This window comes from Shewanella mytili, from assembly GCF_046765975.1.
Lineage (GTDB): Bacteria > Pseudomonadota > Gammaproteobacteria > Enterobacterales > Shewanellaceae > Shewanella > Shewanella mytili.
This window is the reverse complement of the sequence record NZ_JBKOUD010000008.1, coordinates 1-113,664: the sequence shown is the minus strand read 5'-3', so window position 1 is coordinate 113,664 and position 113,664 is coordinate 1. Positions and strand designations below refer to the sequence as shown.

Below are 113,664 nucleotides of genomic sequence, written 5' to 3'. Positions count from 1 at the left end.
GTGGTGGAAAACGCCTTGTTGCTGTATTACGCCGCCCAGCGCAAAGATACGCCCGCTTGGGCCAAAACCGCCATTTTCGGGGCGCTGGCCTATTTTATTTCACCTATGGATGCCATTCCGGATCTGACGCCGCTGGTGGGCTTCAGTGATGATTTAGGGGCGTTGGCAGCCGCGCTGGCCATGGTGAGCTTTTATATTGATGATGATGTGCGCCGCAGTTGTGCGCAAACATTGAAACGCTGGTTCGGGGAGGATGGCGAGTAGCGGGGGTTTAGTGTGGTGCCACGAAAATGGCCGTCCTTGGCCATTGGCGTGCAATCGATTAGAAGTGCCAGTTCAGATCGAAGTCGTAACGGACCCCGAAGGCAATGCTCTTGTCGTTTTCACGGTTTTCGTTGTTCTGTTGCAGGTATTCCAGATGTAACCGTACGTTACTGACAGGGTTCCATTCCACAGTGGTGTTAAAGCCCTGATAGTCCAGACTGCTCACATCATCAATCCCGTCATCAAAACGGAAATAACCGAGTTTCAGTTTGTAGTCCTGTGCCAGCGGGATGGCAACGGCAGTATCCAGTGTGTAGCCGTCACGATCGTCAGCATAGTCCTTGTCCTGATACCCCATGGCCAGGTAGATGCCGTTTTTCAGGCTGTATGTGGCCGCCAGGGCAGTGGTTTTATCCTTGCCAACGTTGACGTTGTTTTCGTACTTGTCAGCTTCCAGATAGGTCAGACCCAGATGCAGCCCTTCCCAGTCAAAACCCACACCGGTGTTGATGGCTTCAGCACCGCTGTTGTTGGCTTCGCCGTCAATCATTGCAGAGGCCATCAACGTGAAGTGGTTGACTTGCAATTTGTACAGCAGCAGGTTGTCAGCAAAGAACGGACTTTCCTGGTTGTAGGCAAACGGGCTGTTGGCATTGTTGAAAATGTCGGTGTATTCGCCTACCAGTGTGTACTGTACCGGACGCTGGCGACCAAAGGTCACCTGGCCGTAAGGTGATGCCACACCGGCATAGGCCAAGCGTGGGTCGCCAAATTTGCCACCGTCGTTCAGTTGGATTTTCCATTCGCCCTGGGCGATGGCTTTCCAGCCGGGTGCAAATTCGGTGCTGCCTTTTACGCCGATACGTGACAGGGCGTCGCCCACATCCCAGCTGTCTTTGGCAGAGTCACTGTATACCAGGGTAGGACGCAGTGAACCGTACAGGCTGAAATCGGAGTTTTTCAGGCTGGAGGTGAAATCGGTGTCAGCGGCCTGAGCTGCCAGTGGCAAGGTGCAACCCAGCAGGATAGTTAATGCGGTCTTTTTCATCGTTTTAACCTTATTTCAGGTAAAAGGACCCCCGGAGCCGTGGTTACGGCTCGGGCAGTCACAATATTGAGAACGAAAGTTCAGCTATCGGGCTTACTTGCCAGACAGGGATTTGAACCACAGGTTGTGGTGCTGTTTGGCCCAGTTTTCGTCACACTTACCGGTAAGCATGCATTCCAGACCGCCTTCAGACATGATGGTTGCCATGAAGATGTGTACCACGGTGAACGCGCCCAGTACCGCAGCGCTTACCAGGTGCAGGATCAGCGCCAGGTTGGAGGCATCTTTGGTTTCAACCAGTGATGGGAACATCAGTACCAAGCCTGAACCTACCATCAGTGCACCAAAGATGGTGAAGCACCAGAACCACAGTTTTTCACCGGCGTTGGCGAACCCGGCATCAGGGTGTTTCCCTTTCATGCCACCAAAGTTCACGTAACCGCCCAGCACCTTGAACCAGCCGATATCACAGGCGGCAGGGAACTGTTTGCCGGCCCATTTAATCACCATCACGGCCCAGCCGATGATGAATGGGAAGGCCATCAGGTCGTGCAGTGCTACTGATGAGCTGATGAAGCCAATCCAGCGACCGGCGCCCATGTTGGGTTCCAGCCAGAAGCGACCGGCAATCATGATCAAGCCAGTGGCAATCAGCAGCATGCAGCTGATGGCGCCGACCCAGTGCATAAACACGTCGGTACCTGTCCAGCGATCGACTTTCTTGCCGGAGAAACCGTGGGACAGTTTGGCTTTACCGTTGATGATGACAAACAGTGCCAGCAACACGATCATGCCAAAAAAGCTATAGGTCAGCAGATCAGCCCAGTAAGTGTTAGGGCTTAATGTGTCCAGGTAGCCTTCGTTAACCACTGTGTTGATCACCGGCAAGGCGGGATCCACAGGCATGCCGCGATATTCAGGAATGTCGCCTGGAAGACGAAGTTCCTCAATGGGTTGCCATTGTTGTGGCTGCAGATATTCTTCATCTGCTGCCATGGAGGGCAGAGTGAACATGCCCGCCAGGATCAGAGAGATAAAACCGATTAAACGTCTCATGTCATATCCTTAAGCGTCAGCAGGACGCTTGTCTTGCGGAGCGGAATCCTCCGGGATTGATGGCGCGGTTCTGCTGGTCAGGAACTCCCGCAGTTCAATGGCATACAAACGCCAGAACTCGGTCTGGGCATGGGTTTCTATCCCCTGCGTGAACTCCTGATACCAGAGTCCCAGATGGGCCGCCATGAAGTCGGTGGCCCACTGTTCCAGCTCTGCTGCCACTTCGGCATCTTGCTCTTGATGGCGCAGGGCTTCGAGACAGAACAGAAACTCCAGTTCATTACCGATAAAGTCTGCCGGCTCGTTCAGTCCCCCGTGGGGAACCAAGCCGATCCTTTGGTAAAAATCAGCCACGGCAACGGTCTCATCAGTGTTGATTTGACGACCGCTGGTGCGATAGACAGACTCATACGGTGGTACCAGCAAGCGGTATGGACCTATGCACATACGGTTAAAGTCACATTCCAGCTCCAATTGTTGGTCCGCATACTGACGGGCTGCCGTCAACAGTGAACTGCACGGGTGTTGCTGCTCCAGCCAAAGGATTAATGACTGCAATGACTCCGGCTTGGAAGGGGCAAACATCATCCCCTTGAAAGCCTGGTAAGCGCTGGCAACAGGTCCAAAATCCGCATCCATCATGCCCGCTCCTTGATAATCACCATGTTGGGCTTAGTGATACAGTCACCATAACCAACACCTTGTTTGGTAGCTGATTTCTTCTGTTTCATCACTTGGTAGATGTTATCCACATCCAAGCAGTTCACAGGACAACCGTCCACACAGGCAGGCTTTTTGCCTTGTTCAATAAGCTCAATGCACATATTGCACTTGGCCGCTTTGCCATCGGCTTCCACCATCACTACTGCATCGTAAGGACAGGCACTGACACACAAGCCACAACCGGTACATTTTTCACGATCCAGTACCACCAGACCGTCATGACGGGTGGTGTATGCCTGTGCCGGACAGACCATCAGACAAGCAGGGTTTCCGCAATGCATGCAAGAGTGGCTTAACCACACATCCACCATGCCGTCGCCTTTTGGCACTTCATAGCGGTCAACTTTACGGAAACGGACATTTTCAGGCAGTTCGTTATGGATCTGGCAGGCCACACTACAGGCCTGGCAGCCAACGCAGTTTTCCTGTCTGAACACGAACCCGTATTGATATTTGTTTTCCATTAGAGGCTCCTTCACGCTTTGCTCAGGCCGACACGAGTTGAGTGGTAAGCTGAACAGCCGCCCATATCAGTCAATTTGTCGGTGGTCAGGTTATTGGTACAGCTGTCCAATCCCAGCGGGTCCATACGGCGCCAGTTGTTTTTCGGAGCCATGATGGTGCCCGGTACCACCTGAGTGGTCACCATTGCCACAAAGTGTGCTTCACCACGTTGGTTGTGCAGGCGTACTTTGTCGTTGTTCTTGATGCCGTATTTCTTGGCATCATCCGGATGGATTTTGGCAAAGTAAGCCGGAATGGTGCGCATGTATTTCACGTTGTAGAACGCGCTGTTTGCCCGGTGCGGGATTGCAGGAGAAAGCAGGCGGAACGGCAGTTCCCTTTCTTCTTTAATCATTTCGTCTTCAGGCAGGCCGAAGTCGATCACAGGGTCGAAGCCGGCGTTCTTCATGTAGTCGGAGTAGAGTTCAATCTTGCCGCTTTCAGTGAAGTATTTGCCGTCACCAAAGAAAGGTTTCGGTACGTTCATGCGTACGAATTTCTCTTTGGCAATCTTTTCGTAAGTCACGCCCTGATAGGCAAAATCGTCAGTATCAAGGAAGTCACGCAAGATGCCTTCGTGATCCACCTGGAACTCAGGATCGTTAAAGCCCATGTGGTGCGCCAGTTCCTTGAAGAAGGTCCAGTTGTCTTTGGACTCGCCTACAGGCTCAATCACCTTTTCACAAATCTGCTGGTAGTAGCAGTTGTAGTCAGGGCAGTAGTCGTCAGATTCAAACTGGGTGGCGGCAGGCACAATGATGTCGGCCAGTTCAGCGGTATCTGTCATCAGGAAGTCGTGCACCACCAGGAACAGATCTTCACGCATGGCACCGCGGCGACAGGCATTTGAGTCGGGGGCTACCGCCACAAAGTTACCGTTATAGTTAATCAAGGCTTTAATCGGCTTGATTGGTTTGCCATAAGCGGTTGGATTGGTTGGATCCAGTGCCTTGGCAATTTCTGTCATGTTCACATGCTGAGCGGTGTCAGCATTGGTCCGCAGGTGAGATGCTGTACCTTTGGCGTAGTTCATGCCGTCATCAGCCTGAACGTTGTCATAGATAAAGCCGTTACCCACTTGACCGAAGTTACCGCCGATGGCGTGCATCATGGCGATGGCACGGGTCATGCGGGCACCGTTGTAGTTACGTTGCATGCCGTAACCCAGACGCAGCACAGACAGTTTTGATTCGCCGTATACCTGGGCAAATTCAAACATCTTGGCTCTTGGTACGCCGGTAATTTTTTCAATTTCGTCGTAGCTAATGGCGTTCAGGCTCTTAACCAGTTCGTCATAACCCAAGGTGTACTTGGCAATAAAGTCATGATCAACCAGGTCTTTTTCGACCATGTATTTCATGATACCGGCAGCCAGATGGGTGTCGGTACTTGGGCGAGGTTGTAACCAGATGTGCGCATGAGAGGCAATCGGGGTACGGATTGGGTTAACAACCAACAACTTGGCACCGTTATCCATCGCCTGGTGGATAAATTTGATGCTGTGAATGTTAGTGGCGGTTTCGTTCTGGCCCCATGCCACGTAGCAGTTGGTTTTTGGGGTATCTTCTGGGTCTGGCCCGCGCCAGGTACCGGTGACGGATCTCAACCCTTCATACGCGGCAAAGACACACACCAAGCGATCCAGTTGTGTTGCACCCAGTTTGTGGAAGAAGCGGCAAGGTCCACCGTATTTACCGATCATGCCTTCATGGCCGGAATAAGAGTACGGCATTACGGCTTCTGGGCCGTATTCGTCCACAATGTCTTTCAGCTTTCTGGATATCTTGCTGTAGGCCTCATCCCAGGTAATTCTGCGCCATTTACCTTCGCCTTTTTTACCTACCCGCTCCATTGGGTGCAGGATACGGTCGGCAGCATAGGTATATTGCACATAGGTATGGCCTTTCACGCAGGGAGAAGTACCAGTTTTGTACTGTTCTTCTGCACCGCTGACGTAGGTCATACGGCCATCTTGCACCCGGAACTTCAGCAGACATCTGTCGGCACAGTTACGAGCACAGGTGTGGTATTTGATTTCCCCATTGCGCTTAGCCAGCAGCCCTGTGTTAGCGCCCGGTTGCTTGGCGTTAGCCACACCGGGAATCAACCCTGACAGGGATGACAAGACCGCTGTGGCACTAGCCCCCTGTAAAAACGTGCGTCTATCAATTTTCATAGTCATCACTCACCATAATTTGGACTTGTGGTCCGTTATGATTATTGGCCGTTAGGCCTTTATTTTGCCGGCTCCCCGGCGTGCCCCGGAACCAGATGTTCCGGGGCAAAACTCCATTACATTGCAAATGTTTGCAGCTGATTGCGGCCGTTAATCAGGCTCACGGTCAGCAGTTTGCCGTCTTGCAGCAGCAACCCTTGTGGGTTAGTGGTGCCTGGCAGCTGTACCATTGGGCTTACCGCACCTGAGTGCAGGTCAAGCTTCAGTACTTCGCTGGCATCGTTGTTCATCAGCAACGCGTGGTCGCCGCGAACGCTCATGCCGGTGATTTGTGGCAGCGTGCTCAGCCCTTGCAGGTTGGTTTCTGCAGACAGGGTCATGTCGCTGTGATCAAAGCGGGACATTACCAGTGTTTCGCTCAGCTCATTGCGAGCAGTCACGGTCACGAACTGATCCTGTTCAGCGCTGTAACCCAGTGCCAATACGTAGCTGGTTTTGGCGCGAACGGTGCTGAACTGGCCACGGGCGGTTTCGCCGATGCCATCATCGCTTTCATAGAAACGACGGTAGTTCAGTGTCATTTCCCAGTTCTGGGCAGGGTCAACAACCAATTCCGCCCAGGCTTTGTTGAAGCCCATGATCAGCAGGGTATTCTGGGAGGTGAATGCCACGCCGTTCAGGGTTTCAATCTGCAGCATGTACATGCCATCCAGATGTGCCTTGGTCAGGATGTTCAGTTGTTTGTCGAGAATGTAAATGCGGTTTTCAGTCGTGGTCAGCGCATAGATCTGAGATTCTGGCTGATAGTCAATCGCGGTTACCCGGCCAAGAATGCTTTCTGGCAGCGCCTGTTCAGACACCAGTTTGGCTTTAGGTGCGTTAGAGAACACAGGGCTGGTGGACTGCCAGTTTTCGATATCAGGGTTGCTGATGGCATAAGCGCCACGGGCATTAGGTGCACCTTGTGGCCAGTGATCCAGCTCCCAGCTCATGTGCTTGGGATTGAAGGATACGCGGGCTGGGCTGTCCTGACCGACGAATGGGATAGGGCCGGTCTGGGTGAAGGCCTGCACGATGTTACCGCTGATAACCACCAGGAACACGATACAAGCAGCTTTTGGCAAGGTATCCAGTGCTTTTTTGCCATAACCGTTATTGGGGAACTTGTTGCCCAATGTCAGCATCAACAAGGCAACCACCACCAGTACCACCAGGAACACGAACAGCGCCCAAGTGTAGGTGTGTGCACCCATGATTTTCAGTGAGAAGCCCTGGCCGATGTCACTCCCCAGGTTGAAGGAGGTATGCACGGATGACATGAAGGCACCGTAGATCCCCAACCAAATCAGTGCAGCGATGTATTTTGGCTTCAGGCCAAAACGCACGATGTAGAGAGCAGTCAGTGACACCAAAATCATGGCAGTACGTTCCTGCCAGCAGAAGGCGCAAGGGTTATCCTTGAAAATGAAACCGAAAATAAAACAGGCAATACCCACAGGCAATGCCATGATGAAAATAGAGGCTAGTGACGCCAACTTATTGAATAATTGCTCTTTCATAACTACTCTTTAGAAATTTCCAACGGGAAGTAAAGTGCTCCAGGACATCATAATCCAAATAAAGAAACTCATGCCGATACAGCCAAATAACAGCTTGTCGGCTAAAGCTTCTTTTTCTGGTTTTTTAAAAACCAGATACGCAGCGAATGCCGCAATACAAAAAAGTGTGAACTCCATTGGATACCTCGTTTTTCACATGTGACTTATATCTAAGTGGCTGAAGCCAGCCGCCATTCTCGTTCTAATCCATAAACTAATTTTGATTTCACCCAGTTGAATGCCGGGGAATTATTTATATTTCCATAAAGAATATAATTTCCAACCGTACGTTGTTCGCTACGGATTTCTTTTATATTGTTAATCATTTCATCAGTTAATCTGCGATAACTTATCGCAGGGATCATGTCGACAAATCGACGTGTAAACTGATTACAACTCAGCGTGATACTGTCGGACTGCGCAAGAATTTGCATCGCAGTAGCAACACTGTCGGTATAGCCAGCAACATCCATTTGCAGACCACTGTCGCGACATAAGTTCACCAACAATGGACAGGCCAAATCGTTATAGTTATCAATCTCCAGCAGCGGGTAGCTTGACAGGTGTTCCAGTGACATGTCTTCGTGGAAAATCGCATGGTTCCGATTCGCTAGAATGTAGATGTCACCTGTTTCGGAAAAGATTTCAAAATTGAGTCTGGTATCTTCAAAACCTTCATAAACCACCACAAAATCAATGCTGCCGGCGATGAGCTCATTACTGCAATCGTGGCTTAGGGTACGAATGTCAAACCTGAGGTTAGGGGCTTCAGGCAGAATGTAAGTGTCTACGACCTTGTTGACGGCATAGACAAATTCGTCATAAGCACGAATAACAAAATGACCGCCGGATTGTCCTGGGGAAAACACCGAATGCTGGCGTTCCAGCAATTGGTATTGTTCCACGAGCAATTTGGCGTGGGGAATTAGCTCCTCGGTTTTTTGCGTAGGAATTAACCCGTTGGATTTACGAACAAATAAAGAGTCCATGAAAATATCCCGCAGCGCGTTTAATGTACGGCTGACGGTACAACTGGTTATGCCTAACTCGGCCGCTGCCAAGCTGCCTTGACCATGCTTATAAACAGCCAATAAAACTTTTAACTGGTTATAATTAAGGTTGTCGATTTGCATATTAATTGAATCCCCACATTCATTGGGCATTACTATGAATATATTAAATGCCCATTGCCTAGATTAAGATCACATTGAGAAATGGTTAATTATTTGAAACATGAATTGCTTCCTAAATTTTACCAAATGAAAAAAATGTTTTTCCTGTGGTGAAATTTAATAATTTGAAGCTTTATCCCAATATTGGGAATAAATTTAATAAGATGGAAGAATTGATTAAATTAATGAATGGTAATGTAGCAAACCTGCAGTTTTGTCTTTCAATTAATCTTGGCAAAAGAAAAACCATTTTTCTTAGGCCTATGTGACATAACTGCAGGTTTCTTTTCAGCTTGTGAAATAACGCAAACAAGCGTGTTGATATGGTAGGCGTGTCACAGGGAACTGGTGTTGTGTGATGGGGATGTGGGGCTCATTGCCGGTCAAAGGTGGCGGTTGACGGACAAGTCGCACAAAAAAAGCGCTGTAAGCGCTTTTTTTGTTGGTGAGAAGGGCGTCACTTGGCTTCAAAGGTAAACGATTGGCCCGCCAGGGCCGCCTCAAACATCAAGCCGCCTTTGGCTGCGGTGAATACCGCCATGCCATTGATATAAGCGGCAGTGGCAGCTTGATTACCACCATGCTGTCCGGCACCGGCAGAATTGCCGGTGGTGCCGGCTTGGGCATTGGCACCCAGATTGATGGCAACGGCTGAAGCCTGGGCGCCAAATTCAAAACTACCACTGGTAAAGGCGTCATAGGCTTTGGCATCTTTGAAAAAGATGATTTCGCTGTAGGCTTGCCCACCCAGCTGAAAGCCGATGGATACCTGGGTGAGGGAAGAATCCCCCGCATAAACGCCGCCACGGTAAACCCGTCCCTTGCCATAGGCGGCACCAATGCCAATTCCCCCTTTGCCAACGGTGGGGAAAATGGCATAGCCATAGGCATGATTAAAAAACTTGTGGGTTTCGCTGGCCTTTTGGAAGGTGGCCAGCGCGTCATTGTAGCTGTCTTGCGCCTGTGCTTGCGGGCTAAGCCCCAGACAGCTTGCCAGTGCCAGCGCTGCCAGAATGAGCGCGTTAAAGGTTTTCATGGGGGAACCTCCGTCCAGATGATGGGCATGGCAGTCATCCTGCCGATTGGCTATTAGCTTACCGTTCAATACTGAAAATAACAGCGTGGTGCCAGAAAAAAGCGGCTTTTTTGACCGGGTGTCAGCCAATGTTCAGTTAGGTGATCTGGGGTTGGAGAGCATCATTCAGGGGAGTGCTGGCGGCGCTTGGCGCGATTGGAGGCGTTAAGGGGCGGCTTTGTTGGAAAGTCTTTGCGCTCATTTTGCAGGTGGCGGATAGCCAATATGGGGTGGCGCAGCAGCATTCTGGGGCCACTGTAACGCATTACTTCCCGGATCTGGGCTTTGGGCTGGGCTTTATAACAATGGCGTGGACAATGTTTGCAAGCAGCTTTTTGTTCGCCATAGGGGCATCGGTCCAGGCGGGTTTGGGCATATTCCAGCAGTGTCTGGCAGTCCGGGCAGCAATGATCATCCGGTTGATGATGATCCCGGCAATGGATGCGTACCATCGCGGTGATGGTGCGAAATTCTGTCGCCAATGTTCCTTGCAGTAATGACATACCCACTCCAGTAACCGCTAATATGGGCAGTGTAGTAAGCACTTATATAAAGTGATAGTGGCAGGGTGGGATAATTTGAAGATGCGCACAAAATACTGCTTTGATTGCATCTTCAGCAAGGCTGGCCGTAATGGTGTCAGATGTGCATGACCTTGTCGGCATCCAGTGTCCAGCGGGTGAGTTCGCTCAGGGTGCCAATGGCGGCGCCGTCAATCAGCATTTCCTGGGTGACACCTCTGGACTCGGCACAGGTTTTACACAACAACAATGGCACTTGCTGGGCGGTGAGGATTTCCAGCATTTGCTGCAGGTTGTAGCTGAGATCAGGGGTTTTTTGCCCTTTAACGGCACCAAAAACCGCATCTGACATCAGAAACAGTTTTATTTCCGCTTCATCGGCTGCAAATTCTTTCATGGCAATCGCCATGCGCAGGGCATTAAACAGTTTTTCTGAACCATAAGGGCCTTCATGGGCCACAATTAGCACTTTTTGCATTATCAATATCCTTGTTTGCCTTGATTGAGAGGGCAGAGTCATAATCGTATTCGTCACAATACGTTATACAGGTCACAGTATTCAGGACCGACGGGACAAATACGCAAAGTTAAATACTTGATTTTTACGGGGAGAATACATTAAATCTATGGTGGGTAACACAACTGAATTTGCAAACCTTGCGTGGTGTTTTGCAGATCATGCCATCCTTCCAGTGAAACGGTGAACCAACATGTTGAAATTGATAGCCATCATTGCGCTGATTGGTATAGGGGTCTTTTTATACCGCCGGACGCAGACGTTGGCGGCCAAGGAAAATACCCGCTCCCAGCGCGATCCTTTACCAGCCCAACCCCAACAGGATGCAGACTTTGCAGCAACCTCCACAGCCAAGGATACTGACCTGCCAGAGCCAGAGCCAGAGCCAGAGCCAGAGCCAGAGCCAGAGCCAGAGCCAGAGCCAGAGCCAGAGCCAGAGCCAGAGCCAGAGCCAGAGCCAGAGCCAGAGCCAGAGCCAGAGCCAGAGCCAGAGTCAGAGTCAGAGCCAGAACGGGATGTCAGCTGGGGCAATGTCACCCTTAAACGGGCTATGGCCCAGCATTTGGCGGCAACCGGTGCGGTAGCGCGCCACGACAGCGTATTGGCGGTGATTGCCGAATGTTACAAGCAGCGTAAAAATGCGCCTTACCTGCAATTGGGGCAAGGGTTTGCCAGTGCTTATCCGTCACTGTTTGCCGGTGCCAAAGCGGCGGGCGAGACCACAGACCCCCAAGCTGTACTCAAAGGCACCGGCTTTTTGCAGCTCTCCACCTTATGCAGCGACAGCGGCCATTACGAGCAGGCCATTGATTTATGCCGGCAGGCATTGGATTATGGGCTGGATGATGGCACGGTGACCGGCTTTGAAGGTCGCATCAAGCGTATAGAAAAAGCGCGTTTGAAAGCTGGCGGTTAACTGTTAGGCGCTTATGGTGCCTTAGGCTTGGGGCTACCCCTCGTCTGCTAATGATCCGATGTTATTGACTGTACCCGGTGAGCCTGTGGCGACCGGGTACATTGTTATCCAGGGAGAAACATCATGAAAGCGTGGTGGATGGCAGGATTACTACTCACCTTGAGCGCCTGTACCCAAGTACCGGAATGGACGCTGTTTTATTATCCGCAGACACAGCCGCTACCGGCCGCAGAACGCCATGCTGCCATCCGTGGTTATTATGAAACCCTGGCCCAATGCGAAGCAAAAGGGCGGGGCATGCAATTGCTGGATGACCATAACGCACTGTTTCAGTGTGCACACCGCTGCCGTGTGGATGAGGGGAATGTGGTAACCTGTGATCAATGGCACACTTTTACCCCTGAGCCTTAATGGATTTCAAGCAGGATTTTTTTGAACAGTTAAGTGGATTTTACCAAGTTGTCACGCCGGCTGGATTGCCACAGCCCCAGTGGCTGGCATGGAGTGATGAGGCCGCCGCCTTGGTGGGCAACCCTCAACCCAGTGCCCAATTATTGCAGCAATTGGCAGGCAACCGGCCCATGGACGGCGCCCGCTACTACGCACAGGTGTACAGTGGCCACCAGTTTGGTGGCTACAGCCCCCAGTTGGGGGATGGTCGCTCCATTATCTTGGGTGAAGCCAAAGGCGCCCAAGGCTGCTGGGATGTGGCGCTTAAAGGCGCTGGCCCCACACCGTTTTCCCGCCATGGCGATGGCCGGGCGGTTACCCGCTCAGCCATTCGCGAATTTCTGGTATCCGAGGCGTTGCATCATCTGCAGGTGCCCACGACCCGGGCACTGGCGGTGATTGGCTCTGAGTTGCCCGTATGGCGCGAAACCCTGGAAAAAGGCGCCATTACCGTGCGCCTGGCTCGCAGCCATATCCGTTTTGGCCATTTTGAACACTGTTATTACGCTCACGTCGGTAATACCGAGCGGGTTCGGCAATTGGCCGATTTCACCATTTGCCAGCATTTTCCCCATTTGAGTTGTGATGCCAGCGGTTATCGCCAGTGGTTTACCGAAGTGGTGCAAGCCACTGCTCGCTTGATTGCGCACTGGCAGGCCATCGGTTTTGCCCATGGCGTGATGAACACCGATAACATGTCCATCGTGGGGGACAGTTTTGATTTCGGGCCGTTTGCCTTTCTGGACACCTATGAAGAGGATTTCATCTGCAATCATTCTGACCCACAAGGGCGCTACGCCTTTTCTCAGCAGCCGGGCATCGGCTTGTGGAATCTGCAATGCCTGGCGCAGGCATTAACCCCCTTGTTGTCATCCGATGAACTGCTAAGCGCCTTGCAATGCTATCAGCCCACACTGGTGGCCCATTACCTGCACCTGATGGGACAAAAAATGGGCTTGGCGCAAACCGGGCAAGGGGCTAGGGAGGACGATTTGGCGCTCATTGGCGCATTCACGCAAATGTTGCAGCAGCAAAAACTGGATTACAGCCTGACACTGCGGCAATTTGCCACCCTGGACCCTTTTGCCAAACACAGTGCATTGCGGGATTTGTTTGTGGACAGGGCGGCATTTGATGACTGGCTGGCGCGCTACCGTCAGCGGCTGGGGCCGGTAGCGGACCTTGGCCAGTGGCAGGCGGCGCGACAACAGGCCAATCCCCGGTATATTTTACGTAACTATCTGGCGCAGCAGGCAACAGAAGCGGCCCTTGCCGGGGATTTGGCACCCCTGCAGCGATTGTACCGGGCATTGTGCCACCCTTATGATATGTCACCGGAATTTGAAGAATATGCCCGCAGGCCACCCCAATGGGGCGAAGGCTTGATTATGTCCTGCAGCAGTTGAGAGGAGTTGCTGGGTTTGGATGAGAGTAAAGAAGATATTAGGGTGAGGCTTGATCGTCAGGCGCAAACCCTGTTTTTTAGCGTAACGTGCGATTTCGAACAATTCCCCCAGCTGGCAGCCCGCCTCTGTCAGTGTCTGGATTTGCAGGTGGTGGCACAAGAATGGGGCGCCGACCGGCACCAATGGCTGGTAGAATTTGAAGGCACTCGGCTTTGGTTGCATTTTGAAAGTTACAGTACCAGCTGCTGGCTCAGTTGCCAGCAGCCGCAGGATATGGACGTGCTGCAGTATCTGCAAACGTTATGGGAGTCACAACAATGAACACTGGCGATGCAGCATTTCATTTCAATGGCCTAACACCCGAATTGATTATGAATGCCATTGAAAGCCTGGGGATTTACCCAGAAAGCGGCTTATTGCCGCTCAACAGTTACGAAAACCGCGTTTATCAATTCCGTTGCGATCGCCAGCAGCGTTATGTGGTGAAATTTTACCGGCCGGAGCGCTGGAGCGATGCCCAAATTCTGGAAGAACACGCTTTCGCCTTTGAATTGCAAGCGGCAGAAATCCCCTTGGCCGCGCCGCTGAAGATTGACGGCAGCAGCCTGCATTACTACGAAGGCTACCGTTTTACCCTGTTTCCCTCCGTGGGCGGCCGCAGTTTCGAGGTGGATAATCTGACCCAATTGGAGGCGGTGGGGCAGTTTATCGGGCGGATGCACCAGTATGCCAAAGACAGCCGTTTCAAGGCGCGCCTCAGTCTGTCCCCGCAAACCTACGGCACCACGGGCCTTGTGGAAATCGCCGCATGTCCTTTGATCCCTGCCAAGCTGCGCCAGCCGATTCTGGATGAGGCGCAGGCACTGTTGCAGCAAGTGGATGACATCTGGAAGCAACAGACACCGTCCAGAATGCGCCTGCATGGCGATTTGCATCCGGGCAATATCTTGTGGACACCCGATGGCCCGGGGTTTGTGGATCTGGATGATGCCTGCAATGGCCCGGCGGTGCAGGATTTATGGATGATGCTGAGTGGCGATCGCAATCAGCAGCAATTGCAACTGGAAGTATTGCTGGACGCTTACAATGAGTTCAGCGACTTTCATCCCGGAGAATTAAAGCTGATAGAGTGTTTGCGCAGTTTGCGTTTACTGCATTACAACGGCTGGCTCAGCCGCCGCTGGCAGGACCCGGCGTTCCCGCGCCATTTCCCCTGGTTTGCCACTGAAGATTATTGGCAACAACAACTGCAAGTATTGCGTGAACAACAGCAACAACTGCAACAGCCGCCCTTGAGCCTGGTGCCCTATTGATGACAGGTGCACATGAAAATATGGAACTTCGGACTTGAGTTGAACTCGAAAAGAAGATTATGTTAGTCGGCAATTTGGCATTTCGGTCAAGAATAATAACCCAAGGAACCCCAATGAAAAAATTACTGATCCTGGCGGCGGCATTTTTGCTGCTGCCATTGATGACAAACGCCAGCGAATTCAAAGAAGGCGTGAACTATAAAATCGTGACGGACAAGCCCGCTTCAGTAAAGCCTACGCTGACTGAATATTTCTCTTTTTACTGTCCGCACTGCTACCACTTTGCCAAAACCTTCATGCCGCCCCTGAAAGCCAATTTGCCCAAGGGAATGACACTGACCCAAAACCATGTGGAGTTTATCGGGCGTGAAATGGGCGTGGTGATGTCCCGTGCCTGGGCGATTGCCACCTTGTTGAAAGTGGAAGACAAAATTGAATTGCCGCTGTTTTCCGCCATTCATGATAAACGCCAGCCTTTTACCAACATGGAACAGGTGAAGCAGTTTTTCGTGGCTGCCGGGGTGGATGGCAAGGAGTTTGAAGCCGCCGCCAACTCCTTTATGGTAAACAGCCTGATGGCCAATATGAAACGCAGCACTGAAAACGCCAAAATCGATGGCGTACCGGCACTGATGGTCAACGAAAAATACCTGATTGACACCGCGTCGCTGAAGTCCTTCGAGCAATTGGTGGCCTTGGTGAACTACCTCAATAAACTGGACTAGTTAAGCTAGTTTTCAGCAAGTGCTCACACAATGAAAGCCGGGTATCAAACCCGGTTTTTTTATGATTAATGACCAGCAAACAGGACAATTTCACTGGAATTCAGATAAAAAAAACCGTACTTCCTGTAGTAGGAGGTACGGATTTAGAGCCATTGGCTCAGTTTTTACCCTGAGTAACGTCAATAATATATCGAAGCGTCAAAAAATTGGCAATCGTTGATTTTATTTATTTTTCCATCTGAGAGATGGGTAACACTCCCAAAAAGTCAGCGGCAGATGAAACTCCGCTGCTGCGCACTTGTCCAATGCTGGGTGAAAGAAGAAAAAGAAAGGAGGTTCCGTGCGTGTATTTCCTGTTTACGCTCCCAAGCTCATTGCCAAGCATGCGAGGATTTTTCTGAAAGGGGCTATCTGGGTGAAAGATCTGGGTCGGCTTGAATTTGAAAAGGGACGCTTTTTATTGCCGGGAAAGGGCCTGCCCAAAGTGAAGCAGGCGGTCATCGAACTTAATCAGCTATTGGATCGGCAGACGCAGCAGATGTCGTCAGTGTGATCACTCCACTTTATCCGTGAGCAGACCTACCAGCCCGGACACTTTATCATTCCAGGTATGCAGTTCTTGTTGCAGCTGCTGGTTCTGCTCACTCAGTGATTGGTTTTTCTGCTTTTCTTCATCCAGTTCCAGGGTGAGTAATTCAATTTGTTCTAAGGCGTTCTGGATGCTGGCTTCCAGTTTGGACAGTAATTCGAGGCTCATGAGGAAAGTCCTTCCGGTTAATAAAGTGAGTGTCCCCTCATTCTACCAGTGCAGACTGGTTGCCGAATAGTCACTATTGGATAATTGCTGAAAAAGCGTACCAGTGAGCTGGCATTCAGCGGCAATGCGGCGGTTTACTGTCGAAAATTGCAAGATGCGGGGCGATGATTGTCTGCACGGCCCCATAAAAAACAGGTCGTTAGCCGGGTTGTTAATGACTGGTTGTAAAAAAATGGGGATTGTTACCGTCACTGGCCCCACTGCCTATTGACTTTATCAGTGTCGCTTCCTAGTCTGCTTGAACGATAGTTAAGGTAGTTCAACATGGAAATCAAGTATCAGTTAAAACCTGCCGCAGAACGCCGCCAGGAGCAGTTCCGTCCGGAGGGAAATGTCGGGTTTGGCCGGTTGCGTACCGACCATATGTTTTTAATGGATTATTACGATGGTGAATGGCGCGATCCCCGCATTGTGCCCTATGGCCCGTTTTCAGTGGCGCCGGGGGCTGTTGCCCTGCATTACGGTCAGTCCATTTTTGAAGGTGCCAAGGCATTCATGCACGGCGATGGTGAGATTTACACCTTCCGCGTCAACAAAAACGCGGAACGTTTGAATCGCTCAGCCGATATCTTGTGTATTCCCCACCTGCCGGAAGAGATGCAGTTACAGGCCATCAATGCCCTGATTGACGTGGACCGGTTGTGGTTCCCCATGCAGGATGGTGCCTGCCTGTACATTCGGCCGTTTATTTTCGGCACCGAGGACCGGCTGTCCGTCAGTCCCTCCACTTCTTACACCTTCTGTGTGGTGTTAAGCCCCAGCGGTGCCTATTATGGTGCCAGCCTCAGCCCCATCAGCTTGCTTATCAGCAATCACTACCACCGGGCGGCGCCCGGCGGTACGGGTGCCAGCAAGGCGTCCGGCAACTATGCCGCATCGCTGCGCGCTGGACGGGCGGCAAAAGAGATGGGCGCCTCCCAGGTGTTGTACCTGGATAACAACAACGTCTACATCGAAGAAGCCGGAGCCATGAACCACTTCCATATCCTGAAAGATGGCACTGTGGTCATTCCGGAGTTTACCGACACCATTTTACGTTCCATCACCTCCCAGTCCATTATTGAGCTGGCAACCGAGCTGGGTTATCCGGTGCGTCAGGAAATGGTGCGCATAGATGATTTCATCAAGGGTGTGGAATCCGGTGACATCATTGAAGCCGGGGGCTTTGGCACCGCAGCGGTGGTATCGCCCGTGGGCGCTTACATCTTTGAAGATGGCCGGCGTCTGACCGTGGGTGATGGCCAGGTAGGCGAGCATGTGAAGCATATTTATGAGGTGTACACCGCCATTCAAAAGGGCCTGCGCCCAGGGCCTGATGGCTGGTTGCAGCAAGTTCCCCATCTGGGTCACTGACAGGTGATGCCCAAGGGATAAACGAAAACGCGGCATGAGCCGCGTTTTTTTATGGCAGGGTGGTAGCCACCGGTTGCAACAGCTTGCTGCACTGGGCCACCGGCATGGGCTTGGCCAGTAAATATCCCTGGATCTGATCGCATCCCTGAGCCGCCAGAAAGTTGAATTGGGCCTGGGTTTCCACCCCTTCGGCCACCACCTTTAAATCCAGGCTGTGGGCCAGGGCAATGATGGCACTGGTGATGGCGGCATCTTCCGGATCATCTGAAATATCCCGCACAAATTCCTTGTCAATTTTAAGGGTATGAATGGGAAAACGTTTCAGGTAGGCCAGACTGGAATAACCCGTACCGAAATCGTCCACGGCGAGCGTCAGTCCCAGGGCATCGAGCTGGGTCAGGATGGCAATGGATTCCATGGGATGCTGCATCACTGCCGATTCGGTCAGCTCCAGCTCCAGCAGCGCAGCGGGCAGCCGATAGCGTTGCAGGGCTTGTTGCAGTTCATCCACAATATGGTGATTAAGCTGTTTCACCGACAGATTGATGGCCACCGGTAACGGTTGCAGCCCTTGTTGCTGCCAACGGGTGAGCTGCTGGCAAACCTGTTGTAGCACCCAGGTGCCGATGCTGCAGATCATGCCGGTTTCTTCGGCCAGTGGAATGAATTCCGCAGGCGATACCGGCCCCAGGGTTGCACTGTGCCAGCGCAGCAGCGCTTCCATGCCCACCAGCTTATTGCCGGTTATCTGGTATTTTGGCTGGTACACCAGCTGCAATTCATTATTGGCCAGTGCCTGTTTTAAGCCGGTTTCCAGCTGCATGTGGCGCATGGCCGCCTGGTTCAGGTGGGTGGTGTAAAACTGGAAATTGTTCCGCCCCATGGCTTTGGCATGATACATGGCGGTGTCGGCAAATTTCAGCAGCTCTTCGGTATCGGTGGCGTCATCGGGGAACATGCTGATGCCGATGGAGGTGGTGATGTCCAGCACCGCATTGCCGCAGGTAAAGGGTTGCTTGAGCGTGTCGATAATGCGTTGGGCAATCAGGGTGACGGCCTGGGCGTGGGGCACGTCTTCCAGAATGACGGTAAATTCATCACCGCCAATGCGGGCCACGGTATCGTTGTGGCAAATCACCTGGCGCAAACGCTTGGCCACGGCCGCCAGCAGCTGATCGCCTACCTGATGGCCTTTGGTATCGTTGATGTTCTTGAAGCGGTCCAGATCCAAAAACAGCAGTGCCACCTTGCGCTGGTGTTGCGCCCCGTAAGTGAGGGCATGCTGCAGGCGGTACTGGAACAGTGGCCGGTTGGGCAGATGGGTGAGCTGATCATAATTGGCCATCAGCCGCAGGTCTTCCTCTGCCTTTTTGCGCTCGGTAATATCGTTGAACACCATCACCAGATGGCTGGTGTTGCCCTGCCGGTCGCGCACTTGGTTGATTTCCATCCACACCGGTAATTTGGCGCCCTGCCGGGTGCGCACCTGGATTTCATCACACCAGCTGTGTTGCTGCAGCAAGCGTTTTTCGGTCTGGCGGTAAAAATCCCGGGGGTAGAGACTTCGGGTGAGAAACAGCACCGGTCGGCCTTTTATGTCTTGCGGCGTGAATCCGGTAATGTGGGTAAAGGCCGGATTCACATCAATCACGCAGTAATTGAGGTCGGTGATAACCACCGCTTCATTCATGCTGTTGAGCACTTGATAGGACAGGCGTAGCTGGTCTTCCTGGTGTTTGCGCAGGGAGATGTCGGTCAGGGTGCCTGCCATGCGGATGGGGTTGCCGTGTTTGTCCCATTCGACGGCTTTTCCCCGGTCCAGCCCCCAGCACCATTGACCATCATGGTTTTGCAGGCGGTATTCAGCCTCATAAAACGGGGTTTCGTTATTGATGTAACGTTGCATGGCATGGGTGATTTTAGGCAAGTCATGGGGATGCACCTGCTGGTAAAAAACCTGGCGCTCCATCTCTTCGCAGTATTCGTTATCCCCTTCCTGATTGGTGATATACAGGTGATTACTGTGAATTTGCCAGTCCCACATTCTGCCGCCTGAGCCCAAAAGTGCCAGGCGCAGGCGTTTTTCCGAGGTGCTTATCTCCTGCTGCAACCGCCGCTCGTGGCGCCGTCGGCGCAGGTAATAACGGGTGAGCAGCAGCAATAGGGTCAGGGTCAACACACAATAAAGCGCATAGGCCCACCAGGTGCGGTAGTAAGGGGGGCGGATATGGATATCGGCCAGCACTTGTGGCGTGCCAAGCCGGTTACCATCCAGCTGGTGGCGTCCCCAAAGGCGATAATGGCCGGGTGTAAGATTGGTATAACTGACCCTATGTTGCGACTGCAATTGAGTCCAGTCATGGTCTTCGCCTTCCAGGCGGAAACTGAAGTTATTATGCCCTGGATAACTGAAATCACCGGTGGTAGCGGTAAAGTGCAGCACTTTGTCGCTATAGGGAATGGTGATTTTATGATTGCATTTGAGGCAGTAAAAAGGGTGCTGCTGGTTACCGAATTGCCAGGATGCCAAGGCCACTTTTGGCTGGTGACGCAGTTCGGGAATGGCTTCGGGATAGAAGTGGTTCAGCCCGTTAATGCCGCCGAACCAGATGCTGCCATCCTTGTCTTGCCAGCGCACGCCGCCATTGAATTCCAATGCTTGCAGGCCTTCATTTTCATTAAAGCTGTCGATGTGATGGTTGTTGGGGTTGATGCGGCTTATCCCTGCATTGCTGCTGAACCAGATAAATCCCTGCCGGTCTTCCGCCAGTGCGTAAATGGCACTGTTGGGCAATCCGTCTTCAGGCCCCAGGCGAATAAATTCCCCCTGCGCATAGCGAACCAGTCCGCCATGGGTGGCCAACCAGATGCTGCCATCGCTGGCAGGAAGGATGTCCCGCACAAACGAGTGGGGCAGGGCCTTGCCAATAAAGGGCAGCGTCTCTCCGGTATCCGGGTTCCAGCGATAGGCGCCAATCATGGTGCTGACCCACAGCGAGTCGCCCACACTTTGAATATCAAAGATGAACTGCCGGGGTTCGTTGTTCTCCGGCAGAATGTCATTGGCAGCGCTGATGGCCAAAACCTCGCGGCTTTGCGGAACGAACTGGTATAACTGCTTGCCGGCGGCAAACCAGAGGCGCTGTTTGGCATCAATAGTGAGGGTACTGATTGTCCCCAGCCCTCGGGTTTCTTCATAGATGGCCAGTTTGCCGCTTGCATCAAGGCTTGCTAGCCCGTCACTGGTGGCCAACCATAATTGCTGCCGGGCATCTTCAACAATGTCCATCACACTCAGGTGCAGGGCATTGGCGTCCTTCCCCAACACTTTGGAGAACAGGGAGTTAAACGAGTGAAAAACGCCTTGTTGATCCAGCCGGAACAAGCCGGCGTTATCGGTGCCCAGAAACAGCTCGTTGTTACTGCGGCGGAAGATGGCGCGAAAATTATTGTAGTGCTGCTGCCTGAACGGTTCCTGGCGATTGTAAATGTGCTGAAAATACTGCCTGCTGATATTGATGCGGTTAAGCCCCGAATAACGGGTGCCAATCCAGAGGTTGCCCTGCTTGTCCAGCAGTAGGTTGAAAATGTCATCGTCACTCAAGCCATCGGCATCATAGGGGCTGTAGCGGTAGTGATGTTCCTGCCATTGGCCGTCTTGTTTTTGCAGGTGGACAAGACCGCTGCCATCGCCGCCCAGCCAGAGTTCATTGGCGGAAATAAAGGTAAGATCATGAATGGGTTGTTGGTGGGGAAGCTGATAAATGCGTTTGGGGGTGGCAAACAGGGTGGGGTAGTACCAAAGGCTGTCGCCTTGGGTAAGCCATAAGCTGTGGTCCGGCGCGTGGGTTACCTGCCCGATGGTGGCATTGCCCGGAGGCAGGTGCACCGGCAGCCACTGGCCGGCGCGGTAAATGAAGGCGCCGGCAGTGGCGGTGGCCACAAACAAGTTATCCTCATCCACGGCATGCAAGGCGGTGACTTCAAGGTTTGGCTGCTGGGCAACATTAACCGGCAGCATTTGTTGCTGGTCATCACTGAGCTGGTATAACCCCTTGGGTGTGCCTATCCATAAGTGCTTGCCAATGGTTGCCATTTCCACAATTTGCAGGCTGTTAAGTCCCTGAGCCTTGCCGTAGCGGCGAAAATTGTTGCTGGCGGGCTGGAACAGGTTCACGCCGCCGCTGTAGGTGCCTACCCAGAGCCTACCGTCACTGCTTTGTACGATGTCGGTGATGAAACTGTCGCTGAGGCTGTCGTCGCGAAACGGGTCATGCAAAAACAGGTTGAAGCTGGTGCCGTTATAACTGTGCAGACCGTCTTGGGTGCCCACCCATAAAATGCCGCCTTTATCCTCTTCCAGCGAGTAGATGGTGTTTTGGTGCAAGCCGTTAAGGCTGTTGATGTGCTGGAACCTTAGCTGGGACAAGGGGCTGGCCCAAAGCGGGAAGAATAATGTGCCAAGACAGCACAGCTTAACGAGCAAACTCAGGAGCCTGGACAAAAAACAACCTGTAACATGACGATGGATGACGGGAGCCACATCTTATAACAAACACAATGGGGCTGCCTATTGGCAACACGCATAAAAAAGGCCTTGCCGGAAGGGGAGGAAGCAAGGCCTTTTTGCTTAGAACTCAGTTAGCTGGGCTGATAGTCCTGGGGCACGCATACCGCCCCCTCCATCAGCACCCTGGCGCTGCGGCTCATGATCACTTTTTCCACTTGCCAAACGCCTTGGTGGTTCTGGGCTTTCGCTCCCACTTTCAGGGTGCCGGACGGGTGACCAAAACGTACCTGGCTGCGTTCACCGCCACCGGCCGCCTGATTCACCAGTGTGCCGGGAATGCAGGCCGCAGTGGCAATGGCCACGGCAGCGGTGCCCATCATGGCGTGATGCAGCTTGCCCATGGACAGCGCCCGCACCAGCAGGTTGATGTCATCGGCATTGACCGTTTTGCCGCTGGAGGCGGTGTAACTTGCCGCCGGTGCCACAAAGGCAATCTTCGGTGTATGTTGCCGGGTCTTGGCCTGTTCCAGTGAGTCAATCAGTCCCATCTGCATGGCGCCGTAGGCACGTAACAGCTCAAAGCGTTGCAGCGCGGCGGTATCGCCGTTAATGGCCTCTTGCAGCTCGGTGCCGGTGTAGCCGATATCGGCGGCATTGACAAAAATGGTGGGAATGCCGGCATTGATCAACGTGGCCTTGAGCTTGCCGCCTGCAACCACGGTTTCGGGCAATGTCAGTTCGTCCACCAGATTGCCTGTGGGGAACATGGCCCCGCCGTCACCCTCTTCGGCCGGATTGATGAATTCAATCTGCACTTCGGCTGCCGGAAAGGTTACGCCATCCAGTTCAAAGTCTCCGCATTCCACCACTTGCCCGCGGGATACAGGCACATGGGCGATGATGGTTTTATGGATATTGGCCTGCCAGATGCGAACGGTGCAGATGCCTTCGTCAGGAATGCGCTCGGCGCTGACCAGCCCGTTGCTGATGGCAAAGGCCCCTACGGCGGCGGTCAGGTTGCCGCAGTTGCCGCTCCAGTCAATAAAGGGCTTGTCGATGGCCACTTGGCCAAACAGGTAATCCACATCATGGCCGGGTTGCTCGCTGCGGCTCAGAATCACCGTTTTACTGGTGCTGGAGGTGGCGCCGCCCATGCCGTCAGTGTGTTTGCCGTAAGGGTCCGGGCTGCCAATCACCCGCAGCAGCAGGGCATCCCTCGCCGCACCGGGCTGCTGTGCGTCTGCTGGCAAATCCTGCAAGCGGAAGAACACGCCCTTGCTGGTGCCGCCACGCATGTAGGTGGCGGGAATTTTTATCTGCATCTTGGCCATCATGCCTGTCCCTGTTCTTGTAAAAAGTCCTGGGCAAAGCGCTGCAATACGCCGCCGGCATTATAAATCGCCACTTCCTCGGCGGTATCAAGCCGGCACTGTACCGGTACTTCCAATGTGCTGCCGTCTTGCTTGTGTACCAGCAATGTCAGCGTGGCACTTGGTGTGCGCTCACCCAGAACATCGAAGGTTTCGGTGCCATCGATGCCCAGGGTTTCCCGGTTGGTGCCGGGCAGGAACTGCAGCGGCAATACGCCCATGCCCACCAGGTTGGTACGGTGGATGCGCTCAAAGCCTTCGGCCACAATCACTTCCACCCCGGCAAGGCGAACCCCTTTGGCGGCCCAGTCACGGCTGGAGCCCTGACCATAGTCCTTGCCGGCAATGATGCACAAGGGCTGTTGGCGTTGCATGTAGGTTTCAATGGCTTCCCACATGCGCACCTGTTTGCCCTCCGGCTCGATGCGAGCCAGTGATCCCTGGATCACTTGGCCGCCGTCGTCCTTCACCATTTCGTTAAACAGTTTCGGGTTGGCAAAGGTGGCGCGCTGGGCGGTCAGGTGATCGCCGCGGTGGGTGGCATAAGAGTTGAAGTCTTCCTCCGGCAGCCCCATTTTTGCCAGATATTCACCGGCAGCGCTGGTGGGCAAAATGGCGTTTGAAGGCGACAGGTGGTCGGTGGTGATGTTGTCACCCAATACTGCCAGTGGCCGCATGCCCTTGAGGGTGCGCTCCCCGGCCAGTGCGCCTTCCCAGTAAGGGGGGCGGCGAATGTAAGTGCTCTGTGGCCGCCAGTCGTACAGTGGATTGATATGTTCGCCGTATTCCACTTTCAGGTCGAACATGGGTTCGTATACCTGACGGAATTGCTCAGGTTTTACCGACTGGCGAATGATGGCGTCAATTTCCGCATCATCGGGCCAGATGTCTTTCAGGGTAACCGGTTGCCCTTGGGCATCGGTGCCCAGCACGTCCTTTTCAATGTCAAAGCGGATGGTGCCGGCAATGGCATAGGCCACCACCAGCGGCGGCGAGGCCAGGAATGCCTGCTTGGCATAGGGATGGATACGACCATCGAAGTTGCGGTTGCCGGACAGCACGGCAGTGGCATACAGGTCGCGGTCGATGATTTCCTGCTGGATTTTAGGGTCCAGGGCACCGCTCATGCCGTTACAGGTGGTACAGGCAAACGCCACAATGCCAAAGCCCAGCTGTTCCAGATATGGCAGCAAACCGGACTCTTCCAGATACAGCGCTACCGCTTTGGAGCCGGGGGCCAGTGAGGTTTTCACCCAGGGTTTGCGTACCAGCCCTTTCTTGACGGCATTACGTGCAATCAGCCCGGCGGCAATCACGTTACGGGGGTTACTGGTGTTGGTGCAGCTGGTAATGGCGGCAATAATCACAGCGCCGTCTGGCATCAGGTTATCAAGCTGCTCCACTTCACCGCTGATCCCCTTGGCCGCCAAATCGCGGGTGGCCACCCGTTTATGGGGGTTGGACGGGCCGGCAATGTTGCGCACGACGCTGGCCAAATCAAAGTGCAGTACCCGTTCATACTGGGCATCTTGCAGGGTATCGGCCCACAGACCCGCCTGCTTGGCATAGGTTTCCACCAGTTGCACTTGCTGCTCTTCACGGCCGGTCAGGCGCAGGTAATCCAGGGTCTGCTGGTCGATGGCAAACAGGGCGGCGGTGGCGCCATATTCCGGGGTCATGTTGGAGATGGTGGCCCGGTCGCCCAAGGTCAGGTGGGGTACGCCATCGCCAAAGAATTCCAGATAGGCCGACACCACTTTTTCGTTACGCAGGAATTCGGTCAGCGCCAGCACGATATCGGTGGCAGTGATCCCGGGCTGGGGTTTACCGGTCAGCTCCACCCCGACAATGTGGGGCAGACGCATCCAGGAGGCACGTCCCAGCATGACGCTTTCGGCTTCCAGTCCGCCTACGCCCACGGCAATCACCCCCAGTGCATCCACATGGGGAGTATGGCTGTCGGTACCCACCAGTGTGTCGGGAAATGCCACGCCATTTTGGGCGTGTACCACAGGTGACATGCGCTCCAGGTTAATCTGGTGCATGATGCCGTTGCCCGGTGGAATGACATCCACGTTACGGAATGCGGTTTTGCACCAGTTGATGAAATGGAAACGGTCTTCGTTGCGGCGATCTTCAATGGCGCGGTTTTTTTCGAAGGCATCCTGTTCAAAACCGGGATGTTCCACCGCCAGGGAGTGATCCACAATCAGCTGGGTGGGCACTACCGGATTGACTTTGGACGGGTCTCCGCCTTTGCTGGCAATGGCGTCACGCAGCCCTGCCAAATCCACCAGTGCGGTTTGTCCCAGAATGTCATGGCACACGACCCGCGCCGGAAACCAGGGAAAGTCCAGCTCGCGCTTGCGTTCAATCAGCTGCAGCAGGTAACTGTCCAGTTTTTCGGGGGCGGCCCGGCGCACCAGGTTTTCAGCGTGTACGCGAGAGGTATAAGGAAGGGTCGCCCAAGCACCGGGTTTGATGGCATCAACGGCTGCGGCGGCATCGTAATATTCAAGGGAAGTGCCGGCTAGGGGCACACGAAATGCTGTATTCATAATGGTTTTACCCATAAGTCTGTTAGCTTGCGCGGGCAGTGGCTGCCCGCGAGAACCCAAGTCCGGTGTGAGCCGGACTACCGCTGTTCGATAGGTGTAACCATGCGTGGTGCCTCTCCAACATAATCGGCACTAGGACGGATGATACGGTTATTGGCACGCTGTTCCATGACGTGTGCCGCCCAACCGGTCAGTCGCGAACAAACGAAGATCGGTGTAAACAATTTGGTGGGAATGCCCATGTAGTGGTAAGCGCTGGCATGGAAGAAGTCAGCGTTACAGAACAGTTTCTTCTCTTTCCACATCAGCTCTTCACAGGCTACGGACACTTTGTACAGCCGCTCATCGCCGGACTCTTGCGAAAGTTTCTCAGACCAGGACTTGATGATGGCGTTGCGGGGATCCGATTCACGATAGATGGCGTGACCGAAGCCCATGATTTTTTCCTTGCGCTCCAGTTTGCCCAGCAGGGTGTGGCGGGCATCGTCTTCATCGCGCATGTTCTGGATGAGTTCCATGGCCGCTTCGTTGGCGCCGCCGTGTAACGGGCCGCGCAGGGAGCCGATGGCACCGGTGATGCAGGAGAACATGTCTGACAGCGTGGAAGCGCACACACGGGCGGTGAAGGTGGAGGCGTTGAACTCGTGTTCAGCGTACAGGATCAAGGACACATCCATGACCCGGGCATGCAGTGGTGACGGCTTCTTGCCGTGCAGCAGGTGCAGGAAATGGGCACCAATCTGTTCATCGTCGGTGTCGGTGTCAATGCGCACCCCGTCGTGGCTGAAACGATACCAGTAGCAGATGATGGACGGGAATGCGCCCAACAGGCGATCGGCCACATCCTGCTGTTCACTGAAATCATTTTCCGGCTCCAGGTTACCCAGCATGGAGCAACCGGTACGCATCACATCCATGGGATGGGTGTTGGCCGGAATGCGCTCCAGCACTTCTTTCAGTGCCTGGGGCAGGCTGCGCAGCCCCTGCAGTTTTTTACGATAAGCGGCCAGTTGTGCCACATTGGGCAGCTCACCGTAGAGGATCAGATAAGCCACTTCTTCAAAGCTGACCTGTTCTGCCAGATCTTTTACGTCATAGCCGCGGTAGGTGAGCCCTGAACCGGACTTGCCTACGGTACTCAGCGCTGTTTCACCGGCGCTTTGTCCGCGCAGGCCGGCACCACCCAGTTTCTTATCTGTCATAACTGCTTCCTCTATTCCATTAAATGCTTTTATGTATTGGCAACTTGTTGCGTCCAAGTCGGCCTGCTGCGTTTTCCCCACAAAATGGCAGCAGGCCATGACGTTGCCTGTTATTTGCTGAACAGCTGATCCAGCTTGTCTTCATATTGGTGGTAACCCAGATAGTGGTACAGCTCTTCCCGGGTTTGCATGGTGTCCACCACGTTGCGTTGATGGCCGTCGGCCACCAGTGCCTGCATCACTTTCAATGCGGCTTTGTTGGCGGCGCGGAATGGGCTCAGTGGATAAAGCACCATGTCGGCGCCTACTTCGGCCAACTGTTCCTTGTTGAACAGTTCGGTTTTGCCAAATTCGGTCATGTTGGCAAGAATGGGCGCTTTGACCACCTCTTTAAAACGCACATATTGCTCAAGCTCGGTAAGGGCTTCGGCAAAGATCATGTCGGCACCGGCCTCAATATAGGCGGCGGCACGCTCAATGCCCGCTTCCAGTCCTTCACCGGCCACGGCATCGGTACGGGCCATGATGACGAAGTTTTCATCCTGACGGGCATCCACGGCAGCCTTGATGCGATCCACCATCTCTTCGGTACTGACAACTGCCTTGTTGGGACGATGGCCGCAACGTTTCTGGGAGACCTGGTCTTCCATGTGCACGGCGGCCACACCGGCTTTTTCAAACTCCTTGATGGTGCGGGCAATGTTAAAGGCGCCGCCCCAACCGGTATCAATGTCCACCAGCAGTGGCAGTTCGGTGGCGGAGGTGATGCGGCTGGCATCAATCAGTACGTCGTTCATGGAGGTCATGCCCAGATCCGGCAGACCATAGGAGGCGTTTGCCACCCCGGCACCTGAAAGATACAGGGCCTGAATGCCGCATTGCTCTGCCATCAGGGCAAAGTAAGCGTTTGTGGTGCCAACAATTTGCAGTGGCTTGTTGTTAACAACTGCCTGGCGGAATCTCAATCCGGCGCTTGATTTCATCTGTCTCTCCTTTGGCCGCATCAGGAAATGGTCAGCGGCTTGCCTGTCTGGCTTTGTGACTGAAGCTGTTTCAATTTCTGTTCGGTATTCTTGCGTCCCTGCTCGATGTGGCGCTGCATCAGCAGCCCGGCAAGTTCTGCATCACGCTGGGCAATGGCCTCCACGATGCGGCGGTGCTCGGCTATGGCCCTCACCGGCCGGGGACTATGGTTGGTGCATTGATAACGGTACATGCGCAGCAGGTGGTAAAGGCCGCCTATCAGGGTTTCCTGCAGGTGGCGGTTACCGCTGGCGCGGATAATCTGGTAATGAAAGTCCACGTCACCTTCCTGCTGGAAGTAACTGTCGCCCTGTGCCAGGGCGGCTTCTTGCCGTTCCAGCAATTGCCACAGCTCATTGAGCTGTGCATCCGTGATGCGTCGGGCGGCTAACTGGCAGGCCATGACCTCCAGGGTGCTGCGCAATTCGTACAGGTCGTTGAGTTCGTCCACGGTCAGCGCTGCCACCCGGGCACCCACGTGCGGGATGCGCACCACCAGTCGTTGGCGCTCCAGCTGTTGCAGTGCTTCCCGTGTGGGACCGCGACTGATGCCATATTTTTCTGCCAGTGCCTGTTCATTGATTTTGCTGCCGGCAGGCAGCTCACCCTTGATGATGCTGGTCTGGATTTGCACCAGTATCTGCTCCACCAAGGTGAGGCTTTTTTCCTGGGGGATAAAAGCCGGTAAATCTGTGATTGATGGCGGCTGGCCCATGGCATTTCCTGTCGAATAAATGTGCATTGACCTTAAGATTAGTGATGATGATTGTCAACAATATGCCATGTTAGACTTACGTCTAACAAAATTTTCTAATGGAAAATAATTGTTTAATAACAATAAAATATAAAAACATTTGTGAAATTTTTTCTGAAAATTCAGTTGTCGCTAAAGTACATTTTGTCGACAATTTGTGATGATGGGGCAACGCAAAGGTTTGGGGTAAAATCAGCAGGGGTGATTTATGGGAGAAATGACGGGTGGATGAGGGGAAAATACTGGTAAGTGCCTGCTTGATGGGGCGCAAGGTTCGCTACGACGGGAAAGATAACCTGCTGCAGGATGCGCGCATGGCCCATTGGCAGGCCGGTGGTTATCTCATCAGTTTTTGTCCGGAGGTTGCCGGTGGCCTGGCCATTCCCAGAACCCCGGCCGAGCGGATGGGGGCGCGTATCATCACCCGTGATGGCCAGGATGTGACGGGCGCTTTTGAGCGGGGGGCAAGGCTTGCCCGGCAGTTGGCGCAACAGCAGCAGGTGGTGATGGCCATATTGAAAGCCCGTAGCCCTTCTTGCGGCGTAGGGCAGATTTATGATGGCAGTTTCAGTGGTCAGCTGGTGGCTGGCGATGGCCTGACGGCGGTGGCGCTGCGTGAGATGGGCATTGCGGTGTTTAGCGAGTTACAGCTGGATGTCGCCGCTGCCTGGTGGCAACAGCGGCAACGGGGTTTGGCGTGAATCAGGGCAACGTTTGCGGTTGATAACTGCCGGTGGTGGCCTGATGTTGTTGCAGCAACTGGCCAATCTGATGATCTTTTTGCTCCCATAGCTGGTTGAGCCAGCGCTGGAAGGCCACCCGGTATTCCGGGTTGTTAAAGTATTTGTCCCCATCTACCTGTGGCACTGGCAGTGATTCAATGCGAATGACGATTTTATGCACTTGGCCATGCATCACGGCCTTGAGGATGTCCTTGGGCGCATCGGGGTACACCATGGTGACATTCAAGAGGGCGTTGAACTGCTCTCCCATGGCCGACAGGGTAAAGGCAATACCACCGGCTTTGGGCTTGAGTAAATGCTGGTAAGGGGAGTTTTGCCGTTGCCGCTTGTCTTGGGTAAAACGGCTGCCTTCCACATAATTGATGATGGAGGTGGGCAGGGATTTGAATTTTTCACAGGAGCGCCGGGTGGTGGCCAGATCCTTGCCTTTCAGCTTGGGATTCTTTTTCAGCTTCTCCGGGCTGGTACGGTTCATGAACGGCATATCCAGTGCCCAGCATCCCAGCCCCATCAATGGCACGTACAGCAGCTCCTTTTTCAGGAAAAACTTCAACATGGGAATATGGTTACGGAAAATATAAGTTTGAGCGGCAATATCAAAACCACTCAAATGGTTGCTGATTAACAGATACCAGCCGTTTTTCTGCAGATGCTCCAGCCCCTGTACATCCCACTCTACCTTGGCAATCAGGTGCAAAATGCCGCCGTTGCATGTGGCCCAGGCCCACATGAAGGTATTCATCAAGCGGGTGACGGTGACCTGCCATGGGCGCCAGGGCAGCAGCTTGAACAGGCCGCCAAGGCACACCAGTCCGCTCCAGAACAGGGTATTGAGGATGAGCAGTACGGTGCTGATGACAAACAGTACCGGCGCCGGCAGAAAACTCAGCATCAGGCCCCTCCTTTGGCTTTTGCCTGCAGTTGTGTCAGCACCTGATCCTTATGGTGCCAAATTTGGTTAAGCGTTTCTTGGAAATGCTGCTTGAACTCCCGATCATTCATGTAGTCGCCGCGCAAATCCTGGGTGATTTCCCGTAATTCCACATGTACATACACTTCGGGCAGACGACCGCAGATGTAGTCCCAGAAAGTGGGAATGCGATGGGGATAATAAATGGTGACATCCAGCAATTGCTGGATTTGCTCCCCCATGGCTGACAGCGCAAATGCCATGCCGCCGGCACGGGGCCGCAGCAAATGGCGATAGGGCGATTTTTGCCGCTGCTGCTTTGACGGCTGAAAACGTGTGCCCTCAACAAAGTTCATCACGCTTACCGGATTGTATTTGAATTTGGCGCAGGCCTTGCGGGTGATTTCGATATCCTTGCCCCGCAGCTTGGGATTCTTTTTCAGTTGGGCGGTGGTGTAGCGCCGCATAAACGGAAAATCCAGTGCCCACCAGGCCAAACCCAATACCGGCACGTAAATGAGCTGTTGTTTCAAAAAGAATTTCAGGAACGGGATCTTGCGGTTGAGCAAGCGCTGTAGGATCAGGATGTCTACCCAGCTCTGATGGTTGGCTATCACCATGTACCACTCATTTACCGACAGCTCTGGCATGGCATCCACATGCAGCTTGAGGGGATGGAACAGCTTTTCAATCAATCCGTTGGTACTGATCCAGGCAGTGGCGCAGCGATCCAGAAAACGGCTGCAGAGCCGTTTTATCGCACGAAACGGCAATAGCAGTTTAACCAGGCTGCCCAACAATACGGGAATGCACCACCAAAGGGTGTTAACAACATAACAGCAAAAAGCGAGACCGCCACGAATGAAAGACAACGTTTGAACCCCGTTACAGGATGGAATTTTGGCTGCTTATGTTACCTGTTGCCGCCGCAAGGCTCAATCGTGACTGGGCGGATGAGTGGTGACGGGGGGAGCCCATGGCCGGCGTGAAGCGCCAAAGCCCTCGGTAGTTCTCACCATAAAGCGGTTAATGGGGCCTCTTTTATGGCAGGGGGCGAAGGGCTGCAGATGAAAAAAGCCCGGCGCATTGGGCACCGGGCTGCATTTTTTACCTGATTTCGGTACCGGCGTTAGCGGCTTAGAAATGGTATTTAACAATCACGGAATACGTATTCTGATCAATACCGTCTACACCGTATTTGTTTTTCCAGTAATCGTATTCCAAACCTACCATCAGGCGGTTTTTCTGTGCGGCGCCAAAGATGACGGCACCCAGGTCATATTTGACTTGAGGGTTAAAGTGGATGTTTTCTTTATAGAAAGCATCATTGGCGGCAAATACCCAGTCAATGTAACCGTCAAAAACGATGCTGCTGTTACCTACCGGGAAGTCCATGCGCCATACCGGGGTAAACTGCCAGCCGGTACTGTTGTTATTGTTGGCATCGCGGCGGTAAGTGTTCAGCTGCAAGTATGAGAAATAAGGCACTTTGAAATCCAGGCCCACACCATACAGGAAGCTTTCCACATTGCCTTCACCGTGTTCATAGGTAAGGGCGAGAGATACATCGGAAATGGCACCATAACCTACCTGCTGCCCCAGGATTTTACTGGCGCTGAAACGGGGTGAAATTTCACCGTAGTTGGTGTTGGCATCACCATTGGCATCATTGAAATGGATGAAATCGTGGAACAGGAACCAGTCGCCGTATGTCCAGCCACCGGCAGACTCGATGGTCACAGTGGTTTGTTCTTCAGAAGGCGCCAGTTTGTAGTTATCGCCGTAAAGTACGGTGGCACTGGTGTCAGTCCACTGTACCAAGTCTTCACTGAATGCTTGTGGTGACAGCAACAGTGCCAGCAAAAGGCAGGTTTTTTTCATCATGGGTTATCCCTGGTAGTAGAGTAATAAAAATGTGAGTGTCTTGCCCGGTATCGTTATCCATCGGTGACAGAAGCATCTCCCCCTATGGTTGAATTCTGCGATTCTCCCCGGCATTAAAAACCAAGGCAATATAGGGAAAAACCGCGCCAGACTCAAAGAATTTTTATTGTTTAGCCGTTTTTCTTTTATGATGATTTAATCTTTGAAATCCCAAGCTATTTCTTGATTTCTTGCACATATGTGGCGTGGCTTCCCGTGAGGGAATGCCAAATTTGTGATCTGATGGTGTCTTGTGCGGATATTTCCCACCCTCTGTTTTGCCTGTCTCGGGGTAATTTTTCATTGAAGCGGATGACATATTATGTCTTAATGTTCCAATACGGTTGCTATAGTGGTGCGATGAAGACCTGACTTTGAGGAGGAAACCCAATGATGTCTTCAGATCCTGTGGGGTACTGGATAATTGCCGGCGTGATACTGATGGCGGCAGAACTGGTGATCCCCGGCGGTATAGTGGTGTTTTTAGGCAGTGCCTGCCTGGTGGTGGCCGGCGCCCTCTGGACAGGGATAATCCATGGCTGGGTGCAGGGCCTGACCCTATGGTTCATCAGCTCCATTGTGTTACTGCTGAGTTTTCGACAGTTGACGCAGCGGATGATGGGGGGAGATTCACATATCGATAATACTGATGAAGAACTGGACCTCTACAATCAGCTGGCACAGGTAAAAGAGACGATTGGCCCGGGAGAAAAAACCGGACGCATTCATTTTCAAGGGGCTGACTGGCCTGCACTGGGGGATGGTAGCGTCATTCCTCCCGGCGTGCAGGTGCGGATCATCTGTCGTGATAACATCGCTTTGGTCGTTGAGCCATTGCCAGATGGCAAATGACATAACACACAAGGAAAGATTATATGCTGGCTATTACCATTTTAATCCTGCTGGTGGGCTTCATCCTCTACAAACTCATGCTGATTGTGCCGATGCGCGAAGTGCATGTGATTGAGCGTTTGGGTAAATTCCGTACGGTACTGGCACCGGGATTCCATTTTTTGATCCCCTTCTTTGACCGGGTGGCCTATCGTCACGACACCCGGGAACAGGTATTGGATGTGCCACCCCAGAGCTGCATTTCCAAAGACAACATCCAGCTGGAAGTGGATGGCCTGGTATACCTCAAGGTGATGGACGGCAAACTCGCCAGCTATGGCATTGAGGATTATCGGCTGGCGGCGGTGAATCTGGCGCAAACCACCATGCGCTCTGAAATCGGCAAACTGACCCTGAGTGAAACCTTCTCGGAGCGTGAACGGCTCAATGAGGCCATTGTGCGTGAAATAGATAAAGCTTCCGATCCCTGGGGGATCAAGATGCTGCGCTATGAGATTAAAAACATCAGCCCGTCACGGCATGTTATTCACACCCTGGAAAAACAGATGGAAGCGGAGCGGCGCAAGCGGGCGGAAATCACCCTGGCCAACGCAGAAAAAGAAGCCATGATCAACCTCTCCCAAGGGGAGCGCCAGGAAGCGATTAACATCTCTGAGGGGCAAAAGCAAAAGCGCATTAATGAGGCGCAGGGGACAGCCCAGGAGATTGCCATCGTAGCCAATGCTCAGGCCCAGGCCATGGCAATGGTGGCACAGGCACTGGCGGTCAACGGTGGCAATGAAGCCATGAACATGCAGCTTAAAGAGCAATTCATTGAGCAGATAGGTGAAGTGATAGCACAGGCGGATATCGCCGTGGTACCAACGGATTTGGCAAAAATGGAAGGTTTTTTCGAAGGCATCGAACAAGTGACCCACAGCGTTAAAGGAGCAAAAGCATGATACTGGATCCATTTGAAGTCGATATGCTGCTATTGGCCATCTGGGGGTTTATTTTCCTGGTGTTCATCGTCAACCTGTTTCGCTCCATCCGTTTGGTGCCCACCAAATCCGCTTATATTGTCGAGCGGCTTGGTAAGTACCACGCCACGCTGGATGCTGGTTTTCACGCGCTGATCCCCTTTGTGGACAAGGTGGCTTACATTCACGATCTGAAAGAAGAAACCATTGATGTGCCACCACAGGAGTGCTTCTCCAGTGACGAAGTGAACGTAGAGGTTGATGGGGTGATTTACCTGTCGGTGGTGGACCCCGTCAAAGCCAGTTACGGGGTGACCGATTACCGCTATGCCGCCATTCAGCTGGCGCAAACCACCACCCGCTCGGTGATTGGCACCCTGGAGCTGGATCGCACCTTTGAGGAGCGGGATCTTATCAGCGCCAAAGTGGTGGAAGTGCTGGATCAGGCTGGAGCCACTTGGGGCATCCGGGTGCACCGTTATGAGATTAAAAACATTACGCCACCGGAAACCGTCAAGAATGCCATGGAAATGCAGGTGAATGCCGAGCGGGAACGCCGGGCATTGCTGGCAAAAAGTGAAGGTGACAAACAGAGTAAAATCAACCGCTCTGAAGGGGTCAAGCAGGAGATGATCAACCTGTCAGAAGGGGAGATGCAGCGGCGGATTAATGAAGCGGAAGGTAAGGCGCAGGAGATTACTGCGCTGGCCAAGGCTACTGCCGACTCCATTGAAAAACTGGCGGCGGTGATCAGTGCGCCTGGCGGGCACAACGCCTTGCGCATGCAGCTGGGTGAGCAGTATCTGAGCAAATTGCATCAACTGGGTAAACCGGGAAGCCGGGTGGTGCTGCCGGCCAATCTGGTGGATTTCCAGCAGTGGATGGGCACCATTGGCTTGCAAGAAGACACCCCTGATCGCCAGTAAGTGTATCGGGACACCAAACAGCAAAAAGGCCGCAATGATGCGGCCTTTTCAATGGTCAATGCAGCGGTTATTTAGCGCGTTTCATCGCGGTAAAGAACTCTTCATTGGTTTTGGTCATGGCCAGCTTGTCGATAAGGAATTCCATGGCACTGACTTCATCCATCGGATTGAGGATTTTGCGCAGGATCCACATTTTCTGCAGTTCGTCCGCAGTCGTCAGTTTTTCTTCGCGGCGAGTGCCGGAGCGGTTAAAGTCAATGGCCGGGAACACGCGTTTTTCAGCGGCCTTGCGTGACAGATGCAGCTCCTGGTTACCGGTACCTTTAAACTCTTCGTAAATCACTTCATCCATCTTGGAGCCGGTGTCGATAAGCGCGGTGGCAATGATGGTCAGGCTGCCGCCATGCTCAATGTTACGGGCGGCACCAAAGAAGCGCTTGGGACGATGCAGGGCGTTGGCATCCACACCACCGGTCAGTACTTTACCTGAAGAAGGCACCACGGTGTTGTAGGCCCGGGCCAGACGGGTGATGGAGTCAAGCAGGATCACCACATCCTTTTTGTGTTCCACCAAACGCTTGGCTTTTTCAATCACCATTTCGGCCACTTGCACATGGCGGCTGGCAGGTTCATCAAAGGTGGAGGCAATCACTTCACCTTGTACCAAACGCTGCATTTCAGTCACTTCTTCAGGGCGTTCGTCAATCAACAGCACCATCAATACCACTTCCGGATTGTTATAGGTGATGGATTGGGCCATGTTTTGCAGCAACAAGGTTTTACCGGCTTTTGGCGGTGCCACAATCAAGCCGCGTTGCCCTTTGCCGATAGGAGAACACAAATCCAGAATACGGGCGGTAATATCCTCGGTGGAACCGTTACCACGTTCCATGCGCAGGCGCTCTTCTGCATGCAGTGGCGTCAGGTTTTCAAAGAGGATTTTATTGCGGGAGTTTTCAGGTTTGTCGAAGTTAACTTCGCTGACCTTGAGCAGGGCAAAATAGCGCTCGCCTTCTTTTGGCGGACGGATTTTACCAAAAATGGTATCCCCGGTGCGCATGTTGAAACGGCGGATTTGGCTGGGTGATACGTAGATGTCATCCGGGCCTGCAAGATAGGAACCGTCAGCACTACGCAGGAAGCCAAAACCGTCCTGCAGGATTTCCAGTACGCCGCCGCCGAAAATGTCTTCGCCGCTTTTCGCGTGAGCCTTAAGGATGGAGAAAATGATGTCCTGCTTGCGAGTGCGGGCCATATTTTCCAGATTCATCTGTTCGGCCAGAGCGACTAAGTCAGCAATAGACTTGTTTTTTAATTCAGTTAAATTCATTTTGGTGGGTCTTGTGTTTAGCGACAAAGCTTACGCGCGTGCTCAATCACTCAAAATGGATTTGAAGGAAATTGATTGAACTGCGAGAAGTGGATATTAGATAGAATTTGGTTAATAAGTTAGCACTATAAAACGGGAGCGTCCAGCAATTTGCATGCCCGGCAGGCAAATTCTTGTGATTGCGTGCCGGGTATCACGACGGGGCTTAGATCTGCGCGTCGATAAACTCTTTCAACTGTGTTTTAGACAGTGCGCCCACTTTGGTTGCCGCCAGTTCACCGTTTTTGAACAACAGCAGGGTGGGGATGCCACGAATGCCATATTTGGCTGGGGTGGCGTTGTTCTGGTCAACGTTGACTTTGGCAATGGTCAGTTTGCCGTCGTATTCATTGGCAACGTCATCAAGGATAGGCGCGATCATTTTACATGGACCACACCATTCGGCCCAAAAGTCTACCAGTACTGGTTTTTCTGATTTCAGCACTTCGGCTTCGAAGCTGTCATCACTTACATAGATAATTTTATCACTCATGATCTTCTCCATTGATTGCCATTACTGGTCTGTAAATGGCATTACCTGTATATTGGGGCTGGGGAACGGTAAATCAAGTTATCGTTTTTTCTTGTTGCTATTTCAAACTATCGAGTATCTTATTGCAACCCAAAACTGGTATGCTGCCGCTATGAGCGAAACACATTTATCTCAACAAAAATTTGCTGATCTGCCACTGCATTCTGAAGTGATTCAGGCACTGGCGGAAAACGGCTTTGAATTCTGTACGCCAATTCAGGCACTATCACTGCCGGTGCTGCTGGAAAGCAAAGACATTGCTGGCCAGGCACAAACCGGCACGGGTAAAACCCTGGCCTTTCTTGTTGCCACTTATGATTACCTGTTATCCCATCCCGCCCCGGAAAATCGTCAGCTGAATCAACCCCGGGCCATTATCATGGCGCCTACCAGAGAACTGGCTATCCAGATTGCCAAAGACGGTCAATTGCTGTCTAAGCATACCGGATTAAAACAAGGCATTGTTTATGGCGGTGAAGGCTATGATGTCCAGCGTAAAGTGCTGGATGCCGGTGTGGACATTCTGATTGGCACCACTGGCCGCATCATTGACTATGTGCGTCAGGGCGTGATTAATCTGGGGGGCATTCAGGCGGTAGTGCTTGATGAGGCGGATCGCATGTTTGATCTGGGCTTTATCAAGGACATCCGTTTTCTGTTCCGCCGCATGCCCGCAGCCGATCAGCGGTTGAACATGCTGTTTTCCGCCACCTTGTCGATGAAGGTGCAGGAACTGGCATACGATCACATGAATGATCCGGTGAAAGTGGAAATCGCCCCGGAAGAGAAAACCTCGAAAAACATTAAAGAGGAACTCCTTTACCCGTCCATGGCGGATAAAGTGCCACTTTTGCTGACCCTCATTGAAGAAGACTGGCCAGAAAAAGCCATCGTGTTTGCCAACACCAAACACCAGTGCGAAAACCTCTGGGGTTGGCTGGAAGGTGATGGCCACCGGGCGGGATTGCTGACCGGTGACGTGCCCCAGAAAAAACGGCTGAAGATTCTGGAACAGTTCACCAAGGGTGAGCTGGACATTCTGGTGGCGACCGACGTTGCTGCCCGTGGCCTGCATATTCCCCATGTGTCCCATGTCTATAACTTTGATCTGCCAGATGATTGCGAAGATTATGTACACCGCATCGGCCGTACCGGTCGCGCCGGGGAAAAAGGCAATTCTGTCAGCTTTGCCTGTGAAGAATACGCCTTGAATCTGCCCGCGATTGAAGATTACATCGGACATCCCATTCCGGTGACGTCTTATGATCAGGATGCCCTGCTGGATGACATTCCGGCACCGGTCAAACTGCATCGCCGCGCGCCGCGCAACAAACGGGAACGCACCCAAGGTAGCCGCTCAACGGGACGGCGCCCCGATCGCAATCGCAGGAACTGATATCGTTGAGTCTTTACGCCGCGATTACGCTTGGCTCCAATAGTTTCAACATGCTGGTGGCCCACACGCTGGGCACCAGACCTGCCGTTATTGCCAAATACAAACGTAAAGTGCGCCTGGCTGAAGGGATAACGCCGGAAGGGGTTTTGCAGCCGGAAGCCATGCAGCGGGGGCTGGATTGCCTGGCCATGTTTGCCAGGATGTTGCAGCAGCATGGCGTACCGGCCACGAATGTGGCGGTTGTTGCCACCGCAGCGCTACGCAGCATCAATAACGCCGATGAATTCCAGCAGCGGGCGTTACCGGTACTGGGGCATCCCATCGAGGTGATTTGCGGGATGCGGGAAGCCGAATTGATTTACCAGGGCATGGTGGCAACCACCCAGGGGGCCGGACGGCGCTTGGTGATTGATATTGGCGGTGCCAGTACGGAATTCATTGTGGGTGATGGTGAAACCCTGCTGTTCAAAACCAGCTTGCCCTTTGGCAGTGTCACTTACAACCAGGCCTTTTTTACATCGGCGCCGCTGCAACAGCTGGATTTTGATGATGTGCGCGCTAGCGTCAGTGAGGCACTGGCAACCCATCAACAAACCTTGCTGGATTTGGGTTGGCACGGGGTTGTGGGGGCTTCCGGTGCGGTGCAGTCCGTGGTTGAAGTGTTGCAGCATCGTGGCAGCTCGGAAATCATCACGCTTGAGGTGCTGGGGCAACTCAAGTTGGAAATTCTGGCGGAAACGTCACTGGCATTGCCGGGGATTCGGGGCTTGTCCCGGGAGCGGGCTCCCACGTTCGCCGCGGGCGTGGCCATTTTGCTGGCGCTGTTTGAGCTGCTGCATATCCAGCAGTTGTCGCTCTCCGGTGGGGCGTTGCGAGAAGGCGTGTTACTGATGCTGGCGCAGCGAGTGGCGATGCAAGACCGCCCTTAGGCTCATGTTCCCATTTATCAAAAAAGACCGCATTTGCGGTCTTTTTGCCATTTGGCACACGCGGCTTAACCGAGAATGTTGGCCAGGTCTTTTTCCAGGGAAATGGTCGGACGCTCAACAATGCGGCCGATTTCCTGTCCATCCTGAATGACCATAAAGGTGGGAATACGCTGGAACTGGTAATGGGCCGCCAGTCCTGCAGGATCCTGTTTTTTACGGTCTACCCCGATAAATTTTACCGTGATGTTGGGGTTGTTAACCGCTTCCATTATTTTGATAAAGCGCGGGGTTTCCCGGTGGCAATCCGGGCACCATGTGCCGATAATCACTACAATTTCAGTGGCTTTGGTAATTTTTTTCAAGGGAGCAATGGCTGCCGTATCTACTTGATAACTGGCGTATCCCTCGGCAAATGGAGCTTCAGCAACAAGCTGCTTACCCTCAATTATGCCGGTCAGAATCTCTTCTTGTTGTTCCTGTTTACAGGTTGCCATAAAGCCGCCTTCGTTTTCTTTAAAATTACAACCGTCACTGGCCAGCGTTTGACTACTGAAGATCAGGGCTGCCGCGACCAGTAATTTATTCATGTTATGTTGCATTGTACTTCCTTCACGCATCCTCACCAAGCTGATGATTAAAACATCAGTTTCCATCTTAAAAAAAGAAGTAAATAACATGAATGTTAGCGTGATCACTAAATTAGCCTTTAGCCAACCCGGCAGTTCATGTGGTGAGAAAAGAAAAATATCTTTTTGATTTTATATGTAAAACAATGTGTCAAAACTTAAGCTGTTGGCTGGGGTGGCGTGGCTGACGGATAGCAGCATACTTGGTTCCGTCCTTGGTTTTTGGCTTGGTACAGGGCTTGATCCGCCTGGCTCAGCAGTTCTGTGGTGCCATTGTCGGTTTGGATAATCTCGGCGCTGACACCAATGCTGACCGTAAGATCAATCACATCATTCCCCCAACAGACAGTGAGCGTGGCAATGGACTGACGCAGTTGTTCCGCCAGTTGGGTGGCTCCGGCAATATTGGTATTGGGCAGGATCATGGCAAACTCCTCACCCCCAAAGCGGGATACCAGATCCCCTGGCCGTTTCAGGTGGGCACTGAGGGTTTTGGCAATGGTTTTAAGGGTGTGATCCCCCGCCAGATGCCCGTAGGTATCATTGATGCTTTTGAATTTATCAATGTCCAGCATCAGCATGCTCAATGGCGTTTGCTGGCGCCGGCTGATACGGCCTTCTGCCCGCAGTTTTTTATCAAAGGCCGCCCGGTTATGGGTGCCGGTAAGGGCATCTATCTGGGATTTTTCGGTAAGCTTGAGATTGGCCTCATTGAGCTCCCGCATGGCAAATTCCAGCTCCAACGTCCGCTCTTGCACCATGCGCTCAAGCCGTTCATTACTTTTGGCTTCCAGCCGCAGCGCCTCCTCCTTGGCTTCCCGAATGCGCTGGGCTTGTAGCAGTGCTTCATGCTGAATGCGCATTTTGGCTTTGCGCTCTTCGTTGTAGCGTACGGCCAACACCGCGGCCATGAAGATGATTTCGATGGTGAGGCCAATCATCACTGGCGTGAGGGGATTAAATGGCAGTGACAGCCAGCCCAAATACATGGAGGCACTGAGTAATACACCCGTGGTGCGTCCCAGTGACGACAGGATATAAAGTCTGGCCAGGCGGTTGCCTTTCAGTGCCTGCCACAGACCCATCAGCAGCAGCAATACGGAGATAATCACCACTGCAGCCAAATCGCAGTACAGTGAAATGCGATAGGGCAGCACTAGGGTTATCAACACCAATACGGCACTGATGGCGGTCAGGAAACGGGCCAGCCTCAACAGCTGCAAGCTAAAGTATTTCAGCTGAAGGGCTTTTTCGGTAAACAGGATATTGAAGGTCAGCACCAGGGGGATTAACGGCGCCACGATATAGTTTTGCAGTTGTGGATAGTTGGGCCACAAGTGGTTGAATGCCGGGCCATTAACACTGGCGACCAGCAGGGTCATGGTCAGTACGTAACCGGCGTAGTAGCCATAGCTGAAAGCGCCGGTGGTAATGGCCATAAACAGCGAGAAAATACCAATGGCCGAGAGGATCCCCAGCTGGATCCCCAGCAGGATGTTGTCGTTGCTGACATGCTGCAGTATTTCATCGGGTTGCCACAGCTTGATGGGCAGGTAACTGGTGCCCTGGGTTTCCACCTTTATCCATAAATCGTGTAACTGCCCGTTTTGCATCACCAAAGGATACAGAAAGTTATTGAGCAATATGGGACGTTGGTTAAAGGGCTGGGCATCCCCCATTTGAATGGTTTGTTGCAGTTGCTTGTCCACGAAATGGTACAGCGTCAGCTTGTCGATATCCGGATTGTCAAACTCCAGTAACCAGCGGTAGGGGGTATGGGACCGCTGTTGCAAGCGGACATGGTACCAGTCATCTTCACTGCCGATGGACAAGAGCCGCTGGGTGCTGGCGGGCTGCCAGGCACTGCGGGGCAGTGCCATGACCTTATGCAGGGTGGAGGATGGCGCTTGCTGGGTCACCAGTGTATAGGGTTTTAAATCGATGGATGCGGTGTCAGCCGGGTCTACCATCAATGGCGGTGCATCATGCGCGGCAGTGTGCGCCGCACAGGTGATGGCCAGCAGCATGATGAGCACGAGCCAATGCTTCATAACGGTGCCAGTCCAAACAAGCGCAGACTATTTTGATAACACTGGTCAGCCAGTTGTGACAGCGGCTCCTGGCGCAATGTAGCCACGTATTGTGCAATATGGGGCAGGTATTGGGGCTCATTACGTCCGGATTTGGGTTTAGGGCGCATGCTACGGGGCAATAGGTAAGGGCTGTCTGTTTCCAATACTAATCGGTTGGCGGCGATTTGTGGTACGACGTCTGCCAGTGTTTGCCCCCGGCGTTCATCACAGACCCAACCGGTAATGCCCAGATACAGATCCAGTGCCTGGTAATCATCCAGCTGCTGTTGATTGCCGGTGAAGCAATGCAGCAGTGCTGCCGGCAGGGCGGCACGATAACGGCGCAGAATGGCCAAAAAGTCCTCATGGGCTTCGCGTTGATGCATTAATACCGGCAGATGCAATTCGGCAGCTAACGCCAACTGGGCCTCAAATGCCGCCAACTGGTTATCACGGCTGGAATAATTGCGATCAAAATCCAGGCCGCATTCACCCATTGCCACGCAAGACGGATGGCGACACAGTTGTTGCAGCTGCTGACAGCTATCCGCTTGCCAGCTGTCAGCATGGTGGGGATGCACTCCGGCGGTAGCATAAAGCTGCTGGGGATATTGGGCCGCGAGTTGCAGGCAGCGGGCGCTTTCCGGCAGATGGCTGCCAATCAACAATAACGGCGTGACACCCACCGCCGCCGCGTCATCAATCACCCGGGAGATTTCTGCTTCCAACTTGCTGCCAACGGCGTTGACAGCAATGTCCATATAGCGATTCACTGCTGGCGTTTCACCCGAATAGTGCGGTTCATCCCGTCTACGGACAACAGGAACGAGTCAAAAGCGGCGCGTTTGATAACAACCGATTGCTTGGCTTTCAACCGATAGGACTCGGCGCCTATTTGCTGCCACGTCTGGCCATTGTCCAGGGTGACAATCAATGAACCCCGGGCGGTTTTCCCTACATGGGTCACTTGGGCTTTTATCGTATCAAGCTCAGGTTCAACCACCTGTTGCTTGATGCCAAATTTATCGGTGGGAGAAGGTTGGGGCGCCGCTTGCGGCTGCATGGCTTGTGACGGCATGGCGGGTACGGCAGGCGCTGGCGTTGCTACGGGTGTGGCAGCAAGCCCACCGCCGGCCAGTGTGTCGTAACACGCAAGCCTTGCTGCATCGTCAGAAATGGCAGCACAGTGGGCTAATTGTGATTCCACCGAACCATAGGCGTGGTAACTCAATAGCGAAGTAAAGGCAGCAATCAAAAAATAACGCATCCCATTTATCCTTATACGAATTAAGATGGCAGATCATGCTGCAAAGACTTACTAAGGGTTCTCCTCGCTGGTATCAGCGTCTTCGTTGTCCTCGGCATCGTCGTCGTTATCAGCCCGTTTGCCGTAAAAGCGCGCGGCAAACAATCCCCCTTCAAACAGCAACAGCATCGGGATGGCCAGCATGGTCTGGGAAATGACATCCGGTGGTGTGAGCAGCATACCCACAATAAACGCCCCTACAATAATATAAGGACGCTGCGCCTTCAAATCATCCGGTGTGGTAACACCGGCCCAACACAGCAATACCACGGCGATGGGAATTTCAAAGGCCAGGCCGAAGGCAAAAAACAGTTTCAGTACAAAATTGAGGTAACTGTTGATATCGGTAGCCACCTGCACCCCTTCCGGGCCTGCATTGGCAAAAAAACCGAAAACCAACGGAAATACCACGTAATACGCAAAAGTGATGCCCAAATAAAACAGAATGGTGCTGCTGAACAGCAATGGGGCAATCAGGCGTTTTTCATGCTTGTACAATCCGGGGGCCACAAACGCCCACACTTGGTACAGCACATAGGGAATGGCAATGAAAAATGCCAGTACCAGGGTTAATTTGAACGGGGCAAAAAAAGGTGCCGCCACATCCGTTGCAATCATGGTGCCGCCGGAGGGCAGTGCCTGCAATAACGGGATGGACATGTAGTGATAGATATCTTTTGCCCAGTAAACAAGGCTCAGGAAGACAATTAAAACGCTGGCCGTGGCTCTGAGCAATCGATTGCGCAGTTCCAGCAAGTGACTGATTAACGGCTGCTGTTGCGACATTATTTACCCGCTATTTCTTATCAGTGTCGGATGCAGATGCAGACTCGGCAGCAACCGGCGCAGCAGGCGTTTCTGGCGCTGCTGTTGGTTCGCTTTCTGCGGCCTTGGCTTTGGCAGGCTCGTCACTGTCTAGTTGATAAGGACGATTGACAGACTGAGCTGCTTCCTTAAGTTGGTTGATGGACTCCTGCAGTTCCGGAGAAAGGTTCCCCAGCCCTTTGCTTTCCGCCTTTTTCAAATCGGCGTGCAGCTGCTCTAACTTGAGTTCTTGCTCAAGCTCATCCTTTACCGAATTGGCCATGCGTTTCATGGTCCGGATAAAGTTGGAGATAGTGCGAACTGCAATAGGCAGGCGTTCGGGGCCGAGTACCACCAGCCCCAATAGACCGATCAATAGCAGTTCGGAAAAACCGATACCATCGAACATGAGAGATTACGCCTGTTCTTTGTCCTTGGATTCAGGCTTCTTCTCAGTTGCCTCGGCTGATTCGCTTTTTGCAGTGTTGCTTTCGATAGACTTGGCTTCTTCTTCGGGGGTCATGGCATTTTTGAAGCCTTTGACCGCTCCGCCCAAGTCACTGCCCAAAGAGCGTAGTTTCTTGGTACCGAACAGCAGTACAACGATTAATGCGATGATGAGAAGTTGCCAAATACTGATACCACCCATGAAGGATTCCTCTTAACTCTTTGTTCGGTTCTATTATGAACTTTTGATTAGCAAATACGAATTAAAATTTTCGGATCTTTGGCCTGGATCGCCATCCAATAAGCCAGAAAACCACCCCGGCAGTCAGGCAGCCGTGGGAAAGCCAAAGTGTAACGTCACGGCTGAATAATATAGTGCCGCAGATCAACAAAATCGCAGAAGTGATCAGCAGATAATTGCTTTTATGTGACTTCTGTTGATGTCTCAAATACTTATCCAACATTTGCTGCTGTGAACCGAGCAGATTCCGACCTAATTTCAGGTTGTCGTAAATCAGCTCCGGGATTTCCGGCAGCTTGTCAGACCAATAAGGCAACTGGGTTTTGGCTTTTTGCAGCATGGCCTTGGGGCCTACCTGTTGTGCCATCCAGTTTTCCAGAAACGGCTTGGCAGTTTGCCATAAATCCAGTTGCGGATACAGTTGGCGCCCCAGCCCTTCAATGTACAGCAGGGTTTTTTCCAGCAGTACCAGTTGTGGCTGCACCACGATGTCAAATTGCCTGGCGGTGCGGAATAATTCCAGCAGCACGTGGCCGAAGGATATCTCATCCAGGGGTTTGTTGAACATCGGCTCACAAACCACTTTTACCGCCTGCTCAAAGGCCAATAAATCCGTGTCGGAAGAGACCCAGCCGGATTCCACATACAACTGGGCAATGCGCCGGTAATCCCGGTTGAAAAACGCCAGGAAGTTTTCAGCAAGATAACGTTTGTCGGTGTCGTTCAGTGTGCCCATGATGCCGCAGTCAAGGCCGATGTAAAACGGATCCTGCGGATGCTCGCGAGAGATGAAAATGTTGCCGGGATGCATGTCGGCGTGGAAAAAATTGTCGCGAAACACCTGGGTGAAAAACAGCTGCACGCCCTTTTCTGCCAGCAATTTGAGGTTGGTACCCTGAGCCCGTAGCGCTTCGATGTCGGACACCGGGATGCCGTAGATGCGCTCCAGCACCAGTAGCCGGGGATGGCTCAGTTCTTCATACACATAAGGCACATAAAGGGCGTTGGAATCAATGAAGTTATTACGCAAGCGAATGGTGTTCAGGGCTTCCAGTTTCAGGTTCAGCTCGCCCATGATGGTGGTGCGGTAATCCTCAACCACTTCTGCTGGGCGCAGGCGGTTGTTGGCACCCAGCAGGCTTTCCAGCAAGGCGGCGCACTGGCTCATCAACTGCAGGTCAGCCACAATCTGCTGTTCCACATTGGGACGCAGCACTTTGAGCACCACGGCCTTGCCGTTGGATTTGAGGGTGGCGGTGTGCACTTGGGAAATGGAGGCTGACGCCAGCGGTTTTTCATCAAAGTCGTCAAACAGGGTTTCGATGGGGGCTTTGAGCTCGGCCTCAATGGCGGCACGGGCCAGCTTGGAGTCAAAGGGGGGCACCCTGTCCTGCAGCATGGCCAATTCATAAGCCCATTCATCGCTGAGCAGATCGCGACGGGTGGACAGCATCTGGCCGAATTTGATGTATACCGGCCCCAGTTCTTGCAATGCCAGTTTCAGGCGTTCGCCACCGGGTTTGCGTTTGTGTTTGTTACGTAGCCAGAACAGGCTCAGTCGCCACAGACGGAAGTACCAAGGAGTGAGTTTGGGGGGTAACAGTTCATCCAGACCATAATGAAGGGCGATACTGATGACCTGATAGGCTCGCTTGATACTGGTGAAACTCATGGGCTGATTTTATCCTTTAATCTCGCAATGCGCTGATCCAGCGTATCTACAGCTGCGCTAAGCGCCTCAATTTTGTCGCAATGGCGAATAAATTCAAGCTTATGTGGCGCTATCTGGTACTCTTCCGTGGCCAGCTGCCCAAGATGTGAGCAGGTTTTGCGAAAAACCTGTTGCAGGGCGTTGCCGGTGCGCAGCACGGTGCTGCTGAGCCAATAGGCGGGGGCATCACCAATCCAGCGAGACAGGGGTTCAGCCAAATCCGGTCTGACATGCTGCAAAAAACCGCTGAATTGCTGTAATAGCGTCAGGTCGCCTTCAATTCGCAGCTTATCCTGCTTGATAAGTTCGGTCAGGCTTTCGCCTTCCCGCAGTCGATACAGCTCTGTTGCATCACCAATCACTTTGACATCCGCCGTGCCCTGGTAGTCGCTGAGCACCTGGATTTCGTTGGCGAAGACCAGGTATAACGGCCAGGAAAGCTGCTGCAGCTGAAAACAAAAAACCTTACCGTGCAATGGCTTTAGCAGCAGGGCATCAGTGCCTGCCGCATCGACCAGCTTAGCGAGGGCGGTTTCCAGCGTGCCGCAGCAGAGCAGGCGACACTGGTTGTCAAAGCTCAGTTGTGCCATCTCAGAATTTATAACCCCGGTGCAAGGCCACAATGCCGTCGGTCATGTTGATGTAGTCCACCTGCTCCAGTCCGGCGTTTTCCATCATGCCTTTCAGGGTTTCCTGATCGGGGTGCATGCGGATGGACTCTGCCAGATACTCGTAGCTGTCGGCATCGTGGGCAATCATTTTGCCAATCATGGGCAGCACTTTGAAACTGTAGAGGTCATAGGCTTTGTTCATGATGGCGTGCTGGGGCTTGGAAAATTCCAGTACCAGCAGTTTGCCTCCGGGCTTGAGCACCCGCTGCATGGAGCGCAGTGCAGCGTCTTTGTCGGTGACGTTACGCAAACCGAACGCGATGGTGATGATGTCAAAGGTGTTGTCGGGGAATGGCAGCGCTTCCGCATTGGCCTGCACGTAGCTCACATTGCCCACAACGCCTTTGTCGCGCAGTTTGCTGCGGCCCACTTTGAGCATGGAGTCGTTGATGTCGGCCAGGATCACTTCGCCGCTGTCACCCACAAGGTGTGAAAATTTGGCAGTGAGATCGCCGGTACCGCCGGCCAAGTCCAGGACTTTCATGCCAGGACGCGCGCCTGCGGATTCTATGGTGAAACGCTTCCAGATCCGGTGAATACCAAAGGACAGTACATCGTTCATAATGTCGTAGCGGGTGGCTACAGAGTGAAATACGCCGGCGACCATCTCGGCTTTTTTGTCAGCATCAACGGTTTTGAAGCCAAAATGTGTGCTGTGGGAAGAATCTTCAGACATCTATCGTGTATTCCTTTGACTAGCTAATGATGGCTGGCAGTGTATGCCTTCAGCAGTTTGGGCTGAATCCTGACACTGTCAAGCTGTGATCACCGCAGGAAAAACCTGTCATAATCAGGTTGAGCATTAGACCATAAACCGGGGCAATAACCTAGCCTGTTACACAGGATATTCATGCAGGCATAATGACAAAAAAGCCGGCAGTGCCGACTTTTCTGACGCAGGGTCACCGGGGTGCCTCAGTCAATATCCAGCGGTTCCGGTGACAGGATAACACCGGTGTTGTCGGCATAAACGTGATCTCCCGGGAGGAAGGTAACGCCACCGAAGTTGACCGGCACATCCACTTCACCTACGCCATTGCCGTCAGCGCCCACCGGAATGGAGGCAATGGCCTGAATGCCAATGTCCAAGTCTTCCAGGGCATCCACATCCCGTACGCTGCCGTACACGATAATGCCTTCCCAGTTGTTGTTGACCGCCAGTTCTGCCACTTCGGCATCCAGCAGGGCCCGGCGTAGGGAACCGCCGCCATCAATGAGCAATACCTTGCCCTCGCCATCTTCCTGCAGCACATCCAGGACAAGACCGTTATCCTCATAGCATTTCACGGTACTGATGGCGCCGCCAAAGGAGCTGCAACCACCGTAATTACTGAACATGGGCTCTACAACATCAACAACATCCAAGTACATGTCACACAGTTCGGAAGTGTTGTATTCCATAATCAAACTCCTGTATTTCCGCTTGGTCTGAGAAGGCACGGGTTTGCGCACTAAAAGCCAGTATATTAAGGGTTCTGTGAAAAGCAAAGTGTCGGTAACGCCGGGTTCGGCGCTTGCCAAGCGCAATGAACCCCGTGATGCCCCTTCACCCTGACATCCCCGCAAGCGCCTAAACGCTGTTGCACTAGTATATGCCCACTGCCAGCGCCTTTCCTCCGTTTTTTAAGGGATTTATGCATTGATAGCCGCGCTAGGTCACACCCCGCATTCGTGGTGTGATCCAGCCGCAAACCTGCCGCTTGGCTGCTACGGGTGCCAGGGCGATATCCCGGGGGTTGTCACAAAAGCTTCGGCCAACTGTCACGGCGGCGTCATTGCGATTTCTTAGTCTTTGCTGCAGATGACTGGATGGAGTCTGACGCCATGCTGTTACACCTTGCTGAACTGGACCGTCGGGGATTTTGCCTGTTGCTGTTTTGGGGCAAAAAATACCGGCTGACGCCGATGGCATTAAAGCTGTCAGCGTCGGGCAATGGCCCGGCCTATCTGTATTTGGCTGTGTCGCTGCTGTTGTTGCACCGCGATGGTCAGTATTTTTTCAATCTGCTGCTGGCGAGCTTTCTGTTGGAACTGCCCTGTTACCTGTTGCTGAAAAATACCATTCGCCGCACGCGTCCCTGTCATTGCCTGCCCGCCGGGCTGGTGAATGATTTCGAGCCTTCCGATCGCTACAGTCTGCCCTCGGGTCACACGGCAGGCGCTTTTGTGTTTGCCTTTGCGGTGATGCAGGTTTATCCGCAACTGGGCATCCCGGCATTTTTCTGGGCCGCCATGGAGGGGGGCTCTCGCATAGTGCTGGGAGTGCACTATCCGCTGGATATCGCAGCGGGTGCGGTGCTTGGGTGTTCTTCCGGCTATTGGGCTGGCCAATTATTGCAGGGTTAATGAATGCGGATTCTCTATGGGATACAGGGGACCGGGAACGGTCACCTGAGCCGGGCTCGGGTCATGGCTAAAGCACTGGCGGCACAAGGCGTTGAGGTGGATTATCTGTTTAGCGGCAGGGCCGCCGACAAGTATTTTGACATGCAGGGGTTCGGCGCCTATCAAACGTGTGCCGGCCTGTCGTTTTCCACGGCACGGGGCAAGGTGAATGTGCCGGCAACGGTACGCAATAATTCGCTGTTGGGTTTATGGCGGGATATCCGTTCGCTGGATCTTTCCGGTTACGATTTGGTCCTGAATGATTTTGAACCGGTATCGGCTTGGGCGGCCCGGCGTCAGGGGGTGACCTGCATTGGCATCAGCCATCAGGCAGCATTGCGCTGGCCGGTACCCAAAGTGGGCAACAGCTGGTTTAATGACTGGTTGCTGGAGTATTTTGCACCGGTGGATTTGGCCCTTGGCTGCCATTGGCACCATTTCGGTTTTCCCATTCTGCCGCCTTTTGTGGAAGTGGCCTCAGTGACCAGCGAAGAAAGTCATGAAATTCTGGTGTATTTGCCCTTTGAAAGCCCTGAGGACATTTGCGCTTTGCTGCTGCCGTTTGACAGCCACCGGTTTCATGTTTACCACGCTGGCAAGATGCCGTCACAGTTACCACCTCACGTGCATTGGCACGGTTTTAACCGGGAAGGCTTCAAGCGGGACATGGCCCGTTGTGGCGGGGTGATTGGCAATGCGGGCTTTGAGCTGGCCAGTGAGGCCATGACCTTGGGCAAAAAGCTGTTGGTCAAACCCTTGATGGGGCAGTTTGAACAGCTATCCAACGTGGCAGCGCTGGAGTTGCTGGCTGCGGCCGAGAGTATGCATAGCCTTAACCGCCAGACGCTGCGGCGCTGGTTGCGGGCCAGCAATCCCCAACCCATTCATTACCCGGATGTGGGCGACATGCTGGTGAGCTGGTTACAGCAGGGACATTGGCAAGACACTCAAGGCTTGTGTCAGGAGATATGGTCAAAGGTGCGCTTGCCGGATTGCTGGTCTTCCAGCCGGGATTCCAGGGCCTTGAGCCAACCTTTGCCCAAGGCCGCATCCCGCTGAGCGCCAGTGGTCAGCTATAGCGGATATTCATGTCAATCAACGGCTCGCGGCTGCCTTTTTCGGCCCGCAGCCGTGCCAGGTATTGCTCCCATAACGCTTCGCGGTGGATGCAGAAATTATACAGGATGTCCCAGGAATAAAGGCCCGTATCGTGGCCGTCATCAAAAATCAGTTTGACCGCGTAATTGCCCACCGGCTCAATGCTGCTGATGTTGACGTTTTTCTTGTGGGTGACCAATGTGGGGTTGCCGTGTCCCTGCACTTCGGCAGATGGGGAGTTGACCCGCAGGAATTCACAGGTGAGTTGATGCTGGCTGCCATCTTCAAAGGTGATTTCCAGCAATTGGGATTTGCGTTTAAGTTTTAACGCTGTAACCGTATGTTGACTCATGAACGCTCGCTTATAAAACTAAGGTTAATGGGCATATGGTGGCGCGCTTTGGCGGAAAAGGAAACCCCGGAATATCACAGTCTGCCAAGCCGGGGGGACCCGCGATGAAATGCACGGCGCCGCTGGCGATGTCAGGCCGGCACTTGTAGTGGCGTTACCGCAATGCGGGTCAGCTGCCCGTCATGATAGTGGAACAGGGCATCCTGAGGCCGCTCCAGTTGCCAAATCTCTTCATATGGAAGGTGTTGCAGCAGGGCCCGTAAAATCATGCCGGTCAGACCATGGCTTATCACTATCTGTTTACTGTCATTAGAAAGCCCGCTCAGCCAATGGCGCAAGCGGCGGGTAACCGCGTCAAACCCTTCGCCCTCGGGGGCCTGCATATACCAGTCCGCTTGCTGCTGAAACTGGGGGTGGGCCTGTAAAATGGCGCTTATCTGGCATTGCTCCCATTGTCCCAGCCCCACTTCCTGCACCCTGTCATCAAGGGTGATGCATTGATGACTGAGCCCCAGCCCGTCACAAACCCGCTGGGCGGTTTGCTGCGCCCGCCCTAACGGACTGCTGACAATTTGCCATTGCTGGATATCGCCAATCTGTTGGCGCAGGGTATGCCCCATGGCCAGGGCTTGTTGTTCGCCGCGAGGGGTAAGCGGCGAGTTGCATTGTCCCTGCAGGCGCCGCTCGGCGTTAAACCGGGTTTGGCCGTGACGCAGGATGTAAAGTTCTGATGGCATGGTGGTGTACGGTTGCTGCATGAATTTGCATAGTGCGGCGCCCATCTTTACAGGTCAAGGATTTCTCTGCTGACGTTCTGTTTGCCGCTGGGCGCTGCCCGGTGTTGTTTGGGGGATTTGCTGGGGCAATGGCCACTTGTGCTTTATGATGTGGTTTTACGTGTGCAAGCGGAGGCGTGATGGCAGAGCCTGTCAGCGCAATTATTGAATATCTGTCCAGTCAGCATGTGCTGAGTTTATGCACCCGGGATGATAACGGGCTTTGGTGTGCCAGCTGTTTTTATGTTTTTGATGCCGAAGGCATGCATTGTTATTTGATGACGGGCGATGGCAGTCGTCACACGCAGGCGATGGAAAAAACACCGCAGGTGGCCGGCACCATTGCCGGTCAGCCCCGCACTATTGCCAAAATTCAGGGCATACAGTTTACGGCGCTGGCAAGCCGGGTGACGCCGGAGCGGCAAGCGGCGATACGCCAGCTTTATTGCGCGCACTTTCCGGTGGCAAAACTCAAGTCCGCCCCCCTTTGGCAACTGCAGTTACAAACCGTCAAAATGACTGATAACCTGCTGGGATTTGGCAGCAAGCATCACTGGCAGCGGCCGGAGGCTTAAGCAGGACAGCCTGTGCCGTCCTGCTCGGGTATAAGCCTTACGCGGTCTGACGGGCCAGCAGCCAGTCTCTGAATGCGGTGGTGGTGCTCCATGGCATCAGTGCGTTATCGTTATCACTCAAGCCTGAATCCACCGCCAGCGCATACAGTGCCTGCCCCAGTAGCGCAGTGTTGCTGTCGGTACTGGCCATCAGGCCTTGCAGGGTGGCCAGGGTGGTGGCATCCGGCGCTTCATCGCCTTTGTAATGGGCCACGTGCAGGCCTGCGGCCAGGGTGGCAATGGCGGTCAAGGTGTCACCGCTCAGGCCCATTTGCGTCAGGCGTGCCTGGTACAGGTTGAACATCCCTTCGTTGATGAAGTTTTCTTTGTAGCTGGCAAAATCATTGATGGAGCTCAGGGTGTCGATGGTTGAGCTGGTGATGGTCAGCGCTTCGGTGGCTGCGGTGAAGTCCACCAAGCGGTATGGGCAGGGGGTGGTGACACAAGAGCCGGTTTCAATGTCATACATCATGGCGTTACCATCGCCGTTATAGTCGGCGGCAATGATGTCCTGTGCATGGAAATGGCCGGTAAACATCAGTTTCAGGCCGTGTTCACTTAAGGTGCGTCCCACGTTTTCATAGTCGTCAATCAGGTATTCACCAAAGAACATGGGCTGGCTGGCAAAGTGGGGCACCATGCCGTGATGCTGCATGCCGATAACGATTTTGCCCTGTTCCTGGGCGGCGGCGAGCTGGGTTTTAATCCAGCCCTGCAAGCCATCATTGAGGGCGCCGGAGGTTTCCGGGTATCCCAGGCTGGCGTTGTCGTCATATTTACAGGAATCCAGCGCCAGTAACCACACGCCTTCAACAGGCTCGGCCACGTAGCTGAGGGAGCTTTCATGGCGGGCTACTGCGTTGCCATAGCCAAAATCGGCATACAGCTCGGCAAACTCTGTTGGGGTGACGCTGTCTGTGGCAACGGTGTTGTCGCCTTCAAAGGCAACCGCATGGGGGTTGTTGACATCATGGTTACCGGGCACCACGAATACCTGAATGCCAGCAGCTTGCAATGGCTGCAGTAGGGAAATGGCTTTCTGGTGGCACAATAGTTCGCCGTCTTTGGTGAGATCCCCCGGGATCAGTACCGCTTGCAGTCCGTCAACCGCCAACAGGTTGGCCACGATTCTTTGCAGGATTTCCACGCCTTGCAGCAGCATTTTGCGATCCGCTGCCAGGTAGGCTTCAAAGGCGCTGCCACTGGTGCCCAAGGTTGGGTCGTAAACGTGGGGGTCGGACAATACGGCAAAACGCAAATTTTGCGGGACTTTGGGACTGGCATTGTCCGAGTCCTTGTCATTGTCATTACTACAGCCGCTTAGGCCCAAACCAAGAGTGAGGGAGGTGCCGAGCAGTGCGCTGGTTTTTAGCAGCGAGCGGCGGGTATTATCGGTCATGCTGTTGTCCTTGTGACATCCGTTAAGAAATTGCCCACAAGGTAAAAACTGATGGTGACAGTTTTGTTATGCGCCGATGAAACCCATTACTTTATTGATTTACCTCAATAAAAATGAGGGTTGTTGTGCATAAAAAAACGACGTTTGCAGGGGGTTGCAAGCGTCGTTCAGGACTGTCTTTCGGGCGTTAGCCCAGGTTACAGAATAAAGCGGCTGAGGTCTTCGTCATGCACCAGGGTATCAAGATGGTTATTGACGTAATCGGCATCAATCACATAGGTTTCGCCGCCCTTGTCCGAGGCTTCAAAGGAGATGTCCTCGGTCAGTTTTTCCATGATGGTATGGAGCCGGCGGGCACCGATGTTTTCGGTGCTTTCATTCACCTGAAACGCCGCTTCTGCAATGCGTTCAATGCCCGATTCCACAAACTGCACGGTCACGCCTTCGGTCGCCATCAGTGCGGTGTATTGCTCTGTCAGTGACGCATGGGGCTCAGTGAGAATGCGCTTGAAATCATCGGCAGTCAGCGCGTCAAGCTCCACCCGAATGGGCAAACGTCCCTGGAGTTCGGGGATCAGATCGGATGGCTTGGACATCTGGAATGCGCCGGAGGCAATGAACAGGATGTGGTCGGTGCGCACCATGCCGTGTTTGGTATTCACGGTGCAGCCTTCCACCAACGGCAGCAGGTCGCGTTGCACCCCTTCACGGGACACATCCGGGCCTGAGCTTTCGCCGCGTTTGCAGATTTTGTCGATTTCATCGAGGAACACGATGCCGTGCTGCTCTACCAGCTCGATGGCCAGGTCTTTGAGCTCTTCCTGATTGACCAGCTTGGCGGCTTCTTCTTCCGTCAGCTGTTTCATGGCGTCCTTGATTTTCAGCTTGCGGCGTTTGCTTTGCCCTTGTCCCATGTTCTGGAACAGGCTCTGCAGCTGATTGGTCATCTCTTCCATGCCGGGAGGTGACATGATTTCCACGCCGATTTGCGGCCCGGCTACATCGATTTCAATCTCTTTGTCATCCAGTTGGCCTTCCCGCAGTTTTTTACGGAAAATCTGCCGGGTGTGTGCGCCGTCTTCCTTTTCGCTGTCCCAGTCGTTTTTGGGTTTTGGCAACAAGGCGTCCAGTACCCGCTCTTCCGCGGCCTCTTCGGCGCGGCTGCGGCATTTTTGCATCTGCTGCTCGCGGGTCATTTTCACGGCAGCGTCGGTCAGATCGCGGATGATCTGATCCACTTCCTTACCCACATAACCCACTTCGGTGAATTTGGTGGCTTCCACCTTGATAAACGGGGCGTTGGCCAATTTGGCCAGGCGGCGGGCGATTTCGGTTTTACCCACACCGGTGGGGCCAATCATCAGGATGTTTTTCGGGGTTACTTCCTGGCGCAGGGCTGCATCAAGTTGCATGCGGCGCCAGCGGTTACGCAAGGCAACGGCAACGGAGCGCTTGGCTTGTTGCTGACCAATGATATGGGCATCCAGTTCATGGACAATTTCGCGGGGTGTCATCTCGGACATGGTACTTCCTCACGCACAATTTCAGTAATTCAGTTCTTCAATGGTTTTGAACTGGTTGGTAAACACGCAGATGTTGCCGGCAATGGTCAAAGCCTTTTCGCAGATGTCGCGTGCGGGGAGTTCGGTATTTTCCAGCATGGCAATGGCGGCGGCTTGTGCATAGTTGCCACCGGAGCCTACGCCAATCAGGTCGTTTTCCGGCTGCAGCACATCGCCGTTACCGGTGATGATCAAAGTGCACTCGGCATCGGCCACCGCCAGCAGGGCTTCAAGCTTGCGCAGCATGCGGTCGGTGCGCCAGTCTTTGGCAAGTTCCACGGCCGCTTTCATCAGGTGTCCCTGATGCATTTCCAGTTTGGTTTCAAAACGTTCAAATAAGGTGAACGCATCGGCAGTGCCACCGGCAAACCCGGCAATCACTTTGTCGTGATAGAGACGACGAACTTTACGGGCATTACCTTTCATGACGGTATTGCCCAAGGAGACCTGGCCATCACCGGCCATGACGACCTGGTTGTTGCGGCGCACTGATACGATAGTTGTCACAATAAATCCTCTTGGCTGTCTGACGACAAGCGCGTCAGGGTGCAATATCTCCCAATATGGGGGCGCCTTGAGGAATATCAAGCAACTGGCGGACAGTTTTTACGGGGAAGCAGGGATATCGTGGGATAAAAAAACCGCAAACACGGGTTTGCGGTTTATGGCTGAATGGCGGGATTAGCCTTCCCAAAACCAGATCATGCAGCCGTTGAGGCCGGCCCGTTGCAGCTCGTGGCGGTGGGTTTCCGCCTTGCGTTTGCTCTGGTATGGCCCCAGAACCACCTTGTACCAGACACCGCTGCTGCCTTCCACTTTGCGCACCTGGGCTTCCAGTCCCTGAAAGGCGATGACCGCTTTCATCTCCTGGGCCTGTGACTCTTTGCGGAAAGAGCCGCATTGCATCTGATAGGGGCGGCTGGGCTTGTTACTCTTGGCAGGCAAATCCACCTCTACCTGCTTGTTTTCCAGTTCTTGCTGATAGGTCCATTGCTCCCTGGGTTTTGGGGGCAGGGCATTGGGATCTTTGGGTTTTGCCTTGGGGATACTTGGCTGCGCCGTTGCCGGCGTTTGCTGCAGCGGCTGCGCATCCTGATTTTTCAGGCCCCACAAAAAGTAGCCAAAGCCAGCGATTAGCACCAATACCAGCAGGAACAGCAGCATCGGCGGTCGTTTGGGCGGCTGAGGCTTTTTACGGTTGCCACGGGATTGGCGCCGTGGCTTGCTGTTGGCGTAATCGCTGCGCATGGGTTACATTCGCTCCAGGGTTTCAATGCCTAACAATGCCAGCCCTTGTTTCAGGGTGCGTGCGGTCAATTTGGCCAGTAACAAGCGGCTGTTGCGCTGGCTGTCGTTATCGGCGGCCAGTACCGGGCAGGCTTCATAAAAGCTGGAGAATGCTCCTGCCAGCTCATACAGATAGCCGCATAGCAGATGCGGCTGGCCTTTATCCACCATGCGGGCCAGCACTTCACCAAACTGGGCCAGTTTGTTGCCCAGCGCTTTCTCCTTGTCATGTTCCAGTTGCATGCTGGCACCAGACAGGTCGATATCGTCGGCTTTTTTGAAAATGCCCGCCACCCGGGTGTAGGCATACAGCAGGTAAGGGGCGGTATTGCCTTCAAAACTCAGCATTTGATCAAAGCTGAAGATGTAATCGCTGGCACGGTTTTTCGATAAGTCGGCATATTTGACAGAGGCAACTCCCACCACCGCGGCAATCTGCTCCAGTGTGGCATCATCCATGTCGGGATTTTTACTGCGAACCAGCTCCAGAGCCCGGTCGTGGGCTTCATCCAGCAAGTCCACCAGTTTTACCACGCCGCCGGTACGGGTTTTAAATGGCCGTCCGTCTTCGCCGTTCATGGTGCCAAAGCCCATGTGCTCCAGCGACATTTCAGGGCGCACGAAACCGGCGCTGCGGGCAAGGCTGAAGACCTGTTGGAAGTGCAGGGCCTGACGCAGGTCAACAAAGTACAGCACCCGGTCAGCCTTGAGCGCTGATGAGCGGTAGCGCATGGCGGCCAGATCGGTGGTGGCATAGAGGTAACCGCCATCCGCTTTCTGGATGATCACGGGCAGCGGTTCGCCATCCTTGTTGTGGAACTCCTGCTGAAACACCACCTTGGCGCCGTTGCTTTCAGACAGTAACCCCTGGGCATCCAGATCGTTCACCACTTGGGGCAAGTCGTCGTTATAGGCGCTTTCACCGCGCACATCGGCACGGGTAAGGCTGACCCCAAGGCGCTTGTAAACGTTATGGCAATGGGTCAGGGAAATCTCATTGAATTCGCGCCAGAGCTTGTTGCAGTATTCATCGCCGGATTGTAACTCCACCACCAGATGACGGGCACGGGTGGCAAAGTCTTCTGATTCGTCAAAACGGATTTTGGCCGCACGGTAAAAGCTTTCCAGATCAGACAGTTCAATGCTGTTTTCATCACCTTGGGCAGCTCGCAGCTCTTCCATATAGGCCAGCAGCATGCCGAACTGGGTGCCCCAGTCGCCCACGTGGTTCTGGCGAATGACCTTATGGCCGAGAAACTCCAGTGCCCGGACGACCGCATCGCCAATGATGGTGGAGCGCAGATGACCCACGTGCATCTCTTTGGCCAGGTTGGGGGAGGAGTAATCCACCACGATGGTTTGGGCCGCAGGGCGCGTGACTCCCAGTGTGGGGTCCTTTAATGCCTGCTGCAGTTGCTTGGCCAAGGCGTTGTCATCAATAAAGAAGTTGATAAAGCCGGGGCCGGCAATTTCCACTTTGGCCACATGCTCGGATGCGGGCAGATGGTCAATGATGAGTTGTGCCAGCACTCTTGGCGGTTTGCCGGCGGCTTTGGTCAGCATCATGGCCAGGTTGGTTGCCAGATCGCCGTGGCTTTTATCCTTGGTTCGGTCTACTTGAATTCTGGGGGCGGCATCTGCAGGAATGACACCCTGCTGTTTTAACGTAGCGACGGTCTGTTCAAGCAAAGATTGGATATGTGATTTCATGGGCGTTCTGTTGATACTGGCTCAAAATTAAGGGTAATGACGAATAACCGCACATTTTAGCCGTTATGGCGGCGTAATTGCTACGGCACTGGCGATTTTTATGGCGCGTTTTTTTACTGCGCCCGGCGGCTTACAGCAGATCCTGTGGATCCCTGTCCAGGCTCCAGCGGCAACGTTTAGCGCTGGGTAAGGATTCCACCTGGGGCAGTATCTGCTCAAACACCTGCTGTAACCGGCGGCGCCCGGCTGACTGCACCAGCAGTTGCCGGCGGAATTTCCCGGCCTTGCGATCCAGCGGCGCCGGCAAGGGGCCTATCACTTCAAAGGTGTCATCCTGGGGCAGCAGGGCGGCAAAGGCGGCGAGAAAACCGTCGGCATCGGCGGCCTGATGGGCTTCTGCCCTGACCAACATCATATGCCATACCGGCGGTAGCAGTGCTTGCTGACGTTCAATCAGCTGGCTGCGGGCGAATTCGCCATAGCCGCGATGGAGCAGATCCTGCAGCAGCGGGTTGTCGCTCTGATGGGTTTGCAGCAACACGGTGCCGGGTTTGCTGGCGCGTCCGGCGCGGCCGGCCACCTGGGTATAGAGTTGCCCAAAGCGCTCCGGCGCCCGAAAGTCGGCGCTAAAAAGCGCACCGTCCACATCCAGCAGGCCCACCAGTGTCACGTCCGGGAAATGATGCCCTTTGGCCAGCATCTGCGTGCCGACCAGAATCTTGTATTCGCCGCGGTGAATGGCGGCCAGTTGCTGCTCCAGCGAGCCTTTGCGGCTGGTGGTATCCCGGTCGATGCGCACGATGGGGTAGTCGGGAAACACTTCACTGAGCATGGCCTGTAGTTGCTCGGTGCCCACGCCTTGCCCCTGTAGCAGGGTGCTGCCACAGTGATGGCATTGCAAGGGGATGGGATACTGGTTGCCACAATGATGGCAACGAATTTCCCCCAGCGACTGATGCACGGTGAAAAAGGCATCGCAGCGGTCGCATTCATGCAGGTAGCCGCATTCATGGCACAACAGCGCTGGCGCAAACCCGCGGCGGTTGAGAAACAGCAGCACCTGGTTTCCCGCCTGCAGGTGCAGGCGCATCTCATTGAGCAATGGCTGGGACACGCCGGCACGCAGTGGCAGATTGCGAATGTCAATAATGCCCTGGCGCACCTTGAGCGCCCCGCCGGCACGCTCGCCCAACTGCAAATGGGCATAACGGCCACTGAGGGCATTATGGAGGCTTTCAAGGGATGGGGTAGCGCTGCCAAGCAGCACGGGAATGTTTTCCAGATGTCCGCGCATCACCGCCAGATCCCGGGCATGGTAGCCGACGCCTTCTTGCTGTTTGAAGCTGGCATCGTGCTCTTCATCAAGAATGATCACCCCCGGCCAGGCCATGGGGGTAAACAGGGCCGAGCGGGTACCGATAATGATGGCGGCTTCCCCGCTGCGCGCCAAACGCCAGGCATCCAGGCGCTGTTTGTCGGTGAGGCCGGAATGGATCACCGCAATGGTGACATTGAAACGGTGTTTGAAGCGGTTGATGGTTTGTGGCGTCAGGCCGATTTCTGGCACCAGTATCAATGCCTGTTTCCCCTGTTGCAGCACGCTCTCCAGCAGTGCCAGGTACACCTCGGTTTTGCCGGAGCCGGTGACGCCTTCCAGCAAGGTACAGGTAAAACCCTGCTGGGCGGTGAGGGCGGCCACTGCCACCGCTTGCTGTTTGTTGAGCTTGAGGGGCTGCTCTGCCAAGGTCAAGTGTTGCCGCCAGCGACAGTCGGCTTGCAGTGGCCGTTGCTTGAGTTCAATCCACTCCTTGGCGATTAATGCCTTGAGTGCGGTTTTACTCAGTTCAAGGGCCTGGGCTTCTTCGGTGGAGAGTTCGCCATGTTGCAGTTGTCGGAGGACTTTTTGTTGCGCTGGTGCCCGCTTGAGGCTGTCAAGGGTGGCCGCCGCGCCCTTGTCGGTTAATTGATAATACTGGATGGACTCGGGTGCGGCGCTGGCACCTTTTCGCAGCGCCACCGGCAATGCCTGGGTGAGCATTTGTCCCTGACTGCACAAATAATACCTTGCTGCCCACAACGTGAGTTTATACAGTGGTTCAGGCAATAGCGGTGCATTATCCAGCACCGCACTGATGGATTTCAGTTGGGTGGGGGCCAGTGTGCAATGCTCGCTGGTGGCCACCACCAAGCCGATGAGTTGCTGTCGCCCGAAGGGCACCTTGACTCGCATGCCCGCCACCAGTGGCTGGCCCAGTGAGGCCGGAATCTTATAGGTAAAGTTCTGCCGCATGGGGACAGGGAGAGCGATTTCAGCAAACTGCGGCATGATGGCATGGAATGACGGCTTGTGGGAGATGCTGCCAGTGTACTCAGCGCAAAGCGGCAGAGCCAGTCCCGGGCGCGATATTCTAGACTGAGGGGTAATCCGGCCAAGTTACACAGGCACATTCTCAATCACTGACAGGAGAACAGGATATGAGTTGGCATTGGGCACAGGGTAACACCTTTGCGGGTAAAGGATTAATGACGCTGTTGTGCGGTTTGTTGCTGCATTTTCCCCTGCAGGCGGAGGTGACCCATGTAAGCCTTAATCAACGGTTATTCGATTTGGGCAAGTTACCGCTGATTAAAGTGAATATTGTCTCGGCTCCCACGGATTTACAGCGGCTGCAGTTTTTGCTGCGCCAGCAAAGCGGTGAGGAAAAACTGATGGTGCAGCCGGTTAACCCTTACCTGTTGTTGCTGATGGGCATTGAGGAGGTGACCGATCCCAACGCCGTTTTGCTGGTGCAGCAATATCGGGTGGATAACTGGCAGGAAATCGGGCAATTGCCGTTGTTCGACCCGTCGGTGCCTGTGGCTGACCCGCCGGATCCTGCGCGTTTTTCCATGTATCGCAACGGGTCTGGACAGTTGCAGGCTCACGTGCCTGATGCGCCGCTGAACGAGACGCCTTCAGCGCCGGCCGCCCCAATGTCAGCGGTGGTTGCCCCTGACGTCCAGTCAAGCGCTGATTGCCTGCTGGATTATCACGGCCGGGAAACCTTGTGGCGGCTGGCATCCCGTTACGGTAAAACATGGCATACCCACGTGTATGCAGCGGCGTTGGCGATTATGGAGGCCAATCCGCAGGCCTTCGTGAAAAACAAACCGGGGCAGTTACGCCGTGATGCATCCCTGCAGTGCCCGCAACCGGCGCAATGGCAGCGGTATGCAGACAAAAAAGTTGCCCGGGAAAAATTCGAGGCTTTACAGTAGGGCTATTGTCATAACGGCTCAGTTACTGTACTATTCTGCGCCCTGAAACTATGTATAACCGCATGTGGTGTCCGACTTCGGGTTGGAAGAGCGACATGGCCTTTATTGAGGTAATCCCAGATGAAACCAGGTATCCATCCTGAATACGCAGAAATCACTGCTACCTGTACTTGTGGTAACGTGATCAAAGTTCATTCCACTGTAGGTAAAAACCTGCACTTGGACGTATGCGGTGCTTGCCACCCATTCTACACCGGTACTCAGAAAGTTGTTGACACCGGTGGTCGTATCGAAAAATTCAACAAACGTTTTGGCGTATTGGGCAAGAAATAATACGGCAACGTGGCATTTGTCAGTTAATCTGACAGGCTGTTTTCAGAGGGCTGTAAGTGCAAACTTACAGCCCTTTTTGTGTCTGGCAGGTACTGAAATGCCGGGATGAAAGTGAACAAGTGCATTAGTAACAGTTAAATAATCTGCCATCTGTGGCCGGATAGGCTAGGGTTTATGATGGAGAAAGGGGTGGTAAACCGCTTTAGCGCAGTTGTTGGCCAGATTCATGGAAAAGTAATTAAATTAAATCCGTGGCGGTTATTTTGCTTTCATAAGAATTTCTATGGAGTAAACCTGTGCTTTTAGTACATTTTTGTAGGTGATTTTTTTGGCGCTTTTCAGGGCGTTTTTCGGCGGCTGTGACGCATCACATACTTTATGATTTTTGTGGGCAAAATCAGCAGCAGCTGTTTAATTGAACAGCACTTTACAGTATCTTTACAGCCTCCTTTTTCATGGGTTCAGGATGCGTGTCCTGCCCCGGTTCCACTCCCTTTTATCATTAGAATAATTAGCCCTACTACAGGACCCAGCATGAGCGACTTACGTCAAAAAGCACTCGATTATCATCAGTATCCGGTTCCAGGCAAAACGGCGGTGGCGCTCACCAAACCCGCCTCTACCAGCATGGATTTGGCCTTGGCCTATAGCCCCGGGGTGGCAGAGCCGGTACGCCAGATTGCCGCCAATGCGGCTGATGCTTATCGTTACACCAACAAGGGCAATACCGTAGCGGTGATAACCAACGGCACCGCAATTTTGGGGCTGGGTAATCTGGGGCCTTTGGCATCAAAACCCGTGATGGAAGGCAAGGCGCTGTTATTCAAACGTTTTGCAGACATTGATGCCATCGACATTGAAGTGAAACATCGCACCAATGAAGATTTTATCAACACGGTGGCTGCCATTGCCGACACCTTTGGCGGCATTAATCTGGAGGATATCAAGGCCCCTGAATGTTTTGAAATTGAGCAAACCCTCATCAAGCGCTGCGATATTCCGGTGTTTCATGACGATCAGCATGGCACCGCCATTGTCACCGCAGCGGGCATGCTCAATGCGTTAGAAATTCAGGGGAAAAAAATCTCCCAAGCCGTATTTGTGTGTATGGGCGCGGGCGCTGCAGCCATTGCCTGTATGTCGTTACTGGTGAAATGCGGCGCCCTGCGGGAAAACATCTACATGCTGGATCGCAAAGGGGTGATCCATACCCGCCGTACGGATCTCAATGAGTACAAGTCCCTGTTTGCCAACAATACGGACAAAAGAACCTTGCGGGATGTGATTAACGGCGCCGATGTGTTTCTCGGCGTTTCCGGCGCCAATGTGCTGGGGGCTGACGATATCGCCTTGATGGCGGAGCGGCCGATTGTGTTTGCCTGCTCCAATCCGGATCCGGAGATCGCCCCGGAATTGGCTCATGGTGTACGCAAAGACCTGATTATGGGCACTGGCCGTAGCGATTACCCGAATCAGGTGAACAACGTGTTGTGTTTTCCGTTTATTTTCCGGGGCGCGCTGGATGTGAGGGCTCGGCGGATTAATGACGAAATGAAACTGGCTGCCGTGCATGCCATTGCCGCACTGGCGCGGGAAGCCGTGCCTCAAGAGGTGTTGGCGGCTTACCCGGATGTGGGTTCGTTGTCGTTTGGCCCGGATTATGTATTGCCAAAACCCATGGACCCGCGCTTGTTGTCCCGTGTTGCCCGCGCCGTGGCTGAAGCCGCCATTGCCTCTGGCAGCGCCCGCCTGACCGAACTGCCGCCTGATTATCTTGCCTAAATTTCCCAGGCGGCTGCAGTCATCACTGTGGCCGCCTCATGACACTGTCACCAAAGCTTCTGTGTTATGTAGTTGCCATTTCATTAATACCGCTTAATAATCAGTCAACTGGAGTCGTGGCAATACGATTGCGTGACTGATCATTCAATGATTAACGGCAGGAACGCCAGAGTATGGATTTCACCCGTGTACTGACTACCCGATTCATTCGCTTCTGGCGCTGGTTATTGCTGCTATTGGCCGTGCTTGCCTTGTTGTCTGCCTTGGCAAGTCACTGGCACCAAGCACGGGTGCAACAGCAGCAGATAACGGTATTGCAGCAACAGTTGCAGCAGCATTATCAGGCGGGAGAACTCGCAGGGGCCGAACACTGGTTGTTACCGCTGCTGGCGCTGTCCGACGTTAAAGAAGTGCGCCTATGGCGCGGCCAGCAATTGTGGCAGCGCTTTGGCAATGCGCAAGACGACACCGGCCTGCGTAGTCTGCGTTTGCCTTTAGGGTCGGGGCAGCAGCTGCAAGCGGAATTTTTGTTGCCTGGCTGGTGGCATGGCTATTTTCCCTCTTTCGGGGATGGTCTCTTGCTTATCATCCTGATTTTGCTGGCAGTGATGTTGTTGCCCGGATATCGCTGGCACGTGACCCTGTTGCAGGAGATGCAGCGGCTTACGGAGCGGTGCCGGCTGGTAAAACAGGGCAAATATGCCCAGGCCCGGCAGTTGCACAGTACCGAATCTCCCCACTTCATTCACGGCACGCTGAACCAGTTACTGGATGCGCTGCTCGATGCCCGTAAAGAGCGGGCACGTTTTGACAAATTCATCCGCAGCAATACTTTTTTGGATCATGAGACCCGCATCGGTAACCGCCTGTTTCTGGACAATCGCCTGGACGCCTTGAGTAACGCCCAGGGCATGATGGCCCATGGCGTGCTGCTGCTACTGGAATTTGAAGCCCTAGAGCAGCTTGGCGGCGAGGCGCAGGTGCGGGAATACCTGCATTTGAACATTGCGCACATTAACCGCTTATTGCAGAGCCAGGCCAACAGCGTGTTTGCCCGGCGCAGCCATCACCAATTGGCCATTGTGGTCACACAGATAAGCCTGGCAGAAGCCGAGCAGTTAGCGGCCAAACTGATGAAATTGTGCGTCACCCTAATTCCGCCGGAGCTGGAAAATCCACGCAATAGCTGCCATCTGGGGGGCGCCTATTTCAAACTGGGGGACAACCAGCAGCAGTTGCTGGAAGAAGCGGAAATGGCACTCAAGGTGGCGCAAATCCAAGGTAACAACACCTGGTTCATGTACGATAAAGGTGCCGTGGATGCCGAATTTGCCCGTGGCTCCGTGCGGTGGCGCAGCTTTTTGGAAGTGGCGCTGGCCCAGCGGCGTTTTGTCACGTTTGTGCAGCCGGTGCTGGATACGGACGGCAATTTGCACCACCGGGAAGTCTTTACCCGGGCCAAAGATGGCAATGGCGCATTGGTGCGCGCCACACTGTTTTTGCCCATGGCAACCAAATGCGGCCTGATGCCCCAAATCGAAAGACAAACCCTTGAGCGGGTTATTCAGCAGTTATTGCCCAAGGCCGAGCCCGAAGCGGTATTCAGCATCAACCTGTCAGAAGACACCCTGATGAACAACGGTTTCATGCGCTGGGTGCGTACCCTGTTATTGGAACATCGCGATATGGCTCCCCGACTCATTTTTGAGGTGGATGAGGCACTTGCCAGCCGCTGTGCCACATTGTTACAGCCCAAATTGCGGTTGTTGCGAAAAATGGGTGCCCGGGTGTGTGTGGATCAGGTCGGGTCTCAAGTGGTGAGCAGCCAATATATCATCGAGAGCGGTTTTTCCTTGGTGAAGCTGCACCGCTCACTGGTGAAACAGATCCATCTCAGGCCGGAGAATCAATTGTTCATTCGCAGTTTGATGGGCGGCTTACACAAAACCGAGATTGAAGTCATGGCGGAAGGCGTGGAACTTTTCGAGGAGTGGCAAACGCTGCGGGTGCTTGGCGTGAGTGCGGCCCAGGGGACCTGGTTTGCTGAGCCGGAATTAATGTAGGGAATACTTATTCTTACAAAACTTGCGTTATTGCCATGAGTGAACAAATATACCTTAAAATAAAATGATTAATATGTAGAATGACTGTAAAAACGATGGCTTAGTAACGTCGTTAGACTAAAATCTCATGCGCTAGCAGGTGCCACCATTTCTTCAGGCCGGCCAAGTAATCTTACAGGACGTGGAAGTGATGCTTAATATGGCGAGAACACCAAAAATGACCATGCCGTTTTTCAAATCCTCACGGACAGCCGTGCCTACAGGGGTTTTTCTGGGTGCGGACCAAGCCTGGGTGTACCGTGCCCAAGCGGATGCTCAGGCTCAAAGTGCATGTTATCCCCACTCGTGTGACTGGTCTGTCCTGTTTGGTGACATTGCTGCCGATTTCGGCCCATCCCAGATGGAATTGGTATTGAGCCCGGCATTTTACCAATTGATTACTGCCGACAAGCCCTCGGTTGCCGATGATGAAATTGCTCAGGCCCTGCTCTGGGCAGTAAAAGACATGGTGGCCATTGCGCCGCAGAACATTCATCTGGATTATTTTGAATCCCCCCTTGTAAGCCAGCGCAAACTGCAGGTGGTGATTACCGATAAAACCCAACTGGGTGCCTTGGTGCAAGGTGCCGATGCATCAGGCATGCGCTTTGCCGGGATCTCGGTGGAAGAGATGATGCCTACCCATCTGCTGGACAATGATCCCCACGCCCGCCTGGTCATCAGTCATGTGCCTTCTGAAGATGTGCTGCTCACTGTGGTGCGTGGCGGCGAACTCTGCATGCACCGGCGGCTCAGGGGGTTTCAGGAGTTGGACAGTCTCAATGCCGACAGCCTGGGCTTGGGTGTGGCCGATAACCTCAGTCTTGAGGTGCAACGCTCCATGGATTTCTTTGAGAGCCAGTTACGGCAACCGCCGGTAGCGTCTATTGAGTTGCTGGTACAGGGGCCACAGGCGGCGCTGGTAACGGCCATTGCCGCAAACTTTAATCAGCCGGTACACGGGGTGGATTGTGAGCAGGTTGGCGCAAAAATGGCGCAACTGGCATTGATGGAGTTACAGCGGGGCAGATTATGAGTAAAACCCGGGTTAACCTGTACAGCGTTGCATTGTTGCCCGTTCGGCAGCGGCTGAGCTTTGCCAGAATGTCGGCCGTGGCTGGCGCATTATTGCTGCTGGGCTTGGCACTGATGGGGCTGGAGCACTGGCAGTCGCAGCAACTCGATGATCAATTGCAGGCAGCCATAGCGCAAAATCAGGCACTGGAGCAGCAGCTGGGCAGTTTGCAGCAGGCACTGCAACAGCATCAGCCGGATGCGGCCCTGCAACAAAAACTCAGCCAGTTAACCCAGGAGCAGCAGCTGAAAACCCTGCTGCTGACGGAATTGGGCAAACGGGATCAATTCAAGTCCAGCGGCTTTTCCCAAATGCTGCAGGATTTGGCAACTGTGGCCGATGGTAACGTCTGGTTATCCCATGTGCGTCTTGAGCCACAGCAGTTGCTATTTGAAGGGTATGCCCAACAAGCGGCACATGTGCCCCATTGGGTGGAACGCTTAAGCCATACGGACAGTTTCCGGGGCAAGGCATTTGCGTCCATGATGATGAACCGTGGTACGCAGCAGCCGTTGGCATTTACGTTGACCACCGAGACCGCAAAGGACGTTAAACCATGAGCATCCTAGGTGAATTGCCAGCAAAATTTTCAGCGCTGTCACGGCGGGAGCGGGTCATGGTGGCCATGGTTTGCTGGCTACTGGTGCTGGTGGTGTTGTATTTGCCGCTGGAGGCCCGCTGGCAGCAGTATCAACAGCAACACCAGCAATGGCAGTTAACCGAAAAAATGCGGTTGGGCAATCAGGCGCAGATAGCATTGCTGCAGCAAAAATTGGCACAGGATCCCAATCAGCCGTTGCAGCAACGGGTTGATCAGTTACAGCAGCAGATCACCGTACTGGATCAACGTCTTAACAGTGAAACGGTGGATTTGATCCCGGCAGAGCGCATGCCCACATTGCTCAGCAAACTGCTTTCTCAAAGCCCGGGCGTGACCTTGCAGCAATTTCACTCCATTGCACCTACCCCTTTATTGGTGGTGGGAGAAAATGAGCAAGCCCGGATGAATCTGTACAGCCATGGCATTAGCCTGACCTTTCGCGGCGATTACTTTTCCGTATTGAAGTTTGTGCGCGCCGTCGAAAACATGCCGGAAAAACTGTACTGGCAGCAACTGGATTATCAAGTGCAGCAATTTCCCATGGCCAGTGTGGAGCTGGCTTTATACACCGTCAGCATCAATAAGGACTTTATCCGTGTGGCATCCTATTAACGTGATACTGATAGCCTGGTTATTGCTGTGGTCGGCATCGGCACCAGCCGCCAGTTTGCGTGACCCGACCCGGCCCCCCTTGGGCGCCGCATCTGCTGCTGATGGTGAGCATCATGCTGGCACGCCTTTGGTACTCAACAGCATCATCCAGGGCGCATCAGGTGCTCGGGCCATTATTAACAATCAGTTATACCGCCCCGGAGATCGGTTGCAGGACACTGTGATTCGCCGGATTAACGCCAATGACGTAATGTTGGCAGATGGCCGCAGGTTACGCCTGTTCCAGACCATAACCGAGTCCAAACAGAAGAGATAATCCATGAGCAGATTGATATTGATTGCGCCCTTACTGGCCATGACATTGGCAGCCTGTCAGACCACCCGTCCTGAGCCGGAGAATTCTCGTGACGCTTTGCGTGACTCCCTGCAATCTGATACCAGTAAAAGTGTGCCGCCGGCAGCACCTTTGCCCCGCCAGTTGCAGCAGGAGCTTACGGGCAGCAACTTGCTTAGTGGTTTGGTGGCGCCAGTGGCGGCAGAGCGGCGCTTTAATGTGGCGGCCCATGATGTGGATGCCAAGGTGTTTTTTGCCAGTCTGGTGGATGGCACCCCCTTGAGCGTGGCGGTACACCCCAATGTGGCCGGCAGTATTTCCCTGTCGCTGAAAGGCGTGACACTCAGTGAAGTGCTAAACGTGGTGCAGGACATTTACGGCTATGAAATCACCCGTGATGGCAAGGTGTTGCAGGTGTTTCCCGCTGGCATGCGCAGCGAAACCTTCCCGGTGAATTATCTGGATATGGAGCGGGTAGGGCTGTCGCTTACCTCGGTGAGCTCCGGCCGGATAAGCGATAACAGTAACAACAGCAGTAACAGCGGTAATAACAATGTGTTGGGCAACGCCAGCAACAACAGTAATGGCACCAACAACAGTTACAACAATAACCAGAACAACACCACTAACGGCACTTTTATCAGCTCGAAAACCCAAACGGATTTTTGGGGCAAGCTGCAGCAAACCCTGGAAGCCATTATCGGGCACAATGGCGATGGCCGCAGTGTGGTGGTCAGCCCCCAGGCCGGACTGGTTACCGTGCGGGCCTATCCCGATGAGCTGCGCCAACTGCACCGTTTTTTGAAACAGTCGGAAGATCATTTGCAACGCCAGGTCATTCTGGAAGCCAAAATTCTCGAAGTGCGCCTGTCTGACGGCTATCAGCAGGGCATTCAGTGGCAAAATGTACTGGGAAGCGCCTTGGCGCGCGGCAACACACAGGTGAACTTTAATACCAGTGCCGGGCAGTTTGGCGACAGCATCAGCCAGTCTATCGGGGGCGTTACCTCCCTGTCGCTTACCGGTGCGGATTTTGCCTCGCTTATCACCTTGCTTGACACCCAAGGCGATGTGGACGTGCTGTCAAGTCCGCGGGTTACCGCCTCCAACAACCAAAAAGCGGTGATTAAAGTGGGCACGGACGAGTATTACGTCACGGATGTCTCTGCCACCACAGTGGCCAGCTCGGCAACATCGGTGATTACTCCGGAGGTTGAGCTGACACCGTTTTTCTCCGGTATCGCGCTGGATGTAACCCCACAAATTGATGACAGCGGTAACGTATTGCTGCATGTCCATCCGTCGGTGACCGAAGTGAAAGACCAACAGAAAAACATCCAGGTGGCGGGCTCAACCATGGAGCTGCCATTGGCCAAAAGTGAAATCCGTGAATCCGATACGGTGATCCGGGCCAAATCCGGCGATGTGGTGGTGATTGGCGGGCTGATGAAAAGTGATACCTCAGAGCAGGTGTCGAAAGTGCCCTTGCTGGGAGACATTCCACTCATGGGGCAGCTTTTCACCAACAAGACGAAAGCCGTGCAGAAAACTGAGCTGGTGATTTTGTTAAAACCCACGGTGGTGCAAGGTAGCCGCACCTGGCAGCAAGAGTTGCAGCGCTCCCAGTCATTACTGGATCGCTGGTATCCCCAGGGTAATTAGAGAACAGAGGTGCCATGTATCTGCAGCATTTTGGTATGCGCAGCTTACCGTTTTCGCTGACGCCCAATACCGAATTCTTTTTCGGCTTGCCACCGCATGTGGAAGCATTGCAGGTGTTGCAAGTGGCTTTGCAAACCGGTGAAGGCTTTATTAAGGTCACTGGCGAAGTGGGCACTGGCAAAACCTTATTGTGCCGGAAATTGCTGAATGAATTGTCAGCGGAATTTGTGTGTGCCTGGTTGCCGGACCCTTATCTGACGCCGGCGGAGTTGCGGGCGGCGGTGGCCCAGGAGCTTGGGGTATCGCTGGAGAGTGTGCGGGATCAGCAGCACTTGAGTGGATTAATCCAGCAACGTTTGCTGGAACTCTGTGCCCAGCATAAAAAGATAGTGTTGTTATTGGACGAGGCCCAAGCGCTGCCGGATGACACGCTGGAAGCGTTGCGTTTATTCACCAATCTGGAAACCGAGCAGCGCAAGTTGGTGCAGGTGGTGCTGTTTGGCCAGCCGGAGCTGGATCAGCGCCTGTCGCAAAGCAATTTTCGCCAGTTGCGACAACGCATTACCTTCAGTTATCAGCTGCGGCCATTACATGACACCGAGGTGGGCGCTTACATACGGCATCGTTTGGCAGTTTGCGGATATCAGGGTGCTCCCATCTTTAATGATGCGGCGGTGAAGTTGTTAGCCAAGGCTTCCAGGGGGATCCCCAGGCTGATTAACGTGTTGGCCCATAAAGCGTTATTGCTGAGTTACGGTGCGGGCATGGCCAGTGTCACTCTGTCCCAGTTGCGGGCAGCCGTGGCCGATACCGAAGATGCCACTCCCGTTGCCACCCATCGATGGTTGTGGACAGGCTCGTTATTGCTGGTGCTGTTGGTTGCAGCCGGTGTATTAAAAGGAGTGGCATGGTGAGTGTGGTCAATCAGATGCTAAAAGATCTGGATAAACGCCAGCAACCCCACACGTTGGCCGGGGTGCCCCAGGGCGTTACAGATGTCAGTCACAAGACTTCCTTGAAACCGCTGATGACCGGATTGTTACTGGGGGTTGTATTGGTGGCCGGGGCGTTTGTTGCCTGGTCGATGCTAGCCCCTGATGGGGGGGATGCAGACCCGGTGCATACTGACCAACCATTACCTGCCACAGCGTCGCTGGATGAGCCGTCAGCAGCGCCGTTCCCATCCCCATCCTCAATGGCATCCCAAGCTCCTCGTCAGGAGCAGGATAGTCCCCAGACATCCAAACAGCATGGCAATTCGGCCGAGGCATCGTTAAAGCCAAAGGCGGTTGATACGGCCATAGCTGCTGTCAGCAAGCCCAGCGTTACCCAAATGCAGCCGCTGGCCACCGCAGATGTCACCGATACCAGCAATGCGGCCACAGATATCACCAAACCGACCACCGATAAAAGTGCCACTCCCCATACCGATGCCCCATCTTTGGTGGCGGCTAGCGTCAAGCCCGATGCGATGACAGGACCTGCCGCTGCAAACCGTCAGGACACGTCATCCACCGTTAAGCCCAATGGCAGCAAGATGACCGTCGTCCCGGTTGTCTCTTTGGCCTCTGCCAAAACGTCTCGGACAACGGGCAATCAGCTGCAAATCACCGAGGTGACACTTACGCCAGCGCAACTGGCACAAAAACAATACCAGGCGGGAATGACTTCCCAGCAACGCGGCGACATGGACAAAGCCCAAAGTGCTTTTAAACGGGCACTGGAAATCGCGCCTGCCACGCATGACGCCCGCACACAACTGGCGGCGCTGTATTACGGCGCCGGACAACTGCAGGAGGCGGCAACCCTGCTGCAACAAGGGGTGAACCGTTATCCCTCACATACCCAATATTGGCTGTTGTTAGGCCGGGTACAACTGGCCCAAGGCCAGTCACAACAGGCCATCAACAGTTTGCAGCAGATTGGCGATGGATCCCCTTTGGCAGTGGATAAATGGTTGACCTTGGCCAAACTGGGACAGCAGCAACAGGATTGGCCGTTGGTGCAGCAGAGTTATCGCAAGTTGCTGGATAAGGGGGCTGCCGATGGCCGCTGGTGGCTGGGGCTGGCTCATGCCCAGGATGCGGCGGGGGACTATTCCGCCGCCATGGCAAGCTATCGCCAGGCGTTACAAAGCGACAATCTTTCGCTTGATGCCCGCGCTTATATTGAAAATCGCATGCTGCAAATAGGAGACCATCAGTGAAGCCAAAGCTGAAAATGCGCCTCGGTGATCTGCTGGTTCAAGAGCAGATTATCACCGAAGACCAGTTGTTAAATGCACTGGCAGAACAGAAAAAAACCGGTCGCAAACTGGGGCGTACGCTGATTGACATGGCCTTTATCACCGAGGATCAGCTGCTGCAGTTTCTATCCCAGCAGCTGAATATTCCGCTGGTGGACATCAGCCGTCAGGCCATTCCCGCTGAAGTGGTGAATTTGCTTACCGAATCCCAGGCACGGCGTTTTCGGGCGTTGGTGATTAGCGCCAGTAGCGACAGCGTGCAGCTGGCCATGAGCGATCCGGCCGATCTGCAGGCCCTGGATGAACTGGAAATCCTGCTGACACCACGACGGCTGGAGCTGGTGGTGGTGAAAGAGCAGCAACTGTTTGACGCCTTTGAGAATTTATATCGGCGTACCGGTCATATCGCCCAAATTGCCGGGCAGCTGGAAGAGGAATACGCTGCCGAAGAACAGTTTGATTTGGCCAGCCTGACCCAGGATGACAGTGATAACGAAACCACAGTTGTTAAGTTGTTACAGTCGATTTTTGAAGATGCCGTGCAGGTGCGGGCATCGGATATCCATATTGAGCCCGGCGACAAGTCGTTGCGTATCCGGCAACGGGTGGACGGGCTGTTGCAGGAAACCGTACTGAAAGAGGTGAATATCGCCTCGGCGCTGGTGTTGCGCTTAAAGCTGATGGCGGGATTGGACATTTCGGAAAAACGCCTGCCCCAGGACGGCCGTTTTCACATGAATGTCAAAGGCCACCAGATTGATGTGCGCATGTCCACCATGCCCATTTCGTTTGGTGAATCAGTGGTGATGCGACTGCTGGATCAATCGGCCGGGTTACTGACACTGAATGAAACCGGCATGCCCGCTGCCATGCTGGCTCGGGTACGGCGGCAAATCCAGCGGCCTCATGGCATGCTGCTGGTCACCGGCCCCACCGGCAGCGGCAAGACCACCACGCTTTATGGCATCCTCAGCGAGCTGAACAAGGCCGAGAGCAAAATCATCACAGTTGAGGACCCGGTGGAGTACCAGTTGCCACGCATCAACCAGGTACAGGTGAACCACAAGATTGGGCTGGATTTTTCCACCGTGCTGCGCACCGCTTTGCGCCAAGACCCGGATATCATCATGGTGGGGGAAATGCGTGACCAGGAAACCGTGGAAATCGGTCTTAGAGGGGCCTTGACCGGCCATTTGGTGTTATCAACCTTGCATACCAACGACGCCATTACCAGCGCCTTGCGTTTGCTGGATATGGGGGCCGCGGGTTATCTGGTGGCCAGTGCCCTGCGGGTGATTATCGCCCAGCGGCTGGTGCGGCGAGTGTGCACTAACTGCGCCGTGCCTTACCAGCCTACCCCACAGGAGCAGGCCTGGCTTCAAAGCGTGAGCCCGCAGGATTTTCCCGGCGCCACCTTGCGTGTGGGAACGGGCTGTCAGCGTTGTAACGGCAGTGGTTATCGGGGGCGGATTGGTATCTTTGAGTTGCTGGAGCTGGATGACACCATGATTGAGGCCATGCGTACCGCTAATCCCCAGGGATTTGCCGATGCAGCCAAAGCCAGCCCGTTATTTACGCCACTGCTGACCTCGGCGCTCACTTATCTGCATCAGGGCTTAACCACCATAGAAGAGGTGGCCAAACTGGTGGAGGATGTATCCATGCCAGAGGCATTACCGCTAACGGATGAGGAGCGCTGATGGCACTGTATGAATACCGGGGGCGTAATGGTAACGGCGAGGCCGTGACCGGAAAACTGGATGCGGCATCGGAAAGCGCCGCTGCTGACCTGTTGTTGTCACGGGCCGTTATTCCGTTGGAGCTGCGGGAGGTTAAAGTGCGGCAACAACTGGACTTGGCCAGTTTGTTGCGCAGTCGGGTGCGACTGGATGAGTTGCAAATATTCACTCGCCAGATGTATTCCCTTACCCGAAGTGGCATTCCCATTTTGCGCGCCATTGTGGGCTTGTCAGAAACCACGCACTCACAGCGGATGCGCGAAGCGCTGCAGGATGTGTCTGAACAGCTCACGGCCGGGCGCACCTTGTCGTCGGCCATGAATCATCACCCTGACGTGTTTGATGCTCTGTTCGTTTCCATGGTGCACGTAGGGGAAAACACCGGCAAGCTGGAAGAAGCCTTTATGCAGCTGTCGTTGTATATCGAGCGGGAGCAGGAAACCCGCCGGCGGATTAAAGCGGCCATGCGCTATCCCACGTTTGTGTTGCTGGCGGTGGCATTGGCGGTGGTTATTCTCAATATCATGGTGATCCCCAAATTTGCAGAAATGTTTTCCCGTTTTAATGCGGAATTACCATTGCCCACCCAAATTCTTATCGGCACCTCCAATCTTTTCGTGCACTACTGGCCAGCGATGCTACTGGGATTATTGCTGCTGATTTTCGGCATCCGTTACTGGCATCGTACCGAAAAAGGCGAAAAACAATGGGATCAATGGAAACTGCGCATCCCGGCAGTGGGCTCCATCATCGAACGCTCCACCCTGGCCCGTTATTGCCGCAGTTTTGCCATGATGCTGAGTGCCGGCGTTCCCATGACCCAGGCCCTGAGTCTGGTTGCCGATGCGGTGGATAACAGTTACATGCACGACAAGATTGTGGATATGCGCCAGGGGATTGAAGCGGGTGAGTCCATGCTGCGGGTGTCCAATGCCAGTCATCTGTTTACGCCGCTGGTATTACAGATGGTGGCGGTGGGGGAGGAAACCGGCCAGATAGATCAATTGCTGAATGACGCCGCGGATTTTTATGAAAGCGAAGTGGACTTTGACTTGAAAAACCTGACCGCCAAACTGGAGCCCATGCTGATAGGCTTTGTGGCGGCCATCGTGCTGGTGCTGGCATTGGGGATTTATCTGCCGATGTGGGACATGCTCAGTGTGGTCAAAGGGGGTGGCTAATGACCCCACAGCGGCGGGCAGATACCGCATTGATGTCGGTTTACCAGCAGTTGGTGGCCCTGGTGTTGTTGCTGTTGTTACTCGGCATTATCGGCGCGCGCTATTTTAACGGGTTGCAGCAGGTAACGGACAATACGCTACAGGTGGAGCACAACCGTTTGTTGAATGTCTTGGCCATGGTGCGCTCACAGTGGCTCAGTCAGGGTTCCCCTGCATCACTCAGTGCTGACTGGCAGTTGTCTCAGGCTCGGAGCGAGCAGGATGTACTCAAAATGGCGCAGGGCGGCTGGCCATTACCGGCCTCGTATGGCGCTACGGGTTGCCAGCAACTTTGGCAGCAATTATTGGGGGTTCCACTGCAATCACTGGGGATAAGTGTGCGTTATCAGGCGGATACATCCACATGTGAATACCATAACCGCACTGGACAATATATTAGTTATCAACTAAGTAGTGGTAGGGTCATGTTTTTGACGGAGAACGTGCAACATTGATGCAATTAATCGGGGAGTTGCTAGAATCCATTTTTTATGAGAGGAGTCTTGGATGAAGCGTAGCGTACAGGGGTTTTCATTAATAGAGCTGGTGATCGTTATCGTGATTCTGGGATTGTTGGCAGCCACTGCCATCCCACGGTTTCTGAACGTCACTGATGATGCAGAAAATGCCAGCCTTGAAGGTGTTACCGGCGGTTTGGCCACAGCAGTTGCTTTTGTGCGCTCCCAATGGGAAGTGGACGGCCGGCGTAACAGCAGTGTGGTATTGGACGGCACCGGTGTGGCACTGGATACCCGTTTTGGATATCCCACCGGGTTAACCAATACCTCGGCAACTGATATGACCACTGCCAGCTGTCAGGAAGTGTTTAATCATGTACTGCAAAGCGCGCCAAAAAACGTGCAGGTAAATGAAGATGCGCGGGATCAGCGCTATGCGGTGCAGGCAATCAGCGGTGCAGGCAACAGCGTCACGGCCATTAACGGCACCGTGGTGAATAACCTGGACTTGTGTGTCTATTATCAAGTGTCATCACTGGCACTTAACCAAACCAGCGGTGTGCCAACGCCAACACCGGATGCGTCCACCATTGGTGCCAAAGGCATTACCTACAACCCGGGTACCGGTCAGGTATTAAGTTTTACTCACTAATTTTAATTACAAATACTTAAAGGGCTGTTTTATGAGAAAGCAACAAGGTTTTACTTTGATTGAGCTGGTGGTGGTCATCATCATCCTGGGGATCCTGGCGGTGGTCGCTGCACCTAAATTCATCAATTTGCAATCCGATGCCAGAAGTTCCACGTTACAAGGCATGAAAGCCGCGCTGCAAGGGGCCAATAGTTTGGTGTATTCCAAGGCGATGATTGCGGGGTTGGGTAAAAATGCTGGTGAAAGTGTGGTTATTGGTAAAAATAACACTGCCGATATTAGTGTTACGACGGATTTTGGTTACCTTGATAGCGCTGTAGATTCCGCGACGGTTAAGAGCAATCTGGAAAAAGCCATGGATAATACTTTTGAAGCCATTGATGGTCCAGATAAGGTAGCCTCTGAAGATTTCGGGGTGATTTATGTTAGTGATGCTTCATTTATCATTGTGCCTAAAGGAAAGAAAGGCAGCGATGCTTGCCGGGTGAATTATACTCCAGCGACATCTACCACAGTAAAACCTAAATACGAAATAACAGCTTCAGGTTGCTAATCGGAGGAGTTAATCCATGAAAAAACAACAAGGTTTTACCCTTATCGAACTGGTGGTGGTCATCATCATCCTGGGGATTTTGGCAGTAGTTGCAGCACCTAAGTTCTTGAACCTTCAAGGTGATGCCAGAGTGGCGGCATTAAACGGAATGAAGGCGGCGTTGCAGGGAGCCAACACACTGATACACTCCAAAACATTGATTGCCGGCCATGAAAAGCAGGCTGAAACTTTTTGGACTACCGCTAATCCAGCCGGTATTGATATAGGTACCGGCACATTGGCTAAACCAAGGTATGGTTATTTGCAGGCCACTGAAGCAGAGCTGGAAAATGCGATGGACACGAAGTTTGATGCCGGTGATGCGGGTAAACCCACCACTGACAAGGGCGCCGATTGGGTGATTAAAGCGGGTACCAATACCGTAGAAATCTGGCAAAAAGGTGCGCCAGCTGCCTGTAAACTCACGTATACCCAAGCCGCTGATGCTAACACACCGCCAGACTATAGTGCGTTACCGGCAGCGAGTGATTGTTAATATTTGATTGTGCCTGTATTGAACAGGCCTTTTGTTGGATATTGAAACAGCTGGCTCATTGCCATACTTGGCCCAAAGCATAGCGTCAGGATGCAATATGGTGAACAACAGGGGATATGTGACACATGGCTTCACGTTAGTAGAGTTAGTGGTCACTATCCTGCTGCTGGCAATTTTGTCAGTGGTGGCATTACCCAGACTCATGGGCGCTGGCTCGTACAGCGCCTATGCTCTGCGGCAAGAGTTCATCAGTGAGCTGCGCCGGGTGCAGTTGCTGGCTATCACCAACCCGGATCGCTGTTATCGGATAAACATTGATAATGGCGGTTATCAGCTCAGCCATCTGCAGCAAGATTGCAGTACGCTGATTGCCAATGAAACCCAGCACGCCTTTCCCCGTAATACCCGTATCCAGTTGCTGGCCAATTCCCGTGATACTTTTTCCGTGCAGTTTGACAGTGACGGCCGCAGTGTTTTCCTTCCTGCGGGGCTTGGCTGCAATGGCAATTGCCTGCAGGTAATGGCGGACGATACCCTGGGCATTGCCATTGAAGCTGAGGGGTATATTCATGAAGGGGGATAAGCGCATCGCAGGGTTTACCCTGATGGAAATGGTCATCGGCATGTTGGTGCTCAGTATCGCCATGGTACTGCTTACCAGTGTGCTGTTTCCCCAAAGTGACCATGCTGCAGCCACCTTGCAGCGGGTGCGGGCCAGTGAACTGGCAAGTGCGGTACTCAATGAAATCTGGGGCAAACCCTATGATGAGCGTAGCGGTTTTGGCGGCATTCCTGCCTGTGACAGTGCCGGGGGAACACCCTGTACCAAGGTGGTTGACTTTGGCACTGAAGGCGAAGGTCGCAATGATTATGATGATGTGGACGATTACCAAGGGCTGACGCAAGATGCGTTAATGCTCAACAGCAGCCAGTCTTATGGGGCGGCTTATCCTGATTACCAAATGACGGTTACCGTCAGCAGCGATGATGTGCGTGTGCATAAACTCATTACCGTGGTGGTCACCACGCCTGCCGGTGAAGCCATCCGGTTTGATGCCGTAAGGAGTAATTACTGATGCGCCGGCATGCGGGGTTTACGCTGGTAGAACTGGTGACTGTTATCCTGATTTTGGGGATACTGGCCGTGGGCGTCAGTGGTTTTTTGATTTTTGGCACCCGGATTTTCATGGACGCCAGTGCCACCGACCGTTTGATTGGCAGTAGCCGCTTTGTTGTTGAGCGTTTGAGCCGTGAGTTACAGGGCAGCATTCCCGGGAGCGTACGACTCAGTCACAACAACCAGTTGCAGTGTGTGGAATTTTTACCCCAGCAGGCGTCCGGCAGTTATCTCACCTTGCCGGTGACGGCACAGACCCGCGACGATAACATGCAGGTTTTTACGCCAAAAACCGTATTGCAGGCTGGCATGCAGTTGCTGGTATATCCGCTGTCAGCGGCTGATGTTTATGATGCATCCCGTAGTAAACGCTTTAATGTCAAAAGTGTTTCCAGCAGCGGTGCGGTAACCGATATTGTCTTTGATACCCCGGTGATTTTTGCAGAAGCATCACCTTCAAAACGCTGGTATGCGGCGGCGCAACCCGTCAGTTACTGTTTTTTTGCCACCGGTCAGATCCGTCGTTATGGCGCTTATGGTTATCAGCTGTCACAGCCGTTGCCACCGGCCAGTACCGGGGTCTTGATGGCGGAAGATCTCGGTAATGACTTTAGCAGCCAACTGCCGTTAGCCCTGACGCCCGCCAGCCTGACCAACAATGCCATCGTGCAGTTGCGCCCCAGATTCAATCTTCTGGGTGAGTCGTTTACCTATCAGCACCAGGTGCAGGTGTTCAATGTTCCGTAATCAGCATTCTTCTGTGATGGCCCGTCAGCGGGGTAGCGCGTTGGTGATTGCCATCTTTGTGATTGTCATCATGTCATTACTGGCCTCGGTATTGCTACGGCTTAGCAGTAATGCGGATGAAGGCGTGAATCAGGAGGTCTGGAGCCTTCGAGCGTTTAATGCCGCCAATAGCGGTGCGGATGCGGCGCTGGCACGGTTGTTCCCGCTGGACGGCACGACGGCTGGATGCTCGGCTGTGGGGAATGAGTGGACTCCACCGGATGTAGCAGGTTTTTCCAGCTGCCGGGTGTCATTGCAGTGCAACAGCTTGAGTGTGGGCGATGATACTGTATATACGGTGCGCAGTGCGGCCATTTGTGAAACCGGCAATTGTGATGCAGGTACCGTGAGCTGCTTACGTGTCAGCCGAACCGTGGAGGTGGAAGCCCGTGATTAAAAATGGTTTCTGGATGATGCTGTTGTGCTGTGCCATGCAGGTTCAGGCATTTGACGTGATTGATTACGATCAGCTGTTTCCCGCGGTGGTGCAGGGACATCACGGTAATAACAACAGCAGTTGTAATGCGCAGGATACCTCCTCTTTGACGGTATATAACAGTGCGCGCATCAATGGCACCCAAGGGGCGGCCCTTGACTATTGCACGATAAATGCCTGGTCACCGACCGATGTATGTGATGATGGCAATGGCGGTCGGATGCGATGTCAGATTGCAGGACAGACCATTGACGGTTTGAATCTGAACACAAACGAGAACCGCTTTAAAACCAGCAGCAGTTGGGACTCTGTATCCAGTTGTACCGCTCTGACCCAAAATAGTGCCACACAGGATGTGTTTGGCGTTATCTCCATATACAGCGGCTGTGCTGCCAGCTTTTCCAATGCTCATAGCGAGTATTTTGTCAAAAGCATGGCGTTGGGCAATAACGCCACGGTAACCATGGCACCTGGTGATTACTGGATTGAAACCTTAGCGTTGAACCAAGGGGCCAGGCTAGTCTTTGAGGGTGATAGTCGTCTTTTTGTGATGAATGAAGCGCAACTTACCGGAGCAACCATGGATGTGGCTTCCGGCGGGCGGCTCACGGTAGTGGCTTATGGCAGCCTTAGTTTAAACAGTGGCAGTGTGATCAACGGCTGGGTGTATGCCGATGATAGGGTAAACCTCAATAACCAGGGGCAGATTAATGGTCGGGTTACCAGCCGTCACTTAACCATGAATACCAGTACCCAGATTAACGACACCTCCTATGGGCCAGCCCAACCCACGCTTGGCTGTTTTACCGATGATTTCAGCAGTAGCGCCATTTCCGATAATTGGGCTATCAAAGTGTTGGGGGCTTCAAGGGCTCCAAGCATTGTGGGTAACCGTCTGCGTTTAACGTCGGCAATCAATAATCAAGCCATTGCCAGCACTTATCAGCGATTGTTCCCCGCGGATAGTAACCTGGTCACGGTGGAGTTTGATTTTTATGCTTGGTCTCCCCAACGCGGGGTTGGCGGGGATGGTATGGCTGTGATCCTATCCGACGCGTCGGTAACGCCACAACCGGGAAATCCCGGGGGGTCTTTGGGTTATGGACAATATCGGGCGGATATCCCGGGGTTTGCTGGCGGCTGGTTAGGCATAGGTCTGGATGAATACGGGAATTTTTCCAATCCGGTAGGCATTCAATCGGGTGGCCCGGGGCGGAGAATACAATCAGTGGCCATTCGCGGGTCGGATGCGGGAGGATACCGTTACCTGCTTGGCACTGCCGCGAACTTAAGACCGAATATTGATGTGCGCGGCACTTCACGTGCAGGGCCAGGGCATCGTTACCGTATTACGGTGGATTCTCGCACGGCAGGCCAGAGCATGGTAACGGTAGAGCGGGATACCAATGATGGTAACGGCTACCAGCAGTTGATAGCCCCTTTTAATGCCCTCAGTTACACCGGGCAGTCACCGATGCCTGCCAATTTTTATCTGTCGTTAACCGCCTCTACCGGCGGCGCAAACAATAACCATGAAATTGACAATTTCAAAGTGTGTGCCCTGACCTCCACCCCGGTAGGGGAGCAGGTGCATCATTTTGAATTTGACTACAGCAGTGCCCCCTTTACCTGCCGGGCAGAGCCCGTCACCCTGCGAGCATGCAAAAATGCCAGTTGCAGTGAATTGTTCACGGGGAGCGTGACAGCCAACCTGAGCCCTGCCACCGTGCCACAGGGACGCTGGTTGCCGGGCAGCAGCGTCACTTTCAGTGGCGGCAGTACCCAATTGCAGTTGCAAAAACACGACTTGCTACCCGTTACCTTGGGGGTGTCCTCGTCACTGCCTGCCACCCGCCCTGGCAGTGATACCCTGTGCCGTCGTGGCAGTGGCGCCCCAAGCATTGCGGCCTGCACCCTGAGTTTTGCCGATAGCGGTTTTTTCTTTGATGTACCAGACAAACTGGCCAACAAGCCGCACTCGCAATTACTCATTCGCGCCATGAAGTCCGATGGCAGCGCCCAATGCGTGCCGGCCTTTGCCAATACCAATAAAACGCTCTCATTCTGGGGGGAGCACCTCTCCACCGTGACCGGTAATCCCTTGATGGCATTAAAAGCCTCAACCTCAGCCACGTGGCGTGACATCGGTACCACTGAAAATACCGCCACTCCATTGCCGCTGGCATTCGATGCCCAAGGGCGGGCACAGGTGGATGTTAATTACCCGGATGCCGGCAAGGTGGAGCTTAATGCCAAATACACCGGCAGCACGGCCGGAAATGATAGTGGTCTGGTCATGCGTGGCGCTGATGCCTTTGTCAGTTTTCCGCTGGGATTTTGTGTACAGACAACGGACTACTGTAATACGGCAGATGCCAACTGCGCGGCATTTCGCCGTGCGGGAGATACCTTTCCGTTAACCATCACCGCCCGTGCCTGGCAGAGCGGCAACAGCAATCTGTGCGCCAATCCGCTGACCCCCTCCTACCAGCAGGCAAACATGACCCTGACACATCATCTGCGGGCGCCTGCCGGTGGTGTGTCTGGCAGCTTGGGGGTCAGCAGCTATGCGCACCAGTTGCAGCAAAACAGCAGTAACAATGTCATTCAGCAGAGCGTATCCGAGGTGGGGGTATTTGATTTCGGTGTGCAGGCCCCCTTGCCGTATCTTGGCAGTTCGGCCTATCCATCGTTAGTGGGCAGCAGTGCCAATCTTGGGCCTTCAGGGCGCAGCGAACAAGCCATCGGGCGTTTTGTCCCCGCCTATGTGCGCTTGGACAGCAGCCAGTTGACCCCTGCCTGTGGCGGTTTCAGTTATATGGATCAGCCATTCAATCTTGCATACTCGCTAAGCGCACTCAACCTTAACCGCCAACTGACGCGCAATTATCAGGGAGCCTTTGCCAAGGCTGTTACCGGCTATCAGGCCGCTGATGGCGGCAACGGCGTGCCATTAGATTTGCGGGTGGTGGGCAATGGGCCTGCAGGCGCTGACTGGCATGGCGGACAGGCACTGTTTAGTGGCAGCGCCAGTTTTCAGCGCCCGGCGGCACCGGCCGTGGACGGGCCGTTTCCTCAATGGATGCTGGGGCTGAGCCTGTCAGACCCTGACAATATGACCACCTTGCTTAATCCTGACATGCGCAGCAACGGGCAGAATTGCCAGCTGGCAAATAACTGCAACGCTTTGAGCCTTGGCACCCAAATCATGCGTCAAGGGCGGGTATGGCTGGACAACACTTATGGCCCTGACAACCGGGTGTTGACCATGCAGGGGCAGACGCAATACTGGAATGGCAGCAACTGGCAAGTTAATAACGAGGATTTTTGCACTGTGGTCACGCCAGCGCTGGCACAGCAAACCGATGATTTGGCGCTGGGTTATCAGTTTGAGCCGGCGCTGGGTAGCGGCCAGCGGATTGACCGCAATGGCGGCGCCATCAGCAGTGGCGAATTCCCGTTATTGTGGCAAGCGGTGGGCGGTTATCGTGGCAAGGTCACCGCACCTTTGAGTGTTCCTGCGTGGCTGCAATGGTATTGGCAGTGGAACGGCATGAACACCGAGCTGCAAAATCCCAGAGCCAGTGCCTACTTTGGCCGCTATCGCGGACAAGACCGGATAATCAACTGGCGTGAGGTACGCTGACAGGGAACGTGGTAAACTGCAGGGCAATGAGGAAAATCAGCCTTTGCGCCCGCGCTGTGATTAGGCGTTTACCGTACCATTTACCGTATATGGCACGGCCTTTTTGGACAGCGGGCAGCCAAACCCAAAAAAAATCGATTATTCGCAAATGTTGCTCTAGCAAGGCTTGTGGTATGGGGGTGGCATTGATAAAGTTAGCTGAATTTTCATTTCTTCTCTTCTGATTCCACAGAATACAGGCAAGTTACATGTTCAAAAAGCTGCGTGGCGTTTTTTCTAATGATCTGTCAATTGATCTGGGTACAGCCAACACACTGATTTATGTCCGTAATGAAGGCATAGTGCTGAATGAACCCTCTGTGGTCGCTATCCGCGCAGAGCGTAACAGTTCCGGACAGAAATCCGTTGCTGCAGTGGGGATGGAAGCTAAACAGATGCTGGGCAGAACCCCTGGCAACATTCAGGCCATTCGCCCCATGAAAGACGGCGTGATTGCCGACTTCTACGTGACCGAAAAAATGCTGCAGCACTTTATCAAACAGGTGCATAACAACAGTTTTTTCCGTCCAAGTCCTCGGGTGTTGGTGTGTGTGCCCGTAGGTGCCACCCAGGTGGAACGCCGGGCCATTAAAGAATCGGCCATGGGCGCCGGTGCCCGGGAAGTGTACCTGATTGAAGAGCCCATGGCGGCAGCCATCGGTGCCGGCTTGCCGGTGTCTGAGGCAACCGGCTCCATGGTCATCGATATCGGTGGCGGTACCACGGAAGTGGCCATCATCTCCCTGAACGGCGTGGTTTACTCCTCTTCCGTGCGCATTGGCGGGGATAAATTCGATGAAGCCATCATTAACTATGTCCGGCGCAACTACGGCAGCCTGATTGGCGAGGCCACCGCCGAGCGCATCAAGCATACCATCGGCACGGCTTATCCCGGCGATGAAGTGCTGGAGATTGAAGTCCGTGGCCGCAATCTGGCCGAAGGGGTGCCCAGAAGCTTTACCCTTAACAGCAATGAAATCCTCGAAGCGCTGCAAGAGCCGCTGTCTGGCATTGTCAGTGCGGTGATGGTGGCCCTTGAGCAGTCACCACCAGAACTGGCATCTGATATCTCTGAGCGCGGCATGGTGCTTACCGGTGGCGGTGCATTATTGCGCGACCTTGACCGGTTGCTGATGCAGGAAACCGGCATTCCGGTGATGCTGGCAGAAGATCCTCTCACTTGCGTGGCCCGCGGTGGCGGTAAGGCACTGGAGATGATTGATATGCACGGCGGTGATTTATTCTCGGAAGAAACCTGATGAACAGGTGCACAAGGCGGTGATATCACCGCCTTGATTTTGTTATGAAACCAATCTTTGTTCGCGGCGTTTCCAATCAGTTCCGTTTAACACTGGCAGTCATCCTGTCGGTGTTGTTGATGCTGGCTAACCACAGGTTAGAGCCGGTACGTCAGTCGTTGGCTTCGGTGCTCAGTCCCATTCAGTATTTTGCCAACATTCCCGGTCATTTGCTGGACTGGGGGGCCGAAACCTTTGCCACCCGCGACATGCTGAGCAAGCAAAACCAGGAACTGCTGCGACAGCAACTGTTGATGAGTGAGCGCCTGCAGCGTTACGAGCACTTGCGTCAGGAAAACCAGCGGTTACGGGCATTGCTGGGCTCTCCGGTACACATGGATTCCCGCAAGATGGTGACCGAAGTGATGGAAGTGGCCTCTGATCCGTTCCATCAGTATGTGGTGATTAACCACGGCTTGCGTGACGGGGTGTTTGTGGGGCAGCCGGTGGTGGATGCCCAGGGCATCGTGGGTCAGGTGGTGCAGGTGAATGAGCTCAGTGCCCGGGTGCTGCTATTGTCCGATCCTGAGCAAGGCGTGCCAGTGCGCATTACCCGCAATGATGTGCGCCTGATTGCCAATGGCACCGGCGAAGTGGATGAAATCGAAGTGCGCTATGTGCCCAAAAGCACCGATATCAAGGTGGGCGATCTGCTGGTGACCTCCGGGCTTGGCAACCGTTTTCCAGAAGGCTATCCGGTGGCGAGAGTGATCTCCATTACCAATGACGACGGCCAAAGTTACCTGAAAGTCATGGCACAGCCCATGGCGGCACTGGACAGAATTCGCTATCTGCTGCTGATTTGGCCGGAGTCGGTGCAAACCACGGAAGATGACAGCCCGGCAGCGCAGACTACCAAGGGAGATACACCGTAATGCTGGCCAATACCCGCGGCACGCTGGTGGTGTGGTTTTCCATGCTGTTGGGGTTGCTGTTTCAACTGATGCCGGTGCCTGAGCTGGTAGAGGCCTTTCGCCCTGACTGGCTGCTGCTGGTGGTGATTTACTGGTCTATGGCCTTGCCCCACCGTTATAACATTCTCACCGCTTGGCTATTGGGCACCGTGCTGGATGTGCTCCTGGGCAGTTACCTGGGGATCCGTTCGCTCACCTTCTCGTTGGTGATTTACATCGTGGTGCTCAACTATCAGAAATTGCGCAACTTTTCAGTATGGCAACAGGCGCTTATCATCGCCTTTTTGCTGGCACTGTATCATCTGGTGCTGTACTGGATGCAGTTTATTATTTTTCATAGCGAGTTCCATCTGGAACAACTGCTGCCGGTGGTATCCGGCATGGTCATTTGGCCCTGGATTTACTGGTTACTACGCCGCTTACGCCGCAGCTACAAGGTGAGATAATGAAACAACTGTTACTGGCTTCCGCGTCGCCCCGCCGCCGCGAATTATTGTCACAGTTGGGGCTTGGCACTCCCGGATTTTCCTTTGACATCCTGGCAACGGATATTGATGAAAGCCGTCATCAGGGGGAAGCCGCTGCCACCTATGTGAACCGGCTTGCCCGGGAAAAAGCCGGTGCCGGCTGGCGCAACTGGCAGCAGGCGGAAACCATCGCATTGGGTGCCGATACCATTGTGGTGGTGGATGATGCGGTACTGGGCAAACCAGCTGATGCCGACCAGGCCATTGCCATGCTGACCCGGCTAAGCAATCGCAGCCATCGGGTGATGACCGCCGTGGCGGTGACTGACGGCTATCAGTGCGAGTCTGTGCTGGTGTCCACCGAGGTATGCTTTACCCGCATGAGCGCGGCGCAAATCCGGGCATATGTGGCCAGTGGGGAACCAATGGATAAAGCTGGTGCCTATGGTATACAGGGGTTGGGCGGCAGTTTCATCTCTCATATCCATGGCAGCTATTCAGCCGTTGTCGGGTTGCCGCTGGTGGAAACCCGGCAGCTGCTGCAAAAAATGCGTCTGCTGTAACCACCGCCTCAGCATAAAATCACAATTTCTGGCAGATTTCCCCGCCTCGTGTGGATAAAATCTGGCTATCGGCATTCAATAAAGGGTCTAACGTGAAACACAGTGGCACAAGCAATCGTAGGGCGCCCGGTAAACTGGGTTCAGAACTGCTGATCAATGTGACGCCCACCGAGGCGCGGGTGGCATTGGTGGAACACGGCATTTTGCAGGAAGTGCATATTGAACGCCGCATGAAGCGGGGACTGGTGGGCAATATCTACCAAGGCAAAATCAGCCGGGTATTGCCGGGCATGCAGGCCGCATTTGTGGATATCGGGCTTGATAAAGCCGCCTTCTTGCATGCGTCCGATATTGTACCCCACACCGAATGTGTGGCCGATGCGGAAAAGGGTAACTTTGTGGTGCGCAACATTGCCGAACTGGTGCGTCAAGGGCAAGACATCATGGTGCAGGTGGTGAAAGACCCTTTGGGCACCAAAGGCGCCCGCCTGACCACCGACATCACCCTGCCTTCCCGTTATCTGGTATTCATGCCCGGCTCCAGCCACGTTGGGGTGTCCTTGCGCATTGAGTCAGAAGAGGAACGGGCGCGCCTGAAAGCCATCACCTTGCCTTATGTGGATGATGACGGCGGTTTTATCATTCGCACTGCCGCCGAAGGGGTCGGGGCGGAAGAGCTGGCACAGGATGCCGCGTTTTTACGGCGGGTGTGGGCCAAGGTCAGTGAGCGGCGCCAGCGGCCGAAAGCCCGTTTGCTGTACCAGGATTTGGCCCTGCCGGTGCGCATTATCCGGGATTTTGTCGGGGTGGAGCTGGACTCCATCCGGGTGGATGCCCAAGGCACCTATGAAGAATTGCTGCAATTTGCCCAGGAATTCATGCCAGATGTTGCCGCCCGCATTGAACACTACACCGGGCCGGCGCCGATTTTTGATCTCTATGATGTGGAAAATGAAATCCAGCGGGCGCTGGAGCGCAAGGTGGAGCTGAAATCCGGCGGCTATCTGATTATCGATCAAACGGAAGCCATGACCACGGTGGACATTAACACCGGGGGGTTTGTGGGGCATCGGGATCTGGAAGAAACCATCTTCAACACCAACCTTGAGGCCACCCAGGCCATCGCCCGTCAGTTGCGATTGCGCAATCTGGGCGGCATCATCATCATCGATTTTATCGACATGCTCAAAGAGGAGCACAAGCAGCGGGTGCTTAGCAGTTTGGCTTCCGCCCTGAGTGCCGACAGGGTCAAAACCAATATTTCCGGGTTTTCCGGCCTGGGGCTGGTGGAGATGACCCGCAAACGCACCCGGGAAAGCCTGGAGCACGTCCTGTGCGGCGAGTGCCCCGCTTGTCGCGGCACCGGCACCATGAAAACCGTTGAAACGGTGTCTTACGAAATTTTCCGGGAAATCATTCGCCTTGACCGTACCTACCAGGCCGATGAATTTCTGATCTACTGTGCGCCAGCGGTGTATGAGGTGTTGTCGGCAGATGAAGCCCACACGGTGGCAGAGCTGGAGGTTTATATTGGCAAACGGGTGCGGGTACAAAGTGACCCCATGTATGTGCAAAGCAAATATGCCGTGGTGATGGTGTAGTGAATTTGCGCCTGAGCCCTGCCAAGATAGGCCGTTTTTGCTGGCAACTGCTGGCAGTATTGTTGCTGCTGTTTGCCTTGCTGGTCAGTTTGATCCGCGGTTTGTTGCCGCAACTGGATCAGGCTCGCCAAGAGGTGACGGCCTATATTGAGCAGCACTATGGCATACAGGTGGAGCTTGGGCGATTGGCGGCCCACTGGCAGGCCTATGGGCCGTCGTTGACGGTGGACAATCTGGTGTTGCCCCAGCAGTCGGAACTGCCACTGACCCTGGTGGTAAAAAACGTGCAGATCAAGCTGGATTTCTGGGAATCCCTGCTCACGGCCAAACCCCAGGTGGAAAATGTCATTTTTAACGGCGTGCAGTTGGCGCTGGACTTGGACCGGCTCAATGGCGCCAATGGGGCTGCTGATGAGACCGCCGCACCGGCCCGTCGCGGCAATATGGACTGGCTGTATGCCCTGCTGCTGGAGCAACTGGACCGTTTTTCCGTGGCCGATGCCACCGTGCAATTGTTGTCCCGCAATTTTCAGTATCGTCCCATCCATCTTGGCAATTTGCGCTGGTTGAATCAGGCAGACTTGCATCAGGGCAGCGGCGCTTTATATCTGGATGATACCCAGTCGCTCAACGAGCATTTAACTCTGCGCATTGATTTGCACGGCGATGGCTATCAGCCTGACAGCTTGCAAGGACAGGCCTATGTGCAGGCCCAGTCACTGGATATCGGCCGTTGGGCCTCCAGCGCCAACCCCCAGCAACCGGGATTGGCGGCCATCCCGCTGGAAGGCGTGGTGAACCTGCAAGGCTGGGTGGAATTTGCCCATCGCAGCCTGCGTTCCGGCGTGGTGCAGTTCAATCCGTCATGGTTCGAGTGGCGCGTCGACAAAACGCCCCAGCGCTTTGCCATTGACGGTGGCAGCCTCAGTTGGCAGCCTCAGCCTGACGGTTGGCAGCTGCAAAGTCATGGATTGCAACTGCAATCCAACGGCCAGTCCTGGCAGCCACTGCAGTTACAGTTGCAACAACAGCAGCAACAGTTTTATGGAACGCTCAGCCCGCTGCAACTGTCCGGATTGCAGCCGTTACTGGCCGTCATTCCTGGCATCGGCCGCGAACAGTTACGGCAACTTCTGGCACTGGCGCCTCAAGGCACCTTGGGCCCGTTGCAGCTGTATCGTGGTCATGATGGCCACTGGCAGGCATCCTTGCCGGTGAAGCAGGTGTCCTGGCAAGCCGCAGGAGAGCTGCCGGGCGTGGCGCCACTGGATTTGCACCTTGGCTGGCGTAATGGCTATCTCAGCGCACGCTTGCCCGCCCAGCATTACCGGCTGGACATCCCCAATGAGTTCAACGCCCCTCTGGCACTGGATGCCGAGGCGTTTTCCCTGGGGTTTGACAGCCATGCCATGCAGCTTTTTGTCTCCGATATTGCCGCCCGCAATGCCGATTTGCAATTGCATGCCTCGCTGCGGCTGGATGTGGCGGATGAAGCCAGTCTGTCGTTGGCCGCGGCGCTGCAGTTGCACAATGCCGCCCATGCCGGGCGCTATTTCCCCCGGCGGCAGATGGGAGAAGATCTCAGCCGCTATCTGGAACAGGCGTTACAGGCGGGGCACAGCGATAATGCCGCGGTGGTCTGGCGCGGGCCTGTGGGCAATTTTCCGTTCAGCGAACACAGCGGCGTGTTTCAGGCGGGATTCACCATGGAGAACGGCCAGTTTGCCTTTCAGCCGGATTGGCCGACAGCCACCGCACTGACACTGGATGGCTTGTTTGAAAATGCCCGCATGGATCTTAAATTGCGCCGGGGCAAACTGCTGGATGTGGATATCAGTGGTGCCAGCATCGCGATCCCGGCCCTGACACTGCACAGTCACCTGCGGGTGGATGCCAACATCGAAGCCCAAGGCAGCGCCATCAGTGCCGTCATGCAGCAATCGCCACTGCAAAAAAGTGTGGGGGCAACCCTTGATACGGTGCAAATCCAGGGTGAGGTAAAGGGCAAACTGGCGCTGGACATTCCGTTGTATGCCGGTCAGGTTCCGGATATTCAAGGTGAAGTGACGTTCAACAATACGCCGGTGTATATTCGCAAACCGGGCATTGCACTGGCGCAGGTCAATGGCCGCGTCAGTTTTCATAACGAACAGGTAAGCAGTGATGATATTCAGGCATTGCTTTATGGCCAGCCAACGGCCATCAGCTTTAACACCTCAGAGCAAAACGACAAATTCCTGGTGGACTTGCACGCCCAAAGCCAGTGGCAACTGGCCAAACTGCCGGCAGCGCTGCATAACCCGCTCACGCCTTTTTACCATGGCAGCAGCGATTGGAATGGGGCTCTGCAGCTGATTTTCGATGACACAGGTTATAGCCTGCGGGCCAATGTGGATGCGGATTTGCGCCATACCGAATTGGCGTTGCCCCCGCCTTTTGCCAAAACCCCTGATGTGCCGTTAATGCTGCGAGCAGAGCTGCTTGGCGATGACAAACAGGCGTCACTCGGGGTGAAATTGGGCGACAAGGCCGAATTTTGGGGTGGTTTTAGCGCCGAGTCGGGCAACCGCCTGAGCCATTATGATCTGTTGTTGGGACGCTTGTTTCGCAGTGGCGACAAAATCGTCAAAAACGGCGGTCAGTTATGGCTTGATGTGGATCATGCGGATTTTGCCCAATGGTTGCCGCTGATTAACGCTTTTACCATGGATGACAGCGCCAAGGCGGCAGCGACCCAAGCCCAGACCGCGACCCAAGCCGCGACAGCATCCGCAGGATTTTTCCCGCCCCTTAACGGCGTGCAGGCAAAAGTGCAAACCCTCAATTTGCTCGGGCAGCGTTTTACACAGATGCAGATGACTGCCACGCCCACCCCTCAATCCTGGTTGCTTGAAGGCTTGTCGCCGGAATTTTCCGGCAGTGTGGAGCTGTTTCCCGATTGGTATCAGCAGGGGCTGAAATTAAAAGCTTCCCGGTTGTACCTCAATCCCGTACCCGGCTTGAAAAGCGCTGCCAGCGCTGCGGATGCCAAACCGCAGCCGGATAACTTGCCCCCCCTGGCCGTGGAAGTGGACGATTTCCGTTATCAGAACATACCCCTTGGGCACCTGCTGCTGCAAAGTGCTCCTGTGCCGTCTGGCTACCATATCCAGACCCTGTCCCTTGATGCCCCCCAGGGAAAACTCGAAGGCCAGGGCGATTGGCTATCGGCAACGGCAGCCAACCAGACCAAGGTGACCTTTACCCTGGACTCGGCGGATTTTGAGCAGCTCACCCGATTGTTTGACATCAATCCCGGCGTTAAAGAGTCCCCGCTGAAACTGAATGCCACACTGGATTGGCGCGGCAGTCCCACGGATTTCAACCTGCCCACCCTCAACGGCGATGTGCATTTTGAACTGGGCAAGGGCTACATGGAGCAGATAAGCGACAAGGGCGCCCGCATTTTCTCCCTGTTCAGTTTGGACTCGCTGCTGCGCAAACTGTCGCTGGATTTTTCGGACGTATTTGGCAAGGGATTGTATTTCAACAGCTTTGCCGGGGATTTACGGCTGGATAACGGCATGCTGAAAACCACCAACACCGAAATGGATGCCATTGCCGGCAACATGAAGGTGCGAGGCTATACGGATTTGAACACCCAGAGCCTTAACTACGATATCCGTTTTGCCCCCAAACTGGCATCCAGCGTGCCCACGGTGGTGCTGCTCAGCACCAGTGCCTGGACCATGGGCATTGGTGCCTTTGCGCTCACCAAAGTGCTGGAGCCGGTGATTGAGGTGATTTCCGAAATCCGTTTCCGCCTGACCGGCACCATGGCCGAGCCCAAACTGGAAGAGCTGGAGCGTAAAAGCAAAGAGATTGAAATCCCCAAAAGCGTGCTGCCGGCTGCCACCGACCCGACAGAACCTCAACGGGATGACGCCGATGCACCAGCCCCTTCTTCGCGGCCTGTCTCCCCGGCAGATGAAACGCTTTCCCTTGAACCCGCCGAAGTAGATGTCAAAAATCCGCCTGTGATCCCCTCCGTGAGCGTACAGGCCTCATCATCGCTGCCAAGGGCGTTGCCGGTTGTGGCAGTGCCTCCCGTTCGCGTTATCCAATCCGAGGAACCGGCCCATGCAGGTCAATCTTCTTCAGTGCCAGAGCAGTGGCAATCCCGCCGAGAATCTGGCATTTATCAATACGCAGCTTGAGCGGCTTCCCCGCGACAGCGGTGAACCCCAGCTCGTGGTGTTGCCAGAGTGCGCCTTGCTGTTTGGCGGCCATGAAGGGGAGCAGCTCAGTTATGCCGGGCAGGGGGATGACACGCCGTTAAAACGGCAATTGGCCACCTTGGCGCGGCAGCATCAGGTGTATCTGGCGGCAGGCACCATTCCGGTGGCCAGTGGTGATGGCCGGGTTTACAGCCGCTGTTACCTGTTTGACAGCCAAGGGCAGGTGCTGGGGGATTACGACAAACTGCACCTGTTTGATGTGGAAGTGGGGGATAATACCCGCCGCTACCGGGAAAGTGACACCTTTTGCCCGGGAGCGCGAGTCAGCGTGGTGGATACGCCATTCGGGCGCATTGGCCTGTCGGTATGTTACGATTTGCGTTTTGCGGATCTGTACCGGGCGTTGCGTCAGGCAGGCGCGCAGATCATACTGGTGCCTGCAGCCTTTACCCGGGTTACCGGGGCGGCCCATTGGGAGATATTATTGCGGGCCAGGGCCATTGAAACCCAGTGCTATATTCTGGCGGCCGCCCAGTGGGGACAGCATCAGCAGCTACGCCGGGAAACCTGGGGCCAGAGCATGATAGTGGACCCCTGGGGGCAGATTGTCGCCCAGCGTCCAAGCGGCACCGGTTGGGTGCAAGGACGTTTGGACATGCAGCAGCTTGAGCGCATTCGCCGCGACATGCCGCTGCTGCAACATAACCGATTTTCGCTGCCGGCCCTGCTGCCGCCAGCCAAGGATTAATTTAATCAAAACGGGCCAAGGCCCATTGAGAGCGTATACATGTCATTGTTAACCCAGGTGGGACAAAGTTTGCTGCAACAGGGCCTGACATTGGAAGACCTGCAGCATTATCTTGAACGCATTCATCGTCATCAGGTGGATTTTGCCGATTTGTATTTTCAGGGCAGCCGTCACGAGTCATGGGTACTGGAAGACGGCATTGTCAAAGAAGGTAGCTTTCATATCGAACGCGGCGTGGGCGTGCGCGCCATCAGCGGCGAAAAAACCGGTTTTGCCTATGCCGATGACATCTCCCCGGCAGCGCTGAGTGCCTCGGTGGATGCCGCTCGTGGCATTGCCGGGAGCGGCGGCAAGGGCAAGGTACACGCATGGAAGCGGCGCGGCGTGAAGCCCCTGTACCAAACCCAGGACCCCATCGCCGCCATGAGCGAGTCGCCCAAAATCCAGCTGCTGAAACAGGCCGATGCCTACGTGCGCAGCCTCGACCCGCGCATCATTCAGGTGGTGATTAGCCTCTCCGGCGTATATGAAGAGATTTTGGTGGCCGCCAGTGACGGCACGCTGGCGGCGGATATCCGGCCGCTGGTGCGGTTTAACTGCTCGGTTATCCTGGAAGAAAACGGCCGCCGTGAGCGCGGCGGTTCCGGCGGCGGTGGCCGTCACGATTACAGCGAGCTGATGCACTCGGATGATAACGGCTTGCCGGTGTGTTTCGCCTTTGCCCGGGAAGCGGTGCGCCAGGCCCAGGTCAACCTGCAAGCGGTGGATGCCCCCGCCGGTGAAATGCCCGTGGTGCTTGGCCCGGGCTGGCCCGGCGTATTGCTGCATGAGGCTGTGGGCCATGGGCTGGAGGGCGACTTTAACCGCAAGGGCAGCAGCGCTTTCAGCGGTCGGATGGGTCAGCAGGTGGCCTCACCATTGGTGACCGTGATTGACGATGGTACCATGCCCAATCGCCGCGGCTCGTTGACCATTGATGACGAAGGCACGCCTACCCATCGCACCGTATTGATTGAAAACGGCATTCTCAAAGGCTACATGCAGGACAAGCTCAATGCTCGCCTGATGGGGCAAAAACCTACGGGCAACGGTCGGCGTGAATCCTATGCCCATCTGCCCATGCCGCGCATGACCAACACCTACATGCTGGCTGGCAGCTCATTGCCCGCAGACATTATCCGCTCGGTGGACAAGGGCATTTATGCCTCAAACTTTGGCGGCGGACAGGTGGATATCACCTCCGGCAAATTCGTATTCTCTGCGGCAGAGGCCTATCTCATCGAAAAAGGTGAAATCACCCAGGCGATTAAGGGCGCGACCCTGATAGGCAACGGGCCTGAAGCCATGGGACAGATTTCCATGGTAGGCAATGATTTGGCGTTGGATAAAGGCGTAGGCGTATGTGGTAAGGATGGCCAGAGCGTGCCCGTGGGCGTGGGATTACCCACACTCAAACTGGATCGGCTGACCGTGGGCGGCACTGCTTGACACGCCATGAAAATCGGCGCGGTGGCTGGTATGGCCATCGCGTAAATGTTATCCTTCAAACCAATTTTAGAGTTTTTACTCTAGGGGTGTGAATGAAGAAATTGCAATCCGCTTGTTTGCTCGTGGGATTATTGGCATTTTCCACGGTATTTGCTGAAGAATTAAGTTTCAGCAACGCCTGGGAGCGCTTGTTGGACGTGAGCGACAAACTGGCCGCTGATGATCAGCAACTGCAACGGGCACAGGCAGAGCGTGATGCCGCCAAAGGGCTGTACCTGCCGTCGTTGAGCATCAATGGCAACTATACCCACATGGAACACCCGGTGGAGCTGGACTTGCGCCAGCTCAACCCCATGGCATCGCTGGACTTGTCCGCATTACCCCCCCAGTATGCCGCCATTCTCGGCAGCATTCCCGGTAACCTGTTTGTTACCCGCTTTACCGAGCAAGACATCTTCAACGCCAGTTTGCAGGCCATGTGGCCCATCTATACCGGTGGCCAGATCACTGCGGCCCAGGGCATTCATAAAGCCAAAGTGGCAGAAGAGCAACAACGCCGGGAGCTGGGACGCCGGGAGCTGTTCATCACCCTGGTAGACCGCTACTACGCCGTCAGCGTGACCGGTGCCTTGGTGCAGACCCAGCAACAACTGGTGGATTCGCTCAAGCAGCATTACCAGCATGCCCTGCACATGGAACAGCAAGGGCAGATTGCCAAAGTTGAACGGCTCAATGCCCAAGTGGCGCTGGATGATGCCAACGTCACCCTTGGCAGCGCCAAGCGGCAGTACGAAATGGCGTGCATTGCCCTGTCCCGCATGCTGCATGAGCAAGCGGCCAGCACTCGCGCTTCCATGTTTGTGCTGGCAAGCGAGCCATCGCTGCCGCAACTGATGGAACTGACCCTGAAACAGCACCCTGCGCTGCAACTGCTCAGTGCCAAAGAGCAACAGGCCAAAGGGCTTATCGCCCTGGAAAACGGCAAATACAAACCTACCGTGTACCTTTACGGCAATTACACCCTGTATGAGGATGACACGTTACTGTCGCAGATCACCTCCGACTGGATGGTGGGCCTTGGGGTAAAAGTGCCGCTTATCACCCGTGATGGCCGCAGCGGCAAGGTGCAGGCCGCCAAAAGCGCCTTGTTGCAAGCGCGCTATACCAAGGCGCAAACCACCCAGGATTTGAGCTTGCTGGTGGATCAGAGTTACCGGCAGATGCTGCAGGCACAAGAAGAGATCCAGGCGCTGGAAAGCTCCCGGAAACTGGCTCAGGAAAATCTCAGGCTACGGGAGCTGGCGTTCAGTCAGGGGCTGTCCACCTCCCTGGAGCGGGTGGATGCGGAAATCAAGCTCAGCGCCGTGAAAACCAAGGCGCTGGCAGCCCATTACCGTTATTTACAGGCTTACGCACGGCTGATGGCCGTAACGGGCCAATTGAATGAATTTATCGGACACAGCAAGCAGGAGAGTGGTCATGCGGGTTAATCCATTACTGGCAACCGTAACACTGGTGGCAGTGGCAGCAGCATTGATTTATGGACTGATCCTGGCCTATAGCCCCAAACCTTATGTGCTGCAGGGACAGGTCGAGGCGCGGGAATACAACGTCTCATCCAAGGTGCCCGGCAGGGTGGAGCAGGTATTGGTACGCAAAGGCGATGAGGTTGCCGCCGGGGATCTGCTGTTTGCCATCAGCAGCCCGGAATTGAATGCCAAGCTGACCCAGGCTACCGGCGCGCTGGATGCGGCCAAAGCCTTGCAGCAGGAAGCCGACAACGGCGCCCGTAAACAGCAAATTACCGCCGCCAAGGAGCAGTGGCAAAAGGCCAAGGCTGCCAGTGAACTGGCAAAAACCACCTACGCGCGGGTGGAAAACCTGTTTGACGGCGGGGTGCTGGCCCGGCAAAAACGCGACGAAGCCTTTACCCAGTGGCAGGCTGCCAAATATACCGAGCAGGCTGCCAAGGCCATGTACGACATGGCCCGTGAAGGTGCCCGTCATGAACAAAAAGCCGCCGCTGCCGGCAATGCCAAACGGGCAGAAGGGGCGCTGGATGAAGTCAAAGCCGTGTTGGCCGACAGCCAGATGCTGGCGCCTAAAGCCGGGGAAATCACCGATGTATTGCTGCAAAGCGGTGAACTGGCTCCTACCGGCTTTCCGGTGGTGACACTGGTGGACATGCAAGACAGCTGGGCGGTGTTTCAGGTGCGCGAAGATCAATTGGCCCACTTCCATAAAGGGGATAAAAAGCGCCTGCACATTCCGGCACTGGGCAAGGATTATGACTATCAGGTCAGTTACATCAGCGTGCTGGGGGATTTTGCCACCTGGCGTGCCACCGAAAGCGGCCATGATTTTGACATGCGCACCTTTGAAGTGGAATTGCGACCATTGCAAGCCATCCCTCAATTACGGGTTGGCATGTCAGTCGTGCTTGCCGGAGAAAAATGATGTGGCCCTTGCTGCAACGGGAATATCATGCCCTGCAGCGCGACTGCTGGCAGTTGGCATTGGTAAGTTACGTGCCGCTGTTGGCGGCGCTGTTTCTCTGGTGGCTGTTTTCCGCCGCATTGCCACAGCAGCTGGCGGTGGCGGTGGTGGATGAAGATCACTCCAGTATCAGCCGCGAGCTTGGCCGGGCCATCGCTGCCAACTCGGCCACCCGGCCGGTTTCCTATCATGACCTGTCCCAGGCGGTGGCCGCCATGCGCAGCGGCGAAGTGTTTGCCTTGGTGCGCATTCCCTACGGCCTGAAGCGAGACTTGCTTACCGGCCATCAGCCCACGCTGGACTTGCGTTACAACGGCCAGTTTTTGCTGGTCGGCAAACTGTTGTCCGGGCAGTTGCAGTTGACCCTGGCCGACAGGTTAAAGGCGCTGTCGCGCCAACGGCAGCTGGCCGCCGGGGTGCCGCCGGCCCAGGTGGATGTGCAATTGACGCCCATTGCCACCCAAAGCACCGCCTTGTTTAACCGCAACATGAACTATGTGGCCTTTTTGGTGCCGCCCATCCTGATATCCCTGTGGCAGTTGGTGGTAATGCTCAGCTATGCCAATGCCTTGAGCCGTGAACTGCGGGAGCAAACGCTGGCAGATTGCTACCGTGTGGGCATCATTCGGGTACTGGCGGCCAAATTCCTGTTTTACACCCCGTTAATGCTGCTCCATGGCATGTTGTTGCAGGTTTTTTTGTATGGATACCTAGGGCTGCCCATTGCCGGCAATATCCTTTGGTTGCTACCGGCGCAGCTGATTATGGTGCTGGCGGTATGGCTGTGGGTACAGGCGATGTTTTTCGTCATGGCAGACAGCGCCCGCATCATCAGCATGTGCACCGGCCTGTTTGCCCCGGCTTTCGCCTTTATGGGCATCACCTTTCCCACATCCGACATGCCGCTGCTGGCCCAATGGTGGCGGGCGCTCATTCCTTCCAGCCATTATATCGAAAGCCATGTGGCGCTGGTGAGCCATGGTCAGGGACTGCTGGCATTACTGCAGCACAGCAGCAGTTATCTGGGCTTTTTGCTGTTACTGTTGCCCGCCTGGTATTTTGCCAGACGTTACGGGCAGGCATTGCAACCTGAAACTGCAGCCAAGGAGGCATCATGAGCTGGTGGCGCTGGATAGGGCTGGATTTGCTCTCGGTGGTCAGAGACAGGGCCATTGTGCTGACACTGTTCGGCGGCCTGAGCTTTTACGCCGTACTGTACCCGTCGCCGTATCTGCACCAGGTGCCCACCGAGCAGGCACTGGTGGTGGTGGATTTGGATAACTCGTCCCTGTCACGGCAGCTTGTCCGCCATGCGGATGCCAATCCGGGGATTGCCGTGCGTGGCCATGCCGCCTCTTTGGCTGAGGCGCAGCAGTGGCTGGAGCAGGAACGGGCAACCAGCATTTTGCTCATCCCGGAAGATTTCCGCCACAAACTGCTCAGGGGACAACAGGTGACGCTGGGCTACGCCGGTGATGCCAGTTATTTTCTTATCTACTCTTCCGTGGTACAGGGATTGACCCAGACCGGCATGGCACTGGCGCATCAGGTGCAATTTGGCAGCTTGCTGGCTCATGGCGCAAACCCCGCTGCGGTGCAGCAACGGCTGGACCCCATCCGGCTGAACACGGTGCCGGTATTCAACCAGGGGTTGGGGTATCCCGCCTATATCATTCCCGGACTGTTTTTGTTAATCCTGCACCAGACTTTGCTTATCGGCACCGGAATTCTCGGTGCCGCCCAATGGGGCAAACAGGGCTACTGGCATCAGTTCAGTGCACTGTCCATCGTGTTGTGCCGCATGGGCAGTTTCACCCTGCTGTACTGTTTTTTCAGCGCCCTGTATATCGGTTGGTGTTATTACCTGTATGGCGTGGGGTTACTGGCATCCCTTGGGCAGGTGCTGCTGCTGATGCTGCCGTTTTTATTGGCCACGGCTTGTTGCGGCGTGGCCTTCAGCACCCTGTTTGACCGGCGGGATCTGCCTACCCAGGTGTTGTTAATCTCCTCCATGCCCATCTTGTTTGTCAGCGGTTTTGTCTGGCCGCTGCCCCTGATCCCGGCGCCATTGGTATGGCTGTCGCAACTGGTGCCTGCCGTGCCCGGCATGATGGGCATGCTGCAACTGAACCAGATGGGCGCTGACTGGAGCCAGCTGCTGCCCCGCTGGTTGCAATTGTGGGGATTGTTACTCTTTTACTTGCCGCTGGCTTGGTGGGGCGTCAAACGCCGTTTGCGGCAGATGGACATGGAAAACGCATAACGCGGTTTGGCTGTGGTGTGAGAAAAGCGTTTCCTCAGGGCTGGTCATCTGCTGAGTGTGCTTTATGTGCCCAAAACAGGGCGACACACCCCACAAGGCGGATGTTCACATGCACGAAATGTTGCGTTAACGCGGCGCTCAGTGTCGCCAGTGAGTCCTGCCGGTTGCTGAAAATCCCTTTTTGGTTGTAAAAGGCCATCAATTTGCTGGCCGCCCGGTTAAGCGGGGGATTGCCGGGCGCTGCATCAACCGCTGCTGCGCCCAAAATGGTGCTGCCAAACAGCACGGCACCGTCATTCATGCAGGTTTTGAGGTGGGCAAACACAACGCTTTTGTCTGCCATGCTGCCGGGGAGACAGTGCAATAAGTAATTGATGCTCACCGAGTCAAAGCGCTCACAGGGCAGATGCAGCGGCGCCAGCACATTGCGGCAATACACCTCTGCTTGATGGGCTTTGATGGCGTTGGCGGCCACGGTTAGACTGTTCTGGTTAAGGTCCATCAGCGCAATGCGCGGCTGATTGTGGGGCAAGTGTTTTTTCAGGTAGTAGCCGCTGCCCACCCCCACATCCAGATGGTTGGGGCTAACCCGGTTGCGAAATTGCTGGCTTATGAGGCGGGTAGGGCATTTCCACAACAAATGGTTGGAAAATCCCAACACCCACAGGTCATACAGGGACAGTACCCGTTTTGAGTAAATGCGCTGGCCCGCGTCGGCAGTCTGGTTCATGACTCACTAATGCTGCAAAGGAAATCTTTGCGGAATCTACCGTAAAGTCATTGGCTGACAAAGCCTACCAGTCCCGGGGGCAGGGAGGCTTGCAACACTTGGCAACACGTGCGACAAGCGTGTTGGGATAATCTTCCTGATGGGGAAATGGTGGCACAAAAACGCCGGCCATGGCCGGCGTTGCGTTATACGGTTTCCTGACGCAAGTACTGAAACAACTCTTTGGCCGCTTTGGAGTCCGGCCCTTTTGCAAGTTCCTTGTTGGCTTGGCGCACCAGTTGCCGGAGTTTTTGCCGCTCCAGATGGGGGTGTTCATCCAGCAGTGCCTGAATGGCTCCGTCACCTTCTGTAAGCAGTTTATCCCGCATTTTTTCAATAATCTGCACCTGGGCCGCCACGTGTCCGGAACGGCTCAGCACTTTTTTCAGCGCTTCCTTGATGGGCTCAAGCTCTTCATCGCGCATCAGGCGGCCAATGTACTGGATCTGGCGCCGATGGGCATCGGTGTTAACCTTAATCCGTTTTGCCAATGCCAGGGCATCCAGCAGGTTTTCACTCAAAGGCACCCTTTGCAGCTGGCTCTGGCTCAGGGAGAGCAATTGCTGGCCCAGCGCCTGGGCTGCCGTGCTTTCGCGCTTGAGGGCCGACTTGCTGACGTAATTTTCGTCATCGTCATAGGGCTGTTTCATCTTTTCGGAGTCGTCGACGATTTTCATGGTATTTACACATCTGTGGCTACTGACGCCAATTGTAACATTGTCCTCAGGGCGCGTCTTGTGGTGCTTTTTTACCTTGTAAGTTTTGCTTTTGCGCTGCGAATGTTGGCGGCGTTTGTTATGCTAGGCGCCATGTCTTCAAAGAAGAGTATTGTTGTGTCTGCAAATTTTATTGATGGTGAACTGTCGTCCCTGAAGGATGCCGTGGCCATGGCGCTGGAATTTGCCAAAGGGCTGGGCAGTAGTGCGGCTGAAGTGGCAATCAGCAAGCAGCAAGGGTTGAGTGTGTCTTCACGGTTACAGGAAGTGGAAACCGTGGAGTTCAACAAGGATGGTGCACTGGGCATTACCGTGTACCGGGATGGCTGCAAAGGCAATTCCTCCACCTCCGACTTATCGCCAGAAGCCATTCGCGAGGCGGTCAAGGCGGCAGACAGTATTGCCCGCTATACCAGTGAAGATCCCGCCGCCGGTTTGGCGGAAAAATCCCTGATGGCGACCGAATTTCCCAATCTTGAGTTGTACCATCCCCGTGAGTGCAGTCCACAAGAGCTGGCGCAACTGGCCATTGCTGCCGAAGCGGCCGCCTTGGGGCGGGACAAAAGGATCAGCAATTCCGATGGCGCTTCTGCCAACGCTCATAACAGCGTGCGGGTGTATGGCAACAGTCACGGCTTTTTGCAGGGGTATTGCAGCAGCCGTTACAGCCTGAGCTGCGTGGTGATTGGCAGTGATGACAACGGCGACATGCAGCGTGATTACGATTACACCGTGGCGCGGCGGTTTGACGATATGCAGGCCGCCGATGTGGTGGGGGTCAGCGCTGCCGATAAAACCCTTGCCCGGCTGGGGGGGCGCCGCTTGCCCACAGGCACTTTGCCAGTGTTGTTTGCCGCCGATGTGGCCACCGGACTGATAGGGCATTTGGTAAGTGCCATCAGTGGGTCATCCCTTTATCGCAAGTCCAGTTTCTTGCTGGACTCCTTGGGGCAGCCCATTTTCCCCGAGTGGTTGTCCATTCATGAGCAGCCCCAATTGGTGGGGGGCTTTGCCAGTGCCAACTACGACAGCGAAGGGGTGGCCACCCGTGAGCGTTTCATTGTGCAGCAGGGCATATTGCAAAGCTATTTGCTGACCAGTTATTCGGCGCGCAAGCTGGGGCTGGAAAATACCGGCCATGCGGGCGGCATTTACAACTGGACCGTGGCCGACAGCGGCAAAGATTTCCAGCAACTCATCCGAAGCATGGATAAAGGGCTGATTGTCACTGAAGTGATGGGGCAGGGGGTTAACCTGGTGACCGGGGATTATTCTCGCGGCGCCGCAGGCTTTTATGTGGAAAATGGCGAAATCCGTTATCCGGTAGAGGAGATCACCATTGCCGGTAATTTGCGGGACATGTTCCGTAATATCCAGGCCATTGCCAGCGATAGGGAGATGCGCTCACCCATCCGCACCGGCGGCATTTTACTCGACAGCATGAAAATTGCCGGCAGTTAATTGTCCGTGGCAGCATATTGACCGGGACGATTCATGCAGCAAAGGCGCCATTGGCGCCTTTGCTTTTTAGTAAGGATTGAGCTGTTGTGCCCGTGGCAACAATTGCTGGGAGTAGTGTTCTTGTATCAGGCTGAACGGCTTACTGTCGCTACGGTAAATCACTGCTTCATGTTCCAGCACAAATGGCGGCATGGCGCCTTGTTCCGGCCATCGGGGGGTATTGCCAAGACTGAGGCGATAAAAATCCGCTTGTCTGGCTATGCTGACTAATGCGGTATGCTGTTCTGCCAGTGCTTGCTGCATTTTTGCTGTCAGCATGTCGGGTCGGTACCAGTAATCAAATACGGCAATCACCTTGCCCTGATGGATAAAACGCTGTTTAAGGTAACGTAACGGGGTTTGTTCCGGTATCTGCAGTTTTTGATAAATATCGGCAGGTGGCGTTTGGGGGCGGGTGCTTTCCTGCACTATCTGTAAATCGTCCGCGCCATTTAACTGTTGTTGGCACCAGTAATGCAGCGTTGCCGCGGAGTTTTTGCTGTGCACCAGCCGTTGGTTGAGTTGGGTAAGCATTTCGCCAGCGGTCATCAGCGGTGGAATGTTCACCGGTACCGCAGCCGCAGGCAGGCTCCAGCCCAGGGTGATGGGGGAAAAGAGCAAAATGCTTGCGCGTAATAATCCTTTTATGCCGACAGCCATCAATTGTAAACCTTCAATAAATTGCATTTTTTGAGTTTGTTGCGTGCATGTGTGCAGGTAAAAACCCAGCGATCTCTTACGGATCGTTTCGATTGCTTACCAATTTAAAACATGGCGCTGGATAAATACAGTCCGGCGTGGGAGCTAACCGCAATATTGTGGCGCTGGTGGATAATGGTCAGCCCATGGCATCCCCATGGAAAGATGCATGAACGTAGCCGTGGTTAGGCCGATGGATGTCAGGTAATGCTGGATTTTTGCCGGCATCAAGATAATATTGGCGGGTTTTTGAACATTTATTGTAATGACCAGTCAAAAACACGGGTCAACAACAGGAGGCAATATGGCCAAACCCAAGCAGACCTTGCAGGCTCACGAAACCGGCCGCGGGGAGATCCAGGACAACGCTCTCAAGGCATTGGTAACCAGTCCGCTGTTTCGCGGCAGGACGGAAAAAGCCAAAAAAGGCAAAGGGGCGTTCCAGCGCAAACAACGCAACCAGAAGGGGCAAGCTTACAAGGGCTATGCCCCTTCTCCTTTTTATCGCCTTTTTTGTCGCCTGCCGCTTGCCCCGTTGCCGTTATAACGTGTGTATCGCCGTGGTTTTTCCACAAAAAAGCGCGCCTTTCGGCACGCCTTGCTGATGGGCTTTACGCTGTCACTCCCGATTATTCACCCAGGGTTTCATCCGGCATGTCAACCAGCTCCGCCCACAGGTCGTGCTCGTCTGAATGGGTGATGACCGCCCGCACCAGATTGCCCGGTTCCAGCTCGGTTTCACCGTTGATGAACACCATGCCGTCAATTTCCGGTGCATCGGCATAGCTGCGGCCAATGGCGCCTTCATCGTCCACATCATCAATCAGGATATCCAGCTCCCGTCCCACCAGTCTGGCCAGACGCTCGGCGCTAATCGCTGCCTGCACGTCCATAAAGCGGGCGTAGCGTTCCTCTTTCACGTCTTCGCTGATAAGCGCCTCACCCAAATCGTTGGCCACCGCCCCTTCCACTTCGGAATACTTGAAGCAGCCCACCCGGTCGAGCCGGGCTTCCTTGAGGAAATCCAGCAGCATCTGGAAATCCTCTTCGGTTTCACCGGGAAAACCCACGATGAAGGTGGAGCGGATCACCAGATCCGGGCAAATTTCACGCCAGCGGCGAATGGCATCGAGCTGCCGCTCTACCCGGCCGGGACGTTTCATCAGTTTCAGGATGCGCGGGCTGGCATGCTGCAGCGGCAGATCCAGATAAGGCAGGATCAAGCCTTGCGCCATCAGCGGAATGAGCTCATCCACCCAAGGGTAAGGGTACACGTAATGCAGGCGGATCCAGGCGCCCATGTGGCCTAACTGTTTGGCCAGTTCGGTAATGTTCTGTTTTACCGGCATGCCGTTCCAAAAGCCGGTACGGCCGCTTTTGTCCTTGCCATAGGCGGAGGTGTCCTGGCTTACCACCAGAATCTCTTGCACGCCGCTTTCCACCAGACGCTTGGCTTCATCCAGCACGCTGCCGATGTCACGGCTGTCAAGATCGCCCCGCAAGGATGGAATGATGCAAAAGGTGCAGCGGTTATCGCACCCTTCGGAGATTTTCAGATAGGCGTAGTGTTTTGGGGTCAGCTTGACGCCGGTTTGGGGGATCAGCGATGTAAACGGATTGTGTTCCGGTTTGGGCACATAGGTATGCACATGATTGAGCACCGCTTCATAGCTGTGGGGACCGGTGATTTCCAGTACGTCCGGATGCACTTCGCGGATCTGGTTTTCTTTGGCGCCCAGGCAGCCGGTCACCAGCACCTTGCCGTTTTCTTCCAGCGCTTCGCGGATGGCATCCAGTGATTCTTCCACCGCCGCATCAATAAAACCGCAGGTGTTGACGATCACCAAATCCGCGTCATCGTAGGTGTTGGTGACTTCATAGCCGTCAATGCGCAGTTGGGTCAGAATGCGCTCTGAGTCCACCAGGTTTTTCGGGCAGCCAAGGCTGACAAAACCGATGCGGTTGCCGCTGCTGGCAGCATCGCTATCAATGCTTGCCTGTGCCAGCGCTTTGGCGGGCGTTTCCAGCGTGGTGGTCTGTTTGGGGTCAAAAGTTTCTACAGGGTTTTTCAAGATGGGCGTTCCGCAATGCTGTTGATTGGTGTCCGGCAGGGCGCCGGATAAAATTGGCGGCGATTATACCGCAGCCAGCCAAAAGGTACAGATGGCTGGTTAAAAAACGCCCTGAAGCCTGGCAGGATAAACCGCGGCTGAATAAACCATGGATAGTGCTTGCCAAGCGGGCGCGGGTTGCCTAGCGTAGGATGCGTTAACACAGCGAAAGGAATGCTCACATGAACAAAAAACTGATATTGCCAGCGGCATTGGCGTTACTGCTGCCCTCGTTGACAGTGGCTGGTGCTGCCAGTGCACAGGAGCGGCCGTTACTGGAAACCGTGGGTGTCAGTCAAATTGATGCAGAGCCGGATCTGGCCCAGGTAACCGTAGAGGTGGTGATTACGGCAGATGCCGCCACGGAGGCCAAACAACAGGTCGACAAGGCGGTAACCGCATTTATCGGGCGCTTACAGCAGGCGGGGGTGGACAAGGATGACATCAACAGCGCCAATTTGAATTTGCAGCCCCGTTACGTTTATCCCAAGGACAGCGAGCCCCAGTTATCCGGGTATCGTGCCAGCCGCACGGTCACCTTGCAGGTAGCACTTGGGCAGCTCAATCCGCTACTGGACAATGCACTGGAAGAGGGCATTAACAGCGTGCGGCAGATAAGCCTTAAATCCAGCCGTGAAGCGGAGCTGCGCCTGCAGGCCCGCACCGATGCCATTAAGGATGCAAGGCAAAAGGCCAAGGCGCTGGCAGCAGGGTTTGAGACCGAACTCGATGGCATCTGGTCCATCCGCTATTTTGATTCATCGCCCATGCCGGCGGTCAATGTAAGCCGCAAGCTGATGATGGCCAGTGCCGATGATCAGAGTTACCAGTACGGCAAGGTGACATTCAGCGATCGGGTGGAAGTGAGTTATAAACTGGCCGATTAACCTTCCTGAGGATGCGCCGGGGCTGGCAGTATGCGTTGGTAAAAGGCCAAGTCCCGCCACTGTCCGAACTTGAACGCCACCTGCAACAGGGTGCCGCAATGGCTGAACCCCAGTTTTTGATGCAAGGCGATGCTGGCCGCATTGCCGGCATCAATGGCGCCAATCATCACATGCAGTTGCTGCTGCTCAGCCATGGGCAGCAAATGTTGCAATAACCGGGTGGCAATGCCCTGCCCGTGATACTGGGGCGCCACGTATACCGAATGCTCTACCGTATGGCGGTTGGCCGGATAAGGGCGAAACGGCCCATAACTGGCAAATCCCAACAGTTGCCCTGCATCCACCGCACCTATCACCGGCCAGTTGCCTTGGGCCTTGGCGGCAAACCACTGGGCAATGTGTGCCCTGTCCCGGGGCTGGTATTCATACAAGGCGGTGGTATGGGTGATGGCGTAATTGAAAATTTGCTGCACGGCATCACCATGTTGCTCGTGGCTACAGTGGATAATCTGCATGTGGCTTCCCGTTACTCCGGCGCTGTTGGTGCGTCATTATGCCACAGGCCATAACCGGCCGTGAGGGATGTTGTTGGGGGGTGTCGCGGGTATCATGGCAAGCCTGCCATGGTTGCCACCCTCTGAGCCGGTGCCGGTATATTCTGCTGTTATCCGGTCACAGCCCCATTAATACTTAGAGGGTGCTCACAGTTTTGGTATAGTGCCGTTATCGGTTTTTAAAGGGAATTTGTCTATGATTGCCGCTTTTGATGTTGATGCCCAGCGCACCTTTACCCCGTTATGTCCCAATGAGCTGCCAGTGACGGGCGGTGATGAAATTGCCGACGAGCTCAACGCCCAGGCGCAGCTGGCCAGTTTTCGCATTGCCTCCAAGGATGCCCATTGCCCCACGGCCAAGTGGGTGGTGCCCAGTCATGATGAGATGCTCAAACCATTGCCTTATGCGGATGCGGATCTTACCTGGGTGCGCCATGCCGAGCCGGGTACCGAAGGGTTTGAACTGATCCCCGGCCTGCCGGCACCGGCAGCATATGATTTTCTGGTGTACAAGGGCGTGGAAACCGGCATGCATCCTTATGGCGCCTGTTACCATGATCTTGCCGGGCGCATCTCCACCGGCGTGATTGAGTGGTTACAGTGCCGCGGGGTGGACACGGTGCTGGTGGGCGGACTGGCGCTGGATTTTTGTGTGAAAACCACCGCGTTGCAGTTGGCTGCGGCAGGGTTCAAGGTGTATGTCAATCTGGCTGCCTGTCGCGCCATTAGCGAGCAGGGCGCCGCCAGCGCCCGAGAAGAGATGACCCAAGCGGGAATTATGTTACTGAAAGACAGTCAGGCGTTGGCTGCCGCATTGAACGGGAGCCATTGATATGTTCGGAGAACCGGCCATCCAGAGTTTGCTGGATACGGACTTTTACAAGCTGACCATGCAGCAGGCCTATCTGCATCAGCAGCCCGCCACCCAGTCTCGCTGGACCTTCCGTTGCCGCAGCAATGAAGATCTCAGCGTATACGTAAAACCGTTGCAGGAAGCCTTTGAGCAGCTGACCGAATGCAGCGCTTCAGAGCAGCAACTGGCCCATCTGGGCAACTATCCGTTTTTGAAGGCGGATTACCTGGAGTTTTTGCGCTTATACCGCTTTAACCCCAAGTTTTTGAAAGTGAACGCGGTTGACGGGCAACTGGTGATAGAAGCCCACGGCCCGTTGATGCACGTGTCGCCCATGGAAATTCCGGTGCTGGCACTGGTGTCGGAAATCCGCAACCGCAGCCGTTACCCACAGGTGGACTGCGAGGCGATAGCCAAAGCCACCAGCCAGAAGATTGCCATGCTGGAGCGGCTGGGGGACTCGGTGGATCTCAGCGATTTCCTGTTTACGGATTTTGGCACTCGGCGCCGTTTCAGCTTTCGCGCCCAAAAGCAGATCCTCACCCAGCTCAAGCAGCAGTTGCCCGATAACTTTGTGGGCACCTCCAACCCCCATTTGGCGCTGGAGCTGGACTTGCGCTGTCAGGGCACCATGGCCCATGAATGGCTGCAAAGCCATCAGGCCATGAATTACCGGCTGGTGGACAGCCAGAAAATGGCGCTGGAAAACTGGGTAAAAGAATACCGGGGCGATTTGGGCGTGGCGCTGACAGACGTGATTGGGGTGGATGCCTTCTGCCGCGATCTGGACCGTTATCTGGCCAAGCTCTATGACGGCTTTCGCCATGACAGCGGCGACCCCATCATCTGGGGTGAAAAAATCATCAAGCGCCTGGAAGCACTGGATGTGGATCCCCAATACAAACGGCTGGTGTTTTCCGATGCGCTGGACTTTGAGCGCGCGGTGAAAATTTACCGCCACTTCCGCGGCCGCATCAACACCTCGTTTGGCATCGGCACCTGGCTGATGGGCGACATGTTTGTGAACGAGCCCATCAATATCGTGATGAAACTGACCCAGTTGAATGGGCAGCCGGTGGCCAAAATCTCCGACACCCCGGGAAAAACCATGTGCGATGATGAAAATTTCCTGCGCTACCTGATGCAGGTGTTCAAAGTGGACGAGCATGCCCAGGCCAAAGTGTTGGCGCAGTTTTTTCAGCAGGACAAACTGATAGACGACCGGGACCCTGTTTATACCCAGCACCCGTAGCCGCGCCGCCAAGCGGTGATCCCGCCTGCAAGCGCCCGCATTGGGTTATGAGCCATCCCTTAACGTGCGCATATCGTGTACCAAGGCAGAGACCTCTGCCTTTTTTTGCCAAAGGCCACCCGCATGTCGCGGGTGGTTTTTCCTTGTACCAACACGCCGCATCACGTCACGCACCATGCCAAATGGCCAAACCTTGACTCGTTTCAATCAGTTCTTCTAGATATAGCGCCATAATGCGTGGCAAAATCCGCGCATTACCATGGCAAGCAAAACTTATGCAAGCAAACACATAACGCCATATTTCTCCAAGGATATGCCGAGCCTGCTTACGCCTTCATTGTTCGGCAAACAACGGACACCACACTGCAATGAATGAACTCGAACAACAATTTTTGCATCAACTCGAAAGCAAGTTGTGGAACGCGGCTGACAAACTGCGCGCCACGCTCGATGCGGCCCAATACAAGCACGCGGTGTTGGGGCTTATCTTCGTTAAATACGTGTCTGACGCCTTCAGCATGCGCCAAGAAGAGATTAAAGCGGAGTTCGCCAACCCTGAGCACGAATACTACCTTGACCCAGATGGCCTCTCAGCCGATGAACTGGCGGCTGAAATTGCCGAAGAGCTTGAGCAACGCGATTACTACACCGAGCAAAACGTGTTCTGGTTGCCGCCAGAGTCACGTTGGCAGTTCCTGCAAGATAACGCCCCACTGGCGATTGGTTCTGTCGAACTCACCATCGCCGGTAAACCCAAGAAAATCACCTCAGTGGGCCATTTGATTGATACCGCGTTAGAGGGCGTTGAGCGCGATAACCCCAAGCTCAAAGGCGTGCTCAACAAACCCTATTCAGCCCTGCGTATCGACCAAGCCAAGCTGGTGGAGCTGATTAACCTGATTGCCACCATTCCGTTCAATCACCAAACCCTTAACAGCAAAGATATTCTCGGCCATGTGTACGAGTATTTCCTTAGCCAGTTTGCGTTGGCAGAAGGGAAAAAGGGCGGCCAGTTCTATACAATGTCATATTCACCGTGTTCTAACAAAGTCCATCTTCAAGAATCTAGAGAAATTGTTACTTTTTCATAGGTCTTAACTCTTCAAGTTCCTCCGGTACTTCCAAGATTACATTTTCATCGGCTGTTATTAAGCCACCATTTTTATAGCCGTAGATTGGCTCATTAAAACTTGAATTTAGTATGTTCTGTCGCTGCTTCTCGATTTCTTTAAGGGAAAGTGCCATATCCTTGGGACAAGGTGACCGTCCCCACCAGTTCAAAAGCAGTTCTATTTTATGCTTTGGTGGTAAGTCTTGCAGAATGCTATTCATGAGTGTGCAGCATGCAACTTGGTTGGTAAATCCTTGGTAATCTCCCATTGAGCTTGGAATGATGTGATCAATAGATGCATCACGCTCAAGAAGCGGCTTTCTACAGTAAAAGCAAAAGCCACCTTGCCGGTGAATCAAAGTGCTTAGCTTCATGTTGTTATCCTAGTGTATTGAAATCGTAATATCAGATTAATTCAAAATGAGCGATATATCCCGTGGTGATATAGACTGCATTTGGTGAAAGTTCTGTCTTTTGGGCAGAGCAATTATGAAAGATCCGCGCTTAGTCGCTTTTGGTGAAAAAGTTCGTCAAACGAGAAAAGAGAAAGGTTTATCTCAGGAAGCGTTGGCTGATCTTGCAGGGATCGACCGTAGTTATATGGGACACATTGAACGAGGTGATCAGAACATTACCCTCACCAAGATCTATCAGATATCTGATGCTTTGAGGGTGTCAGTTTCCGATTTGATTTCTGATTAAGTGTGATGCCCCCTCATTGCGAGAAGGGCATTTAATTAGTCTGCTAAAAAAACACCACTTGGCGATTTCGTAATACATCACCGTCATATTTATCTTTCAGAGGGTTAATGGCTTTTTGAACAGCTTCAGCAAGATCATTGACTTCGTTGTAGAGTATCCTTAATGCCTCTACTTTTTCTTCTGCATTGAATATCTTTCTTGACTCATCAGGGACTATTAGCGCGTTTCTTTCGTCATCAAGATATGAAATGATTAGCAAGTATGAACGCAAGTTATCGAGGAGTGTTAGCGGTAGGTATTGGCTGCAAGACAATCTTTCGTTCATAGAATAGGCAATCGCAGCAATGTCATAACTAGTCAGTTTTTTTGCTTTTGATTTCTTATAATCTGGCATGTCGGCAATTATATTTTTCATTAACCGAGTTACTTTTTTAAGGTTGCCGCCGTACTGAGTGTCTCTGTCATTTACCTTCTTGATGTGCAGAAAAGGCTTGTTCTCAATTAAAGCATGATTGTCTTTGTCGTAAATATTTACTGCTCTGAAGTGCTCAAGCTTTGATCTTTGGTAGTCATGCGTATCGTGCCAACTACTTGGAACGATATCCACTTTTCGTCTAAGGCTACCACCACTAAGGGCAATCGATTTGGCTCCACTAGTGTTTACTTCAGCGGCATGATAGCGAGACTTGAGTTTCGCTTCCGCCTGAAGTCTCAGCTCTCTTACAATATCAACCATTGGCCGAGTATCGCTTGAATCTGAGTAGTAGGTACCGGGCAAAGCTGGCGCTTGGACAGTAATTACGTCCGATTTCAGTATCAACATATCTACGTCAGAATGACCTTCGATATGAATATCCAATGCAACAGAGCCTTGCATTTTAGCTTCGGCATTGATCCCCGATGTTTTAAGCATATCAATCAATGTTGATGCTACTCGCTCACCCTCATCTTTCGAAACTTTTGTAGACTCTTGGCTGACTGCCGCCATTGAACCAATCACATATTTTATTGCAGCATTTTCATGTAGCTTTTCATGCGCTTCTGTCGGTCTTAGATCGCCGTAGTACGAATACATACCTTTTTCTAGGCGATCTCTTTCGGCTGTCCCTTGGCGACGGTTTTTTAGGTTTGCTAGTCTGTTTTCAAAGTTGATCATTATTGTTCTTTCCTTAAAGTCATTCTCCCGAAAGTCCTTCTCCCGTTACTATTGAAGTAAGCGGCTTCACCTTGGTTTAAATCTTTGTTAAAAACTAATTCGCAATAGCCTTTGTGAGAATTCAATTCATGAAATTGATCGGTATCAGGGTTATTCGTATAGCTATAGTGAAGAATCCAACCCCCTTTTGTTCCTGGCTTTTTTCCTAGAGTAGCGGTATAGCTTTCGCTTGAACTCTTTGCCGTTTTTAAGGTTATAGAGATTTTTTCCCAAGTTTGTTCGATATCTATTTCGGCTTCCCAGTTGTACTTTGTGGAGCCGTCTTCATTTAGCGTTTCACCTTTCGCTAACCATATTCCACTGATATCTGGGATGCTGAAGAACGGAATTTTCCAGCCAAACCGATCAAAACAGTAGTGAAGGACAAAGTAGATTATGGCTGGCGTTATTATGGCAGTTGCGAATGCTTGTATGTTTGTCGCTTCGTATAACCAAACCAATAACGAAGAAACAGCACCTGTTAAAATTACAGATGCAACACCGAGCCATCTTCCAATAGCGGCTCTGCTGTGCCCAAATATTGCGTAGTCGTGCATTGTTCGCTCCTATGAATTCATTAATCAATTTGCGATAACGGAAGCCATCCCATCCAATCGTTCTTTAGTCTTTTCCCACCTTGGCATTACCTGGCCCATTAGCCGGTAAAACCGCTCGCTATGATTATGCTCTGCGTATGGCAAAGCTCATGCAAAATCACGTAGTCAATACACTCATGAGGTGCTTTAACCAGGTGAGGGTTCAGGGTGATTCGACCATTGGGTGAACAGCTGCCCCATTGGGTTTGCATGGTCAGTATGCGAAGCGGTGGCCGTTCTTCTACCCAAAGGGCTTGCTCCAGCATGGCATCGAGACGCTTGGCGAAGGTTTCCTTTGCCCGCACTTTGTACCAATCTGTAAGTAACTCTTTAACCTTGTCAGCGGATTTTGTTCTTACCGAAACTTCCAACTTGCCACGTAGTAGTTTCACGCCTTGAGCCTGCTCCGGCGCTTCAATCACTTTCAGCAGGTACTGTTTCCCTAGGTAGTAATGGCTTTCACCACTGATGTACTGCCGAGGGATGGTGAATTCAAGCTGTTTGCGGAAATCTCGAAGCTGCTCGTATATCCAACGTCCGCGCTTTTTAACAGTGTAGTGGTCAAGTCATTTTGGCCACATCGTTGTAGCTAATCCAGTAACGTTTCTCCGATTCATTTGGCGTTAAACCACCGTTGTACGAATGCGGTCTCAGTCGGCTGTAATAGCCATGAATATAATCACCTATCTTCTGCTTTGCTGCCGTGAAGCTCCCGTAACCTGTCGTTGGGATCCATTCAGTTTTAAGGCTTCTGAAGAAGCGTTTCATAGGGCTATTGTCCCAACAATTTCCTCTGCGACTCATGCTTTGCGTTAAGCGATAGCGCCA

Annotated in this window: 110 protein-coding genes and 1 pseudogene (1 of these 111 only partly in view); 59 read left to right on the top strand and 52 right to left on the bottom strand. The window is 53.9% G+C overall.

Annotation, left to right across the window (positions count from 1 at the left end; translation table 11 throughout):
- Positions 1–264 carry the 3' portion of a YkvA family protein gene (locus ACIDEJ_RS09665; RefSeq protein WP_411987862.1) on the top strand. Its footprint begins 72 nt before the window's first position, so 264 of the gene's 336 nt are visible here — the last part of the coding sequence; its start codon lies beyond the left edge, outside the window; its stop codon occupies positions 262–264.
- A gap of 58 nt (positions 265–322) precedes the next feature.
- On the opposite strand, the gene ACIDEJ_RS09660 is transcribed toward ACIDEJ_RS09665, so the two are convergent.
- The 11 genes from ACIDEJ_RS09660 to ACIDEJ_RS09610 form a co-directional block, all read right to left on the bottom strand.
- Complete coding sequence (locus ACIDEJ_RS09660; protein ID WP_411987861.1) at positions 323–1,312, bottom strand: porin; 990 nt, start codon at positions 1,310–1,312, stop codon at positions 323–325.
- 93 nt (positions 1,313–1,405) lie between these two features.
- Positions 1,406–2,368: a formate dehydrogenase subunit gamma gene (locus ACIDEJ_RS09655; protein ID WP_411987860.1), complete on the bottom strand. Its 963-nt coding sequence runs from the start codon at positions 2,366–2,368 to the stop codon at positions 1,406–1,408.
- Between the two features lie 9 nt (positions 2,369–2,377).
- Positions 2,378–3,010, bottom strand: a complete 633-nt coding sequence (locus ACIDEJ_RS09650) for a TorD/DmsD family molecular chaperone (protein WP_411987859.1) — start codon at positions 3,008–3,010, stop codon at positions 2,378–2,380.
- Positions 3,007–3,555, bottom strand: coding sequence for a 4Fe-4S dicluster domain-containing protein (locus tag ACIDEJ_RS09645; RefSeq protein ID WP_411987858.1), 549 nt, complete (start codon positions 3,553–3,555; stop codon positions 3,007–3,009). Before ACIDEJ_RS09645 ends, ACIDEJ_RS09650 begins: the two co-directional genes overlap by 4 nt.
- Before the next feature lie 11 nt (positions 3,556–3,566).
- Positions 3,567–5,771: a molybdopterin-containing oxidoreductase family protein gene (locus ACIDEJ_RS09640; protein ID WP_411987857.1), complete on the bottom strand. Its 2,205-nt coding sequence runs from the start codon at positions 5,769–5,771 to the stop codon at positions 3,567–3,569.
- A 116-nt stretch (positions 5,772–5,887) separates the two neighbouring features.
- Positions 5,888–7,330: a disulfide bond formation protein B gene (locus ACIDEJ_RS09635; RefSeq protein WP_411987856.1), complete on the bottom strand. Its 1,443-nt coding sequence runs from the start codon at positions 7,328–7,330 to the stop codon at positions 5,888–5,890.
- Positions 7,331–7,339: 9 nt separating this feature from the next.
- Entirely contained in the window at positions 7,340–7,507 is a 168-nt protein-coding gene (locus ACIDEJ_RS09630; RefSeq protein ID WP_411987855.1) for a hypothetical protein, read from the bottom strand.
- 32 nt (positions 7,508–7,539) lie between these two features.
- The gene (locus ACIDEJ_RS09625) at positions 7,540–8,502 is read right to left on the bottom strand and encodes a LysR family transcriptional regulator (RefSeq protein WP_411987854.1); all 963 of its coding nucleotides are present in this window, start codon (positions 8,500–8,502) and stop codon (positions 7,540–7,542) included.
- A gap of 496 nt (positions 8,503–8,998) precedes the next feature.
- Complete coding sequence (locus ACIDEJ_RS09620; RefSeq protein WP_411987853.1) at positions 8,999–9,577, bottom strand: YSC84-related protein; 579 nt, start codon at positions 9,575–9,577, stop codon at positions 8,999–9,001.
- 161 nt (positions 9,578–9,738) lie between these two features.
- The gene (locus ACIDEJ_RS09615) at positions 9,739–10,119 is read right to left on the bottom strand and encodes a nitrous oxide-stimulated promoter family protein (RefSeq protein WP_411987852.1); all 381 of its coding nucleotides are present in this window, start codon (positions 10,117–10,119) and stop codon (positions 9,739–9,741) included.
- 136 nt (positions 10,120–10,255) lie between these two features.
- Entirely contained in the window at positions 10,256–10,615 is a 360-nt protein-coding gene (locus ACIDEJ_RS09610) for a DsrE/DsrF/TusD sulfur relay family protein (RefSeq protein ID WP_411987851.1), read from the bottom strand.
- A 232-nt stretch (positions 10,616–10,847) separates the two neighbouring features.
- On the opposite strand from ACIDEJ_RS09610, the gene ACIDEJ_RS09605 reads away from it, so the two are divergent.
- From ACIDEJ_RS09605 to ACIDEJ_RS09575, 7 genes are all read left to right on the top strand, one after another.
- Positions 10,848–11,570, top strand: coding sequence for a hypothetical protein (locus tag ACIDEJ_RS09605; protein ID WP_411987850.1), 723 nt, complete (start codon positions 10,848–10,850; stop codon positions 11,568–11,570).
- A gap of 123 nt (positions 11,571–11,693) precedes the next feature.
- Positions 11,694–11,981, top strand: a complete 288-nt coding sequence (locus tag ACIDEJ_RS09600; RefSeq protein ID WP_411987849.1) for a hypothetical protein — start codon at positions 11,694–11,696, stop codon at positions 11,979–11,981.
- Positions 11,981–13,426 (top strand): protein adenylyltransferase SelO, encoded by a 1,446-nt coding sequence (locus tag ACIDEJ_RS09595; RefSeq protein ID WP_411987848.1) that lies wholly within the window; start codon positions 11,981–11,983, stop codon positions 13,424–13,426. Before ACIDEJ_RS09600 ends, ACIDEJ_RS09595 begins: the two co-directional genes overlap by 1 nt.
- Positions 13,427–13,441: 15 nt before the next feature.
- Positions 13,442–13,747, top strand: a complete 306-nt coding sequence (locus ACIDEJ_RS09590) for a DUF3630 family protein (RefSeq protein WP_411987847.1) — start codon at positions 13,442–13,444, stop codon at positions 13,745–13,747.
- Complete coding sequence (locus ACIDEJ_RS09585) at positions 13,744–14,739, top strand: serine/threonine protein kinase (RefSeq protein ID WP_411987846.1); 996 nt, start codon at positions 13,744–13,746, stop codon at positions 14,737–14,739. Before ACIDEJ_RS09590 ends, ACIDEJ_RS09585 begins: the two co-directional genes overlap by 4 nt.
- 113 nt (positions 14,740–14,852) lie before the next feature.
- Positions 14,853–15,464 carry a thiol:disulfide interchange protein DsbA/DsbL gene (locus ACIDEJ_RS09580; protein WP_411987845.1) on the top strand — a complete coding sequence of 204 codons (612 nt, stop codon included), beginning with the start codon at positions 14,853–14,855 and terminating at the stop codon, positions 15,462–15,464.
- Between the two features lie 340 nt (positions 15,465–15,804).
- Positions 15,805–16,017, top strand: coding sequence for a DUF1107 domain-containing protein (locus ACIDEJ_RS09575; RefSeq protein WP_411987844.1), 213 nt, complete (start codon positions 15,805–15,807; stop codon positions 16,015–16,017).
- Here ACIDEJ_RS09575 and zapB read toward each other — a convergent pair whose 3' ends face one another.
- Positions 16,018–16,221, bottom strand: coding sequence for a cell division protein ZapB (gene zapB / locus ACIDEJ_RS09570; RefSeq protein WP_411987843.1), 204 nt, complete (start codon positions 16,219–16,221; stop codon positions 16,018–16,020).
- Between the two features lie 324 nt (positions 16,222–16,545).
- Between zapB and ACIDEJ_RS09565 the strand changes: the two genes are divergently transcribed.
- Positions 16,546–17,634: a branched-chain amino acid aminotransferase gene (locus ACIDEJ_RS09565; protein ID WP_411987842.1), complete on the top strand. Its 1,089-nt coding sequence runs from the start codon at positions 16,546–16,548 to the stop codon at positions 17,632–17,634.
- Between the two features lie 49 nt (positions 17,635–17,683).
- Here the strand turns inward: ACIDEJ_RS09565 and ACIDEJ_RS09560 are convergent, their stop codons facing one another.
- From ACIDEJ_RS09560 to ACIDEJ_RS09535, 6 genes are all read right to left on the bottom strand, one after another.
- Positions 17,684–22,063 (bottom strand): EAL domain-containing protein, encoded by a 4,380-nt coding sequence (locus ACIDEJ_RS09560; RefSeq protein WP_411987841.1) that lies wholly within the window; start codon positions 22,061–22,063, stop codon positions 17,684–17,686.
- A 212-nt stretch (positions 22,064–22,275) separates the two neighbouring features.
- A complete protein-coding gene (gene prpF / locus ACIDEJ_RS09555; RefSeq protein WP_411987907.1) occupies positions 22,276–23,475 on the bottom strand; it encodes a 2-methylaconitate cis-trans isomerase PrpF in 1,200 nt (399 codons plus the stop codon).
- A complete protein-coding gene (gene acnD, locus ACIDEJ_RS09550) occupies positions 23,475–26,072 on the bottom strand; it encodes a Fe/S-dependent 2-methylisocitrate dehydratase AcnD (protein ID WP_411987840.1) in 2,598 nt (865 codons plus the stop codon). The genes prpF and acnD overlap by 1 nt, the downstream gene beginning before the upstream one ends.
- A gap of 77 nt (positions 26,073–26,149) precedes the next feature.
- Positions 26,150–27,274, bottom strand: a complete 1,125-nt coding sequence (gene prpC / locus ACIDEJ_RS09545; RefSeq protein WP_411987839.1) for a bifunctional 2-methylcitrate synthase/citrate synthase — start codon at positions 27,272–27,274, stop codon at positions 26,150–26,152.
- A gap of 110 nt (positions 27,275–27,384) precedes the next feature.
- Complete coding sequence (prpB, locus tag ACIDEJ_RS09540; RefSeq protein ID WP_411987838.1) at positions 27,385–28,257, bottom strand: methylisocitrate lyase; 873 nt, start codon at positions 28,255–28,257, stop codon at positions 27,385–27,387.
- A 20-nt stretch (positions 28,258–28,277) separates the two neighbouring features.
- The gene (locus tag ACIDEJ_RS09535; protein ID WP_411987837.1) at positions 28,278–29,012 is read right to left on the bottom strand and encodes a GntR family transcriptional regulator; all 735 of its coding nucleotides are present in this window, start codon (positions 29,010–29,012) and stop codon (positions 28,278–28,280) included.
- A 263-nt stretch (positions 29,013–29,275) separates the two neighbouring features.
- On the opposite strand from ACIDEJ_RS09535, the gene ACIDEJ_RS09530 reads away from it, so the two are divergent.
- A complete protein-coding gene (locus ACIDEJ_RS09530) occupies positions 29,276–29,752 on the top strand; it encodes a 2-thiouracil desulfurase family protein (protein ID WP_411987836.1) in 477 nt (158 codons plus the stop codon).
- 1 nt (position 29,753) lies between these two features.
- On the opposite strand, the gene ACIDEJ_RS09525 is transcribed toward ACIDEJ_RS09530, so the two are convergent.
- From ACIDEJ_RS09525 to ACIDEJ_RS09515, 3 genes are all read right to left on the bottom strand, one after another.
- Positions 29,754–30,686 (bottom strand): acyltransferase, encoded by a 933-nt coding sequence (locus tag ACIDEJ_RS09525; RefSeq protein WP_411987835.1) that lies wholly within the window; start codon positions 30,684–30,686, stop codon positions 29,754–29,756.
- A complete protein-coding gene (locus ACIDEJ_RS09520) occupies positions 30,686–31,576 on the bottom strand; it encodes an acyltransferase (RefSeq protein WP_411987834.1) in 891 nt (296 codons plus the stop codon). The genes ACIDEJ_RS09525 and ACIDEJ_RS09520 overlap by 1 nt, the downstream gene beginning before the upstream one ends.
- Positions 31,577–31,841: 265 nt before the next feature.
- Positions 31,842–32,585, bottom strand: coding sequence for an ion channel protein Tsx (locus tag ACIDEJ_RS09515; RefSeq protein WP_411987906.1), 744 nt, complete (start codon positions 32,583–32,585; stop codon positions 31,842–31,844).
- A gap of 432 nt (positions 32,586–33,017) precedes the next feature.
- Here ACIDEJ_RS09515 and ACIDEJ_RS09510 point away from each other — a divergent pair, with 432 nt between their 5' ends.
- Genes ACIDEJ_RS09510 through ACIDEJ_RS09500 form a run of 3 tightly spaced genes read left to right on the top strand, consistent with a single transcriptional unit; the run spans position 33,018 to position 35,364 of the window.
- The gene (locus ACIDEJ_RS09510; RefSeq protein ID WP_411987833.1) at positions 33,018–33,479 is read left to right on the top strand and encodes an NfeD family protein; all 462 of its coding nucleotides are present in this window, start codon (positions 33,018–33,020) and stop codon (positions 33,477–33,479) included.
- Between the two features lie 23 nt (positions 33,480–33,502).
- Complete coding sequence (locus tag ACIDEJ_RS09505; RefSeq protein ID WP_411987832.1) at positions 33,503–34,420, top strand: SPFH domain-containing protein; 918 nt, start codon at positions 33,503–33,505, stop codon at positions 34,418–34,420.
- Positions 34,417–35,364 carry an SPFH domain-containing protein gene (locus tag ACIDEJ_RS09500; RefSeq protein WP_411987831.1) on the top strand — a complete coding sequence of 316 codons (948 nt, stop codon included), beginning with the start codon at positions 34,417–34,419 and terminating at the stop codon, positions 35,362–35,364. Before ACIDEJ_RS09505 ends, ACIDEJ_RS09500 begins: the two co-directional genes overlap by 4 nt.
- Before the next feature lie 67 nt (positions 35,365–35,431).
- Here ACIDEJ_RS09500 and rho read toward each other — a convergent pair whose 3' ends face one another.
- Positions 35,432–36,694: a transcription termination factor Rho gene (gene rho / locus ACIDEJ_RS09495; protein WP_411987830.1), complete on the bottom strand. Its 1,263-nt coding sequence runs from the start codon at positions 36,692–36,694 to the stop codon at positions 35,432–35,434.
- Between the two features lie 205 nt (positions 36,695–36,899).
- A complete protein-coding gene (trxA, locus tag ACIDEJ_RS09490) occupies positions 36,900–37,226 on the bottom strand; it encodes a thioredoxin TrxA (protein ID WP_411987829.1) in 327 nt (108 codons plus the stop codon).
- A 151-nt stretch (positions 37,227–37,377) separates the two neighbouring features.
- Here trxA and rhlB point away from each other — a divergent pair, with 151 nt between their 5' ends.
- Together rhlB and ACIDEJ_RS09480 are read left to right on the top strand one after the other, a co-directional pair.
- Entirely contained in the window at positions 37,378–38,661 is a 1,284-nt protein-coding gene (rhlB, locus tag ACIDEJ_RS09485) for an ATP-dependent RNA helicase RhlB (RefSeq protein WP_411987828.1), read from the top strand.
- 50 nt (positions 38,662–38,711) lie between these two features.
- Positions 38,712–39,590, top strand: coding sequence for a Ppx/GppA phosphatase family protein (locus ACIDEJ_RS09480; protein ID WP_411987905.1), 879 nt, complete (start codon positions 38,712–38,714; stop codon positions 39,588–39,590).
- Between the two features lie 65 nt (positions 39,591–39,655).
- Here ACIDEJ_RS09480 and ACIDEJ_RS09475 read toward each other — a convergent pair whose 3' ends face one another.
- The 11 genes from ACIDEJ_RS09475 to rraA all read right to left on the bottom strand — a co-directional run bounded on the left by ACIDEJ_RS09475 (position 39,656) and on the right by rraA (position 48,869).
- On the bottom strand, positions 39,656–40,189 hold the full coding sequence (locus tag ACIDEJ_RS09475) for a thioredoxin family protein (protein ID WP_411987904.1): 534 nt from the start codon (positions 40,187–40,189) through the stop codon (positions 39,656–39,658).
- Positions 40,190–40,374: 185 nt separating this feature from the next.
- Entirely contained in the window at positions 40,375–42,267 is a 1,893-nt protein-coding gene (locus ACIDEJ_RS09470) for a sensor domain-containing diguanylate cyclase (protein WP_411987827.1), read from the bottom strand.
- Positions 42,264–43,061, bottom strand: a complete 798-nt coding sequence (locus tag ACIDEJ_RS09465) for a TatD family hydrolase (RefSeq protein WP_411987826.1) — start codon at positions 43,059–43,061, stop codon at positions 42,264–42,266. Before ACIDEJ_RS09465 ends, ACIDEJ_RS09470 begins: the two co-directional genes overlap by 4 nt.
- Positions 43,058–43,555, bottom strand: a complete 498-nt coding sequence (locus ACIDEJ_RS09460) for a hypothetical protein (RefSeq protein ID WP_411987825.1) — start codon at positions 43,553–43,555, stop codon at positions 43,058–43,060. The genes ACIDEJ_RS09465 and ACIDEJ_RS09460 overlap by 4 nt, the downstream gene beginning before the upstream one ends.
- Before the next feature lie 51 nt (positions 43,556–43,606).
- Complete coding sequence (gene tatC, locus ACIDEJ_RS09455) at positions 43,607–44,380, bottom strand: twin-arginine translocase subunit TatC (protein ID WP_411987824.1); 774 nt, start codon at positions 44,378–44,380, stop codon at positions 43,607–43,609.
- Positions 44,381–44,390: 10 nt separating this feature from the next.
- A complete protein-coding gene (gene tatB / locus ACIDEJ_RS09450; RefSeq protein ID WP_411987823.1) occupies positions 44,391–44,807 on the bottom strand; it encodes a Sec-independent protein translocase protein TatB in 417 nt (138 codons plus the stop codon).
- Between the two features lie 6 nt (positions 44,808–44,813).
- Positions 44,814–45,047: a Sec-independent protein translocase subunit TatA gene (gene tatA / locus ACIDEJ_RS09445; RefSeq protein ID WP_411987822.1), complete on the bottom strand. Its 234-nt coding sequence runs from the start codon at positions 45,045–45,047 to the stop codon at positions 44,814–44,816.
- Between the two features lie 61 nt (positions 45,048–45,108).
- Entirely contained in the window at positions 45,109–46,758 is a 1,650-nt protein-coding gene (gene ubiB / locus ACIDEJ_RS09440) for a ubiquinone biosynthesis regulatory protein kinase UbiB (protein WP_411987821.1), read from the bottom strand.
- Entirely contained in the window at positions 46,755–47,387 is a 633-nt protein-coding gene (locus tag ACIDEJ_RS09435; RefSeq protein WP_411987820.1) for a ubiquinone biosynthesis accessory factor UbiJ, read from the bottom strand. Before ACIDEJ_RS09435 ends, ubiB begins: the two co-directional genes overlap by 4 nt.
- Before the next feature lies 1 nt (position 47,388).
- Positions 47,389–48,144, bottom strand: coding sequence for a bifunctional demethylmenaquinone methyltransferase/2-methoxy-6-polyprenyl-1,4-benzoquinol methylase UbiE (ubiE, locus tag ACIDEJ_RS09430; RefSeq protein WP_411987819.1), 756 nt, complete (start codon positions 48,142–48,144; stop codon positions 47,389–47,391).
- 239 nt (positions 48,145–48,383) lie between these two features.
- Positions 48,384–48,869: a ribonuclease E activity regulator RraA gene (gene rraA, locus ACIDEJ_RS09425; RefSeq protein WP_411987818.1), complete on the bottom strand. Its 486-nt coding sequence runs from the start codon at positions 48,867–48,869 to the stop codon at positions 48,384–48,386.
- A 423-nt stretch (positions 48,870–49,292) separates the two neighbouring features.
- Here rraA and ACIDEJ_RS09420 point away from each other — a divergent pair, with 423 nt between their 5' ends.
- Both ACIDEJ_RS09420 and ACIDEJ_RS09415 read left to right on the top strand, forming a co-directional pair.
- On the top strand, positions 49,293–49,814 hold the full coding sequence (locus ACIDEJ_RS09420; RefSeq protein WP_411987817.1) for a phosphatase PAP2 family protein: 522 nt from the start codon (positions 49,293–49,295) through the stop codon (positions 49,812–49,814).
- A 3-nt stretch (positions 49,815–49,817) separates the two neighbouring features.
- Entirely contained in the window at positions 49,818–50,912 is a 1,095-nt protein-coding gene (locus ACIDEJ_RS09415) for an MJ1255/VC2487 family glycosyltransferase (RefSeq protein ID WP_411987816.1), read from the top strand.
- A gap of 10 nt (positions 50,913–50,922) precedes the next feature.
- Here the strand turns inward: ACIDEJ_RS09415 and ACIDEJ_RS09410 are convergent, their stop codons facing one another.
- Both ACIDEJ_RS09410 and ACIDEJ_RS09405 read right to left on the bottom strand, forming a co-directional pair.
- On the bottom strand, positions 50,923–51,303 hold the full coding sequence (locus ACIDEJ_RS09410; RefSeq protein ID WP_411987815.1) for a gamma-butyrobetaine hydroxylase family protein: 381 nt from the start codon (positions 51,301–51,303) through the stop codon (positions 50,923–50,925).
- 131 nt (positions 51,304–51,434) lie between these two features.
- Entirely contained in the window at positions 51,435–52,061 is a 627-nt protein-coding gene (locus ACIDEJ_RS09405; RefSeq protein WP_411987814.1) for a histidine phosphatase family protein, read from the bottom strand.
- 158 nt (positions 52,062–52,219) lie between these two features.
- Here ACIDEJ_RS09405 and ACIDEJ_RS09400 point away from each other — a divergent pair, with 158 nt between their 5' ends.
- Positions 52,220–52,654, top strand: a complete 435-nt coding sequence (locus ACIDEJ_RS09400) for a YhbP family protein (RefSeq protein WP_411987813.1) — start codon at positions 52,220–52,222, stop codon at positions 52,652–52,654.
- A 37-nt stretch (positions 52,655–52,691) separates the two neighbouring features.
- Here ACIDEJ_RS09400 and ACIDEJ_RS09395 read toward each other — a convergent pair whose 3' ends face one another.
- From ACIDEJ_RS09395 to priA, 6 genes are all read right to left on the bottom strand, one after another.
- Positions 52,692–54,092, bottom strand: a complete 1,401-nt coding sequence (locus tag ACIDEJ_RS09395) for a metallophosphoesterase family protein (protein ID WP_411987812.1) — start codon at positions 54,090–54,092, stop codon at positions 52,692–52,694.
- 197 nt (positions 54,093–54,289) lie between these two features.
- Positions 54,290–55,615: an HslU--HslV peptidase ATPase subunit gene (hslU, locus tag ACIDEJ_RS09390; RefSeq protein ID WP_411987811.1), complete on the bottom strand. Its 1,326-nt coding sequence runs from the start codon at positions 55,613–55,615 to the stop codon at positions 54,290–54,292.
- Positions 55,616–55,636: 21 nt separating this feature from the next.
- Positions 55,637–56,161 carry an ATP-dependent protease subunit HslV gene (gene hslV / locus ACIDEJ_RS09385; protein ID WP_411987810.1) on the bottom strand — a complete coding sequence of 175 codons (525 nt, stop codon included), beginning with the start codon at positions 56,159–56,161 and terminating at the stop codon, positions 55,637–55,639.
- Positions 56,162–56,335: 174 nt separating this feature from the next.
- On the bottom strand, positions 56,336–56,902 hold the full coding sequence (locus ACIDEJ_RS09380) for an SPOR domain-containing protein (RefSeq protein WP_411987809.1): 567 nt from the start codon (positions 56,900–56,902) through the stop codon (positions 56,336–56,338).
- A 3-nt stretch (positions 56,903–56,905) separates the two neighbouring features.
- Positions 56,906–58,651, bottom strand: a complete 1,746-nt coding sequence (gene argS, locus ACIDEJ_RS09375; protein ID WP_411987808.1) for an arginine--tRNA ligase — start codon at positions 58,649–58,651, stop codon at positions 56,906–56,908.
- 130 nt (positions 58,652–58,781) lie between these two features.
- Positions 58,782–60,977: a primosomal protein N' gene (priA, locus tag ACIDEJ_RS09370; RefSeq protein ID WP_411987807.1), complete on the bottom strand. Its 2,196-nt coding sequence runs from the start codon at positions 60,975–60,977 to the stop codon at positions 58,782–58,784.
- A gap of 149 nt (positions 60,978–61,126) precedes the next feature.
- On the opposite strand from priA, the gene ACIDEJ_RS09365 reads away from it, so the two are divergent.
- From ACIDEJ_RS09365 to ACIDEJ_RS09200, 34 genes are all read left to right on the top strand, one after another.
- Positions 61,127–61,909, top strand: a complete 783-nt coding sequence (locus ACIDEJ_RS09365) for a type IV pilus assembly protein FimV (protein WP_411987806.1) — start codon at positions 61,127–61,129, stop codon at positions 61,907–61,909.
- A 120-nt stretch (positions 61,910–62,029) separates the two neighbouring features.
- Positions 62,030–62,242 (top strand): 50S ribosomal protein L31, encoded by a 213-nt coding sequence (gene rpmE, locus ACIDEJ_RS09360; protein WP_411987805.1) that lies wholly within the window; start codon positions 62,030–62,032, stop codon positions 62,240–62,242.
- Between the two features lie 534 nt (positions 62,243–62,776).
- Complete coding sequence (locus tag ACIDEJ_RS09355) at positions 62,777–64,024, top strand: malic enzyme-like NAD(P)-binding protein (protein ID WP_411987804.1); 1,248 nt, start codon at positions 62,777–62,779, stop codon at positions 64,022–64,024.
- A gap of 173 nt (positions 64,025–64,197) precedes the next feature.
- On the top strand, positions 64,198–66,087 hold the full coding sequence (locus ACIDEJ_RS09350; protein ID WP_411987803.1) for an EAL domain-containing protein: 1,890 nt from the start codon (positions 64,198–64,200) through the stop codon (positions 66,085–66,087).
- A 199-nt stretch (positions 66,088–66,286) separates the two neighbouring features.
- A complete protein-coding gene (locus ACIDEJ_RS09345; protein WP_411987802.1) occupies positions 66,287–67,162 on the top strand; it encodes an MSHA biogenesis protein MshI in 876 nt (291 codons plus the stop codon).
- Complete coding sequence (locus ACIDEJ_RS09340; RefSeq protein WP_411987801.1) at positions 67,159–67,761, top strand: PilN domain-containing protein; 603 nt, start codon at positions 67,159–67,161, stop codon at positions 67,759–67,761. The genes ACIDEJ_RS09345 and ACIDEJ_RS09340 overlap by 4 nt, the downstream gene beginning before the upstream one ends.
- On the top strand, positions 67,758–68,414 hold the full coding sequence (locus ACIDEJ_RS09335) for an MSHA biogenesis protein MshJ (RefSeq protein ID WP_411987800.1): 657 nt from the start codon (positions 67,758–67,760) through the stop codon (positions 68,412–68,414). Before ACIDEJ_RS09340 ends, ACIDEJ_RS09335 begins: the two co-directional genes overlap by 4 nt.
- Positions 68,398–68,730, top strand: coding sequence for an MSHA biogenesis protein MshK (locus tag ACIDEJ_RS09330; RefSeq protein ID WP_411987799.1), 333 nt, complete (start codon positions 68,398–68,400; stop codon positions 68,728–68,730). Before ACIDEJ_RS09335 ends, ACIDEJ_RS09330 begins: the two co-directional genes overlap by 17 nt.
- A 3-nt stretch (positions 68,731–68,733) precedes the next feature.
- Complete coding sequence (gene mshL / locus ACIDEJ_RS09325; RefSeq protein ID WP_411987798.1) at positions 68,734–70,410, top strand: pilus (MSHA type) biogenesis protein MshL; 1,677 nt, start codon at positions 68,734–68,736, stop codon at positions 70,408–70,410.
- A gap of 14 nt (positions 70,411–70,424) precedes the next feature.
- On the top strand, positions 70,425–71,324 hold the full coding sequence (locus ACIDEJ_RS09320) for an ExeA family protein (protein ID WP_411987797.1): 900 nt from the start codon (positions 70,425–70,427) through the stop codon (positions 71,322–71,324).
- Entirely contained in the window at positions 71,321–72,616 is a 1,296-nt protein-coding gene (locus ACIDEJ_RS09315) for a tetratricopeptide repeat protein (protein WP_411987796.1), read from the top strand. Before ACIDEJ_RS09320 ends, ACIDEJ_RS09315 begins: the two co-directional genes overlap by 4 nt.
- Entirely contained in the window at positions 72,613–74,355 is a 1,743-nt protein-coding gene (locus ACIDEJ_RS09310) for a GspE/PulE family protein (protein WP_411987795.1), read from the top strand. Before ACIDEJ_RS09315 ends, ACIDEJ_RS09310 begins: the two co-directional genes overlap by 4 nt.
- A complete protein-coding gene (locus ACIDEJ_RS09305; RefSeq protein ID WP_411987794.1) occupies positions 74,355–75,575 on the top strand; it encodes a type II secretion system F family protein in 1,221 nt (406 codons plus the stop codon). The genes ACIDEJ_RS09310 and ACIDEJ_RS09305 overlap by 1 nt, the downstream gene beginning before the upstream one ends.
- On the top strand, positions 75,575–76,069 hold the full coding sequence (locus ACIDEJ_RS09300; protein ID WP_411987793.1) for an MSHA biogenesis protein MshF: 495 nt from the start codon (positions 75,575–75,577) through the stop codon (positions 76,067–76,069). Before ACIDEJ_RS09305 ends, ACIDEJ_RS09300 begins: the two co-directional genes overlap by 1 nt.
- Before the next feature lie 52 nt (positions 76,070–76,121).
- Positions 76,122–76,724 carry a pilus assembly FimT family protein gene (locus ACIDEJ_RS09295; RefSeq protein WP_411987792.1) on the top strand — a complete coding sequence of 201 codons (603 nt, stop codon included), beginning with the start codon at positions 76,122–76,124 and terminating at the stop codon, positions 76,722–76,724.
- A gap of 31 nt (positions 76,725–76,755) precedes the next feature.
- Positions 76,756–77,277, top strand: coding sequence for a type II secretion system protein (locus ACIDEJ_RS09290; RefSeq protein ID WP_411987791.1), 522 nt, complete (start codon positions 76,756–76,758; stop codon positions 77,275–77,277).
- A 16-nt stretch (positions 77,278–77,293) separates the two neighbouring features.
- Positions 77,294–77,812, top strand: a complete 519-nt coding sequence (locus tag ACIDEJ_RS09285; protein WP_411987790.1) for a pilus assembly FimT family protein — start codon at positions 77,294–77,296, stop codon at positions 77,810–77,812.
- 97 nt (positions 77,813–77,909) lie between these two features.
- The gene (locus ACIDEJ_RS09280) at positions 77,910–78,395 is read left to right on the top strand and encodes a type IV pilin protein (protein WP_411987789.1); all 486 of its coding nucleotides are present in this window, start codon (positions 77,910–77,912) and stop codon (positions 78,393–78,395) included.
- The gene (locus tag ACIDEJ_RS09275; protein ID WP_411987788.1) at positions 78,382–78,888 is read left to right on the top strand and encodes a prepilin-type N-terminal cleavage/methylation domain-containing protein; all 507 of its coding nucleotides are present in this window, start codon (positions 78,382–78,384) and stop codon (positions 78,886–78,888) included. Before ACIDEJ_RS09280 ends, ACIDEJ_RS09275 begins: the two co-directional genes overlap by 14 nt.
- Positions 78,888–79,676 (top strand): PilW family protein, encoded by a 789-nt coding sequence (locus tag ACIDEJ_RS09270; protein ID WP_411987787.1) that lies wholly within the window; start codon positions 78,888–78,890, stop codon positions 79,674–79,676. The genes ACIDEJ_RS09275 and ACIDEJ_RS09270 overlap by 1 nt, the downstream gene beginning before the upstream one ends.
- Positions 79,666–80,112 (top strand): MSHA biogenesis protein MshP, encoded by a 447-nt coding sequence (locus tag ACIDEJ_RS09265; RefSeq protein WP_411987786.1) that lies wholly within the window; start codon positions 79,666–79,668, stop codon positions 80,110–80,112. Before ACIDEJ_RS09270 ends, ACIDEJ_RS09265 begins: the two co-directional genes overlap by 11 nt.
- Positions 80,105–83,797 carry a DUF6701 domain-containing protein gene (locus ACIDEJ_RS09260; protein WP_411987785.1) on the top strand — a complete coding sequence of 1,231 codons (3,693 nt, stop codon included), beginning with the start codon at positions 80,105–80,107 and terminating at the stop codon, positions 83,795–83,797. Before ACIDEJ_RS09265 ends, ACIDEJ_RS09260 begins: the two co-directional genes overlap by 8 nt.
- A 248-nt stretch (positions 83,798–84,045) precedes the next feature.
- Positions 84,046–85,095, top strand: coding sequence for a rod shape-determining protein (locus tag ACIDEJ_RS09255; protein WP_411987784.1), 1,050 nt, complete (start codon positions 84,046–84,048; stop codon positions 85,093–85,095).
- 44 nt (positions 85,096–85,139) lie between these two features.
- Entirely contained in the window at positions 85,140–86,009 is an 870-nt protein-coding gene (mreC, locus tag ACIDEJ_RS09250; protein WP_411987783.1) for a rod shape-determining protein MreC, read from the top strand.
- On the top strand, positions 86,009–86,494 hold the full coding sequence (mreD, locus tag ACIDEJ_RS09245) for a rod shape-determining protein MreD (protein WP_411987782.1): 486 nt from the start codon (positions 86,009–86,011) through the stop codon (positions 86,492–86,494). Before mreC ends, mreD begins: the two co-directional genes overlap by 1 nt.
- A complete protein-coding gene (locus ACIDEJ_RS09240; RefSeq protein WP_411987781.1) occupies positions 86,494–87,078 on the top strand; it encodes a Maf family protein in 585 nt (194 codons plus the stop codon). Before mreD ends, ACIDEJ_RS09240 begins: the two co-directional genes overlap by 1 nt.
- 134 nt (positions 87,079–87,212) lie before the next feature.
- A complete protein-coding gene (rng, locus tag ACIDEJ_RS09235) occupies positions 87,213–88,679 on the top strand; it encodes a ribonuclease G (RefSeq protein WP_411987903.1) in 1,467 nt (488 codons plus the stop codon).
- On the top strand, positions 88,679–92,875 hold the full coding sequence (locus tag ACIDEJ_RS09230) for a YhdP family protein (protein WP_411987780.1): 4,197 nt from the start codon (positions 88,679–88,681) through the stop codon (positions 92,873–92,875). Before rng ends, ACIDEJ_RS09230 begins: the two co-directional genes overlap by 1 nt.
- Positions 92,799–93,644, top strand: a complete 846-nt coding sequence (locus ACIDEJ_RS09225; protein WP_411987779.1) for a carbon-nitrogen hydrolase family protein — start codon at positions 92,799–92,801, stop codon at positions 93,642–93,644. The genes ACIDEJ_RS09230 and ACIDEJ_RS09225 overlap by 77 nt, the downstream gene beginning before the upstream one ends.
- 39 nt (positions 93,645–93,683) lie before the next feature.
- A complete protein-coding gene (gene tldD / locus ACIDEJ_RS09220; RefSeq protein WP_411987778.1) occupies positions 93,684–95,132 on the top strand; it encodes a metalloprotease TldD in 1,449 nt (482 codons plus the stop codon).
- A gap of 92 nt (positions 95,133–95,224) precedes the next feature.
- On the top strand, positions 95,225–96,622 hold the full coding sequence (locus tag ACIDEJ_RS09215) for a TolC family protein (protein ID WP_411987777.1): 1,398 nt from the start codon (positions 95,225–95,227) through the stop codon (positions 96,620–96,622).
- Positions 96,612–97,589 carry an HlyD family secretion protein gene (locus ACIDEJ_RS09210; protein ID WP_411987776.1) on the top strand — a complete coding sequence of 326 codons (978 nt, stop codon included), beginning with the start codon at positions 96,612–96,614 and terminating at the stop codon, positions 97,587–97,589. The genes ACIDEJ_RS09215 and ACIDEJ_RS09210 overlap by 11 nt, the downstream gene beginning before the upstream one ends.
- Complete coding sequence (locus tag ACIDEJ_RS09205; protein ID WP_411987775.1) at positions 97,586–98,746, top strand: ABC transporter permease; 1,161 nt, start codon at positions 97,586–97,588, stop codon at positions 98,744–98,746. Before ACIDEJ_RS09210 ends, ACIDEJ_RS09205 begins: the two co-directional genes overlap by 4 nt.
- Positions 98,743–99,891 (top strand): ABC transporter permease, encoded by a 1,149-nt coding sequence (locus ACIDEJ_RS09200; RefSeq protein ID WP_411987774.1) that lies wholly within the window; start codon positions 98,743–98,745, stop codon positions 99,889–99,891. Before ACIDEJ_RS09205 ends, ACIDEJ_RS09200 begins: the two co-directional genes overlap by 4 nt.
- A 34-nt stretch (positions 99,892–99,925) precedes the next feature.
- Here ACIDEJ_RS09200 and ACIDEJ_RS09195 read toward each other — a convergent pair whose 3' ends face one another.
- Both ACIDEJ_RS09195 and yjgA read right to left on the bottom strand, forming a co-directional pair.
- Positions 99,926–100,621: a class I SAM-dependent methyltransferase gene (locus ACIDEJ_RS09195; protein ID WP_411987773.1), complete on the bottom strand. Its 696-nt coding sequence runs from the start codon at positions 100,619–100,621 to the stop codon at positions 99,926–99,928.
- A gap of 185 nt (positions 100,622–100,806) precedes the next feature.
- Positions 100,807–101,337: a ribosome biogenesis factor YjgA gene (gene yjgA, locus ACIDEJ_RS09190; RefSeq protein WP_411987772.1), complete on the bottom strand. Its 531-nt coding sequence runs from the start codon at positions 101,335–101,337 to the stop codon at positions 100,807–100,809.
- Between the two features lie 156 nt (positions 101,338–101,493).
- Between yjgA and pmbA the strand changes: the two genes are divergently transcribed.
- A complete protein-coding gene (gene pmbA / locus ACIDEJ_RS09185) occupies positions 101,494–102,837 on the top strand; it encodes a metalloprotease PmbA (RefSeq protein ID WP_411987771.1) in 1,344 nt (447 codons plus the stop codon).
- A 66-nt stretch (positions 102,838–102,903) separates the two neighbouring features.
- Here the strand turns inward: pmbA and ACIDEJ_RS09180 are convergent, their stop codons facing one another.
- Entirely contained in the window at positions 102,904–103,536 is a 633-nt protein-coding gene (locus ACIDEJ_RS09180; protein ID WP_411987770.1) for a hypothetical protein, read from the bottom strand.
- A gap of 343 nt (positions 103,537–103,879) precedes the next feature.
- Between ACIDEJ_RS09180 and ACIDEJ_RS09175 the strand changes: the two genes are divergently transcribed.
- Positions 103,880–104,122 (top strand): ribosome alternative rescue factor ArfA, encoded by a 243-nt coding sequence (locus ACIDEJ_RS09175; RefSeq protein ID WP_411987769.1) that lies wholly within the window; start codon positions 103,880–103,882, stop codon positions 104,120–104,122.
- 82 nt (positions 104,123–104,204) lie between these two features.
- Here ACIDEJ_RS09175 and rimO read toward each other — a convergent pair whose 3' ends face one another.
- Positions 104,205–105,647: a 30S ribosomal protein S12 methylthiotransferase RimO gene (gene rimO, locus ACIDEJ_RS09170; protein ID WP_411987768.1), complete on the bottom strand. Its 1,443-nt coding sequence runs from the start codon at positions 105,645–105,647 to the stop codon at positions 104,205–104,207.
- Positions 105,648–105,868: 221 nt separating this feature from the next.
- Here rimO and ACIDEJ_RS09165 point away from each other — a divergent pair, with 221 nt between their 5' ends.
- The gene (locus ACIDEJ_RS09165) at positions 105,869–106,573 is read left to right on the top strand and encodes an oxidative stress defense protein (RefSeq protein WP_411987767.1); all 705 of its coding nucleotides are present in this window, start codon (positions 105,869–105,871) and stop codon (positions 106,571–106,573) included.
- On the opposite strand, the gene ACIDEJ_RS09160 is transcribed toward ACIDEJ_RS09165, so the two are convergent.
- On the bottom strand, positions 106,570–107,088 hold the full coding sequence (locus tag ACIDEJ_RS09160) for a GNAT family N-acetyltransferase (protein ID WP_411987766.1): 519 nt from the start codon (positions 107,086–107,088) through the stop codon (positions 106,570–106,572). The two genes, ACIDEJ_RS09165 and ACIDEJ_RS09160, sit on opposite strands and share 4 nt — an antisense overlap.
- Positions 107,089–107,323: 235 nt before the next feature.
- Here ACIDEJ_RS09160 and ACIDEJ_RS09155 point away from each other — a divergent pair, with 235 nt between their 5' ends.
- From ACIDEJ_RS09155 to ACIDEJ_RS09145, 3 genes are all read left to right on the top strand, one after another.
- A complete protein-coding gene (locus ACIDEJ_RS09155; RefSeq protein WP_411987765.1) occupies positions 107,324–107,959 on the top strand; it encodes a nicotinamidase in 636 nt (211 codons plus the stop codon).
- 1 nt (position 107,960) lies between these two features.
- Positions 107,961–109,232: a nicotinate phosphoribosyltransferase gene (gene pncB, locus ACIDEJ_RS09150; RefSeq protein ID WP_411987764.1), complete on the top strand. Its 1,272-nt coding sequence runs from the start codon at positions 107,961–107,963 to the stop codon at positions 109,230–109,232.
- Positions 109,233–109,600: 368 nt separating this feature from the next.
- Positions 109,601–110,323: a type I restriction-modification system subunit M N-terminal domain-containing protein gene (locus ACIDEJ_RS09145; protein ID WP_411987763.1), complete on the top strand. Its 723-nt coding sequence runs from the start codon at positions 109,601–109,603 to the stop codon at positions 110,321–110,323.
- Here the strand turns inward: ACIDEJ_RS09145 and ACIDEJ_RS09140 are convergent.
- Positions 110,310–110,717, bottom strand: a complete 408-nt coding sequence (locus tag ACIDEJ_RS09140; RefSeq protein ID WP_052127963.1) for an HNH endonuclease — start codon at positions 110,715–110,717, stop codon at positions 110,310–110,312. The two genes, ACIDEJ_RS09145 and ACIDEJ_RS09140, sit on opposite strands and share 14 nt — an antisense overlap.
- Positions 110,718–110,832: 115 nt before the next feature.
- On the opposite strand from ACIDEJ_RS09140, the gene ACIDEJ_RS09135 reads away from it, so the two are divergent.
- Positions 110,833–111,045, top strand: coding sequence for a helix-turn-helix domain-containing protein (locus ACIDEJ_RS09135; RefSeq protein ID WP_017045299.1), 213 nt, complete (start codon positions 110,833–110,835; stop codon positions 111,043–111,045).
- Between the two features lie 43 nt (positions 111,046–111,088).
- On the opposite strand, the gene ACIDEJ_RS09130 is transcribed toward ACIDEJ_RS09135, so the two are convergent.
- The 4 genes and pseudogenes from ACIDEJ_RS09130 to ACIDEJ_RS09115 all read right to left on the bottom strand — a co-directional run.
- On the bottom strand, positions 111,089–112,201 hold the full coding sequence (locus tag ACIDEJ_RS09130; protein ID WP_411987762.1) for a nucleotidyltransferase family protein: 1,113 nt from the start codon (positions 112,199–112,201) through the stop codon (positions 111,089–111,091).
- Positions 112,201–112,797, bottom strand: coding sequence for a Cap15 family cyclic dinucleotide receptor domain-containing protein (locus ACIDEJ_RS09125; RefSeq protein ID WP_224214039.1), 597 nt, complete (start codon positions 112,795–112,797; stop codon positions 112,201–112,203). The genes ACIDEJ_RS09130 and ACIDEJ_RS09125 overlap by 1 nt, the downstream gene beginning before the upstream one ends.
- Positions 112,798–112,821: 24 nt before the next feature.
- A pseudogene (locus ACIDEJ_RS09120) lies at positions 112,822–113,366 on the bottom strand (M48 family metallopeptidase).
- A 31-nt stretch (positions 113,367–113,397) separates the two neighbouring features.
- On the bottom strand, positions 113,398–113,664 hold a 267-nt coding region (locus ACIDEJ_RS09115; protein ID WP_411987761.1), incomplete at its 5' end, for an integrase core domain-containing protein.

Coding starts and splice junctions, on each gene's coding strand:
- ACIDEJ_RS09470 (WP_411987827.1), bottom strand. CDS start 42,267: ATGAAGCATTGGCTCGTGCTCATCATGCTGCTGGCCATCACCTGTGCG.
- ACIDEJ_RS09225 (WP_411987779.1), top strand. CDS start 92,799: ATGCAGGTCAATCTTCTTCAGTGCCAGAGCAGTGGCAATCCCGCCGAG.
- tatA (WP_411987822.1), bottom strand. CDS start 45,047: ATGGGTGGTATCAGTATTTGGCAACTTCTCATCATCGCATTAATCGTT.
- ACIDEJ_RS09660 (WP_411987861.1), bottom strand. CDS start 1,312: ATGAAAAAGACCGCATTAACTATCCTGCTGGGTTGCACCTTGCCACTG.
- ACIDEJ_RS09285 (WP_411987790.1), top strand. CDS start 77,294: ATGAAAAAACAACAAGGTTTTACCCTTATCGAACTGGTGGTGGTCATC.
- ubiB (WP_411987821.1), bottom strand. CDS start 46,758: ATGAGTTTCACCAGTATCAAGCGAGCCTATCAGGTCATCAGTATCGCC.
- ACIDEJ_RS09345 (WP_411987802.1), top strand. CDS start 66,287: ATGGCGAGAACACCAAAAATGACCATGCCGTTTTTCAAATCCTCACGG.
- zapB (WP_411987843.1), bottom strand. CDS start 16,221: ATGAGCCTCGAATTACTGTCCAAACTGGAAGCCAGCATCCAGAACGCC.
- ACIDEJ_RS09525 (WP_411987835.1), bottom strand. CDS start 30,686: ATGCTGAGTTTTCTGCCGGCGCCGGTACTGTTTGTCATCAGCACCGTA.
- ACIDEJ_RS09195 (WP_411987773.1), bottom strand. CDS start 100,621: ATGAACCAGACTGCCGACGCGGGCCAGCGCATTTACTCAAAACGGGTA.
- ACIDEJ_RS09435 (WP_411987820.1), bottom strand. CDS start 47,387: ATGGCACAACTGAGCTTTGACAACCAGTGTCGCCTGCTCTGCTGCGGC.
- ACIDEJ_RS09125 (WP_224214039.1), bottom strand. CDS start 112,797: ATGCACGACTACGCAATATTTGGGCACAGCAGAGCCGCTATTGGAAGA.
- ACIDEJ_RS09340 (WP_411987801.1), top strand. CDS start 67,159: ATGAGTAAAACCCGGGTTAACCTGTACAGCGTTGCATTGTTGCCCGTT.
- ACIDEJ_RS09395 (WP_411987812.1), bottom strand. CDS start 54,092: ATGACCGATAATACCCGCCGCTCGCTGCTAAAAACCAGCGCACTGCTC.
- ACIDEJ_RS09270 (WP_411987787.1), top strand. CDS start 78,888: ATGCGCCGGCATGCGGGGTTTACGCTGGTAGAACTGGTGACTGTTATC.
- ACIDEJ_RS09580 (WP_411987845.1), top strand. CDS start 14,853: ATGAAAAAATTACTGATCCTGGCGGCGGCATTTTTGCTGCTGCCATTG.
- ACIDEJ_RS09650 (WP_411987859.1), bottom strand. CDS start 3,010: ATGATGGATGCGGATTTTGGACCTGTTGCCAGCGCTTACCAGGCTTTC.
- tldD (WP_411987778.1), top strand. CDS start 93,684: ATGTCATTGTTAACCCAGGTGGGACAAAGTTTGCTGCAACAGGGCCTG.
- mreC (WP_411987783.1), top strand. CDS start 85,140: ATGAAACCAATCTTTGTTCGCGGCGTTTCCAATCAGTTCCGTTTAACA.
- tatC (WP_411987824.1), bottom strand. CDS start 44,380: ATGTCGCAACAGCAGCCGTTAATCAGTCACTTGCTGGAACTGCGCAAT.
- ACIDEJ_RS09605 (WP_411987850.1), top strand. CDS start 10,848: ATGTTGAAATTGATAGCCATCATTGCGCTGATTGGTATAGGGGTCTTT.
- mreD (WP_411987782.1), top strand. CDS start 86,009: ATGCTGGCCAATACCCGCGGCACGCTGGTGGTGTGGTTTTCCATGCTG.
- ACIDEJ_RS09585 (WP_411987846.1), top strand. CDS start 13,744: ATGAACACTGGCGATGCAGCATTTCATTTCAATGGCCTAACACCCGAA.
- ACIDEJ_RS09460 (WP_411987825.1), bottom strand. CDS start 43,555: ATGCGTTATTTTTTGATTGCTGCCTTTACTTCGCTATTGAGTTACCAC.
- ACIDEJ_RS09145 (WP_411987763.1), top strand. CDS start 109,601: ATGAATGAACTCGAACAACAATTTTTGCATCAACTCGAAAGCAAGTTG.
- ACIDEJ_RS09625 (WP_411987854.1), bottom strand. CDS start 8,502: ATGCAAATCGACAACCTTAATTATAACCAGTTAAAAGTTTTATTGGCT.
- ubiE (WP_411987819.1), bottom strand. CDS start 48,144: ATGTCTGAAGATTCTTCCCACAGCACACATTTTGGCTTCAAAACCGTT.
- ACIDEJ_RS09565 (WP_411987842.1), top strand. CDS start 16,546: ATGGAAATCAAGTATCAGTTAAAACCTGCCGCAGAACGCCGCCAGGAG.
- ACIDEJ_RS09320 (WP_411987797.1), top strand. CDS start 70,425: ATGTATCTGCAGCATTTTGGTATGCGCAGCTTACCGTTTTCGCTGACG.
- ACIDEJ_RS09510 (WP_411987833.1), top strand. CDS start 33,018: ATGATGTCTTCAGATCCTGTGGGGTACTGGATAATTGCCGGCGTGATA.
- ACIDEJ_RS09505 (WP_411987832.1), top strand. CDS start 33,503: ATGCTGGCTATTACCATTTTAATCCTGCTGGTGGGCTTCATCCTCTAC.
- ACIDEJ_RS09635 (WP_411987856.1), bottom strand. CDS start 7,330: ATGAAAGAGCAATTATTCAATAAGTTGGCGTCACTAGCCTCTATTTTC.
- ACIDEJ_RS09175 (WP_411987769.1), top strand. CDS start 103,880: ATGGCCAAACCCAAGCAGACCTTGCAGGCTCACGAAACCGGCCGCGGG.
- ACIDEJ_RS09480 (WP_411987905.1), top strand. CDS start 38,712: ATGCTGGTGGCCCACACGCTGGGCACCAGACCTGCCGTTATTGCCAAA.
- ACIDEJ_RS09380 (WP_411987809.1), bottom strand. CDS start 56,902: ATGCGCAGCGATTACGCCAACAGCAAGCCACGGCGCCAATCCCGTGGC.
- ACIDEJ_RS09500 (WP_411987831.1), top strand. CDS start 34,417: ATGATACTGGATCCATTTGAAGTCGATATGCTGCTATTGGCCATCTGG.
- prpB (WP_411987838.1), bottom strand. CDS start 28,257: ATGAAATCAAGCGCCGGATTGAGATTCCGCCAGGCAGTTGTTAACAAC.
- ACIDEJ_RS09165 (WP_411987767.1), top strand. CDS start 105,869: ATGAACAAAAAACTGATATTGCCAGCGGCATTGGCGTTACTGCTGCCC.
- trxA (WP_411987829.1), bottom strand. CDS start 37,226: ATGAGTGATAAAATTATCTATGTAAGTGATGACAGCTTCGAAGCCGAA.
- yjgA (WP_411987772.1), bottom strand. CDS start 101,337: ATGAAAATCGTCGACGACTCCGAAAAGATGAAACAGCCCTATGACGAT.
- ACIDEJ_RS09400 (WP_411987813.1), top strand. CDS start 52,220: ATGGCAGAGCCTGTCAGCGCAATTATTGAATATCTGTCCAGTCAGCAT.
- ACIDEJ_RS09600 (WP_411987849.1), top strand. CDS start 11,694: ATGAAAGCGTGGTGGATGGCAGGATTACTACTCACCTTGAGCGCCTGT.
- ACIDEJ_RS09595 (WP_411987848.1), top strand. CDS start 11,981: ATGGATTTCAAGCAGGATTTTTTTGAACAGTTAAGTGGATTTTACCAA.
- ACIDEJ_RS09475 (WP_411987904.1), bottom strand. CDS start 40,189: ATGCAACATAACATGAATAAATTACTGGTCGCGGCAGCCCTGATCTTC.
- tatB (WP_411987823.1), bottom strand. CDS start 44,807: ATGTTCGATGGTATCGGTTTTTCCGAACTGCTATTGATCGGTCTATTG.
- ACIDEJ_RS09355 (WP_411987804.1), top strand. CDS start 62,777: ATGAGCGACTTACGTCAAAAAGCACTCGATTATCATCAGTATCCGGTT.
- mshL (WP_411987798.1), top strand. CDS start 68,734: ATGAGCAGATTGATATTGATTGCGCCCTTACTGGCCATGACATTGGCA.
- ACIDEJ_RS09410 (WP_411987815.1), bottom strand. CDS start 51,303: ATGAGTCAACATACGGTTACAGCGTTAAAACTTAAACGCAAATCCCAA.
- argS (WP_411987808.1), bottom strand. CDS start 58,651: ATGAAATCACATATCCAATCTTTGCTTGAACAGACCGTCGCTACGTTA.
- prpF (WP_411987907.1), bottom strand. CDS start 23,475: ATGGCCAAGATGCAGATAAAAATTCCCGCCACCTACATGCGTGGCGGC.
- ACIDEJ_RS09155 (WP_411987765.1), top strand. CDS start 107,324: ATGATTGCCGCTTTTGATGTTGATGCCCAGCGCACCTTTACCCCGTTA.
- ACIDEJ_RS09640 (WP_411987857.1), bottom strand. CDS start 5,771: ATGAAAATTGATAGACGCACGTTTTTACAGGGGGCTAGTGCCACAGCG.
- ACIDEJ_RS09615 (WP_411987852.1), bottom strand. CDS start 10,119: ATGTCATTACTGCAAGGAACATTGGCGACAGAATTTCGCACCATCACC.
- ACIDEJ_RS09415 (WP_411987816.1), top strand. CDS start 49,818: ATGCGGATTCTCTATGGGATACAGGGGACCGGGAACGGTCACCTGAGC.
- ACIDEJ_RS09215 (WP_411987777.1), top strand. CDS start 95,225: ATGAAGAAATTGCAATCCGCTTGTTTGCTCGTGGGATTATTGGCATTT.
- ACIDEJ_RS09335 (WP_411987800.1), top strand. CDS start 67,758: ATGAGCATCCTAGGTGAATTGCCAGCAAAATTTTCAGCGCTGTCACGG.
- ACIDEJ_RS09180 (WP_411987770.1), bottom strand. CDS start 103,536: ATGGCTGTCGGCATAAAAGGATTATTACGCGCAAGCATTTTGCTCTTT.
- ACIDEJ_RS09160 (WP_411987766.1), bottom strand. CDS start 107,088: ATGCAGATTATCCACTGTAGCCACGAGCAACATGGTGATGCCGTGCAG.
- ACIDEJ_RS09290 (WP_411987791.1), top strand. CDS start 76,756: ATGAGAAAGCAACAAGGTTTTACTTTGATTGAGCTGGTGGTGGTCATC.
- priA (WP_411987807.1), bottom strand. CDS start 60,977: ATGCCGCAGTTTGCTGAAATCGCTCTCCCTGTCCCCATGCGGCAGAAC.
- hslU (WP_411987811.1), bottom strand. CDS start 55,615: ATGTCCGAGATGACACCCCGCGAAATTGTCCATGAACTGGATGCCCAT.
- ACIDEJ_RS09300 (WP_411987793.1), top strand. CDS start 75,575: ATGACCCCACAGCGGCGGGCAGATACCGCATTGATGTCGGTTTACCAG.
- ACIDEJ_RS09210 (WP_411987776.1), top strand. CDS start 96,612: ATGCGGGTTAATCCATTACTGGCAACCGTAACACTGGTGGCAGTGGCA.
- ACIDEJ_RS09275 (WP_411987788.1), top strand. CDS start 78,382: ATGAAGGGGGATAAGCGCATCGCAGGGTTTACCCTGATGGAAATGGTC.
- acnD (WP_411987840.1), bottom strand. CDS start 26,072: ATGAATACAGCATTTCGTGTGCCCCTAGCCGGCACTTCCCTTGAATAT.
- ACIDEJ_RS09305 (WP_411987794.1), top strand. CDS start 74,355: ATGGCACTGTATGAATACCGGGGGCGTAATGGTAACGGCGAGGCCGTG.
- ACIDEJ_RS09645 (WP_411987858.1), bottom strand. CDS start 3,555: ATGGAAAACAAATATCAATACGGGTTCGTGTTCAGACAGGAAAACTGC.
- ACIDEJ_RS09610 (WP_411987851.1), bottom strand. CDS start 10,615: ATGCAAAAAGTGCTAATTGTGGCCCATGAAGGCCCTTATGGTTCAGAA.
- ACIDEJ_RS09130 (WP_411987762.1), bottom strand. CDS start 112,201: ATGATCAACTTTGAAAACAGACTAGCAAACCTAAAAAACCGTCGCCAA.
- ACIDEJ_RS09535 (WP_411987837.1), bottom strand. CDS start 29,012: ATGGGCCAGCCGCCATCAATCACAGATTTACCGGCTTTTATCCCCCAG.
- ACIDEJ_RS09200 (WP_411987774.1), top strand. CDS start 98,743: ATGAGCTGGTGGCGCTGGATAGGGCTGGATTTGCTCTCGGTGGTCAGA.
- rho (WP_411987830.1), bottom strand. CDS start 36,694: ATGAATTTAACTGAATTAAAAAACAAGTCTATTGCTGACTTAGTCGCT.
- ACIDEJ_RS09620 (WP_411987853.1), bottom strand. CDS start 9,577: ATGAAAACCTTTAACGCGCTCATTCTGGCAGCGCTGGCACTGGCAAGC.
- ACIDEJ_RS09280 (WP_411987789.1), top strand. CDS start 77,910: ATGGTGAACAACAGGGGATATGTGACACATGGCTTCACGTTAGTAGAG.
- ACIDEJ_RS09350 (WP_411987803.1), top strand. CDS start 64,198: ATGGATTTCACCCGTGTACTGACTACCCGATTCATTCGCTTCTGGCGC.
- ACIDEJ_RS09140 (WP_052127963.1), bottom strand. CDS start 110,717: ATGAAGCTAAGCACTTTGATTCACCGGCAAGGTGGCTTTTGCTTTTAC.
- ACIDEJ_RS09135 (WP_017045299.1), top strand. CDS start 110,833: ATGAAAGATCCGCGCTTAGTCGCTTTTGGTGAAAAAGTTCGTCAAACG.
- prpC (WP_411987839.1), bottom strand. CDS start 27,274: ATGACAGATAAGAAACTGGGTGGTGCCGGCCTGCGCGGACAAAGCGCC.
- ACIDEJ_RS09295 (WP_411987792.1), top strand. CDS start 76,122: ATGAAGCGTAGCGTACAGGGGTTTTCATTAATAGAGCTGGTGATCGTT.
- ACIDEJ_RS09240 (WP_411987781.1), top strand. CDS start 86,494: ATGAAACAACTGTTACTGGCTTCCGCGTCGCCCCGCCGCCGCGAATTA.
- ACIDEJ_RS09655 (WP_411987860.1), bottom strand. CDS start 2,368: ATGAGACGTTTAATCGGTTTTATCTCTCTGATCCTGGCGGGCATGTTC.
- ACIDEJ_RS09630 (WP_411987855.1), bottom strand. CDS start 7,507: ATGGAGTTCACACTTTTTTGTATTGCGGCATTCGCTGCGTATCTGGTT.
- ACIDEJ_RS09405 (WP_411987814.1), bottom strand. CDS start 52,061: ATGCAGCAACCGTACACCACCATGCCATCAGAACTTTACATCCTGCGT.
- ACIDEJ_RS09420 (WP_411987817.1), top strand. CDS start 49,293: ATGCTGTTACACCTTGCTGAACTGGACCGTCGGGGATTTTGCCTGTTG.
- ACIDEJ_RS09205 (WP_411987775.1), top strand. CDS start 97,586: ATGATGTGGCCCTTGCTGCAACGGGAATATCATGCCCTGCAGCGCGAC.
- ACIDEJ_RS09365 (WP_411987806.1), top strand. CDS start 61,127: ATGAGTTGGCATTGGGCACAGGGTAACACCTTTGCGGGTAAAGGATTA.
- rraA (WP_411987818.1), bottom strand. CDS start 48,869: ATGGAATACAACACTTCCGAACTGTGTGACATGTACTTGGATGTTGTT.
- ACIDEJ_RS09515 (WP_411987906.1), bottom strand. CDS start 32,585: ATGAAAAAAACCTGCCTTTTGCTGGCACTGTTGCTGTCACCACAAGCA.
- ACIDEJ_RS09255 (WP_411987784.1), top strand. CDS start 84,046: ATGTTCAAAAAGCTGCGTGGCGTTTTTTCTAATGATCTGTCAATTGAT.
- pncB (WP_411987764.1), top strand. CDS start 107,961: ATGTTCGGAGAACCGGCCATCCAGAGTTTGCTGGATACGGACTTTTAC.
- ACIDEJ_RS09265 (WP_411987786.1), top strand. CDS start 79,666: ATGTTCCGTAATCAGCATTCTTCTGTGATGGCCCGTCAGCGGGGTAGC.
- rpmE (WP_411987805.1), top strand. CDS start 62,030: ATGAAACCAGGTATCCATCCTGAATACGCAGAAATCACTGCTACCTGT.
- rhlB (WP_411987828.1), top strand. CDS start 37,378: ATGAGCGAAACACATTTATCTCAACAAAAATTTGCTGATCTGCCACTG.